Annotated in this window: 78 protein-coding genes, 1 tRNA gene, 17 pseudogenes and 1 riboswitch (1 of these 97 only partly in view); of the genes and pseudogenes, 38 read left to right on the plus strand and 58 right to left on the minus strand. The window is 65.1% G+C overall.

The genetic code is table 11. The annotated features are described in order from the left end of the window. The 7 genes from H0I39_RS19310 to H0I39_RS19335 all read left to right on the plus strand — a co-directional run. Nucleotides 1-791 carry the 3' portion of a LysR family transcriptional regulator gene (locus H0I39_RS19310; protein ID WP_180551888.1) on the plus strand. Its footprint begins 151 nt before the window's first position, so the window shows 791 of its 942 coding nt (coding positions 152-942); its start codon lies off the left edge, out of view; it ends in the stop codon at nucleotides 789-791. Nucleotides 792-957: 166 nt separating this feature from the next. Continuing rightward, the gene (locus tag H0I39_RS19315; protein ID WP_373368355.1) at nucleotides 958-1500 is read left to right on the plus strand and encodes a CoA transferase subunit A; all 543 of its coding nucleotides are present in this window, start codon (nucleotides 958-960) and stop codon (nucleotides 1498-1500) included. After that, the gene (locus H0I39_RS22815; protein ID WP_308645901.1) at nucleotides 1443-1649 is read left to right on the plus strand and encodes a CoA-transferase; all 207 of its coding nucleotides are present in this window, start codon (nucleotides 1443-1445) and stop codon (nucleotides 1647-1649) included. The genes H0I39_RS19315 and H0I39_RS22815 overlap by 58 nt, the downstream gene beginning before the upstream one ends. 9 nt (nucleotides 1650-1658) lie before the next feature. After that, nucleotides 1659-2297 (plus strand): CoA transferase subunit B, encoded by a 639-nt coding sequence (locus tag H0I39_RS19320; RefSeq protein WP_180551554.1) that lies wholly within the window; start codon nucleotides 1659-1661, stop codon nucleotides 2295-2297. 210 nt (nucleotides 2298-2507) lie between these two features. Then, complete coding sequence (locus tag H0I39_RS19325) at nucleotides 2508-2948, plus strand: PaaI family thioesterase (RefSeq protein ID WP_180551555.1); 441 nt, start codon at nucleotides 2508-2510, stop codon at nucleotides 2946-2948. 381 nt (nucleotides 2949-3329) lie between these two features. After that, complete coding sequence (locus tag H0I39_RS19330; protein WP_180551556.1) at nucleotides 3330-3605, plus strand: M20/M25/M40 family metallo-hydrolase; 276 nt, start codon at nucleotides 3330-3332, stop codon at nucleotides 3603-3605. Nucleotides 3606-3717: 112 nt separating this feature from the next. Continuing rightward, nucleotides 3718-4689, plus strand: a complete 972-nt coding sequence (locus H0I39_RS19335) for a Bug family tripartite tricarboxylate transporter substrate binding protein (RefSeq protein WP_180551557.1) — start codon at nucleotides 3718-3720, stop codon at nucleotides 4687-4689. Between the two features lie 115 nt (nucleotides 4690-4804). On the opposite strand, the gene H0I39_RS19340 is transcribed toward H0I39_RS19335, so the two are convergent. The 4 genes and pseudogenes from H0I39_RS19340 to H0I39_RS19355 all read right to left on the minus strand — a co-directional run bounded on the left by H0I39_RS19340 (nucleotide 4805) and on the right by H0I39_RS19355 (nucleotide 9091). Next, entirely contained in the window at nucleotides 4805-5542 is a 738-nt protein-coding gene (locus tag H0I39_RS19340; protein WP_307776847.1) for an alpha/beta fold hydrolase, read from the minus strand. A gap of 211 nt (nucleotides 5543-5753) precedes the next feature. Next, on the minus strand, nucleotides 5754-6608 hold the full coding sequence (gene proC, locus H0I39_RS24360) for a pyrroline-5-carboxylate reductase (RefSeq protein ID WP_373368321.1): 855 nt from the start codon (nucleotides 6606-6608) through the stop codon (nucleotides 5754-5756). Beyond that, nucleotides 6593-7789: an IscS subfamily cysteine desulfurase gene (locus H0I39_RS19350; protein WP_308645940.1), complete on the minus strand. Its 1197-nt coding sequence runs from the start codon at nucleotides 7787-7789 to the stop codon at nucleotides 6593-6595. The genes proC and H0I39_RS19350 overlap by 16 nt, the downstream gene beginning before the upstream one ends. Before the next feature lie 70 nt (nucleotides 7790-7859). Then, nucleotides 7860-9091 (minus strand): annotated as a pseudogene (locus H0I39_RS19355) (acetylornithine/succinyldiaminopimelate transaminase). Nucleotides 9092-9263: 172 nt separating this feature from the next. On the opposite strand from H0I39_RS19355, the gene H0I39_RS19360 reads away from it, so the two are divergent. Further along, nucleotides 9264-10787: an aminotransferase-like domain-containing protein gene (locus H0I39_RS19360; protein ID WP_257645899.1), complete on the plus strand. Its 1524-nt coding sequence runs from the start codon at nucleotides 9264-9266 to the stop codon at nucleotides 10785-10787. A gap of 146 nt (nucleotides 10788-10933) precedes the next feature. Here the strand turns inward: H0I39_RS19360 and H0I39_RS19365 are convergent. From H0I39_RS19365 to guaA, 3 genes and pseudogenes are all read right to left on the minus strand, one after another. After that, nucleotides 10934-12177, minus strand: a pseudogene (locus H0I39_RS19365) (tyrosine-type recombinase/integrase); the annotation flags it as partial. Nucleotides 12178-12457: 280 nt separating this feature from the next. Then, nucleotides 12458-13785: pseudogene (locus H0I39_RS19370) on the minus strand (tyrosine-type recombinase/integrase). Nucleotides 13786-14005: 220 nt separating this feature from the next. Further along, the gene (gene guaA, locus H0I39_RS19375; protein WP_180551560.1) at nucleotides 14006-15622 is read right to left on the minus strand and encodes a glutamine-hydrolyzing GMP synthase; all 1617 of its coding nucleotides are present in this window, start codon (nucleotides 15620-15622) and stop codon (nucleotides 14006-14008) included. 298 nt (nucleotides 15623-15920) lie between these two features. On the opposite strand from guaA, the gene H0I39_RS19380 reads away from it, so the two are divergent. After that, the gene (locus H0I39_RS19380; RefSeq protein ID WP_180551561.1) at nucleotides 15921-16181 is read left to right on the plus strand and encodes a hypothetical protein; all 261 of its coding nucleotides are present in this window, start codon (nucleotides 15921-15923) and stop codon (nucleotides 16179-16181) included. Nucleotides 16182-16516: 335 nt separating this feature from the next. Here the strand turns inward: H0I39_RS19380 and H0I39_RS19385 are convergent, their stop codons facing one another. The 5 genes and pseudogenes from H0I39_RS19385 to guaB all read right to left on the minus strand — a co-directional run bounded on the left by H0I39_RS19385 (nucleotide 16517) and on the right by guaB (nucleotide 19973). Continuing rightward, a complete protein-coding gene (locus H0I39_RS19385; protein WP_180551890.1) occupies nucleotides 16517-17158 on the minus strand; it encodes an IS1595 family transposase in 642 nt (213 codons plus the stop codon). A 220-nt stretch (nucleotides 17159-17378) separates the two neighbouring features. Further along, a complete protein-coding gene (locus H0I39_RS19390; protein ID WP_180551562.1) occupies nucleotides 17379-17831 on the minus strand; it encodes a DIP1984 family protein in 453 nt (150 codons plus the stop codon). Between the two features lie 9 nt (nucleotides 17832-17840). Then, a complete protein-coding gene (locus H0I39_RS19395) occupies nucleotides 17841-18158 on the minus strand; it encodes a CcdB family protein (protein WP_180551563.1) in 318 nt (105 codons plus the stop codon). Continuing rightward, nucleotides 18158-18406, minus strand: coding sequence for a type II toxin-antitoxin system CcdA family antitoxin (locus H0I39_RS19400; RefSeq protein ID WP_180551564.1), 249 nt, complete (start codon nucleotides 18404-18406; stop codon nucleotides 18158-18160). Before H0I39_RS19400 ends, H0I39_RS19395 begins: the two co-directional genes overlap by 1 nt. A gap of 98 nt (nucleotides 18407-18504) precedes the next feature. Further along, a pseudogene (gene guaB / locus H0I39_RS19405) lies at nucleotides 18505-19973 on the minus strand (IMP dehydrogenase). Between the two features lie 259 nt (nucleotides 19974-20232). Here guaB and H0I39_RS19410 point away from each other — a divergent pair. Continuing rightward, nucleotides 20233-20703 (plus strand): DUF4124 domain-containing protein, encoded by a 471-nt coding sequence (locus H0I39_RS19410; RefSeq protein WP_307776848.1) that lies wholly within the window; start codon nucleotides 20233-20235, stop codon nucleotides 20701-20703. Nucleotides 20704-20816: 113 nt separating this feature from the next. Here H0I39_RS19410 and H0I39_RS19415 read toward each other — a convergent pair whose 3' ends face one another. Next, complete coding sequence (locus H0I39_RS19415; protein ID WP_180551565.1) at nucleotides 20817-21158, minus strand: RnfH family protein; 342 nt, start codon at nucleotides 21156-21158, stop codon at nucleotides 20817-20819. Further along, nucleotides 21155-21604, minus strand: a complete 450-nt coding sequence (locus H0I39_RS19420) for a type II toxin-antitoxin system RatA family toxin (protein WP_180551566.1) — start codon at nucleotides 21602-21604, stop codon at nucleotides 21155-21157. Before H0I39_RS19420 ends, H0I39_RS19415 begins: the two co-directional genes overlap by 4 nt. A 94-nt stretch (nucleotides 21605-21698) precedes the next feature. Between H0I39_RS19420 and smpB the strand changes: the two genes are divergently transcribed. After that, nucleotides 21699-22181 (plus strand): SsrA-binding protein SmpB, encoded by a 483-nt coding sequence (gene smpB, locus H0I39_RS19425; protein ID WP_180551567.1) that lies wholly within the window; start codon nucleotides 21699-21701, stop codon nucleotides 22179-22181. Between the two features lie 100 nt (nucleotides 22182-22281). Further along, nucleotides 22282-22689 carry a COG4315 family predicted lipoprotein gene (locus tag H0I39_RS19430; protein WP_180551568.1) on the plus strand — a complete coding sequence of 136 codons (408 nt, stop codon included), beginning with the start codon at nucleotides 22282-22284 and terminating at the stop codon, nucleotides 22687-22689. A 553-nt stretch (nucleotides 22690-23242) separates the two neighbouring features. On the opposite strand, the gene H0I39_RS19435 is transcribed toward H0I39_RS19430, so the two are convergent. The 20 genes and pseudogenes from H0I39_RS19435 to H0I39_RS19530 all read right to left on the minus strand — a co-directional run bounded on the left by H0I39_RS19435 (nucleotide 23243) and on the right by H0I39_RS19530 (nucleotide 44848). Further along, nucleotides 23243-24382: an enoyl-CoA hydratase/isomerase family protein gene (locus H0I39_RS19435; RefSeq protein WP_373368357.1), complete on the minus strand. Its 1140-nt coding sequence runs from the start codon at nucleotides 24380-24382 to the stop codon at nucleotides 23243-23245. Nucleotides 24383-24537: 155 nt separating this feature from the next. After that, nucleotides 24538-25425: pseudogene (locus H0I39_RS19440) on the minus strand (DMT family transporter); the annotation flags it as partial. After that, nucleotides 25422-25697, minus strand: a complete 276-nt coding sequence (locus H0I39_RS19445; RefSeq protein ID WP_180551571.1) for a hypothetical protein — start codon at nucleotides 25695-25697, stop codon at nucleotides 25422-25424. The gene H0I39_RS19445 and the pseudogene H0I39_RS19440, both read right to left, overlap by 4 nt. 34 nt (nucleotides 25698-25731) lie before the next feature. Beyond that, nucleotides 25732-26274, minus strand: coding sequence for a hypothetical protein (locus H0I39_RS19450; protein ID WP_180551572.1), 543 nt, complete (start codon nucleotides 26272-26274; stop codon nucleotides 25732-25734). Continuing rightward, nucleotides 26229-26729 carry a hypothetical protein gene (locus H0I39_RS19455; RefSeq protein WP_180551573.1) on the minus strand — a complete coding sequence of 167 codons (501 nt, stop codon included), beginning with the start codon at nucleotides 26727-26729 and terminating at the stop codon, nucleotides 26229-26231. The genes H0I39_RS19450 and H0I39_RS19455 overlap by 46 nt, the downstream gene beginning before the upstream one ends. Beyond that, nucleotides 26716-28545, minus strand: coding sequence for a translational GTPase TypA (gene typA / locus H0I39_RS19460; protein ID WP_180551574.1), 1830 nt, complete (start codon nucleotides 28543-28545; stop codon nucleotides 26716-26718). Before typA ends, H0I39_RS19455 begins: the two co-directional genes overlap by 14 nt. A gap of 28 nt (nucleotides 28546-28573) precedes the next feature. Continuing rightward, complete coding sequence (locus H0I39_RS19465; protein ID WP_180551575.1) at nucleotides 28574-29554, minus strand: O-linked N-acetylglucosamine transferase, SPINDLY family protein; 981 nt, start codon at nucleotides 29552-29554, stop codon at nucleotides 28574-28576. Next, on the minus strand, nucleotides 29508-30818 hold the full coding sequence (locus tag H0I39_RS19470; protein WP_180551576.1) for a tetratricopeptide repeat protein: 1311 nt from the start codon (nucleotides 30816-30818) through the stop codon (nucleotides 29508-29510). The genes H0I39_RS19465 and H0I39_RS19470 overlap by 47 nt, the downstream gene beginning before the upstream one ends. A 61-nt stretch (nucleotides 30819-30879) precedes the next feature. Continuing rightward, nucleotides 30880-31830: a tRNA pseudouridine(55) synthase TruB gene (gene truB / locus H0I39_RS19475; RefSeq protein WP_180551891.1), complete on the minus strand. Its 951-nt coding sequence runs from the start codon at nucleotides 31828-31830 to the stop codon at nucleotides 30880-30882. Beyond that, on the minus strand, nucleotides 31830-32222 hold the full coding sequence (gene rbfA / locus H0I39_RS19480; RefSeq protein ID WP_180551892.1) for a 30S ribosome-binding factor RbfA: 393 nt from the start codon (nucleotides 32220-32222) through the stop codon (nucleotides 31830-31832). Before rbfA ends, truB begins: the two co-directional genes overlap by 1 nt. A 94-nt stretch (nucleotides 32223-32316) precedes the next feature. Further along, complete coding sequence (gene infB / locus H0I39_RS19485) at nucleotides 32317-35142, minus strand: translation initiation factor IF-2 (RefSeq protein ID WP_180551577.1); 2826 nt, start codon at nucleotides 35140-35142, stop codon at nucleotides 32317-32319. A 23-nt stretch (nucleotides 35143-35165) separates the two neighbouring features. Continuing rightward, nucleotides 35166-36649: pseudogene (gene nusA, locus H0I39_RS19490) on the minus strand (transcription termination factor NusA). Between the two features lie 62 nt (nucleotides 36650-36711). Further along, entirely contained in the window at nucleotides 36712-37293 is a 582-nt protein-coding gene (gene rimP, locus H0I39_RS19495; protein ID WP_180551578.1) for a ribosome maturation factor RimP, read from the minus strand. A gap of 244 nt (nucleotides 37294-37537) precedes the next feature. Then, nucleotides 37538-39142: pseudogene (locus H0I39_RS19500) on the minus strand (ABC transporter ATP-binding protein). Nucleotides 39143-39299: 157 nt separating this feature from the next. Continuing rightward, the gene (locus tag H0I39_RS19505) at nucleotides 39300-40397 is read right to left on the minus strand and encodes an ABC transporter permease (RefSeq protein WP_180551579.1); all 1098 of its coding nucleotides are present in this window, start codon (nucleotides 40395-40397) and stop codon (nucleotides 39300-39302) included. Then, a complete protein-coding gene (locus H0I39_RS19510) occupies nucleotides 40390-40818 on the minus strand; it encodes a type II toxin-antitoxin system VapC family toxin (RefSeq protein ID WP_180551580.1) in 429 nt (142 codons plus the stop codon). The genes H0I39_RS19505 and H0I39_RS19510 overlap by 8 nt, the downstream gene beginning before the upstream one ends. Beyond that, a complete protein-coding gene (locus H0I39_RS19515; RefSeq protein ID WP_180551581.1) occupies nucleotides 40815-41138 on the minus strand; it encodes a hypothetical protein in 324 nt (107 codons plus the stop codon). The genes H0I39_RS19510 and H0I39_RS19515 overlap by 4 nt, the downstream gene beginning before the upstream one ends. Before the next feature lie 69 nt (nucleotides 41139-41207). Then, nucleotides 41208-42503, minus strand: coding sequence for an acetyl-CoA hydrolase/transferase family protein (locus H0I39_RS19520; protein ID WP_180551582.1), 1296 nt, complete (start codon nucleotides 42501-42503; stop codon nucleotides 41208-41210). A 168-nt stretch (nucleotides 42504-42671) separates the two neighbouring features. Beyond that, a pseudogene (locus H0I39_RS19525) lies at nucleotides 42672-43817 on the minus strand (NAD(P)/FAD-dependent oxidoreductase). Beyond that, the gene (locus H0I39_RS19530; RefSeq protein WP_180551583.1) at nucleotides 43814-44848 is read right to left on the minus strand and encodes a histone deacetylase family protein; all 1035 of its coding nucleotides are present in this window, start codon (nucleotides 44846-44848) and stop codon (nucleotides 43814-43816) included. Before H0I39_RS19530 ends, H0I39_RS19525 begins: the two are co-directional and overlap by 4 nt. Before the next feature lie 170 nt (nucleotides 44849-45018). Between H0I39_RS19530 and H0I39_RS19535 the strand changes: the two genes are divergently transcribed. Further along, nucleotides 45019-45417, plus strand: coding sequence for a hypothetical protein (locus tag H0I39_RS19535; RefSeq protein ID WP_180551584.1), 399 nt, complete (start codon nucleotides 45019-45021; stop codon nucleotides 45415-45417). A 74-nt stretch (nucleotides 45418-45491) separates the two neighbouring features. Here H0I39_RS19535 and thiD read toward each other — a convergent pair whose 3' ends face one another. The 7 genes and pseudogenes from thiD to thiC all read right to left on the minus strand — a co-directional run bounded on the left by thiD (nucleotide 45492) and on the right by thiC (nucleotide 52759). Beyond that, on the minus strand, nucleotides 45492-46340 hold the full coding sequence (gene thiD, locus H0I39_RS19540; RefSeq protein WP_180551585.1) for a bifunctional hydroxymethylpyrimidine kinase/phosphomethylpyrimidine kinase: 849 nt from the start codon (nucleotides 46338-46340) through the stop codon (nucleotides 45492-45494). Nucleotides 46341-46442: 102 nt separating this feature from the next. Beyond that, nucleotides 46443-48299 carry a bifunctional hydroxymethylpyrimidine kinase/phosphomethylpyrimidine kinase gene (locus H0I39_RS19545; RefSeq protein WP_180551586.1) on the minus strand — a complete coding sequence of 619 codons (1857 nt, stop codon included), beginning with the start codon at nucleotides 48297-48299 and terminating at the stop codon, nucleotides 46443-46445. A 2-nt stretch (nucleotides 48300-48301) separates the two neighbouring features. Continuing rightward, nucleotides 48302-49111: a thiazole synthase gene (locus H0I39_RS19550; RefSeq protein WP_180551587.1), complete on the minus strand. Its 810-nt coding sequence runs from the start codon at nucleotides 49109-49111 to the stop codon at nucleotides 48302-48304. Between the two features lie 59 nt (nucleotides 49112-49170). Further along, nucleotides 49171-49422: a sulfur carrier protein ThiS gene (gene thiS, locus H0I39_RS19555; RefSeq protein WP_180551588.1), complete on the minus strand. Its 252-nt coding sequence runs from the start codon at nucleotides 49420-49422 to the stop codon at nucleotides 49171-49173. A 14-nt stretch (nucleotides 49423-49436) separates the two neighbouring features. Further along, nucleotides 49437-49880 (minus strand): annotated as a pseudogene (locus H0I39_RS19560) (FAD-dependent oxidoreductase); the annotation flags it as partial. 234 nt (nucleotides 49881-50114) lie between these two features. Next, nucleotides 50115-50780 carry an FAD-dependent oxidoreductase gene (locus tag H0I39_RS19565; RefSeq protein WP_180551590.1) on the minus strand — a complete coding sequence of 222 codons (666 nt, stop codon included), beginning with the start codon at nucleotides 50778-50780 and terminating at the stop codon, nucleotides 50115-50117. Between the two features lie 99 nt (nucleotides 50781-50879). Then, nucleotides 50880-52759, minus strand: a pseudogene (gene thiC, locus H0I39_RS19570) (phosphomethylpyrimidine synthase ThiC). A gap of 76 nt (nucleotides 52760-52835) precedes the next feature. Then, nucleotides 52836-52944, minus strand: a riboswitch (TPP riboswitch). 29 nt (nucleotides 52945-52973) lie between these two features. Here thiC and H0I39_RS19575 point away from each other — a divergent pair. Together H0I39_RS19575 and H0I39_RS19580 are read left to right on the plus strand one after the other, a co-directional pair. Next, nucleotides 52974-53360: a hypothetical protein gene (locus H0I39_RS19575; protein WP_180551592.1), complete on the plus strand. Its 387-nt coding sequence runs from the start codon at nucleotides 52974-52976 to the stop codon at nucleotides 53358-53360. A 66-nt stretch (nucleotides 53361-53426) separates the two neighbouring features. Next, nucleotides 53427-53502 (plus strand) — tRNA-Asn (locus tag H0I39_RS19580). A gap of 152 nt (nucleotides 53503-53654) precedes the next feature. Here the strand turns inward: H0I39_RS19580 and H0I39_RS19585 are convergent. Further along, nucleotides 53655-54041, minus strand: coding sequence for a hypothetical protein (locus tag H0I39_RS19585; protein ID WP_180551593.1), 387 nt, complete (start codon nucleotides 54039-54041; stop codon nucleotides 53655-53657). Between the two features lie 110 nt (nucleotides 54042-54151). Between H0I39_RS19585 and H0I39_RS19590 the strand changes: the two genes are divergently transcribed. The 7 genes from H0I39_RS19590 (at nucleotide 54152) to H0I39_RS19620 (ending at nucleotide 62604) form a co-directional block, all read left to right on the plus strand. After that, a complete protein-coding gene (locus tag H0I39_RS19590; protein WP_180551594.1) occupies nucleotides 54152-54853 on the plus strand; it encodes a class I SAM-dependent methyltransferase in 702 nt (233 codons plus the stop codon). Next, the gene (locus H0I39_RS19595) at nucleotides 54850-55524 is read left to right on the plus strand and encodes a hypothetical protein (protein ID WP_180551595.1); all 675 of its coding nucleotides are present in this window, start codon (nucleotides 54850-54852) and stop codon (nucleotides 55522-55524) included. Before H0I39_RS19590 ends, H0I39_RS19595 begins: the two co-directional genes overlap by 4 nt. A gap of 136 nt (nucleotides 55525-55660) precedes the next feature. After that, a complete protein-coding gene (locus tag H0I39_RS19600) occupies nucleotides 55661-56494 on the plus strand; it encodes a hypothetical protein (protein ID WP_180551596.1) in 834 nt (277 codons plus the stop codon). Nucleotides 56495-56505: 11 nt separating this feature from the next. Further along, complete coding sequence (locus tag H0I39_RS19605) at nucleotides 56506-58419, plus strand: hypothetical protein (protein ID WP_180551597.1); 1914 nt, start codon at nucleotides 56506-56508, stop codon at nucleotides 58417-58419. Between the two features lie 66 nt (nucleotides 58420-58485). Further along, a complete protein-coding gene (locus tag H0I39_RS19610) occupies nucleotides 58486-58962 on the plus strand; it encodes a hypothetical protein (RefSeq protein WP_180551598.1) in 477 nt (158 codons plus the stop codon). After that, a complete protein-coding gene (locus H0I39_RS19615) occupies nucleotides 58898-62074 on the plus strand; it encodes an LPD38 domain-containing protein (RefSeq protein ID WP_180551599.1) in 3177 nt (1058 codons plus the stop codon). Before H0I39_RS19610 ends, H0I39_RS19615 begins: the two co-directional genes overlap by 65 nt. Next, nucleotides 62071-62604 (plus strand): hypothetical protein, encoded by a 534-nt coding sequence (locus H0I39_RS19620; RefSeq protein ID WP_180551600.1) that lies wholly within the window; start codon nucleotides 62071-62073, stop codon nucleotides 62602-62604. Before H0I39_RS19615 ends, H0I39_RS19620 begins: the two co-directional genes overlap by 4 nt. A gap of 374 nt (nucleotides 62605-62978) precedes the next feature. Here H0I39_RS19620 and H0I39_RS19625 read toward each other — a convergent pair whose 3' ends face one another. Further along, the gene (locus H0I39_RS19625; RefSeq protein ID WP_180551601.1) at nucleotides 62979-63521 is read right to left on the minus strand and encodes a hypothetical protein; all 543 of its coding nucleotides are present in this window, start codon (nucleotides 63519-63521) and stop codon (nucleotides 62979-62981) included. Nucleotides 63522-63566: 45 nt separating this feature from the next. Further along, entirely contained in the window at nucleotides 63567-63809 is a 243-nt protein-coding gene (locus H0I39_RS19630) for a hypothetical protein (protein WP_180549141.1), read from the minus strand. Between the two features lie 108 nt (nucleotides 63810-63917). Here H0I39_RS19630 and H0I39_RS19635 point away from each other — a divergent pair, with 108 nt between their 5' ends. Together H0I39_RS19635 and H0I39_RS19640 are read left to right on the plus strand one after the other, a co-directional pair. Continuing rightward, nucleotides 63918-64217, plus strand: a complete 300-nt coding sequence (locus H0I39_RS19635) for a type II toxin-antitoxin system RelE/ParE family toxin (protein WP_180551602.1) — start codon at nucleotides 63918-63920, stop codon at nucleotides 64215-64217. Nucleotides 64218-64219: 2 nt separating this feature from the next. Next, nucleotides 64220-64519 (plus strand): addiction module antidote protein, encoded by a 300-nt coding sequence (locus tag H0I39_RS19640; protein ID WP_180549143.1) that lies wholly within the window; start codon nucleotides 64220-64222, stop codon nucleotides 64517-64519. Between the two features lie 87 nt (nucleotides 64520-64606). On the opposite strand, the gene H0I39_RS19645 is transcribed toward H0I39_RS19640, so the two are convergent. From H0I39_RS19645 to H0I39_RS19680, 8 genes are all read right to left on the minus strand, one after another. Continuing rightward, the gene (locus H0I39_RS19645) at nucleotides 64607-64873 is read right to left on the minus strand and encodes a hypothetical protein (protein ID WP_180551603.1); all 267 of its coding nucleotides are present in this window, start codon (nucleotides 64871-64873) and stop codon (nucleotides 64607-64609) included. 14 nt (nucleotides 64874-64887) lie between these two features. After that, nucleotides 64888-65235, minus strand: a complete 348-nt coding sequence (locus H0I39_RS19650) for a hypothetical protein (protein WP_180551604.1) — start codon at nucleotides 65233-65235, stop codon at nucleotides 64888-64890. Next, nucleotides 65232-65573, minus strand: a complete 342-nt coding sequence (locus tag H0I39_RS19655) for a hypothetical protein (RefSeq protein WP_180549146.1) — start codon at nucleotides 65571-65573, stop codon at nucleotides 65232-65234. Before H0I39_RS19655 ends, H0I39_RS19650 begins: the two co-directional genes overlap by 4 nt. A gap of 10 nt (nucleotides 65574-65583) precedes the next feature. Continuing rightward, nucleotides 65584-65979, minus strand: a complete 396-nt coding sequence (locus H0I39_RS19660) for a single-stranded DNA-binding protein (protein WP_180549147.1) — start codon at nucleotides 65977-65979, stop codon at nucleotides 65584-65586. Next, complete coding sequence (locus H0I39_RS19665) at nucleotides 65976-66398, minus strand: putative PDDEXK endonuclease (protein ID WP_180551605.1); 423 nt, start codon at nucleotides 66396-66398, stop codon at nucleotides 65976-65978. The genes H0I39_RS19660 and H0I39_RS19665 overlap by 4 nt, the downstream gene beginning before the upstream one ends. A 181-nt stretch (nucleotides 66399-66579) precedes the next feature. Beyond that, nucleotides 66580-66846: a hypothetical protein gene (locus H0I39_RS19670; RefSeq protein ID WP_180551606.1), complete on the minus strand. Its 267-nt coding sequence runs from the start codon at nucleotides 66844-66846 to the stop codon at nucleotides 66580-66582. Beyond that, nucleotides 66795-66989 carry a hypothetical protein gene (locus tag H0I39_RS19675; protein WP_180549150.1) on the minus strand — a complete coding sequence of 65 codons (195 nt, stop codon included), beginning with the start codon at nucleotides 66987-66989 and terminating at the stop codon, nucleotides 66795-66797. The genes H0I39_RS19670 and H0I39_RS19675 overlap by 52 nt, the downstream gene beginning before the upstream one ends. After that, nucleotides 66986-68749, minus strand: a complete 1764-nt coding sequence (locus H0I39_RS19680) for an AAA family ATPase (RefSeq protein ID WP_180551607.1) — start codon at nucleotides 68747-68749, stop codon at nucleotides 66986-66988. The genes H0I39_RS19675 and H0I39_RS19680 overlap by 4 nt, the downstream gene beginning before the upstream one ends. A gap of 208 nt (nucleotides 68750-68957) precedes the next feature. Between H0I39_RS19680 and H0I39_RS19685 the strand changes: the two genes are divergently transcribed. Further along, nucleotides 68958-69215: a hypothetical protein gene (locus H0I39_RS19685; RefSeq protein ID WP_180551608.1), complete on the plus strand. Its 258-nt coding sequence runs from the start codon at nucleotides 68958-68960 to the stop codon at nucleotides 69213-69215. Nucleotides 69216-69279: 64 nt separating this feature from the next. On the opposite strand, the gene H0I39_RS19690 is transcribed toward H0I39_RS19685, so the two are convergent. Then, nucleotides 69280-69582 (minus strand): MerR family transcriptional regulator, encoded by a 303-nt coding sequence (locus H0I39_RS19690; protein WP_180549154.1) that lies wholly within the window; start codon nucleotides 69580-69582, stop codon nucleotides 69280-69282. A gap of 298 nt (nucleotides 69583-69880) precedes the next feature. Here H0I39_RS19690 and H0I39_RS19695 point away from each other — a divergent pair. The 3 genes and pseudogenes from H0I39_RS19695 to H0I39_RS19705 form a co-directional block, all read left to right on the plus strand. Then, nucleotides 69881-71067, plus strand: a pseudogene (locus H0I39_RS19695) (IS3 family transposase); the annotation flags it as partial. Between the two features lie 154 nt (nucleotides 71068-71221). Continuing rightward, nucleotides 71222-71599, plus strand: coding sequence for a LysR family transcriptional regulator (locus H0I39_RS19700; protein ID WP_180549156.1), 378 nt, complete (start codon nucleotides 71222-71224; stop codon nucleotides 71597-71599). A 118-nt stretch (nucleotides 71600-71717) separates the two neighbouring features. Continuing rightward, complete coding sequence (locus H0I39_RS19705) at nucleotides 71718-72173, plus strand: LysR substrate-binding domain-containing protein (RefSeq protein WP_308645941.1); 456 nt, start codon at nucleotides 71718-71720, stop codon at nucleotides 72171-72173. A gap of 46 nt (nucleotides 72174-72219) precedes the next feature. Here the strand turns inward: H0I39_RS19705 and H0I39_RS19710 are convergent, their stop codons facing one another. After that, a complete protein-coding gene (locus H0I39_RS19710; protein WP_180551893.1) occupies nucleotides 72220-73236 on the minus strand; it encodes an IS30 family transposase in 1017 nt (338 codons plus the stop codon). Between the two features lie 124 nt (nucleotides 73237-73360). Here H0I39_RS19710 and H0I39_RS19715 point away from each other — a divergent pair. The 8 genes and pseudogenes from H0I39_RS19715 (at nucleotide 73361) to H0I39_RS19745 (ending at nucleotide 80074) form a co-directional block, all read left to right on the plus strand. After that, nucleotides 73361-74494, plus strand: a pseudogene (locus H0I39_RS19715) (IS3 family transposase). Nucleotides 74495-74835: 341 nt separating this feature from the next. Beyond that, nucleotides 74836-76283, plus strand: a pseudogene (locus H0I39_RS19720) (aldehyde dehydrogenase). A 20-nt stretch (nucleotides 76284-76303) separates the two neighbouring features. Beyond that, complete coding sequence (locus H0I39_RS19725) at nucleotides 76304-77299, plus strand: dihydrodipicolinate synthase family protein (protein ID WP_180551610.1); 996 nt, start codon at nucleotides 76304-76306, stop codon at nucleotides 77297-77299. 18 nt (nucleotides 77300-77317) lie between these two features. Next, nucleotides 77318-77951, plus strand: a pseudogene (locus H0I39_RS24370) (2-hydroxychromene-2-carboxylate isomerase). Continuing rightward, on the plus strand, nucleotides 77948-78499 hold the full coding sequence (locus H0I39_RS19735) for a tripartite tricarboxylate transporter substrate-binding protein (RefSeq protein ID WP_180551611.1): 552 nt from the start codon (nucleotides 77948-77950) through the stop codon (nucleotides 78497-78499). Before H0I39_RS24370 ends, H0I39_RS19735 begins: the two are co-directional and overlap by 4 nt. Beyond that, entirely contained in the window at nucleotides 78382-78711 is a 330-nt protein-coding gene (locus H0I39_RS24375; RefSeq protein ID WP_373368324.1) for a tripartite tricarboxylate transporter substrate-binding protein, read from the plus strand. Before H0I39_RS19735 ends, H0I39_RS24375 begins: the two co-directional genes overlap by 118 nt. Beyond that, nucleotides 78624-78941: a tripartite tricarboxylate transporter substrate-binding protein gene (locus tag H0I39_RS19740; RefSeq protein WP_180551612.1), complete on the plus strand. Its 318-nt coding sequence runs from the start codon at nucleotides 78624-78626 to the stop codon at nucleotides 78939-78941. Before H0I39_RS24375 ends, H0I39_RS19740 begins: the two co-directional genes overlap by 88 nt. A gap of 104 nt (nucleotides 78942-79045) precedes the next feature. Continuing rightward, nucleotides 79046-80074 carry a Bug family tripartite tricarboxylate transporter substrate binding protein gene (locus H0I39_RS19745; RefSeq protein ID WP_308645902.1) on the plus strand — a complete coding sequence of 343 codons (1029 nt, stop codon included), beginning with the start codon at nucleotides 79046-79048 and terminating at the stop codon, nucleotides 80072-80074. Between the two features lie 134 nt (nucleotides 80075-80208). Here the strand turns inward: H0I39_RS19745 and H0I39_RS19750 are convergent. Further along, nucleotides 80209-81179: pseudogene (locus H0I39_RS19750) on the minus strand (IS481 family transposase). Nucleotides 81180-81282: 103 nt separating this feature from the next. Between H0I39_RS19750 and H0I39_RS19755 the strand changes: the two are divergent. Then, nucleotides 81283-82100, plus strand: a pseudogene (locus tag H0I39_RS19755) (IS3 family transposase); the annotation flags it as partial. Between the two features lie 162 nt (nucleotides 82101-82262). Here H0I39_RS19755 and H0I39_RS19760 read toward each other — a convergent pair. From H0I39_RS19760 to H0I39_RS19770, 3 genes are read right to left on the minus strand one after another with little or no spacing between them, the layout of a single operon-like run. Beyond that, nucleotides 82263-82721: a hypothetical protein gene (locus H0I39_RS19760; RefSeq protein WP_180551613.1), complete on the minus strand. Its 459-nt coding sequence runs from the start codon at nucleotides 82719-82721 to the stop codon at nucleotides 82263-82265. Then, a complete protein-coding gene (locus H0I39_RS19765) occupies nucleotides 82718-82906 on the minus strand; it encodes a site-specific integrase (RefSeq protein WP_180551614.1) in 189 nt (62 codons plus the stop codon). The genes H0I39_RS19760 and H0I39_RS19765 overlap by 4 nt, the downstream gene beginning before the upstream one ends. Further along, the gene (locus H0I39_RS19770) at nucleotides 82903-83148 is read right to left on the minus strand and encodes a hypothetical protein (RefSeq protein WP_180551615.1); all 246 of its coding nucleotides are present in this window, start codon (nucleotides 83146-83148) and stop codon (nucleotides 82903-82905) included. The genes H0I39_RS19765 and H0I39_RS19770 overlap by 4 nt, the downstream gene beginning before the upstream one ends. Before the next feature lie 585 nt (nucleotides 83149-83733). Between H0I39_RS19770 and H0I39_RS19780 the strand changes: the two are divergent. Next, nucleotides 83734-84017, plus strand: a pseudogene (locus tag H0I39_RS19780) (IS21 family transposase); the annotation flags it as partial.

Below are 84017 nucleotides of genomic sequence, written 5' to 3' on the forward strand. Positions count from 1 at the left end.
GCATCGACCGTCTGGAAGAGAAGCTGGGCGCGGTGTTGTTCGACCGTCGCCGCAGCGGCTACACGCTCACCGACGCCGGTCGAAGGCTGATTCCAAATGCCGAGAAGATGGAGGCTGCCCTGCTCGAAGCGGTTGAGCAGAGCCTGGGCCAGGCGGAAGTCATCGAAGGCACGGTGCGGGTGGGAACGCCCGAGGCCTTCGGCATCCACGTCCTCGCGCCCAGCTTGGCGCGGTTGCGTGATCAGCACCCTGGGCTGCACATCGAGTTGATGGCACAACCCCAGTTCCCCAGCCTCGTGACCCGGGAGGTCGAGATTCTGGTGACCCTGGAGCCCCCGGAAGCGGGTCGCTACAAGGTCGCAAGGCTGGCGCAGGTGGACTACTTCCTGTATTGCTCACCCGGCTACCGGACCTCGCACCCACCCATCCGGGAACTTGGTGACGTGGTCCACCAAGAGTTCGTGGACTACATCCACGACGGATCGGTCAGCGATCGCTACCGGATCCTGCAAGAGTTGACGCCCAACGCGCGTCGCAGCTTTTCTACCACCAGCGTCCTGGCTCAACGCACAGCAGCGGCGGCGGGCCTGGGCCTTGTCCTGCTGACGCCGTATGTCGCGCGCCAGGGCAACGACCTTGTGTGCGTTTTTCCCGACCAGCCGCTGATGACGCGTGGCCTGTGGATTGCCGCGCCAGAAGATCTGCTGAAGATCAGGCGCTACCGCTTTGTCTGGGACCACATTCGCCAACTGATCGAGCAGCATCCGGATCTGTTCCGCCGCCCGAGCTGATCGCAGAATGCGCAATCAAATTGTCATCGTTGTGCATAGGTGCACCCTTATTTTGCACCCATAGCTGTTGCCGAATCGGCCGCTGCCTCGCTAGCATCAGCCTATTGAATGGCATTTCCTCGCCATTTGATTTGTCTTGAAAGGCTGATTCGGAAATGAGAAAGATATATGGAGACTCGGCGGCCGCTTTAGGCGATGTGGTCAAAAGCGGCCAAACCATTGCCGTCGGGGGTTTTGGCTTGTGCGGAATTCCTCCGCTTTGATCGAAGCACTGCGCGACAGCGGCGTCAATGGGCTGACCTGCATCAGCAATAACGCCGGGGTCGATGATTTTGGACTGGGATTGCTGCTGCAAACCCGCCAGATCAAGCGCATGGTTTCTTCCTACGTGGGAGAAAACAAGGAATTCGAGCGGCAATACCTGAACGGGGAGTTGGAGCTTGAATTCAATCCGCAGGGCACGCTGGCCGAGCGGCTGCGCGCCGGCGGCGCGGGCATACCCGCCTTTTTCACGCGTACCGGCGTTGGCACGGTGGTAGCCGAGAACAAGGAAACGCGCGAATTCGACGGGCAAACCTATGTCATGGAGCGTGCCTTGAGAGCGGATGTTTCCTGGTCAAGGCCAAGAAGGCGGACTCATCGGGCAATCTGGTGTTCTCCCGCACCGCGCGCAATTTCAATCCTGAAGTGGCCATGGCCGGGACTGTGACGATCGCCGAAGTGGAAGAGATCGTGGACTTGGGCCAACTGGACCCCGATGAGGTGCATCTTCCCGGCATCTTTGTGGATCGCATCGTCGTCGTTCCGAATCCCGAGAAGCGCATCGAGCGCAAGAGCTTCCGCACCCGCAACCTTTGAGAGATCGACATGGCTTGGACACACGAACAAATGGCGGCCCGCGCCGCCAAGGAACTCCACGACGGGGACTATGTGAACCTAGGGATCGGGCTGCCGACCAAGGTGGTGGACCACGTGCCCGAGGGAATGGAAGTCTGGCTGCAATCGGAAAACGGCCTGATCGGCATCGGTCCGCCGCCTTTCGAAGACGAGATCGATCCCGATCTGATCGATGCCGCCAAGCAGACCATCACCATGGCCCCTGGGGCTTCGATCTGCTCCTCCGCGATGTCTTTCGCCATGATCCGTGGCGGCCACATGGATCTGACCATCCTCGGCGGCATGCAAGTCAGCGAACGCGGGGATCTGGCCAATTGGATGATTCCCGGCAAGATGGTCAAGGGCATGGGCGGGGCGATGGATCTGGTGGGCGGCGCGCGCCGAGTGATCGTGTTGATGGAGCACGTCGCGCGCGACGGCGCGTTGAAGGTGCTGAAGGCGTGCTCGTTACCTCTGACCGGCCAACGCGTGGTGAACCAGATCATCACAGACTTGGCAGTGTTCGACGTAACGGACGGCGGACTCGTGGTCAAGGAGCTTGCGCCCGGCGTCTCCCGCGATGATCTGCAAGCCAAGACCGAACCGCAACTGACGTTCGACTGCGCCTGATGGACGGCGGGGCTTCGCCAGAGCTCGACGCACGATCGCCTCAGTGTCGACTGAGCGACTGTCGGCTTGGATTCAGAGGCAGTCGTCCGCCAGGAGGCCCCACCCTCAGGCACTGAGATAGGTTGTTAGTTCCATCAAGCTGACCGCTCTCTCTAGGTCCTCTGCGCCAGATTGGGCGGCTTCTTGTGCAAGCAAAGACGAGGACGCTTCATGACCCACTCTGCCAACCCCAACTTCAGGCAAGATGTTGCTGCCAGCTTCGACAAGCAGAGGGCCATGCGCTTGATTCGGGCGACGTTGCCTGCTATCGAACAGGGCGCCACCGAGATCCATGTCCCACACTGGGATGGCATCGAGCAGCAGCACGGATTTGTGCATGGCGGAGTGGTTGGGATGATTGCTGACGCGGCGGCTGGTTTCGCGGCGATGACGATGACTCCTGCAGGCGCTTCGGTCTTGACGGTTGAGTACAAGCTGAACTTCCTCGCCCCAGCGGACGGCGAGAAGCTCATTGCTCGCGGGCAGGTGGTTCGTCGGGGCAGAACGCTGATCGTTACGAAGGCCGAGGTATTCGTCGTCAAGAATGAAGCGGAAGCGTTGTGCGCGCTCATGCAGCAGACCATCATCGTCGTCCAAAAGACGGAGCGCTAGGAACGTTCGACCAACCCGTCCGACAAAGTGCGCCGGACATGGAGGCGATGGAAGAACACTCAGCCACGCCTTGCGCTTCGGCTAGCCGCATTGAGAATTCACGACAACGGCCTTCCCCTTGGGCCGCACTGATGTGGATGCAGCCACGGCGCGCGTGAGGCACCGAGCGGCCACATTCGTTCACGCCAACAATTGCCGCAGCAGAAGCGCCGCACCGATGCCTACCGCCACCGTGGGTAGCGTCGGCAGTCACGCGGCTGCAAGGACCGTAGCGACCAAGGCGAGCAATTCGGAAAGCTCGCCGGCGACGAAGTGCGGCACGACGACGGCAACAGCACGCACCCGGGGTCGCCTCCATCGCCACCTTTGCTCGAGCCCCCAGTGTCCGGTTCCGAGACCGAATTCGCTCGCGATATTGCGTACCAGATCGTAGGCAAGGACCGGGTCGTCGATCAGGGGCCTCTCATGCTCGGCAGCGAGGACTTCGCCTACATGCTGCAGGAAGTGCCTGGCTGCTACTTCTTCGTTGGGAACGGAGCGGGAGACGCGATGGGAGCCTGCGCCGTCCACAACCCGAAATATGACTTCAACGACACCCTCATCGGTGTGGGAGCCAGCTACTGGGTTGCCTTGACGAACCAGTTTCTCGTGCCCTGAGCTTCGCGGCAATCGACCGAATCTGTGTAGCGCCCCGCACGTACACATGGAGCGCGCACTGTGTTGCATAGACCTTCATCCCATTTGCGCTTGTTGACACCCGGAGACAACCATGAATCCTCTCTCATTGCTCACCGCCCTCGCAGTATTCGCCGCCGCCGGATTGGGTAGCGCCAACGCGAGCGAGCCCTACCCCTCTCGGCCGATCACCATCGTGGTTCCATATCCCGCCGGCGGCAGTGACATCCAGGTTCGCAAGATCCAAACGGCACTGTCCGAGTCACTTGGCCAGCCCGTCATCGTTGAAAACAAGCCGGGCGCATCGGGTGCAATCGCTGCCGTGAGCGTCGCGCGCGCGAAGCCGGACGGGTACACCCTCCTGCACGCAAACAACGGCCTGCTCATCACTCCCATCGTGAACAAGCGCGCTGGCTACAACCTGCTCAAGGACTTCAAGCCAGTCAGCACCTTGACGACATCTCCCATGGTTCTTTTGGTGAAGTCGGACTTCCCCGCAAAGAACCTCGCTGACTTCCTGCACTATGCCCGCGAACAACCCAACGGACTGCGCTACGCCTCGTCAGGCACTGCTTCACTCACTCATATTGAAACCGCGCGTCTTGGCGACGCCGCGCGAATCAAGCTGCAGCACATTCCTTACAAAGGTCAATCCAACGGTGCGCTCGCGTTGCGCACCGGCGAAGTCGACATCCTGCTGACGCCCCCTTCCGCCGACATGCTGAGCCTGGTGGAACAAGGAACATTGAGGGCTTTAGGTATCGCGAGCGCCAGCCCCGGCCACCCCATCGCTCCCAGCATTCCTACCATTCAGTCAGCCGTTCCCGGCTACGTCTCCGAGGCTTGGTTCGGTCTGCTGGCTCCCGCTGGCACGCCAGATGAAGTGATCGCCAAGCTGAATGCCGCACTGCGAAAGGTAATGACGGATCCACAGGTTCGCAGCGGGATGCTTATCAGCGGGGCGGTCGCCCAAACCTCCACACCTGGCGAATTCCAGGCACTCATGAGCAGAGACGCGGCCCAGCTAAGCGAGGCCGTCGCCAAATACCGGATCGATACAGAGTAGAGGAAACTCGGCCCGCCTCCGCCTGATCGGGGGCTCTCTGCGGCAAACCTGCAGCCAGCCTGAGCCCTCCGGCGTTATCAGTTCACGTCGCGCAAGAAATTCGCAATCGCCACGTTTACCGTGTCCCGCTGATCACGATGAGGGAGTGACCACAGTCAGCGATTTCCAGCAGCAGAGCGGCAGGCACAGCGCTCTGAACATCGCGAATCTGGGCCAGCGTGCCGTATCGATCCTGCTCACCTTGAATGCACAACAAGGGCGCTGTGATGGCGCCGAGTTCCTTGCGAATATCGAAGGCTCGGAAGGCAGGAGAAAGCCACACGTCGTTCCATTGCCAGAAGGCACTGTCCACGTCGTCATGATGACGTGCCAGGCGCTCGCGCAGCGAGCCGTGTTCGTATTCGTGTCGCGCTTCCTCGATGCCGCTGACCGAAATGTCTTCCACCATCACATGCGGTGCCAGTGCCACGCAGGCTGACACAGGGTGGTGTGCGGCATGGATGAGTGCAATGGTCCCGCCATCGGAGTGGCCCACCAGCACCGGTTGCCTGATACCTATGCGCTCAAGCAGAGCAGGCAACACCTGCAACGCTTCTCGATGCATGTAGTCGGGCCCAAGGCGCCCTGCGCCACGCACGTCCGGCACGGGGCTGGAGCCACCGTAGCCGCGCCGCGAATACACCACGCCTTCCCGCCCAGTCGCCGCGCAAAGGCTGGCCGGCCAATCGCCCCACTGAGCGATGGAACCCAACCCCTCATGCAAAAAGACAAGCGGTGCCCGATGATCAGAGGCAGGAGAATCGCCAATGCGCTCAACCTCTAAATGGTTTCCATTGATTTCGACAAGTTCCATAACCAGCATACTAGTTGGAAATCAATATTCATGGCAGCGACTGTCAAGTCCTCTTTACGCCCCATCGATGCCGAATTCGATACACGCGGAAGCCGGCACAATGACTCAATGCTGTGCCTCAGGTATATCGGCCCTACAGGGCATATGGACTGCAGCCAGGTATGCGGCGTGCCGCATAGTGATTACCCTCTGTCGACGCTGGACCCAGCAGCTATAGCTCTAACGGGAGTTCTGCAGATCGGCGTGCCGCACCACGTACTGCTCGTCCAACCAACGATTTGAAGCCTTGCGCCTCAAGCAGGTTGACTGCGGCTTCGGTAGTTCCGTGCGGCGACGTCACTTGTCGCCGAAGCTCCTGGAGGGCGCGTCCTTGATCAGATGCCAATTGCGCGGCACCGAGAATCGTCTGCCGAGTCAAGGTCTCCGCGACTTGAGACGGTAACCCCAATTCCTTTCCTGCCTCAACCATGGCCTCCATGAGCAAGTATGCATAGGCTGGCCCGCTCCCCGAGAGAGCAGTTACCGCATCGAACTGACATTCATCGCCCACCCAGATAGCCCGCCCCACCGAGGACATCAGGCTGTACGCGCACTCCTTCTGAGAAGGACTAACGGCGGCACTTGCGTACAACGCCGTCATCCCAAAGCCAACTGAAGCTGGGGTATTGGGCATACACCGGACTATCGCCCTTGCAGACGTTCGTGAAGAGTTGAGCCACGCCAGCAAGTTCAAAACAGGAATCCCTGCCATGATTGAGAGGATCAATGCATCGTCGGACAGATGCGGTGCAATTTCCCGGCATGTAACCTGCGCCACTTGCGGCTTGACAGATAGGATCACCACGTCTGCGCCGGCAGCGCACTCCCCAGCGCTGGAGTGAACATCAACCCCGTAGCACGATTTCAGCAGCTCTCGCTGTTCAGGCCGCCGAGCGCTTGCTGATATGCGACCTCCATCAATACCCATGGCAACCATTCCGGCTATCAGGCTGGAAGCCATGTTTCCGGCACCAACGAAGGCAATTCTCATAGCGCTCTCCACTCTCGGCCTCAATGCGCAGCCCATTGAATGGTGCTGAGGTCAATCCCGTCCTTGTACATGTCCCACAGCGGCGAAAGCTCGCGCAGCTTGGCGACGTGCTGCTTGATGACGGCCACCGCCGTATCAATCTCGTGCTCCTGAGTGAAGCGGCCAATGGTGATCCGCAGGCTCGAGTGCGCCACCTCGTCGCTCAGGCCCAAAGCGCGCAACACATAGCTGGGCTCCAGGCTGGCTGAAGTGCACGCCGATCCGGACGAGACCGCAACGGCCTTGATGCCCATGAGCAACGATTCGCCCTCGACGTAATTGAACGATGCGTTGACCGAGTGCGGAACGGAATGCTCCAGGTTGCCGTTGATCGTGACCTGCTCGATCTCCTGCAAGCCACTCAGCAGCTTGCGCTGCAACATCCGAACGCGCTCGCGCTCCGTCCCCATCTCAAGGCCAGCGAGCCGGAATGCCTCGCCCATGCCGACGATCTGGTGCGTGGGCAAAGTGCCGGATCGCATGCCGCGCTCGTGGCCGCCGCCATGCATCTGCGCCTCGATGCGGATGCGCGGCTTGCGCCGGATGTAGAGCGCACCGATGCCCTTGGGGCCATAGGTCTTGTGCGACGCCAGGCTCATCAAATCCACGGGCAACGTCTTGAGGTCGATATCCACCTTACCCGTGGCCTGGGCGGCATCGACGTGGAAGACGATGCCGCGCTCCCGGCAGATGGCGCCGATGGCCGGAATGTCCTGGATCACGCCGATCTCATTGTTCACGAGCATCACCGATGCCAGGATGGTGTCGGGGCGCAGTGCCGCCTTGAAGGTCTCGAGGTCAATCAAGCCGTCCGACTTCACGTCGAGATAAGTCACATCAAAGCCCTGCCGCTCCAGTTCGCGCATGGTGTCGAGAACGGCTTTGTGCTCGGTCTTGACCGTAATGAGGTGCTTGCCCTTGCCCTGGTAGAAGTGGGCTGCGCCTTTGAGGGCGAGGTTGTCTGATTCGGTGGCGCCCGAAGTCCAGACTATTTCGCGCGGATCTGCGCCCACCAGCGCGGCGACGTGCGCACGGGCGCGCTCTACGGCCTTCTCGGCCTCCCAACCCCAGGCGTGGGTGTTGGATGCGGGATTGCCGTAGTGGTCCCGGAGCCACGGAATCATGGCATCGACGACGCGCGGGTCTACCGGAGTCGTGGCGCTGTAGTCCATATAGATTGGGAGATGGGGGTCTGCATATCGGGTTCCTGGGTTGTCGGTATGGAAAGTGGGGAGTTCGGGGACAGGCTTAGCAAATCACCGCTTCGTGACTGAGCTCCTGGGCCAAGACCTCAAGGCGTGCGAGCCCTTCATCGATCTCGGGATAGCTAATGTTGAGGCTAGGTGCCAGCCGCATCACGTCCTGGCCTGCCTGCAGCACCATGACGCCGTGCGCCAGCGCTGCTTTGGCAACCTCTCTGGCCTTGCCACGCCAAGGCTCGGCAAGCACGCAGCCGATCAGCAGACCGATGCCGCGGACTTCCTCGAAAACGCCGTAGCGCTTACCGATCTGTCGCAGTCTGCTGACCAGGTAGTCATGGCGCTCCCGAACGCCGTAGAGCAATTCCGGCTGGCTGATCGCATGCAGCGCGGCCTCGCCCACCGCGCAGGCCAAGGGGTTGCCGCCAAATGTGGTTCCATGCGTGCCCTGCCCCAGGTGCTCGGCGAATTTGTCCATCGTCAGCATGGCCGACAGCGGAATGCCGCAGCCGATGGCCTTTGCGATAGTCATTACATCCGGCACCACGCCGAAGTGCTCATAGGCAAACAGGGTTCCCAGCCGCCCTACCCCCGTCTGCACTTCATCGAAGATGAGCAGCGCATTGTGGCGGTCGCACAGGGCACGGGCGCACGCGAGGTATTCCCGCGTGGCCGGAAGCACACCGCTTTCCCCTGGACGGGCTCCAGCACCACGGCGCAGGTGTTCTGCGACACGGCATGCTCCAACGCGCCCAGGTCGTTGAACGGCACGTGCCGGATCCCTTCGATGGCCGGGCCGAAACCATTCGAGTACTTGGGCTGCCCGCCCACGCTGACGGTGAACAGCGACCGGCCGTGAAAGCTGTTGTGCGCCGCGACGATTTCGTATTTCCGCGGCGACTGGTGCAAGCCATAGCGGCGCGCGAGCTTGAAGGCCGCTTCGTTCGCCTCCGCGCCAGAGTTCGCAAAGAACACCCGCTCCGCAAACGTCAACCGGATAAGCGCTCTGGCAAGGCGCAGCGTGGAATCCGATTTGTAGGTGTTGGAGATATGCCAGAGCCGATGGGCCTGGGCTGTCAGCGCCTCAATCAGCGCGGGATGGCAATGGCCCAGGGCATTGACGGCAATTCCACCCGACAGGTCGATGTACTCCTTGCCTGCGGCGTCCCAGACCGTCGCGCCCTGCGCTCGAACCGCCAGAACATCCAGCGGGGAATAAACGGGCACCATGACTTCGGTGTAGGCATCGGCAGTCTGCGGGGCCCGAAAAGGCGTCCCCATGCCAGGTGCCGGGTGGATGTGTGATTGACTCATAGCGCATCTGCGGCGGGTGTGGATCATTCAGTGGGAGAACAATAAATCCATACACTTTTATTTTGTATGCGTTAAAATAAAAGTGTATGTGTATTATAGTCACTAGCGTATGAAACATCGACAAGCCCATGAACGCGGCATGGCCGTGAGCCAGGGAGCGGACATGCAACGGCGCCCCGCTTGGCTCAAGCCGCTCGTTGCAGGCAGCGGGCCAAGATACCTACAGATTGCCGATCTGATCGCGCATGCCGTGCGCAACGGGGAACTGAAGGCTGGCGATCAGGTGCCGCCGCAAAGATGGCTGGCTACCGAGCTCGGTGTTGACCTGACCACCGTGACGCGCGCCTATGCCGAAGCGCGAGTTCGAGGGCTGCTGGCTTCGTTCGGTGGACGGGGCTCCTTCATCGCGGAACCCTACGATCCTTCACAGCGGGGCATGGTCGACCTGGCCATGAACATCCCGCCGCAGCCCGCCAATAGAGCCTTGGCTGACCACATCAAGGCGGGCATGTCCGAGGTAGTGACCCGGCACGATGCGGAATCTGTCAGCGGCTACCACCATCCAGTGCTTGAGCCGACAGCCTTGCAGGCGGCACGGACCTGGCTGGGCCCGATGCTGGACGCCATGGGCCAAAGCCAAGTGCTGATGTGCGCCGGAACGCAAGGAGCCATCTTCAACCTGCTACAGGCGCACACCCGGCGCGGCGACGCCGTGCTGTGCGACCCATTGACCTATCCAGGCTTCCTACGGGCAGCAAGGGCGCTGGGCCTCAAAATCATCGGTGTGCCAGGCGACGCCTCCGGCATGCTTCCCGACGCGCTGGAGCGCAGTTGCCGGGACACGGGCGCGGGGCTGCTCTATCTGAATCCCACGATCCAGAATCCCACGGCCTCAACCATGCCCACTGCACGGCGCCAGGACATCGCAGCAGTGCTGCGCAAGTCGAAGGTGACCTTGATCGAGGATGACCCGTATCGTCATTTGCTCAACGACGCACCTCTGCCTATCTCGGCGTGCACATCAGGGGAGCGCTCGTACTACCTGGCTTCGCTGTCCAAATGCCTGTCACCGAGCCTGCGCGCAGCCTACGTAGTAGCGCCGTCCGGTCAGGCCACCACCACTCTGCTGGAGAGCTTCGCCGCGACCAGCATGGGCTGCTCAGCACTGCTCGCCGGTCTGGTCCAGACCTGGATCGTGAACGGCACCGCCAAGTCGCTGCTGGGAGAAATCCAGCTCGAAGCCCGGTCGCGGCAGGCTCTGGCGCGCTCGATTCTGCCAGGGAGCATCCAGGCGCACCCGAGTGGCATTCATCTGTGGCTGCCCTTGCCGCCGCAATGGCGGCCAACTGCCTTCAGCCAAGCCCTGGAAGACATGGGTGTCCGCATCGCCGCAACGAATGCCTTCGGCGTAGAGGACGAGTTGCCCTCAGGCGTTCGCATCTCCGTCGGTGGAGCAAGAAGCCACGCCGAACTCCAGTGCTGCGCTGCAGAAGATCCAGACTCTGCTCGGGAAAAGTCAGATCGCCAGCAGCCGCATGGTTGTCTAGCGACAAGGCCGATCCCTATGTGCACCTGCAATCAGGCGTCATGGTGCCGAAACGCGCAGCCAGACTCCATTGGCGCCGCTGCAGGCAGAATGGATTTCAGCTCGACGCCGCCGTGAGACCCGTGGGGCGAGCATGCCCTCTCACGAGGACGACCGCTAAGAAGTGGGGGTACCACGGCCACATCACGGAGGCTTACGTGTCCAGATGAGCTGATCAAGCCACTTATTCTGCTGACTCCAGGCCCAGCACCGACATATACAGGGCTTGGGCCGTCATGAATCCAGGACTCCACCATGTCTGCCCAGTCCTGCAGCATTCCTCGCCGTTGTTGCGCGTATTCAGCTTTGTTGTAGACCGCGCGGACGCCTTTTTGCTCATGCGCGAGACACTTCTCTATCCAGTCGGTGTTGTAACCTGCCTCATGTAGCAATGTGCTGGCCGTACGCCTGAGGTCGTGTACGGTAAAGGGATCAATCCCCTCACCCCGCTTCTGGACCACATCTCTGCCGACCATCAGCACGCGATTCAACGCGCTGTTACTGATAGGGAAATCGCGTTCATGGCGTCCGGGAAGCAGATAGGAGCTCCCTGCGCAGCAAGCCTTGAGTGTCATCAGAATGCCCATCGCCTGCTGACTGAGATAGATGTTGTGTGGACGGCCTGCTTTCATACGCGCCTTCGGAATCGTCCATATGCCCGATTCGAAGTCAATCTCGTCCCATTTGGCCTGGATGAACTCACTTTTGCGCACCATCGTCAGCAGCAAGAACTTGACGGCTAGGCGCAATGTCGGGGCAGAAGCGACCTCATCCAGAGCATTGAAGAACGTGTGGATCTCGGCTGGTGACAGCGCCCTGTCCCTCGCCCTGAAGGTCGCAATCGCGCTCGGACGGATTGCTTCTGCCGGGTTGGCAATTTTCAAACCTCTCGCCTGAATGAAACGATAGACCTGCAGCACGATCTCGCGGGCCAGCACCGCAGACGCCGCCGCACCTCTCTCCTTGATCTTCTCGCATCTTGCCATCAGCCGGACGGGAGTAATTTCTTCCAACATCAAACGGCCAAACTCCGTCGCGAGATTCCGGTCGTAGACTGACTTACGCATTGCTCGAGTGGAGTCCGCCAGCCCTGCTTCGGCAAAGTACTTCTCTGCCCACTTACCGAACGTCAATGCCTCGCTGGCTTCGATCCGCTTCTCCACCTTCGATCGGGACGGACTCTCTCCTGCTCCAGGGATCGTCGCGCCCGTGTCAAAAGCAATCTCGCCTCCGCAAGCGACAACGGCATGCCGAAATGGAGTTGCTCCAATTCGCGCTGATGCTTGGCGCCCAGATCCGCGTCGTACTGGCCAATGACTAGCGTCTCGCGGCGCCCGTGAAGTCTGTAGTCGTAGCGAAAGCTTATGTTTCCCGAGCGCAAAACAGCGGCATATAGTCCCTGCTGATCAGCGATCTTGTAGACCTTGTTGGACGCTTTCAGCATCTTCAACTGCTTGTCAGTCAACATCTCAGTCCTTCATCAGATGGAGAGGTAGCTCCATTTGACGAGGCCAACCGATGCCGTTCAAGCGTTGGGGAATGAGCGCCACCGACAACGGCGCTGTATCCGGCTGACTTTCCTATGGCACCAGATTTCGCTTTATGTCCTTGCTCCGCGTCGAGGTGTTCAACTGAGCAATCGCGGCGCAACGGGATCTGAACAATCGGGACGATGCGTGAGAAGGAGGCTCGCACCAACCTCCTCCCGCACGTTCCATGCTGCTTGCCGGCGCTCCGCAGCGTCCTGATCACACGGCCTGGGCTGGCCCCAGCAGTTGAAACTCCTCCAAGCGCGTCTCCGGCGGCAAGCCCAGATTGATGGGCCGAACAGGACTGGGCCCATTCGCGATCCAGGTATCCACCATATCTGCCCACGACTGAAGCATCGCCCGTCGCTGCTCGGCATACTCCGCCTTGTTGTAAACCGCGCGCACGCCCCGTTGCTCGTGAGCAAGGCACTTTTCGATCCAGTCGCTGTTGTATCCCGCCTCATGCAGCAGGGTACTGGCGGTCCGCCTAAGGTCGTGCACCGTAAACGGCTCGAACTCTTCACCACGAGCGACGATCACCTCGGTGCCAGCGACAACGAGCCGGTTCAAGGTTCCATTGCTCATCGGGAAATCCGACTCGTAGCGTCCAGGATGGAGGTAGGGGCTAGCACCGTAGCAGGTCTTGAAGGCCACCAGGATGTCGATGGCCTGCTGGCTGAGATAGACGTTGTGGGGTCGACTCGCCTTCATCCGCTCCTTGGGAATCGTCCATACGCCCGTTTCGAAATTGACTTCTTCCCACTTGGCCTGGGTGAACTCGCTCTTTCGCACCATCGTCAGCAACATGAACTTGACTGCGAGGCGCAAGGTCGCAGCCGAAGAGACCTCCTCGAGCGCATTGAAGTACTTGTGGATCTCTTCAGGCGATAGGGCCCGATCCCTGACTTTGAAGGCAGCAATGGCGCTCGGACGAATTGCTTCCGCGGGGTTCTCGATCCTCAACCCTCTCGCCTGAATGAAACGGAAGATTTGCAGCACTATGTCTCGCGACTGGACGGCTGGCGCTGGTGCACCGCGTTCTTTGATTTTTCGCATCTCGCCATCAATCGTGATGGCGTGATCTCTTCCAACTTGAGGCGGCCGAACTCGTTAGCTAGGTTGCGGTCGTAGACGGACTTGCGCATCGCACGGGTTGACTCTGCCAACTTGGCTTCAGCGAAGTACTTTTCGGCCCACCCGCCAAACGTCATCCCCTCATTGGCTTCCGCCCGCCTCTCCACTTTCGCACGAGACGGGCTCTCGCCCTGCTCAATGGTTCGCCGTGCATTCGCCAGAAGCAAACGCGCCTCGGCAAGCGACAAGAGCATGCCGTACTCGAGCGTCGCCATCTCACGCGGTTTCCTGGCCGCAAGCGCCGGATCGTACTGCCCGATCACCAGGGTTTCACGGCGTCCATTGAGCCGATAGTCGTATCGAAAGCTGATGTTCCCCGTTCGCAGAACCGTTACGTATAACCCTTGCTGGTCGGCGACCTTGTAGACCTTGTCAGATGCCTTCAGCGCCCGTAACTGCTTGTCAGTAATCATCTTTTCCTCCAACGTGATACCGTCAGTTGATACCGTCAGACCAGATGACGGTATCAAGTTGGGTATTTGGAGGATCAGGTGACCGGTACCGTCACCCGTACCGACAAAGCGTCGGGCACCGGTGAAACGGCATGACACCGAGTGAGAAGCTAACCCCTTGTCAGAACTATGCTTCCCGGAAAAACCGGAACGCTATGGGAAGTCCTGAAACTGGAGAAATTTACTCCCACTCAATCGTCGCCGGCGGCTTGCTGGACACGTCGTAGGTCACGCGGTTGATGCCGCGCACTTCGTTGATGATGCGGCTGGACACGCGCTTGAGCAGGCCGTAGGGCAGTTCGGCCCAGTCGGCGGTCATGAAGTCGCTGGTCTGCACGGCGCGCAGGGCGACGACGTAGTCGTAGGTGCGGCCGTCGCCCATCACGCCCACGCTCTTCACGGGCAGGAAGACGGTGAAGGCCTGGCTGGTCAGGTCGTACCAGCTCTTCTGCGAGTTGGGCTCGATGGTGGAGCGCAGTTCCTCGATGAAGATGGCATCGGCGCGGCGCAGCAGGTCGGCATACTCCTTCTTCACCTCGCCCAGGATGCGCACGCCCAGGCCGGGGCCGGGGAACGGGTGGCGGTACACCATGTCCTGCGGCAGGCCTAGGCCCACGCCCAGTTCACGCACCTCGTCCTTGAACAGGTCGCGCAGCGGCTCCAGCAGCTTCATGCCCAGCTGCTCGGGCAGGCCGCCGACGTTGTGGTGGCTCTTGATGACCACGGCCTTCTTGCTCTTGGCGCCGCCGGATTCGATGACATCCGGATAGATGGTGCCTTGCGCGAGGAACGTCGCGCCCTTGTGGCCCGCGCCGCTGGCCTTGAGCTTCTCGGCCTCGGCCTTGAACACGTCGACGAACAGGCGGCCGATGATCTTGCGCTTCTGCTCGGGGTCGGCCACGCCGGCCAGCTCTTTCAAAAACAACTCGCTCGCGTCCACCCGCACCACCTTGGCGTGCAGCTTGCCTTCGAACATGTCCATCACCATGTCGCCCTCGTGCAGGCGCAGCAGGCCGTGGTCGACGAACACGCAGGTCAGCTGGTCGCCGATGGCGCGGTGGATGAGCGCGGCGGCCACGCTGGAATCGACGCCGCCCGACAGGCCCAGGATCACCTCCTCGTCGCCCACCTGGGCGCGGATGGCCTGCACGGCTTCCTCGATGTGGTCGCGCATCACCCAGTCGGCGCTGGCGCCGCAGATGTCGAGCACGAAGCGATCCAGCACCGCCCTGCCCTGCACGGTGTGCGTGACCTCGGGGTGGAACTGCACGCCGTAGAAGCGGCGCTCTTCATCGGCCATGCCGGCGATGGGGCATGAGTCGGTGCTGGCCATCAGCTTGAAGCCCGGCGGTAGCTCGGTCACCTTGTCGCCGTGGCTCATCCACACCTTCAGCATGCCGTGGCCTTCGGGCGTGGTGAAGTCGGCGATGTCCTTCAGCAGCGCAGTGTGGCCGCGCGCGCGCACTTCGGCGTAGCCGAACTCGCGGTTGTGCCCGCCCTCCACCTGGCCGCCGAGTTGCTGCGCCATGGTCTGCATGCCGTAGCAGATGCCCAGCACAGGCACGCCCAGCTCGAACACGGCGGGCGGTGCCTTGTCATCCACCTCGTACACGCTGGCGTGGCTGCCGGAGAGGATCACGCCCTTCAGCTGCCCGTCGGCCGCGTACTGGCGCACCCAGTCGTCTGTCACGTCGCAGGGGTGCACCTCGCAATACACATGCGCCTCGCGCACGCGGCGGGCGATGAGCTGGGTGACCTGGGAGCCGAAGTCGAGGATGAGGATCTTGTGGTGGGACATGAGAGCAGCCGAGGGGCGCGCGGAGCGGATAGGGCGGTGTGCCGGAAAACCCTCTATTTTGGCCGATGCGGCCGCGCGCGGCACAAGCGCGCCGCCTCCGCAAGGCCAGCGCACGCCGCGGCCACGGCTATGTTGCGAGGCAGACCAGTGCTTCGGGCACGCCGGGCGCTTCTCCTACTGCCGCAAGCGCCATGCACCGGTGCGGTGGGCGCGGCTGCGACCACAAGATGGCGGTGTGTGGTCGCGCCTGACGGCGCGCTCCTCGCACTTCTCTTCCAACACATATCAGGAGTTCCCCATGTCCAAACGCAACACGCTCGCCTTCACCGCCGCCCTGCTGATGGCCGGTGGTGCCTTTGCACAGGCCCCCGTCAACACCACCACCACGCCGCCCCAGCCCACCGCCACCGAGCAGGGCCAGCCCCGCCCCGGCCAGTTCAACCCCGCAGGCCCCGCAGGTGCGGCCAGCCAGCCCGCGCCGGCTGCAACCACCACGACCACTGCACCGGCCCCCGCACCCGCGCCGGCCCCGCGTGCCCCGCGCGCCGACCGCGGCTGATCAGGCACACAGCCTCAACGTCAAAGCCCCGCCATGGCGGGGCTTTTTCATGGGCGCAGCACTGTGGCGCGCGGGCGGTGCAAAGAAGGTGGAGCGTACCGTCAGCACATGGTGGTGAGGTGTGCGGGGTGCGGTGTGCCGGGTCAGGGGTGGCGGGCTGATGGGTCATCGTGTGGCGCTGCCCTTCGCGCCAATACGCTAGGCCCCAGTATGTTTTCAACCCCCTGGCGCCCACGCCGGGGTCTTGTGCTCGCCCGGTACGCTCCAGAAACATCAGGTTTGCAGGTTCACTAAGGGGGGACCTCTCAAATTAGGGTCTTAGGAAGCAAACGCTATCAAAGCGGATTGTTTCTGAGCAAGGATAGCAATGCTTGGTAGAGGTTCTGATTTCGATGATTGAAGCGAAACTCGGTCTCCTTCAAGTGCAGATAGAACGTCTTGCGCGGCACGCCATTGAACTGCGCCAGTCGCCGCTTGGCCAAGCTCCAGAAGCTCTCGATGCCATTGACATGCACCGAGCCACGTGCGAACTCATTGGCCCCGTGGCTGACCCGAAAGTGCTTGTCAAAGCCCACGTCCACCAGCCCGTCGTAGCCTCTCCAGCCATCAGTGTGAATGATGCTGGCAATGTCGGCCTTGCCCCGGATGATGGCCTGCAAGGTGCGTTTGGAGGCATCGGGCACGATCTCGGTGTAGACACAGTCGCCTCGCTTGAACAAACCAAAGACCACCGTCTTGCGGCCCGCGCCGCGGCCGCGCAAGCCGCGTACGCGCCGGGGACCGAAGTAGGACTCATCGGCTTCGAGCTCTCCGACAAAGGGCGAGCGCGCTTCACAGTGCTCGGCCATGCGAGCACGCATGCGCAGATAGATGCTGTTGACCGAACGCAGCGACAGCCCGCACAGTTGGGCGCAGTCGGTGGCCGTCAAATCCATGGCGAAGTAGCGCACGAGCTGGCGAAACTTCGCTTCACTGATCTTGGAACGCCTGAAGTACCTGTTTTCTGAATCACGATAGGAAGTTAGCTCACTTGGTAGAGAGGTTTGCTTCCTAAGACCCTTATTTAATGATTGAAAACAGGCTTCAGCGCCCAGTCATCGGGCGCCAGCAGCTCTTTATTTCATACTGCAACATGGCGCCAAATGGCTATCGCCTGTTCTGGCCGCTTGCAGGTGTGTGCGGGCGCCGTGGCGCGCTTCACAGCTCGGTGCGCCAGTTGGTCTCCTGCACCTGCACGTTCAACTCGCGGATCTTGCGGCTCAGGTCTTCCATCTGCTTCTGCGTGGCCGCCACGTCGATCTGCGGCACCCACTTGATCTCGCGCATGCTGTAGCGGTCGGCCTCCTTGTGCGTGGCCTCCACCGCGCTTTTCAGGATGCCGTGCTGCTGCATCAGCACGTCGCGCGCCGCCAGCACCTCGGTCAGCGGGCGGCCGTCGGGCAGTTTGGCGGCGGCGTTGGCGGCGTCGATCTTCAGCACCAGCGCCTGCTGCTCGGCAATCACGGCAAAGCATTCGGCGATCAGCTTGGCCACGTCCTCGCGCGGCGCATCACCCTCCTGCGCCAGCGCGTTCTGCGCAATGCGCTCGCGCAGCGAGAGGATTTTCTTCTTCTGATCGGCGCGGATCAGCAGGGCTTCGGCGAGTTTCATGATGAGGAGTCAATAACCTTGAAACAGGAAATCCAGCGCAGCCAGGATGCGGTCTTGCTCATCCGCCATCGAGGCCACCGGCTGCTTCAACACGCGCTGTGGCACAGCGGCGAGCTTGGGCGTTTCCATCAGGCAAGCCGTGCCGTTGACATCGAGCGTCGGCATCAAGCGCTCGGGAATCTTGACCTCAGCAAACTGATCCGCACTGCGCAGGGGCACCACCACACGGCTGTCCAAGCCGCTCAGCAGATCGGTCTGAACATCCAGTAGAAAGGGCGTGGTACGAGCGTGCGGCCCTGGATTCGGGTACACGTCGAAGCGCGCCATCAGAACGTCCTGAACTCGGCCAACGGCAAGCCTTCGACTTCCAGCGTGGCGTTGTAGGCAGCCACGAAGTCGGCGTGTTCGTGCTGCCAGCGGCGCGCTTGCTCCTGCCGCACCACTTCGCGCAAATGGCGGTCACACACTTGCGACACGTTGATGCGCAAAGCCTTGGCCGCGTCGAGCACGTCGGCACTCAGGCTCAGGTTGGCAGAGCGCTTGGGCGAGGAGGAAACAACAGGTAGTGTAGACATGGCGGGTGCGCAGAGAAAATGCGCATAGATTCATGCGCATAGTCTAGATGCAAACCGGGCAGTAGGCAACGGCGCATCCAAACGCCGCCGCCCGTGCGTCAATCCGCCCGATAATTCGGCGCCTCTTTCGTGATCTGCACATCGTGCACGTGCGATTCACGAATGCCGGCGGCGGTGATCTCGACGAACTCGGCCTTGTCGCGCATGTCCTCGATGGTGGCGCAGCCGCAGTAGCCCATCGACGCGCGCAGGCCGCCGGACTGCTGGAAGATGATGGCGACCACGCTGCCCTTGTAGGGCACGCGGCCTTCGATGCCCTCGGGCACCAGCTTGTCGGCGTTGGGGTTGCCAGTGCTGCTTTCCTGGAAGTAGCGGTCGGCACTGCCCTGCTGCATGGCGCCGATGCTGCCCATGCCGCGGTAGCTCTTGTAGCTGCGGCCCTGGAACAGCACCACTTCGCCCGGCGCCTCTTCGGTGCCGGCGAACATGCCACCCATCATCACGCTGCTGGCACCAGCGGCGATGGCCTTGGCGATGTCGCCCGAAAAGCGCACGCCGCCGTCGGCGATCAGCGGCACGCCGGTGCCGTGCAGCGCGGTGGCCACGTTGTCGATGGCGGTGATCTGCGGCACGCCCACGCCGGCCACGATGCGGGTGGTGCAGATGCTGCCGGGGCCGATGCCGACCTTCACGCCGTCGGCCCCGCCTCCACCAGCGCGCGCGCGGCGGCGCCGGTGGCGATGTTGCCGCCTATCACCTGCACCTGCGGATAGTTCTGCTTGACCCAGCGCACGCGCTCGATCACGCCCTGGCTGTGGCCGTGGGCGGTGTCGACGATGAGCGCATCGACGCCGGCCTTGACCAGCGCCTCGACGCGCTCCTCGGTGCCGGCGCCCACGCCCACCGCGGCGCCCACGCGCAGGCGGCCGTGGTCGTCGCGCGCGGCGTTGGGGAAGGTGGTCTGCTTGGTGATGTCCTTCACCGTGATCAGGCCCTTCAGGCGGTCCTGGTCGTCGATGATCAGCAGGCGCTCGAGCTTGTGCTTGTTCAGCAGCGCCTTGGCCTCGGCGTGGCTGGTGCCCTCGGGCACGGTGACCAGGCGCTCGCGCGGGGTCATGATCTCGCGCACCGGCACGTCGTAGCGCGTCTCGAAGCGCAGGTCGCGCCCGGTGACGATGCCGACCACGCGGCCATGGTCGATCACCGGAAAGCCACTAATGTCCAGTTCGTCGCTGAGTTGCATCACCTGCAGCACGGTGTGCTCGGGCGTGATGACCACCGGGTCGCGCAGCACGCCGCTTTCGTAGCGCTTCACTTTCGCCACCTGCACGGCCTGCTCGTCGGCCGTCAGGTTCTTGTGCACGATGCCGATGCCGCCCTCCTGCGCCATGGCGATGGCCAGGCGCGCCTCGGTGACGGTGTCCATCGCGGCCGAGACCAGGGGCAGGTTCAGGCGGATGTTGCGGGAGAACTGGGTGGAGAGGTTGACGTCCTTGGGCAGGACCTGGGAGTACGCTGGCACCAACAACACGTCGTCGAAGGTCAGCGCTTTGCCGAGAAGGCGCATGGCTTGAGGCTCCAAAAGGCGGATTGTAAACAGGCTGTTTTGGGCCGCCCTTGCCGCGCGGCGGCTGGGCCGCCGGGCGCCGTGGGCGTGCATATCGCACGAATGAAGCGGCGCCGGTTGTCGGCTGCAGGCCACCGCGGGGCGTTTCAGGGTCTGACTGACACCGCACACCGCTACACTGCCTGCCCATGAAACCTGCCCGCGCCCTGCTTTTCGCGCTGACCCTGGCCGCCACCATGGCCGCGCACGCCCAGTACCAGTGGATCGACAAGGACGGCCGCCGCGTGTTCAGCGACCGCCCGCCACCCGCCGACGTGCCGCAGAAGAACGTGCTGAAGCAGCCGCGCATGTCGAACGCGCCGCTGATCACCACGGCACCGGCAGCGCCTGCCGCGGCCGCCAGCACCCCGCCGCGGGCGAGGCACCCAACGCCGCCACCCGCCCGGCGGCAGCCGCCAGCGCTGCGCCCGCCGGCGTCGACAAGGCGCTGGAAGAGAAGAAGAAGCAGGCCGAGGCCGCCGAAGCCGCCAAGAAGAAGGCCGAGCAGGAAAAGGTGGCCGCTGCCCGCGCCGAGAACTGCAAGCGCGCCATGAACGCCAAGGCCACGCTGGATTCGGGCATGCGCATGGCGCGCCTGAACGACAAGGGCGAGCGCGAAGTGCTGGACGACGCCCAGCGCGCGGCCGAGCTGAAGCGCGTCAACCAGATCATTGCGCAGGATTGCAAATAAGCATCCCATCGGGCTTCAGCGCCCGTCCATAAAGCGCCGACAGCTATCTAAACCATAGCATTGGCACAAAAAACGCGCCACCCGGCGCGTTTTTCATGGGGCCGCACGCCCGCTCAGTAGCCCGGCTTGGCACCCGGCCGCCGCCTGGCAAACAGGCCCGCCGCACGCGCACCCTGCTGGCCGAAGCGCTCGCGCCGCGCCAGCTTCGGGTCCACCCGCAGCGGGCGCCACACCTCCACCCGGTCGCGATCGCGCAGGGGCTGATCGGGCGGCGCCTTGCGGCCCCACACGCCCACGTGGCCGGGCTCGATGTTCATGTCGGGAAACCGCGCCAGCAACCCGCTGGCGGCCAGCGCCTGCTGCACCGTGCTGCCGGCAGGCAGCGTGACGGCCACCTCGTGCACTTCGCGCGGCGCCGGCGCGTAGGCAACGATGACGTTGAGCAGCGCAGTCACGCCGCGGCGCTGCCGTACACCTGCTCGGCGCGCTGCACGAAGGCGTCGACGAAGCTGCTGGCGATCTTGTCGAACACCGGGCCGACCAGCGTGGCCAGCAGCTTGTTGGAGAAGCCGTAGTCCATCTTCAGGTCGATGCGGCAGGCGCGCTGGTCTTCGCCCACGGGGGTGAAGGTCCACACGCCCTCCAGTTTGGAGAACGGGCCCTTGACCAGGTGCAGGCGCACCTCGCGCCCCGGGATGTGCTCGTTGCGGGTGACGAAGGTCTGCTTTACGGCCTTGAAGGCGATGCCGACCTCGGCCGTCATGCCGTTGTCGGTGCGCTCCAGCACCTTGCCGTGGCTGCACCAGGGCAGAAATTCGGGGTAGCGCTCGACATCGATCACCAGGTCGAACATCTCCTGCGCGGTGTACCAGATGAGGACGGACTTGTGGACGGATTTCATACAATGCGCGTTTGCCCGCGATTCTAGGCGCCCTTCCCCAGGCGCCTGCCGCGCGAAGCTTGCAAAAGCGCCCGTGGCGCTTCATATGCCCCAGATGGCCACCAAGAAAAAGCCCGCATCGTCCAGCCCGGTCATCGCCGAGAACAAGAAAGCCGCGTTCAACTACTTCTTCGAGGAGCGTTACGAGGCCGGCATGGTGCTGGAAGGCTGGGAGGTGAAGGCCCTGCGCGCCGGCAAGGCGCAGCTGACCGATGGCTACGTGGTGATCCGCAACGGCGAGCTGTTCGTCATCGGCTGCCAGATCAACCCGCTGGGCACGGCCAGCACCCACATCCGCCCCGACGCCGTGCGCACCAAGAAGCTGCTGCTGCACGCCGAGGAGATCAAGCGCCTGATCGGCAAGGTGGAGCAGAAGGGCTACACGCTGGTGCCGCTGAAGCTGTACTGGAAGAACGGCCGCGTGAAGTGCGAGATCGCCCTGGCCAAGGGCAAGGCCACGCACGACAAGCGCGACACCATCAAGGAGCGCGAGGGCAAGCGCGAGGTGGAACGCGCCATGAAGCAGCGCCACCGCTGACACGCCAGCGCGCGCGATGCGGCCTGTTGTCCGACAGGCCGATGCGGCGCGCGGGGACTACACTCTTGCGGTTGTCCACTTCGCCAAGAGGAGCCTTCGCATGAACATCAAGACCCTGACCGCCGCCCTGGCCACCGCCGCCCTGCTGGCCGCCTGCGGCACCACCAAGACCACGGCCCCGGCCGCCGGCGCCAAGCCCAGCACGCTGACGCAGGCCGCCGACGGCACGCTGATCGGCCCCGATGGCCGCACGCTGTACGTGTTCGCCAAGGACGTGGCCGGCAGCGGCAAATCCACCTGCGTCGACGCCTGCGCCGCCAACTGGCCGCCGCTGGGCGTGGCCGCCACCGCCGTGCCGCTGGGCGACTACACCATCATCACCCGCGCCGACGGCAGCAAGCAGTGGGCCTTCAAGGGCATGCCGCTGTACTACTACGCCAAGGACACCAAGTCCGGCGACCGCCTGGGCGATGGTGTGGGCGGCAACTGGAAGATCGCCAAGCCCTGACTGAGTGCTGACGAGCGCCCTGCCCTGCGCTCAACGAAAAAGCCGTGGCGTGCCACGGCTTTTTGATGACTCGAAAGAAAGCAGCTTGAAAAACCCTTGAACGCAGAAATCGCCAAGGCAGCGCGGAAGACGCGAAAAACATCGTCTGCCGGTCATCAAGGAAGCTTGATTGTCAAGAAGTCTCCGATGGCGCGCGGACCTTGTCCGCTGTGTGGGAGCGGGCTTGCCCGCGATCAAGCGTTCGTCGCGGCGAGGCGCCTCATCGCGGGCAAGCCCGCTCCCACAACACTGCCAGGGACTTCTTGATGATCAAGCAAGAAAGATGGCCACCATCGCTTGTGAACGCTGAAGTGGCGCAGGGTTTTCAGCATCCTGTTCTGCGCCTATTGCGAAGTCTTGGCGTTCTTTTGCGTTCAAGAATTCAGCATCAAGCAGGATAAAATCTATACTATTAGGGAGTATATGATTTTAGCGCCCGTCAATAGGGCGCTGACGGATAGCATAGCGGGAGTATACGGCGGCGCCCCTGCGCCACATCGCACCCAAAGCGCGATCACAACCCCGCCAGCGGATGCCCCTTGGGCGCCCAGGGGCTGACGAAAAAGCGCGCCACCATCTCGGGCGTGATGTCTTCGATGCGCGCCGGGTTCCAGCGCGGCGCGTGGTCCTTGTCCACGGCCAGCGCGCGGATGCCTTCCACCGTCTCGCTGTCGGCGCCGGCGCGCTGGTGAAAGCAGTGGTACACCAGATCGCGCTCCATGCGCAGCTCGTCGGCCAGCGCCATGTGGCGCGCGCGGCGGATCTGTTCCAGCGTCACGTGCAGCATCAGCGGCGAACGTGTGCGCAGTTCTTCGGCCGTTTGGCGTGCCCATTCGGCGCTGGAGGCCTCCAGCGCGGCGATGATGGCCGGCATGCTGGGCAGGCTGAAATAGTGGTCGATCTGGGCGCGATCGCTGATCTGATCTGCGCCGCCCGCTGCGAAATGTGCAGCAACCCAGCGCTGCACCGCCGCGCCGCTGTCCCAGGCCGTGTCGGCCAGGTGCTGCCAGAGGGCGGGCAGCTCGGCCGAGGCCACGCAGCCGTCGGCCAGCCGGGCTGGCACGGCCTCGTCTCCCTTCAGCACATGGCCCGTCAGCGCCAGCCATTCGCCCACGTGTCCCGGCGTGCGGCTGAGGAACCAGCCGCCGCCCACGTCGGGGAACAGGCCGATGCGCGTCTCAGGCATGGCCATCTTGGTGCGCTCGGTCACCACGCGCAGGCTGCCGCCTTGGCTCAGGCCCATGCCGCCGCCCATGACGATGCCGTCCATGAAGGCGATGTAGGGCTTGCCGTAGGTGTGGATCAGGTGGTTGAGCGCGTATTCCTCGGTGAAGAAGTCGCCCAGCGCCTCGTCAGCCGCGAGCGCCGCCTGGTGAAAGAAGCGGATGTCGCCCCCGGCACAGAAGGCGCCAAAGGGCGCGAAGCCCTCGCCCGCCTTGCCCATGCCGCGGATCGCCACGGCGTGGATGCCCGCGTCGTGCTGCCAGCCGCGCAGCGCGTCGGTCAGCAGTCGGATCATCTGCAGCGACAGGGCGTTCAGCGCCTTGGGGCGGTTCAGCGTGATCAGGCCCAGGCCGCCGGGCGTGCGCTGGGTGATGACCAGCGGCGCGCTGGCAGGATCGGTGTTCGAAGGGTGGTTCTTCGTCATTCGCAGATCATATCAAAATGATAGCTTCCAGCGCCCACCTGTCGGGCGCTGGAGGCCAATTTGGCTTGTGAAAAGTCGCGCAGGCGACGCCGGCGCGCCCTAGGCCGGCCCGAGCGGTGCGACATCGCTCTCGTCCGCCGCTGGCGGCCCCGCCGCACCGCGCGCCAGCCCAGCAGCTCATTCGCCAGCAGCGCGCCAATGACCAGTGTGCCGCCCGCCAGCACCTCGGGCCGGGGCGCTTCGCCCACGATCAGCCACACCAGCGCGATGCCGAACACGATCTCCAGCAAGCCCAGCAGCGCCACCTCGGCGGCCGGCAGCACGCGCGCGCACAGCACCGCCAGCACGCACGGAATCGCCAGCTGCGTGAAGCCCAGAAACGCCAGCCAGCCCAGGTCGCCCGCCGTGGCCTGGAACGGCCAGGCCAGCGGCAGCGTGACGGCGCTGGAGATCAGCGCGCCCAGCAGCACCGCCGGCACCAGGTCAATCGGCTCGCCCTGCGCCTGGCTGCGCTGCACCACCGTCCAGTTCACCGCCGCGGCCATGGGCACGCCCAGCGCGACGATGGAGCCCAGCCACTGCGTCGCGCTTTTCGCATCGCCCGCCCCAAGACCGAGCTGCCCGACGAACATCCACGCCATGCCGAGGCCGCCCACCACGATGGCCGCCCAGGTGCGCGCCGGCAAGCGGTGGCCGGTCACCACGCGGGCGATCAGCGCCGTCAGCAGCGGGCCCAGCGCCATGGTGACGAGCACGCGCGCCACGCCGGTCATCGTCAGCGCCACCATAAAGGCGGTGAACATCACCGCCCAGCACACGCCCGACAGCCAGAATGTGCCGCGCCGCCACGGCAGCCGCGCGAACACGCCCGGCCCTTGCCACAGCGGCAGGATGACGAGCAGCGACAGCGCGTTGAAGGCGCTGCGCCAGAACGTCACCTCGAACCCCTGCGCCACCTGCAGCTGCCGCGTCACCACGCCGGCGGTGGACCACAGCAGCGTGGCCAGCACCATCATCCACGCGGCGCGGGCGTGAGACCAGGGCTTCATGGCGTCGCCTTACCCGCGCGCGTAGCCGCGTAGAACTCGTCGACGCGGTCGGCAAGTGGCTCTGCGTCGTACTGCCACCACCAGCCACCAACGCCGCGGCGCACTGACAATTCGATCGGCCCCGCGTGCTGCAGACTCGCCCAGAATTCGGGTATGGCAGTCGGATGAATGTCCGGCAAAGCACCCGCACCATCGAGCGCACGCAGTCGCGGCGGCTTTTCCGCCAGCGCCTCAAAGGACACGGTCTGCGCCGGCACCCGCCAGAAACCCATGCCAACCCCAGCTGCGGCCCAGCCAGCGCGGCGGCTACACCCAACAGCACGCTGACGACCCCTTGGCCAGCGGAAATTCGCCAGGGCTGGCGCGCGCCTCGGTTTCGCGCGGCAGCTCCGGCCACAGCCAGAGCGCGGCTAGCAGTGCCGTGACGACACCGAGGACCACGTAATCCCGTTCGCTGGGCGCCACGAAAAAGTGCTGATATCGCGTGAAATACGCCAGCCATGCTGCCAGCGCCACCAGTGAAAAGAACCCGGCGATGGCAAGCCGCAGGCGTGGATAACTCAGAAGGTCCAGCCCGCCGACCTGACGCCCGCCCGTGACCTCGGGTAGCACGACGCCGCGTGCTGCCAAAGCCTGCGACAGAGGCAATGCCCGCAGGTTGTCGTTCAGCACCTGCCGGTTCTGCGGCAGCTGCCAGCGCACCAGGCCGAGCGTACGGTGCGGCTTGCGGGCGGGCGGCAGCGGCTCGTCCGTGAGGATCCAGCTCGCGGCGAGAAGCGCGCGCAGGCCGCTCGATCCCCAGCTCAGACGATAGGTACGCAGCGGATCAGCCCCGAAGGGCGCCCCCACCCAATGGAGCTGCACGCGACCTGCACGCACTCCATCAAGATCGAGCTGCCAGTCGAGCCAACGCGACAGAATCGGCAGGCTGGATTGGTAACGAAGCCGTTTGCGGTCGAGCACCAGCCGGCCGCCCCAGCCCCGGAAAGCACCACCCACACGATGACGGGCATCAGCAGCAACTGTCCCGCCATGCCCAGCCAGCGGAGCGGCTCCTTGCGCCAGATGTCCAACAGCGCTGGCCACGCCGCCGGCCAGCCATCGGGGTGGCGCTGCGCCACCGCCAACAGCACCACCACCGGGATCGCCAGCACCAGAACCAGCGTGGCCCATGGGATGGCCTTCACCAGCGGGCGCAACGCCGGCCGCGTATCCGTGATTACGTTGCGGCGGCGGAATACCAGCGTGTCCGCGGACGTGGTCTGCGACTCGCCAAACGCAGGCGCCCGCTCAAGCACCTTCACGGCTCGCCCGCTTGCGCTCGTGCTCCTTCAGGAAGCGCTTGCGCAAGCGGATGCTCTTGGGGGTGATCTCGACCAGCTCGTCGTCCTCGATGAACTCGACCGCGTATTCCAGCGTCAGCAGAATCGGCGGCGTGATCTTGATGGCGTCTTCCTTGCCGCTCACGCGGAAGTTGGTGAGCTGCTTGGTGCGCGTGGCGTTCACCACGAGGTCGTTGTCGCGGCTGTGGATGCCGATGATCATGCCCTCGTACACCGGGTCGCCCGCCTTGACGAACATGCGGCCGCGGTCGTCCAGCTTGCCCAGCGCGTAGGTGAAGATTTCGCCATCGTCCATGCTGATCAGCACGCCGTTCTTGCGCCCGCCGATCTCGCCCTTGTGCGGCTCGTAGCCGTCGAAGATGTTGCTGATCAGGCCCGTGCCGCGCGTCAGGTTGAGGAACTCGTTGGTGAAACCGATCAGCCCGCGCGCCGGGATGCGGTATTCCAGCCGCACGCGGCCACGGCCATCGGGCTCCATGTTGATCAATTCGCCCTTGCGCTCGCCCAGCGCCTGCATCACGCCGCCCTGGTGGTTCTCCTCGATGTCGGCGGTGACCATCTCGATCGGCTCGCATTTCTCACCGCCGATGTCGCGAAACACCACGCGCGGCTTGCTCACGGCCAGTTCGTAGCCCTCGCGGCGCATTTCCTCCAGCAGGATGGTCAGGTGCAGTTCGCCCCGTCCGGCCACTTCGAACACGCCGTCCTCGCCCGTTTCCTTGACGCGCAGGGCCACGTTGCTCTGCAGCTCTTTCTGCAGGCGGTCCCAGATCTGGCGGCTGGTGACGAACTTGCCCTCGCGGCCCGCCAGCGGGCTGGTGTTGACGCAGAAGTTCATCGTCAGCGTCGGCTCGTCGATCTTCAGCATCGGCAGCGGCTGCGGGTTGGCGATGTCGGTCACCGTCACGCCGATGTTCAGGTCCTCGATGCCGTTGATGAGCACGATGTCGCCCGGGAAGGCTTCCTTGACCTGCACGCGGTCGAGCCCCTCGAATGCCAGCACCTGGTTGACGCGGCCCTTGTACTGCTTGCCGTCCGGGCCTTCCATCACCAGCACGTCCTGCGCCGGCTTCAGCGTGCCGGCGTTGATGCGGCCCACGCCGATGCGGCCGACGAAGGTGGAGTAATCCAGCGCCGAAACCTGCAGCTGCAGCGGCGCAGCGGCATCGCCCTCATGCGGCGGCACGTGCTTGAGGATGGTGTTGAACAGCGGCGCCATGTCCTCGCCCCACTGCTCGCCCGGCGCGCCCTCTTCCAGGCTCGACCAGCCGTTGATGCCCGAGGCGTAGACCACCGGAAAGTCGAGCTGCTCGTCGTTGGCGCCAAGCTTGTCGAACAGGTCGAACGCGGCGTTGATCACGTAGTCGGGCCGCGCGCCGGGCTTGTCGACCTTGTTGACGACGACGATGGGCTTGAGGCCCAGCGCCAGCGCCTTCTTGGTGACGAAGCGCGTCTGCGGCATCGGGCCTTCCTGCGCGTCGATCAGCAGCACCACGCCGTCGACCATGGACAGCGCGCGCTCCACCTCGCCGCCGAAGTCGGCGTGGCCAGGCGTGTCGACGATGTTGATGTGCGTGCCCTGCCAGGACACGGCGCAGTTCTTGGCCAGGATGGTGATGCCGCGCTCGCGCTCGATGGCGTTGTTGTCCATCACGGTGTCGACCACTTTCTCGTGGTCGGCGAAGGTGCCGGACTGGCGCAGCAGCTGGTCGACCATGGTGGTCTTGCCGTGGTCGACGTGGGCGATGATGGCGATGTTGCGAATGGGACGGGTCATGGTGCTTGGTTCCGGAAAAATCAAAAATTCATTGGGGCAGGGGCGCGACCACCAGGTGATCCGGCGGCTGGCCCCGGACGTGGCGCTCCCACGCCAGATCGAAGGCGCGCTCCAGGTGGCGCGCAAAGCGCTCGGCGTCGAACAGGGGCAAGGTCTGCCGCGTATCCATCAGTTGGCGCCGGATGGCCTGCAGCCGCTCGGGCGCGGCCGACAGCGACAGCGCCAGCGCGCGATAGGCCTGCGGGCTGTCGGCCACCAACTGCGGTAGCTCGCAGGCGTGCAACAGGCTGGCGGCAACCCGCGATGCAAAGGTGCTGCCAGCATGGGTGATCAGCGGCAAGCCGGCCCACAGCGCGTCGCTGGCGGTGGTGTGGGCGTTGCAGGGCCAGGTGTCCAGAAACAGATCGGCTTGCGCATGCCGCGCCAGGTGCTGGGGCAATGGCGCGCGCTCGGCAAAGACCAGCCGCGCCGGGTCGACACCCTGCGCCGCTGCGGCGGCGCGCAGGTTGCGCTGGGCGTCGCCCTGCTCGGCCAGCAACCACAGCACGCTGCCCGGCCGCTCGCGCAGCAAATCCATCCAGAGCGCGAACACCTCGCGCGTGATCTTGTAGTTGTTGTTGAAGCAGCAGAACACGAAAGCGCCGTCCGGCAGGCCCAGCGCGGCGCGCGCCGGCACCTGCGGATCCATCATTCGCGTGCGGTCGTTGGCCTGATAGCTGACCGGCAGTTCGATGATTTTTTCGCTGTAGCCGTCGCGCGCCTCGGGTGGTACGACGATGCGGTCGGCCACCTGGTAATCGATGGCGCCCGGCATGCCCAGCGTGCCGGGGTAGCCGATGTAGTGCATCTGGATCGGCGCCATCCGCTCGGCAAACAGGCGCGGGCGACTTTGGTGGGTGTAGCCCTTCAGGTCCACGGCGATGTGCAGGTCGAGCGCCCGCGCGCGCTCGATCACCTGCGGATCACCCTGCCGGCCAACGGCTTCGAAATGCTCGAATGCGGCCTGCACGCGCGCGCATGGGGTCAGGCGCATCCGTGCGGTAACGCCCCAGGCACAGCCCGAACACCTCGAAGCGCGAACGGTCGTGCCGCTCGAACAGGCCGGCCATCAGCACGCTGGTGGCGTGCTGGTGAAAGTCGCTCGAAAAATAGCCCACCCGCAGCCGCGCCGGGCGCGGCTTGCCCACGTGCACGCGCCAGCGGCCGGGCTCGGTAGGTGCCACGTGGGCAAAGCGCCGGGCGCAGTCCTGTTCGGTCACGGCGCGCAGCTCGGCGGCGCCCACCGGCAGGCTGAGCAGCCGCCAGGGCTGCAGGCCTTCGATGCGCCCCTGCTGCCACTGCGTGCGCAAGGCTTGCAAATGTCGATCCAGCGCGTCCCAGTCGCACTGCACGCTGTCGAGCGTCAGCAGGTTGTTCAAGGCGACGGTGTCGCCGGGGTCGCGCTGCAGCGCCTGTTCCAGCCACTGGCGGGCCTCGGGGTTTTGCCGGTCCGACACCAGCACCACGCCCAGCGTCCGCGCGGCCGCCTGGCCGCCGCCCAGCTCGACCGCGCGCCGCGCCCATTGCGCCGCCTCGTCCGGGCGCTCCAGCCGCGCCAGCACCTGCGCGGCGTTGCTCCAGGCGTCCACCAGGTTGGCATCGATTTGCACCGCACGTTGATAGCTCCGCAGCGCCTGAGCGTCGTCGGACAAACGGTGCCAGACCATGCCCAGCCCGTTCCAGCCAGCAGCCAGGCCCGGATAGCGGGCCACCACGGACTGCATGATCGCCAGCGCCTCGCCAAACCGGCCCAGCGCGCACAAGGCCTGGGCCTGATTGCACAGTGGATCGGGGCGCTCGGGCGCCAGCTCACCAGCACGGCGAAACGCATCGAATGCGGCGCCGGCGTCGCCCTGGCGCATCAGCAGGTTGCCACGATTGAAGTGGGCGGCAGCCTGCTGCGGATCGAGCGCCAGTGCACGCGCCAGGCTGTCCAGCCCGGCATCGACCTGGCCCAGATCGGCCTGGATGTTGGCCAGGTTGATCCACCCAGCCGCCTGCTGTGGATGGCGATCGACCCACTGTTGCTGACGCTGCAGCGCTTGTGGCAACTCTCCCAGGCGCTGGTGAGCCAGCGCCGCCAGCTGCAGCACGTCATCGGCGGGTTGCGACGCATCCAGTGAGGGCGCCAGCAGCGCCAGCACCTCGGCGCACGCCCCGGCCTGCCAGGCCCGCAGGACCTGCGCCCATTGCTCGGCCGGCGCCATGGCCGAAGAAGAAGGCGCGGTGCTCACCGGACTACCCTCCGTCCTGCGGGCTGCGGGTGCGAGCGCCTTCGGCGCGGCCGGTCGGCGCTCATGCAACCCCCAGCATCTGCTGCAACTCGACGGGCGAGAGCAGGCGCTGGGCGATCAGCTCGCCCGCGCGAACATGCGCGGTGCCCAGCAGCGCGCGCGGCCGCGCGCCGAACACGGCCACCTGCGCCGCATCGGGCCAGTCGCCACGCCGGCGCATGCCGGCCAGAAAGCGCCCGGCCTCCTCGCCTTCCAGGGTGATGGGTAAATGATCGGGCAGCAGGGCCTCGGGCGGCAGCAAGGCCGCCAGCCGCGCCGCGTCATCCAGCGCCTCCAGGGCTTGCAAGGTGATGCACTGGGCGGTGAGGAAGGGGCCGGTCGCGGTGCGGCGCAAGCGGCTCAGGTGCCCACCGCAGCCCAGCGCCTGGCCGATGTCTTCGCCCAACGTCCGGATGTAGGTGCCCTTGCTGCAGGAAACTTCAATATCGATAGCTACCAGCGCTTGCCCAGATTGCGCTGGAGCCATATTCAGCTTATAAATTTGGACGGTGCGCGCCGCGCGCTCCACCTCGATGCCCTGGCGCGCGTATTCATACAGCGCCTTGCCGTCCTTCTTCAGCGCGCTGTGCATGGGCGGCACCTGGGTGATGCGGCCCAGAAAGCGCTGGCGCACCGCTTCGAGCTGTTCGGCGGTGATGGCGGGGACCGCGCGTTGCGCCAGCACCTCGCCTTCGGCATCGCCGGTGGTGGTGGTCACGCCCAGCTGGATCGTGGCCTCGTACGTCTTGTCGGCGTCCAGGTGCAGGCCGCTGAACTTGGTGGCCGCGCCAAAGCACAAGGGCAGCACGCCGGTGGCGAGCGGATCGAGCGTACCGGTGTGGCCGGCCTTTTCGGCACGCAGCAGCCACTTGGCCTTCTGCAGCGCCTGGTTGCTGGACAGGCCCAGCGGTTTGTCGAGCAGCAACACCCCATGCACCGGGCGCCGCTGCACCCGCGCACGAGGAGCAGCCATCACGATGCGTCGTCTTCCTTCGAGCGCGAGGCCACCGCCTTGGCGATCAGCGCGTTCATGTCGGCCGCGCGCTCGGTGGTGCGGTCGAAGATGAAGTGCAGCGTGGGCACAGTGTGGATGTGCAGGCGCTTGAACAGGCCGTTGCGCAGGTGGCCGGCGGCGTGGTTGAGCGCCTCCTCGGTCTCGGCCGGGTCACCCGTGAGCAGGCTGAAATACACCTTGGCGTGCGCGTAATCGGGCGTCACCTCGACGGCGTTCAGCGTGACCATGCCGACGCGCGGGTCCTTCAGCTCGCGCGCGATCAATTCCGACAGATCGCGCTGGATCTGGTCGGCGACGCGGTAGCCGCGGTTGGGGTGGAATGCTTCTTGGGCATGAAGAGAATGACAAATGCCGGACGCAGAAATTGCGCAGAAGGCGCAAGAGATTCAAAACAAAATTTTGCGTTCTCTGCGGAACCTCTGCGTCCTCTGCGTTCGGCTGTTCTTACAGCGTCCGCGCAATCTCCTTGATCTCGAAGATCTCCAACTGATCACCTTCCCTGATGTCGTTGTAGTTCTTGAGCTTGATACCACACTCGAAGCCTTCCTTGACTTCGCGGACGTCGTCCTTCATGCGCTTGACCGATTCGATCTCGCCCGTGTAGATGACCACGTTGTCGCGCAGCAGGCGGAAGTGCGCATCGCGCCGCACCACGCCACTGGTGACGTAGGAGCCGGCCACGGTACCGATCTTCGAGGCCACGAACACGGTGCGGATCTCGGCCGTGCCGATGACTTCTTCCTTCTGCTCGGGCGCCAGCATGCCCGACATGGCGGTCTTCAGCTCGTCCACAGCGTCGTAGATGATGCTGTAGTAGCGGATGTCGATGTCGTTGCCCTCGGCCAGCTTGCGCGCACCGACGTCGGCACGCACGTTGAAGCCGATGACCACCGCGTTGGAGGCGATCGCCAAGTTGATGTCGGACTCGCTGATGCCGCCGACGCCGGTGTACACCAGCTGCACCTTGACTTCGTCGGTCGACAGCTTGAGCAGCGACTGCGACAGCGCTTCCTGCGAACCCTGCACGTCGGCCTTGATGATGATGGGCAGGGTCTTGACCTCGCCCGCCGTCATGTCGGCGAACATGTTCTCCAGCTTGGCGGCCTGCTGCTTGGCCAGCTTGGTGTTGCGGAACTTGCCGGCACGGTAGGTGGCGATCTCGCGCGCGCGGCGCTCGTCGGCCATCACCATGAAGTCGTCGCCGGCCTGCGGCACATCAGCCAGACCCTGGATCTCGACCGGGATCGAAGGACCGGCGGACTTGGCCTGACGGCCGTTCTCGTCCAGCATGGCGCGCACGCGACCGCTGGTCTGGCCGGCCAGCACCACGTCGCCCACTTTCAGCGTGCCGGACTGCACCAGCACGGTGGCGACCGGGCCGCGGCCCTTGTCCAGACTGGCTTCGATCACGATACCCTTGGCGGCTGCCTCGACCGGCGCCTTCAGCTCCAGCACTTCGGCCTGCAGCAGCACGTGCTCCAGCAGTTCGTCGATGCCCTGGCCGGTCTTGCTGGACACCGAAACAAACGGCGAATCGCCGCCGAATTCCTCGGGCACCACTTCTTCGCCCACCAGCTCGCCCTTGACCTTGTCGGGGTTGGCCTCGGGCTTGTCGGACTTGGTGATCGCCACCACGATCGGCACCTGCGCCGCCTTGGCGTGCTTGATGGCCTCGCGCGTCTGCGGCATCACGCCGTCGTCCGCAGCCACCACCAGGATGACGATGTCGGTGGCCTGCGCGCCACGGGCACGCATGGCGGTGAAGGCCTCGTGGCCCGGCGTGTCGAGGAACGAGACGACGCCGCGCGGCGTTTCGACGTGGTAGGCGCCGATGTGCTGCGTGATGCCGCCGGCCTCGCCCACCGCCACCTTGGCGCGGCGGATGTAATCCAGCAGCGAGGTTTTGCCGTGGTCGACGTGGCCCATGACGGTGACCACCGGCGGGCGCGGCAGCGCCTCGGCGGCGGCGGCCTGCACCTCGTCCTCGGTGAAGGCCTCGGGGTCGTCCAGCGCTGCCACCACGGCCGTGTGGCCCATTTCCTCGACCACGATCATGGCCGTGTCCTGGTCCAGCGGCTGGTTGATGGTGACCATCTGGCCCATCTTCATCAGCGCCTTGATGACCTCGGAGGCCTTGACCGCCATCTTGTGCGCCAGTTCGGCCACGGTGATGGTTTCGGGCACGTGCACCTCGATCACGCGCTGCTCGACCGGTGCGGCCGGTGCACTGCGTTCGTCGCGATCACGATCGCCACGGCGGCCGCGCGGGCCGCTGCGCCAGTTGCCGCGGCCCACGCCACCACTGGTGTCGCCACGGGTCGGGATGCCCTTCTTCTTGGCCGGATCGCCGGCCCAGCTGGACGACAGCTTGGCCGACTTGACCTCCTTGTTGGCGGTGGTCGTGGTCTTGGCGGCGGTGCCGGCCGGCTTGGTGAGCGTGCCCTTGGCACCGGCCTTGGCTTCGTCGGCCTTGCGGTCTTCCGGTTTCTTGGCGACCAGCACCTTGCGCGGCGCGCTCATCATGGCGCGGATGGCCTCGGCTTCGGCCAGGGCCTTGCGGCGGCTTTCCTCCTGCTCGCGGGCACGGACGGCCTCGTCCTCGGCCTCGGCGCTGGGGGCAGCGGCCACAGGGGCGGGTGCGGGGGCCGGCGCTGGTTCGGCGGCAGGGGCCGGCGCCGCGGCGGGCTCGGCCAGCGGCGCAGGCGCGGATGCGGCAGGAGCGGCCGCAGGCGCAGGTTCGGCCGCGGGTGCCGGCGCAGCGGCGGGCGCGTCGGCGGCAGCCGTGCGCTCGGCCGCCTGGCGCTCCTGCTCTTCGCGTTGGCGACGTTTTTCGGCGGCCTCCTCTTCCTGGCGGCGCATCAGCTCCTGCTGTCGGCGCGCCTCGTCGTCGCGGCGGGCCTGCTCGGCGGCGTCGATCACCGGCGCGGCAGGAGCCGGTGCCGGGGCCTCGACCGGCTCGGGCGCGGCCACCGGCTCGTCGTCGCGCTTGACGAAGGTGCGCTTCTTGCGCACCTCGACCTGGATGGTGCGGGCCTTGCCCGTGGCGTCAGCCTGCTTGATCTCGCTGGTGGTTTTCTTGGTCAGCGTGATCTTGCGGCGCGGCGCGGCGTCACCGCCCTGCAGGTAGTTCAGCAGCTTCTGCTTGTCGGCGTCGGTCAGCGCGTCGGACGCCGATTGCTTGGGCACGCCGGCGGCCTGCAACTGCTCCATCAGGGTGTCAGCAGGGCGTTTGAGTTCGTTCGCGAATTCGGCAACGGTGATGTTCGTCATATTCGGTGCTTGTCTCCATACCCTTACTCTTGATCGGCGAACCAGTGCTCGCGCGCCTTCATGATCAGGGCGCGGGCGTCCTCCTCGGACTGCCCGGTGATGTCGGTCAATTCGTCAATGGCCAGGTCGGCCAGGTCGTCGCGCGTCTGCACGCCGGCCTCGGCCAGCTTGGCGATCAGCTCGTGCGTCAGCCCTTCCAGGTCGCGCAGGTCCTGCGACACCGACTGCACGCTTTCCTCGCGCGCAATCTCCAGCGTCAGCAGCGCATCCTGGCGCGGGCGCGCAACTCGTTCACGGTGTCTTCGTCGAAGGCGTCGATGTCCAGCATCTCCTGGATCGGCACGTAGGCGACCTCTTCCAGGTTGGTGAAGCCTTCCTCGATCAGGATATCGGCGATTTCCTGGTCCACGTCCAGCTTTTCCATGAACAGCTGGCGCGTGGCGCCGGTTTCCTCGGCCTCCTTCTGGGCCGATTCATTGGCGTCCATGATGTTGATCTTCCAGCCCGTCAGCTCGGACGCCAGGCGCACGTTCTGGCCACCGCGGCCAATGGCGATGGCCAGGTTCTCCTCGTCCACCACCACGTCCATGGCGTGCTTCTCTTCATCCACCACGATGGACGACACGTTGGCCGGCGCCAGCGCGCCGATCACGAACTGCGCCGGGTCCTCGGACCACAGCACGATGTCGACGCGCTCACCGGCCAGTTCGTTGGTGACGGCGTTCACGCGCGTGCCGCGCACGCCGACGCAGGTGCCGATGGGGTCGACGCGCTTGTCATGGCTCAGCACGGCGATCTTGGCGCGGCTGCCGGGGTCGCGCGCGCAGCTCTTGATCTCCAGCAGGCCCTGCTCGATCTCGGGCACTTCCTGGCGGAACAACTCGATCATGAACTCGGGCGCCGAGCGCGACAGCAGGATCGGCGCGCCGCGCAGGGTCAGGTCGACCTCCATGATCATGGCGCGCACGCGGTCGCCGTTGCGCAGGTTTTCCTTCGGAATCATCTCGCTGCGGCGCAGGCGGCCCTCGACCCGGCCGGACTCGACCAGGATGTCGCCCTTGTCCATTCGCTTGACGGTGCCGGTGAAGATCTTCTCGCCACGGCTCATGAAGTCGTTCAGCAGCATTTCGCGCTCGGCGTCGCGGATCTTCTGCAGGATCACCTGCTTGGCAGCCATGGCGCCGATGCGGCCGATGGGCACGGAGTCGACCGGCTCCTCGATGTACTCGTCGACCTCGATGTCCGGGATCTGCTCCTTGGCCTCGAACAGCAGGATTTCCTGGTCGGGCAGCTGCAGGCCCGCCTCGTCGGGCACCACGTGCCAGCGGCGGAAGGTCTCGTACTCGCCGCTGTCGCGATCGATCGCCACGCGCAGGTCGACCTCGCCCTCGTACAGCTTCTTGGCAGCCTGCGCCAGCGCCGCCTCGACGGCGCCGAACACCACGTCGCGCTCGACGTTCTTCTCGCGGGAAATCGCTTCGACCAGCATCAACAGTTCGCGATTCATGATTTCTACCTGTTCCAAATGCTCTTAAAACGAAAGCGCCTGCCGCGCCTTCCATCTGTTAGTCAATCTTCTTTCGCCCCAGATGGGGCCGACTTGCGGCCTTTGAAGTCCACCACCGGCGCCAGTCGCGTCGACTGCAGCTCATCCAGCGAGAACGTCAGGGCCTGCTCGGGTGCGGGCGGGCGCTTGGCGCTCACGCGCTGGCCCGGCTTGGCGGGGGCGGGCTCGTCGCGCCAGACGATCTGCCACTGCTCGCCCTCGGCCTTGTGCAAAGTGCCGCGGAATTTCTTGCGGTTGGCATGCACCTGGCCCGCCGCCGCCTGGCCGATGGGGGCCTTCAGCGCCACATCCACCAGCTCGCCCTCGAAGCGCTCGAAATCCAGCGCATGCCGCAGCGGACGATCAATGCCGGGCGACGAGACTTCGAGGCGCGCGTAATCGACGCCCTCCACCTCCAGCACGTATTGCAGCTGACGCGTGACGCGCTCGCAGTCCTCGACCGTGATCAGGCGATCGGCCAGATCGCCGGGTGACCAGGGAAAATCGATGGTGACGCGCAGCAATCCACCGGCGGAACGTTCAAGTTCCACCAACTCGAAGCCGAGGCCTCGCACGGTGTCTTCTGTCGTCTGCTGCAGCGTCACGTTATCCTGATGGCTCGCGGCCCACCTGAAAATCGATGGGCAAAAAAATGGGCGGGTTGGAAGCCGCCCATTTGGTCGTCGTCTAATCCATGGAATTATAGTACGAAAAGCGCCGTGCTGACAAGGACCTACGTGCGCCAAGGCGCCTGAGGCGCCTGGCGGCCGGGCAGAATCGATTTCCAAGCCGTTTTGGGCTCCAGCGCCCGTGTGCATTGCGCCATCAGCCACATAAACGATAGTTGAATCAAGCCGCGGCCAGCAGCTTCTGCGTGTACGGGTGCTGCGCAGCCGTCAGCACCTGACCGGCAGGACCGGCTTCGACCACGGCGCCGTCCTTCAGCACGATGACCTCGTGCGCCATGGCGCGCACCACATCCACGTCGTGCGTGATGAGCAGGTAGCTCAAGCCCCGCTCCCGCTGGAACTTCTGCAGCAGCGCCAGCACCTGCTTCTGGATCGTCACGTCGAGCGCGCTGGTGGGTTCGTCCAGCACCAGCAGCTGCGGCTCGACGATGAGCGCCCGCGCCAAGGCGATGCGCTGGCGCTGCCCGCCGGAGAACTCATGCGGATAGCGCGCCAGCAGGTGGGGAACTGCGCCTCGGTCAGCCCCACCTCGGCCAGCGCCGAGCGCACGCGGGCAGCGCGCTCGGGCGCCGCCACCTCGGGCGCGTGCACCAGCAGGCCCTCCCCACGATCTCCTCCACGGTCAGGCGCGGCGACAGCGACGAGAACGGGTCCTGGAACACCACCTGCGCCACGCGGCGCAGCGGCTTGTCGGCCGCGGCCTTCAGCTGCCAGCGCTGGCCCGACACCAGCACGTCGCCCGTGACCTGCGTGCGCGCCAGCAGGCCCAGCGCGGCCTGCGCCAGCGTGGACTTGCCCGAACCCGATTCGCCGATCACGCCCAGCGTGCGGCCGGGTGCGATGGCGAAATCGGCGCCGTGCAGCGCCACGAACTCGCCCTTTTGAACCAGCCGCGGATGCCGGGCAACGGCGTGGGGTAGACCACGCGCAGCCCCTGCGCCGCCAGCGCGGGCGTGGCGCCGGGCGCGTGCGGGCTTTCATCCACATCGCGCTCGGGCTTGCTGGCCATGAGCTTCTGCGTGTAGGGGTGCCGCGGTGCGTGGAAGATGTCGGCCGTGGCGCCCAGCTCCACCAACTGGCCGTGCTGCATCACCGCCACGCGGTCGGCAAAGCGGCGCACCAGGTTCAGGTCGTGCGTGATCAGCAGCACGGCCATGCCGTTGTCGCGTTGCAAGTCACCCAGCAGATCGAGAATCTGGCCGCGCAGGCTGACGTCGAGCGCGGTGGTCGGTTCGTCGGCCAGCAGCAGCTTGGGTTGGCAGGCCAGCGCCATGGCGATCATGGCGCGCTGGCGCTGACCGCCGCTCAACTGGTGCGGGTAGGCGCCGGCGCGGCGTTCGGGCTCGGGGATGCCCGTCTTTGCTAACAGTTCGATAGCTGCCTGCGCAGATTGGGCGGACGTCACCGCCCTTTTCAACCGAATGACCTCGGCAATCTGCTCGCCCACCGTCATCAGCGGGTTCAGGGCCGTCATCGGCTCCTGAAAAATCATGGCGATGTCGTCGCCACGCAGGCCGCGCAGCTCGCGCTCCGGCAGCGCCAGCAGGTCGCGTGTCTGCCGCCCGTCGTTGAACAGCGCCTGCCCGCTGATGCGCGCGCCGTGAAGCAGGCGCAGCAGCGCCAGCGCCGTCACCGTCTTGCCCGAGCCGGATTCGCCCACCAGCGCCAGCTTTTCGCCCGGCGCGATGGACAGCGAAACGCCCTCCACCACCGTCTTGGGGCCGAAGGCGACGTGCAGTTCTTGGACTTGAAGCAGATTCGACATCGGGTTCTAGCGCGGCTTGAACAGCCGGACGCAGAGGACGCAGAGATTTCGCAGAAGACGCAAAAACTCCAAAGTGATCTTCGCCTTGCTTCTGCGCCCTCTGCGTGACTTCTGCGCCCTCTGCGTATGGCTGTTGGGTTACTCGGTAGGACGGCGCTCATGCATCGGCCTTTCGCGGGTCCAGCGCATCGCGCAGCGCATCGCCCATGAAGGTCAGCAGCAGCAGCGTCAAGACCAGCACGCCGAAGGTGGACAGCGAAATCCACCATGCATCGATGTTGTTCTTGCCCTGGCTGAGCAGTTCGCCCAGGCTGGGCGTGCCCGGCGGCACGCCCAGGCCCAGGAAGTCGAGCGAGGTCAGCGCCAGCACGGCCGCGCTCATGCGGAACGGCAGGAAGGTGACCACCGGCGTCATGCTGTTGGGCAGGATGTGGCGAAAAATGATCTGCCGGTTGGGCACGCCCAGCGCGCGCGCGGCCTTGACGTAATCAAGCTGGCGGTTGCGCAGGAACTCGGCGCGCACGTAGTCCGACAGCCCCATCCACCCGAACAGGCTGAGCAGCACCAGCAGCAGCCCGATGCTCGGCGCCAGGATGGCGCTGAAGATGATGAGCAGGTACAGCTCGGGCATCGAGCCCCACACCTCGATGAAGCGCTGGAAGGCCAGGTCCGTCTTGCCGCCGAAGAAGCCCTGCACCGCCCCCGCCGCCACGCCCAGGAGCACGCCCACCGTGGTCAGCGCCAGCGCGAACAGCACGCTGACGCGAAAGCCGTAGATCAGCTGCGCCAGCAGGTCCCGCCCGCGGTCGTCGGTGCCCAGCCAGTTGTCGCGGCTGGGCGCGCTGGGGTTGGGCTGCCTGGCGAAGTAGTTGATGGTCTTGCTGCCATAGGGGTTGGGCGGATAAACAGCCCAGTTGCCGTCCTTTGAGAACCGATCGCGGATGAAGGGGTCGAGATAGTCGGTTTCCGTCTCGAAATCGCCGCCGAAGGTTTTCTCGGCATATGTCTTGACGAGCGGAAAGTAGAACTGTCCCTCGTAGCGCACGACCAGCGGCTTGTCGTTGGAAAGGACCTCGGCCAGCAGGCTCAGCGCCACCAAGGTGCAGAAGATGACCAGACTCCAGAAGCCCAGCCGGTTGCGCTTGAAGCGCTGCCACGCACGGCGGCTCGGCGATGTGGACGACGGCAGCGGTGGCAGGGGCTGGGGCGCACCCGCGGGCGGACTGGGCGGCTCGGTTACCGCAAGTTCAGCCATGGGCGCTCTCCAACAGCAGGTTCTGGAACGGCTGCTGGCTCTTGAACCGGTAGGCGCCGAAGTCGCGCGCATCGGTCGTCAGAATGCGGCCATGGCCCAGTTCTTCTGCCAGCAGCACCAGCGAGGCATCGGCCAGATCCATCGGCAGGCTGGCATAGCGCGCCATCAACTGCACCATACGCTCTGTGTGCGCCAGTGGCCAACTCCACACGGCGATGGCGCCGTCGGCCACCTCGCGCAACAGCGCCTGCGCGGCGTCGGTGCCAATCCAGCGGGTGAGCAGATGCGTGGCTTCGGTCAGCACCGGCCAGGTGGTGATCCAGCCTTCGGCCTGCGTATCCAGCGCGCTCACGGCGCGGCTGTGCCAAGCGTCGCGCCGGTCGATCAGCGCATAGAAGAAACCGGCATCGGCAATGATCACGCGCCGCCCGCCGGTTGGCTGCGCTTGAAGGCTGCCTCGGGTTCGTGCACGGCGTGGGGCGCATCAATTGGCACGCCATGCTTGGCCGACCAGCCCTCGGCCAGCCGCGCTTTGTAGGTGCCGGCCACGTCGCTGCGGCCGCTGTCGCCCTGGCCGATGAAGGCCGACAGATGCCTGAGCCCGCCGCGCCGGGCGCGCACCATGTCGTAGTAGTGCTGCACGCTGGTGCGCAGCACTTCGCTCACGCCCATGCCCGTCACTTCGGCCAGATATGTGACCTGCTGCTCGGCCTCGGCGTCGAATCGGGCGTTGACTCGCATGGCATCGTCTCCTTGTCATGCATTGTATGACAAGGCGTTGGCCAGCGTCAACGCGCATCGGCGCGGAAATCAGAGCAGCTTCATCTTCCGCGCCGCCTCGGTCAGTTCGTCGCGGAACCTGGGATGCGCGATGCCGATCAGCGCGCGTGCGCGCTCCTTCGCCGTCTTGCCGCGCAGTTGTGCCACGCCGTGTTCGGTGACCACGTAGTTGACATCGTTCTTGCTGGTCGAAACGTGGGTGCCCGGGCTCAGCACCGGGGCAATGCGTGAGATGGTGTCGTCCTTGGCGGTGGACGGCAGCACGATGAACGACTTGCCGCCCCTGCTGCGGTTGGCCGCTCGCACGAAATCGCTCTGCCCGCCTGTGCCCGAATACGGCTTGAAGCCCTGGCTTTCCGAGCCACACTGCCCGAACAGATCGACCTGCATGCTGCCGTTGATCGAGATCAGGTTGTCGTTCTGCCCCGCCAGGTATGGGTCGTTGGTGAAATCCACCGGGTGCATCTCCAACCCCGGGTTGCGGTGCATGAAGTCATACAGCTTGCGCGAACCCAGTCCGAACGTGGCGATGATCCTGCCCGGCAGGTGGTTCTTGCGGCGGTTGGTCACCGCGCCCGATTCCACCAGCGTCATGATGCCGTCGCCGATCATCTCGGTGTGCACGCCCAGATCCCGCTTGTCGGTGAGCTGCATCACCACCGCGTCCGGAATGCCGCCGTAGCCGATCTGCAGCGTGGCGCCGTCGTCGATCATGTCGGCCACGTATTTGCCAATGGTCTGCTGCACCGGGCCGATGGTGGGCAGGCCCACTTCGGTGATCGGCGTTTCGTCCTCCACCAGCGCCGCCACCTGCGACACGTGGATGTGGCACTGCCCGAAGGCGAACGGCACGTGCGGGTTCACCTCCAGCACCACGGCGCGCGCCTTGCTGATGGCGGCCATGGTGTAGTCGGGCCCCAGGCTGAGTGCAAAGTAGCCATGCTCGTCCATCGGCGAGGCCAGCGTGAACACCACGTCGGCCGGCATCAGCCCGCGCTCGATGAGCTGCGGCATCTCCGAGAAGTACGAGGCCCGGTAATCCACCCAGCCCTCCTGCCCGCCCGCGCGCGAGGCACTGCCGAAGAAATACGCCGTGTGCCGCACATGCTGCACCGTGGCCGGGTCGAAGTAGCCGAACCTGCGCACCGGCAGAATCTGCGACACCTCCACGCCCTTGAAGCGCGTGCGCTGCTCCGACAGCGCCGTCAGCAGCGCGGGCGGCTCGCCCACACCGGTGGGCACCACGATGGTGTCGCCGTCCTGCACATGCCGCAGGGCATCGGCCGCGCTGCAGCGCCTGGCCTGGTATTGCGTCTTGAAAGTCATGGGTCGTCCTTGGGGCGGCGGCAAGGACCGGTCCTCGCGCCGGCCAAAGTGTAGACAGGCAAGCGCTGGCGAAACGCCTTGCCCATGCGTTCGGCAGTGTGGCCACTTGTCCAGAATCAAGAAGCGGACGCATTGCTTCGGCCTGCGTTCCTGAGCCGCGCCCAGCCGCTATGGATCAAGGCATCGGGCCACCTCGGCGCCCAGCGCCAGACAACTTGTCAGCCCAGGCGACTCGATGCCGAACAGGTTGACCAGCCCCGGCACGCCGTGCTCGCGCGGGCCCTGGATCATGAAGTCGGCGGCCGCTTCGCCCGGGCCGGTGAGCTTGGGGCGGATGCCGGCGTAGCCCGGCTGCAGCGCGCCGTCGGCCAGGCCGGGCCAGTAGCGGCGCACTTCGTCGTAGAAGCTGTCGGCGCGCGCCGCGTCGACGCGATAGTCGTCGCCCGCGTCCTGCCACTGAACGTCTGGCCCGAACTTGGCCTGGCCGCCCAGGTCGAGCGTGAGATGCACGCCCAGACTGGGCGAATCGCGCTCGACCACGGGGTAGATCAGGTGCGCGAACGGCGCACGGCCGCCGAGGGTGAAGTAGTTGCCCTTGGCCCAGTGCGTCGGCATTGGCGGGCGATGCTCGGGCGCCAGGCCCTGCGTTCGATGCGCCAGCGCGATGGCGCCCAGGCCGGCGGCGTTGACGACCTGACGGGCTTGCAGCACCAGTTCGTCACCGCTCTGGCCGGGGTCGGAAACTCCTATATTGATAGCTGCTAGCGCCGGCCCTGACTGCGCTGCAAGCCAATTCACCTTGAATTCACCGCCAGCACGCCACCGGCGTTCTCCACGTCGCCCAGCAGCGACAGCATCAGGCCATGGCTGTCGACGATGCCGGTGGAAGGCGACAGCAGCGCGGCCTGGCAGCTGAGCTGCGGCTCCAGCGCATGCGCCTCGGCACGCGGGAGCCAGCGCAGGTCGGTCACGCCGTTGGCGACGGCGCGCGCCTCGATGGCGCGCAGTTCGCGCACCTGCGCATCGTTGCACGCCACGATGAGCTTGCCGCAGCGGCGGTGCCCGATGCCACGCTCGGTGCAGTAGTCGTACAGCATCCGCCGGCCCTGCACGCACAGCCCCGCTTTCAGGGATCCGGCCGGGTAATAGATGCCGGCGTGGATGACCTCGCTGTTGCGCGCGCTCGTCATGGTGCCGAAGGTGTGTTCAGCCTCCAGCACCATCACCTCGCGCCCAGCCAGGGCCAGCGCGCGCCACCGCCAGGCCCACCACGCCGGCGCCGATGACCACGGTATCGACCTGCTCGGCGCTCATGTCTCGAACCCTTCCAGCACGCAAACGGCGTTCTCACCCAGGGCGGCCGCCGCGTAGCCGCCTTCCAGCACGAAGATGACCGGCAGGCCGAGCCGCCGCAGCCGCTGGCCAAGGCACGTGAAATCCGCTGCCTGCAGCTGGAAGGTGCTGATCGGGTCGCCCGCGAAGGTGTCCAGCCCCAGCGACACCACCAGCGCATCGGCCCGGTGCCGCGCCACACGCGCGCAGGCCGCTTCGAGCGCGGCGAACCACGTCGCCGCGCTGCTGCCGGCGGGCAGCGGCAGATTCAGGTTGCAGCCGGCGCCCTCGCCCGCCCCGGTTTCATCGGCGTGGCCCAGGTAGAACGGGTATTCGGTGCGCGGGTCGCCGTGGATGCTGACGAACAGCACATCGGCACGGTCGTAGAAGATGGCCTGGGTGCCATTGCCGTGGTGGTAGTCCACGTCCAGCACGGCCACGCGCGCCGCGCCGCCGTCGCGCAGCGCCTGCGCGGCCACGGCGGCGTTGTTCAGAAAGCAGTAGCCGCCCATGAAGTCCGGCCCTGCGTGGTGGCCGGGCGGGCGCGTGGCGCAGAACGCGGCGCGCTCGCCACCCTGCAGCGCCTGCGCGGCGCTGGCTGCCGCATCGGCGGCCATCTTGGCTGCGGCCCAGGTGCCGGCCGACAAGGGACTGCCGTTGTCCATCGAATACAGGCCCAGGCGCGCGGTGAAGTTGGCCGGCTCCACATCGCTGCGCAGCGTGCGCACGGGCCACACGGAAGGAAACGGCTGCACGTCGGCATTGGCCGCACCCAGCGCCAGCCACTGGTCCCACGCGGTGCGCAGAAAGCAGAGGTAACGCGGCGTGTGGATGCGTTCGAGCTGCGGCGTACTGTCCACCTCGGGCATGCGCAGCGCATGGCCGCGCGCGCGCAAGGCCTGCTCGACAAAATCGGCCCGGGCCGGCCCTTCGAAGCAGGGCACGCGCTCGCCACGAAAGAACTCGAAGCGCGGCGCGTGCTGGCTTTGCCCGGGATTCAGGTAGGTCAGCATGGCGCGATTGTGGGGGATGCGGTGCGCGGTGCAAGGTGCGTCGGCCTGGTCTCACAGCAATGCCGTGCGCTGGCCGACGGGCTCAGCGTTCAGAGCAACTTAAGTTCATGTTCCTAGACTTTCAGTCATCGCACCACACCGTGCGACAACCATCCCCAAGGAGTACCCCCATGCACAAGTTCACCCCCGCACTCATCCTGGCACTGGCCGCCGGCACGTTCGCCGGCAGCAGCCTGGCGCTGACCAGCGCGGAATACAGCGCCGCGCGCGACCGCATCAACGCCGACTACAAAGCGGCCAAGGCCCAGTGCGACAAGCTGAAAGGCAACGCCGAGGACATCTGCGAGGAAGAAGCCAAGGGCAAGCGCAACATCGCGCGCGCCGAGCTGGAGCAACAGCGCGAGCCGAGCGACAAGAACGCCCGCGCGGTGGAACTGGCCAAGGCCAAGGCCACCTACGAAGTCGCCGAAGAACGCTGCGACGACCTGCGGGGCGAGGCCGAAGACCGCTGCGAACGCGAAGCGCGCGCTGCCTACGACGCCGCGGTGGAGCGCATTCGCGGCAAGTGATGCTCACCCGGGCGTTGGCGCCGTGGCGCCGGCGCCCCACCCGCCCCGGAGCCCGCCGCCACCGGCGGGTTTTTTCATGCCTTGGGCTGGCGCAGCACCGTGGCGCGGGGCGAGAAGCCGTGGTTCAGCGGCCCCACGCCCTGCCCCGTGGTCACCAGCGCACCTTCCTTGATCGCGTCGAGCACGTAGCTGCGCGCCGCCTCGGCCGCCAGGCGCAGCGGCAAGTCCTGCGCCAGAAACACCGCCAGCGCCGACGACAGCGTGCAGCCCGCGCCATGCAGGTTGCGCGTGTCGACGCGCTCATGCTGCATGGCGTGCGGCTCGGCGCCGCGCTCGATCAGCAGATCGAGCACCTGCTCGCCCGGCAGGTGCCCGCCCTTCAGCAGCACGGCGCGCGCGCCCATCTGCAGCAGCGCCTGCGCGGCGATGGGCATGTCGGCCGCGCTGTCCACCGGGCGGCCCAGCAGCAACGCGGCTTCGTCCAGGTTGGGGGTGATCAGTGCGGCGCGCGGAAACAGCTCGGCCACCAGCGCCTGCACGGCCGGCGCCTCGATCAGGCGCGCGCCGGTGGCCGAGGTCATCACCGGGTCGAGCACCACGTGCGGCAGCGCATGGCGGTCGATGGCCTGCGCCACCGTGTGCACCAGCTCGGGCGAATGCAGCATGCCGATCTTCACCGCGTGCACGCCGATGTCGCTGGCCACGGCGTCGATCTGCGCCGCCAGAAAGTCGGATGGCGCGGCATGGATGCCGGCCACGCCCAGCGTGTTCTGCGCCGTCAGCACGGTGATGGCGCTCATGCCGTAGGCGCCCAGCGCGGCGAAGGTTTTCAGATCGGCCTGGATGCCGGCGCCGCCGCCCGAATCGGAGCCGGCGATGGTCAGTACGCGAAGGTATTCCTGGCTGTGGTCGAGCTTCTTCATGGTCAAAATGGCCTCCAGCGCCCGTCACACAAGCGCGAGCAGCTATGTTAAAAGAGCAACCGGCAGCGCTGCCCTGACCTGCCGCATCGTGACACAACGCGCTCACGCCGTCACGTGCAGCGACGGGTGCGGCCACGCCGGCACCGGCAGGCGCGGTGCGGCGCGGCCGGCCTGCAGTGCCACCTGCCACGCGGGCAGGGTCTGCGCCGGGTCGTCGCCCAGCCCGCGCACCACGCACACGCCGCTGGCGCCGCTTTGGGCCGCCTGCGCGGCCTGGGCATGGTCCAGGATGCCGCCGATGGCGACCACCGGCACGCCGGCCATGTGCACCCACCAGGCCAGGTTGTCCAGCCCCTGCGGCACCCAGGGCATGGCCTTGGTCAGCGTGGGCCACACCGGGCCGCACGCCACATACCAGGGGCTGAGGCTGCGGGCGCGTGCCAGCTCCCACAGGCTGTGGCTGCTGATGCCCAGCGGCAGCAGCGTGGCAGCCAGTTCGGCGCGGCCGGCGTCGCCCAGGGCGAGCAGGTCTTCCTGCCCTAGATGGATCGCCAGGCCTTGCCGGTTGCCCGCGGCCACCTTGGCGGCCAGCCGCCAGTGATCATTGACCACCAGCGTGGCGCCCGCCCCGCGGCACGCGGCGAGCGATTGCGCGATGGATTCACGCAGCGCGGCGTGCCAGGCGGCGTCGGGGGCGTCGGGCGTCTTGATGCGCAATTGCACCGTCTGCACACCCGCTTGCACCACCTGCTGCACGCGCTCGGCGCTGTCGACGATGGCGTACAGGCCGATGTCGGCGTTTTCAGATGAAATCGGTCTGCAGCGCGCGTCCATCAATCGCAAGCAGCTATCAAAATCAAAGCTCTCAGACCAGGACATGAAGGGTATCAGCGCCGGCTCGGTGGCAAAGCCCGCGCGCGCCGCCACCGGGCCCGCGCCCTGCCCGGCCGCATAGCCGTGGCGCAGCGCGTGCGTGGTGGCCATCTTGGCCAGCACCAGCGCGTCGGCGAGCACGAAGCCGCGCGCCAGCGCGCACGCCGCGCTGGTGGCAAAGGTGCAGCCGGTGCCGTGCGTCTGCGGTGTGTCGATGCGTGGCAGCGCCAGCCAGCCGTTGGCGTGTGGGGTGTCGATCCAGTCGAGCGACCAGCCGGGTGCATCGGCGCTGTCGCCGCCGGTGAGGGCGACGGCCTGGGCGCCGGTGGCGCGCAGGGCGGCTGAAAGCGTGGGGATGGCGGTGCGGGAGGGTGGCGATGACGGCTCGCCCCTCACCCCAACCCTCTCCCCAGAGGGGCGAGGGAGAAAATCACCCGTGCTGCCGGCGGCGTCATGCCGGCCCGAACCGCCTGCTGGTGTGTGCGCCAAGCGCTGGCTGCTCCCAGGCGCCTGCGCCGTCTTGCTCCCTCGCCCCTCTGGGGAGAGGGCTGGGGTGAGGGGCCGCGCCGCATCCTGCCGCAAGGCCACGATCAACCGCCTTGCCTCGCGCCCATTTGGCGTGACCACAGTCGCGCGCGGCAGCAACAGTTCGACATAGGCGCGCAGCACCGCCTCATCGGCGAACGCCGCGCCGGTACTGGCGCCCAGCACCGGGTCCACCACCAGCGCCACGCGGGGATCGCGCGCGCGCAGGCGGTCGATCCAGCGCGCCACCACCGCCACGTTCTCGGCGCTGCCCAGCAGCCCGGTCTTGACGGCAGCGGGCGGCATGTCGTCGGCCAGCGCGGCCAGCTGCGCGTCGAGCAGTTCGGGCGACACGGGCTCGACGCGCGCCACGCCCACCGAGTTTTGCGCCGTGACCGCCGCGACCACCGGGCACAGGTGCACACCGAAGGCCTCGGCCGCGCGCTGGTCGGCACTCAGGCCCGCGCCGCCGCCCGAATCGTTGCCGGCGATGCTCCAGATAATCGGTTTAGCTACGGATTCAGGAGCTGCTGGCGCAAGCAGATCGAGCGCTGAGGGCATATTCAATTGATGAGAAACGGATTGCCAGTGACCGGCGTCGTCGCCACCGCGAAGTCCTGCTTGGCCATCACGCCGGCCCGGTAGGCCGTGCGCCCCGCCTCGATGGCCTGGCGGAACGCTCCTGCCATGCGCACCGGGTCGCTGGCCTGGCTGACGGCGCTGTTGAGCAGCACCGCGTCGTAACCCATCTCCATCGCCTGCGCGGCGTGGCTGGGCGCGCCGATGCCGGCGTCGATGATCAGCGGCACATCGGGCAGGCGCTCGCGCAGCAGCCGCAGCGCGAAGGGGTTGACCAGGCCCTGCCCCGAGCCGATGGGCGCGCCCCAGGGCATCAGCAGCGGGCAGCCGGCATCGAGCAGGCGCTTGCACGTCACCAGGTCGTCGGTGCAGTACGGGAACACGGTGAAGCCGTCCCTGGCGAGCTGGCGCGCGGCCTCGACCAGTTCCACCGGGTCGGGCTGCAGCGTGTATTCGTCGCCCACCACCTCCAGCTTCACCCAGGGCGTGTCGTACAGCTCGCGCGCCATGTGGGCCAGCTGCACCGCCTCGCGCGCCGTCGTGCAGCCGGCGGTGTTGGGCAGCAGCCGCGCGCCGTGCGTGGCCATCGCCGCACGGATGATCTCGACAAAGCTGTTGTCGCCCGCGGCGGCCAGCTGGCGCTTCAGCCCTACGGTGACGATCTGCGCGCCCGAGGCGGCGATCGCATCGGCCAGCACCTGCGGCGAAGGGTAGCCGGCGGTGCCAAGGAGGAAGCGGCTGGCGAGGGTCACGTCACCCACCATCCACGAATCGGCCGCAGCACCCTTGTTCATCACATCACTCATGGTTCCACTTTCTCACCACAACCTGCGCGTCGGTCTGCTGCGCCCACTCATCCACCCACGATCGGTTGAAACAGCAGCACGGTGTCACCTTCCGCCAGAACCCGGTCACGCGCCGTGCGCGCCACAAAGGCGCCATTGACCGCCGTGCTGACCGCCTGCGGTGCATGGCCCAGCGCGGCCACCAGCTCCGCCAGTGTGGTGCCGGCCGGCACATGCTTCGGCTGGTCATCCAGCTGAATCGTGACGCCCTTGGCCGATGCCTCGACCGGAGCACTCGTGCTTTTATCAAACGATTTCATGCCGCAACCCCCGTCTATACTGCGCTGGAAGCTTCGATTTCAGGAGCAACCTCTTCCGCTGCACACCAACCCGTCTGCCGCAGCGCCTGCTCCACCAGCGCTGGCGCCAGCAGCCAGCCGTGGCGGAACAAGCCGTTGATGGTGAGCTTGCGGCCCTGCCAGTCGACCAAAGGATTGTTGTCGGGCAGCGCGGGGCGCAGGTTGACGTCCATCTTCAGGATGCGCGCCTCGGCCAGCGCCGGCACCACGCTGTGCGCGGCGGCCAGCAGTTCGACCGCGCTGCGCAGGCTGACGGGCGAGCGGTCTTCGCTCTCGATCTCGCTGGCACCGACCAGCACGTCGCGCGCCGTGCGCGGCACGACGTAGACGCGGTGGCGCGGATGCAGCAGCCGCACCGGGCGCGTGAGGCCATGGCCGGGGCAGTCGAGCCAGATCACTTCGCCGCGGACGCCGCGGACGGCTGAGGCGTCGCATGGCGAGGCGATCGACTCCCTCCCCGCTGGGGAGGGTTGGGGTGGGGGCTGACCGGGCTTCCACCTCAACAGTGACCGGCCCCTCACCCCGACCCTCTCCCCAGAGGGGCGAGGGAGAAACAGCCGACTCACGGATGTCCTCTTTGGCTCCCTCTTCCGCCTGCGGGAGAGGGCTGGGGTGAGGGTGCGCCGCCTTGGCCCCCACGCCGCGCACATCGATCACCACATCGAAGGCCAGTACGCGCCCATCGGCCAGGCGCAGCGTGCCGCCGCCCTCGCCCCCATCAACGGCGAGCACGCGGGTGCCCCAATGCCAATCGACATCCTTCGCGCCATCGTGCAGCGCCGCCATCGCGGCCACGGTGTCGATCTGCCCTCGCCCGGCAGCAGCCAAGCGTGCGCGGGGCCTTGCACCGATGGCTCCAGCGCGCGCAGCGCTGCCAGGTCGAGCGGCTGCACGCCCTCGCGCGGGCTGGCCGCTTGCCACTCGGGCGTGGCGGTGGCCGCCTTCAGCCGGTCCAGCACGCGCTGCGCGGCACCCAGGTCGGCGCGGTGCGCCAGCATCAGGCTGCCTTCGGCCCTGACCAGTTCCGGGCGCCCCAGTTGCGCGGCGATCTGCCGCCACAAGGCAATCGAGCGCCAGCCCAGCGCAGCCACGGCGGGCTCGGCGTTGTCCAGTTCGGACAGCGGGCTGAGCATGCCCGCCGCCGTGAACGCCGCCGCCGTGGGCACGTAGGGATCGGGCGCCTGGCTGCGCGCGACGGGCTGCGCGCTGCTCGACGGGTCGAACACGCTGACGCGATGCCCCGCCCGGGACAACTGCCAAGCCAGCAGCCGACCCAGCAGGCCGGCACCGGCGATGCCCATGTGCAAGGCTTTGCTCATGAATAGCTACTTCTCTTATAGCTGCTTGCGCTAGATAGATAAGGCTGGAGGCCTGTTTCTTCCATCGAGCTTATCTTGGCTGAAGTGCGCTTCGCCAGATCAAGCCTTGTTGATCGGGATGTAAACTCCCCACCCTTCGCCGCAAACTCCTTCGACTTCTCGTCCATCCCGCGCTGCAGCGCCTCCTGCTCGCTCACACCCAGGTTCGCGGCGTAGTCGCGCACGTCCTGCGTGATCTTCATCGAGCAGAACTTCGGCCCGCACATGCTGCAGAAGTGCGCGGTCTTGCTGCTGTCCTTGGGCAGCGTCTCGTCGTGGAAGTCGCGCGCCGTGTCCGGGTCCAGGCCCAGGTTGAACTGGTCTTCCCAGCGGAATTCGAAGCGCGCCTTGCTGATCGCGTCGTCGCGCGCGCGGGCGCTGGGGTGGCCCTTGGCGACGTCGGCGGCGTGGGCGGCGATCTTGTAGGCGATGATGCCCTGCTTGACGTCGTCGCGATCCGGCAGGCCCAGGTGCTCCTTGGGCGTGACGTAGCACAGCATCGACGTGCCCATCCAGCCGATCATGGCGGCGCCGATGGCGCTGGCGATGTGGTCGTAGCCGGGCGCGATGTCGATGGTGAGCGGGCCCAGGGTGTAGAACGGCGCCTCGTGGCAGTGCTTGAGCTGCTCCGTCATGTTCTCCTGGATCATGTGCATGGGCACGTGGCCGGGGCCTTCAATCATGGTCTGCACGTCGTGCTTCCAGGCGATCTGCGTCAGCTCGCCCAGCGTGCGCAGTTCGGCGAACTGGGCCTCGTCATTCGCGTCCGATGCGCAGCCGGGCCGCAGGCCGTCGCCGAGACTGAAGCTCACGTCATACGCCTTCATGATCTCGCAGATCTCCTCGAAGTGCGTGTAGAGGAAGCTCTCCTGGTGGTGCGCGATGCACCACTTGGCCATGATCGAGCCGCCGCGGCTGACGATGCCCGTCACACGGTCGGCCGTCAGGTGGATGAACGGCAGGCGCACGCCGGCGTGGATGGTGAAGTAGTCCACGCCCTGCTCGGCCTGCTCGATCAGCGTATCGCGGAAGATCGCCCAGTTCAGGTCTTCGGCAATGCCGCCCACCTTCTCCAGCGCCTGGTAGATCGGCACGGTGCCGATCGGCACGGGCGAGTTGCGGATGATCCAGTCGCGTGTGGTGTGGATGTACTTGCCGGTTGAAAGGTCCATCACCGTGTCGCCGCCCCAGCGGATCGACCACACCAGCTTCTCAACCTCTTCCTCGATACTGCTGGTGACGGCCGAGTTGCCAATGTTGGCATTGATCTTCACGCGGAAGTTGCGGCCGATGATCATCGGCTCGATCTCCGGGTGGTTGATGTTGGCCGGAATGATGGCGCGGCCACGCGCCACTTCATCGCGCACGAATTCGGGCGTGATGACCTCGGGCATCACGGCGCCCATGGGGTTGCCGCGGCGGCGCGCCTCGCGCTTCGGGTCGCCCAGGTGCTCGCGTGCCCACTCCAGCCGGCCGTTTTCGCGCAGGGCGATGTATTCCATCTCGGGCGTGACGATGCCTTGGCGCGCGTAGTGCATCTGCGTGACGTTGGCGCCAGCCTTGGCGCGACGCGGCTGGCGCTGCAGGCCGGCGGCTTCGCGCCGCAGTTGCTCGATGCGTTCGCTGTCGCGCGCATCGTGCTTGCCGCCGTCGTCCAGGATGTGCGCCAGCCGGCCTTCGTAGCTTTCCGTATCGCCGCGCTCGTCGATCCATGCCTGCCGCAGTGCCGGCAAGCCGCGCCGCACGTCGATGGCGGCCTGCGGATCGGTGTAGGGCCCCGAGGTGTCGTACACGCTGGCCTGAGCACCATTGGTCAGGCGGATGTCGCGCACCGGCACGCGGATGTCCGGCCGCGTGCCTTCGAGATACGTCTTGGTCGAGGCGGGAAACGGCTCGCGCGTGAGCGTGAGCAACTGGGCGAATTTATCGGGGGCGTTCATCGGCAGTCTCCTGTGGCGTCTGTATGCAAAGACTCCGGGCTGCCTGTTGCGCATTCGGCCTCATGCCGAGGTGATGCGCTGAAGGTGCTGCTCTTCCTTACGCCGGTGCTAACCGGATCAAGTTGACGGGTTCGGCTGCGGTCAGCCATCTCAGCTCGCGTGTGCGGGCACCCCGGAGTGTGTTGCCCATAATAGCGCGAAAAGGAGATTCGACATGACCGCTTTTCGCCCTGCCCTTGCTGCGGCCTTGACTGCATTGCTGCTTGCTGCCTGTGCAACCGATGGCCGCACGCCCTACTCCTACAGTGGCACGCTAGGCGATGCGCAACGCGACGCCACGCAAGCCTTGCGTGGCCATCCGCAGGCGCGCACCATCTATCGCGAAGGCCCCGTCACGGGGCGCGAAGGCGATCTCTCGCCCGAAGAATCGGCGCGCCAGGAAGCCATCACCTACTGTTCCAGCGTTGCCATGTCCGCACGCACACTCGATGTGCGCAAGGAACGCCTGCCAGCGCGCGGCGGCCTGCAGGGCCGCGCCAATCTGGCCACCGAATACGAACGCGTGGCCCTCACCTTCGTCTGCGAACGCGGCCAGCCTTGAACGCACGCCAAGAAATTTTTCAGCGCGCTCGAATGCCGTGAAATTCGGGCTATAATGCAAGGCTATTCCCCGATAGCTCAGTCGGTAGAGCGACGGACTGTTAATCCGCAGGTCCCTGGTTCGAGCCCAGGTCGGGGAGCCACATAAGGCAAGGAAAGCCCGCTATGCAAACGCTAGCGGGCTTTTTCTTTGGGCCTCGCCGTTGCCGTATGGTTGCCGTTTGCAGTCGGGTAGGGCGGCCTGGATGCGGCCCTGCGGCGTTACAAATTGGCCGAACCGCCGGCGATGCTGGGTTCAGTCCACGTACTTGATGACCTGGTAGCGAACCTTCTTGTTGTTCAGGGCGTACATCATCCCGCCGATCGGCATCACGCCGCCAAAGCTGCTTTCGCTGGCCATCTGGATCGCGGCATGCCCGCCCTGCTTCTTCACCTCGCTGGCGACGGCGCTGCGCAGGATGTCGTTGTCGCCCCACCCCTCCCCGACTTCGGCCTCGGCCACCCCGATGATGGTGTACTTGCGGGGCGGCGCGCCATTCGCCCAGAAATCCACCCCGTCGGCTACTACCTTTGAGCCGCCCTGTCCCTCGTGCAGGTTGTTCTTGCCTTCATAGGCTTGATAGTTCACCGTGGCGCATCCGGCGAGGACGGCGGCGAGCAATAGCACGACAAGCTTCTTCATGACACTTCCTCCGGGTAGTTGTGTGCGCGCAATCGTAACCGCGAGTGACGCCAGCCCGGGGTTTCGCGCAAATCGCCCGGTTTCCGTATCCAGCATGGCCCACTACGGGCATGCTTTCGATCGCCGACCACGCCTGCATCCTTGACGCCGCCACGCCGCACATAGTCATCGAGCGCGGCGTGCGCCTGCTTCACATCTGGAAGCTGGCCGAAACCGATGCCGAGCATTGCGCGATCCTGCTCGACCACCTGAACCCGCCGCCGGGCGCGCGCATCCTGGACGCCGGCTGTGGCGTGGGCGAAGTGGCGCGCCTGATGCGCGAGCAGCGGCCCGACCTGCATTTCACGCTGCTGAACATCAGCCAGGCCCAGCTTGACCTGGCGCCGGCTGGCATGCCCCAGCTGCTGGCCAGCTTCGACGACATCCCGACGCCGGATGAGTCGTTCGATGCCGTGATGTTCAACCACGCCATCTGCCACGCCGCCGACTGGCTCACCACATTCCGGGAAGCCGCGCGCGTGCTTCGTCCGGGCGGCCGGGTGCTGATCTACGACATGGAGCGCCAGCACGGCGACAACCACCTGCTGGCCCACCACACCCACTCGACGGCCTGGCCATGGCAGCAGACGCGCGACACCGCAGCCCTGGCCGGGCTCGACCTCGTGGGCGTATGGTTCCCCGAGCCGGTCGACACCCCGCTTCTTCGCTTGATGGGCGACGAGGCTTTCTACACCACCGTTTTCAACGGCGTGCGGCCCATGGTGATGGTGCTGGCGCGCGACGACTCTACGAACCAAGGAGCGCAACCATGAGCCGACGGGCAAACCTCAGCTTTCTCACTGGCCTGATCGACGGCGGCCTCAAGGGCTACCACCTGGGCCGGCAGATTCAGCAGAATCAGGCCGCCGACGCGGCGCTATCCGCCAAGCCCGAGCAATCGCAGGGCTACACCGCCGAGGACGGCAAGCGCATCGAGGCGCTGGCCAACGCCAAGGACGCCGAGGGCCAGCCGCTGTACACCATCGGCACCGACGACGCCGGCAATTACACCGCGACGCCGAACCTGGCCGGCGGTGGCATGCAGGGCGCCGGCATCCTGCCCAGCCAGGTCGTGCAGCGCCAGACCGTCACCGACTTCATGGGCACCCGCCATGCCGGCGAGCTGTCCGAGCGTGAGGTGTCCGGCCTGCGCGCGCGCAAGCTGATCGAGGCAGGCGCCATGAGCGACCCGCTGCGCGCTGCCGCGGCCGGCGTGCAACTGGACCAGGCCGAGCGCCTTCGGGCCAAGGAGGATCGAGAGGAAGCCGACCGCCAGCGCCTGGCTGCCGCCGTGCGTGCAGACCGCGGCGGGATGCCCAGCAGCGCCACCGCAGGCGCCCCGGCCGCGAGCACCTTCACGCCGGGCGGCCCTTGCCAGGCGCCGCAGTCGGCGGCGCTGCCCAGCCAGGCCCTGCCAGCCAAGGGGTGCAAGACAGCGCCCTGACCAACTATCTGCAAACCAGCACGCCGCGGGTGGTCGACGAGTTGCTGCGGCAGGAAAGATTGACCAGGCCAAGGCCTATCAGACCTTCATCGACACGGAACAGGGCCGCAAGTACGCCCAAGCCTGGACCGACGGCGTGCGCCGCTTCTCGTTCGGCGACACCAATGGCGCGCTCAAGTCCTTCGAAGGTTTGTACAACAGCCAGCTGGCGCGTGATGGTCAGAGCGTGCGCCTGACGCCGGGCAAGGAAGCCGGCGCCATGGTGGTGACGATGTTCGGCCCGAAGGGCGAGGAGCTGGGCGCCCAAACGCTCAAGACCGACGACTTGCTGTCCCAGGCCGCGATCTACATGGCGCCGCATGAGGCGGTGAAGCACTTCGCCGAGCGCAACGCCAAGCGCGAGGACAGCGCCGCACTGCTGGAACGCCAGACCACGCTCGAAACCCAGCGCCAGGATGGCCGCGCCGCTGCTGATGATCGCCGCGATGCCCGCACAGACCGGCAGATCGCCGCCGCCGATGCCCGCGCGCAGCGCACCATCGACGCCGCCGACCAGCGCCTGACCCGCACGCTCGACGCGAAGGGCAACCCGAACGCCAAGCCCCTGACTGTCACCCAGCAGCGCACAAACCTGGAAATCGACGCCGCGCGCGAGTACATCAGCGGCATGGACCCAGACGAAATCCGCCGGCGCACCGCCAAGACCACGAACACCGGCCGCGAGAACCCGGACTATGACCCCGCCCTGGCGCGCCAGGCTGGACTGGCTGCGCGCCGCAAGATCGGCGAGGACGATCAGTTCGACGGCGCCCAGCGCCCGCCGCCCAAGTCGCCGGCCGAGCTGCGCAAGGAAGTCACCGCCCGCTTCAACACCGACCGGACGATGAACAAATACCGGCTGGGCAAGGACACCGACAAGGGCACGGAAGTGCTCGACGCGCGCGGCAAGCTCGTGGGCTACTACCGCTGATCGGGGGCGCCATGGGATTCACCCCGCTTGCCGAGATCGAGGACGCCGACACCGCCACGGCGGCGGCGGTCGCAGCAGACCCCGAGCGCCGCGGCTTCGTGCCGCTGGCCGAGGCACAGGCAGCCGCGCCGTCCGCCACCGAGCCCGCACAGGGCTTCGTGCCGCTGGCGCAGGCCGAGCCCCAGCCCGCCGAGCCGGACAAACCATCGCCCGCCACCGCTGGCGTGCTGCGCACCGTCCTGCTGAATAACCCGCTGACGGCCATCGGGGAGGCGGGGCTGAACCTGCTGTCGATGGGCGCAGCCCAGCCGATCGCCGGGTGGGCGGGCCTGGCCACCGAGGCAGCGCACCAGGTCGGACTGACCGACAAGCGCGGCGCCGACGTGGTGCAGTCGGTCGGCGAGGCGCTGACCTACCAGCCGCGTGGCGAGATGGGCCAGCAGGCCGCCGGCATCGTCGCCTATCCGTTCGAGAAGCTGGCGCAGGGCGCCGGTTGGGTCGGCAACAAGACCCTGGACGCCACCGGCAGCCCACTGGCCGCCACGGCGGTCGATACCACGATTCAGGCGCTGCCGATGGCGCTGCCCGGGCTGGTGGGCAAGCGGGGTGGGCGCCCAGCTGCACGGCCGGCACCCGAGGCCCCCACCAGCTACCAAACCTTTCGCCGCACACTGGAATCCGGCGGCCGGGCGACGGCCAAGAACCCGAGCAGCACGGCGCTGGGGCCGGACCAGTTCATCGAGGGCACATGGCTGCGCACCGTGGAGCAGGCGTCACCGGATTGGGCCAAGGGGCTGAACCGGGCTGAACTGCTGGAACTGCGCACCGACCCCGCCAAGTCGGCGCAGATGGCGCGCGTACTGGACGCGAACAACGCCGCCGCGCTGCGCTCGCAGGGCGTCGAAGTCAACAACCACACCCTGTACGCGGCGCACCACTTCGGGCCTCATGCTGCCATCCGCATGGCGCAGGCGGCGCCCGACACGCCCATGGCGTCGATCCTCAGCAAGCAGCAGATGGCGGCCAACCGCTACCTGAAGGGCAGGACCGTCGCCGACACCCTGGCCCATTGGGATCGCCGAGCCGGTGTTCCGGTGCAGGCGGTGCAGGCCGGCCAGCGCAGCGGTTTCGTGCCGATCGATGAGGCTCAGCCGCTGGCCACCCAGCCGCGCACGCCGCGCGTGGCCGATGCGGTCATGGATGGCCCCGACGCGCTGCCGCCTGCCGCGCTGGCGCCCGACGCCGTGCTGCCGGATGCGCCGCCCGCAGTGGACCCACTGCCCGCCAAGCTGACACCCGAGCAGCGCGGCGTGGACGTGATCGCACGCAACCTGGCCGACAGCATCGACGCTGCCACGCCCGAGCCCATGCAGCGGGTCGATAGCTACCGCGGCGAGGCCGCCCGCGTGCGCGCCGCTGCCGACGAGATGGACGCCCGGGGCGTGCCCGACGTGGCCACCGCCTACCGCGCCGCCGCTGATGCGCTGGAGCAGCGCGCCACGCTGGTGGCCGACGGCGTGCACGACGGCATCACCGCCACCTCGCACGTCCAGCTGCTGGACAGCAACCCGCGCTACGCGGAACTGATGCGCCAGGACGGCATGACGCCGAAGCTGGCGCGCCAGCTGCTGGCCGAGGAAACCGCTGGCCCGCGCTCGCCGGCCGGCACGATGCTGCCCGACGACCCGACCATCAGCGAACGTGCACGCCGTACCGACTCGGGCTCCTGGGTCGCGCAGGACCGGCTGGGCAACGACCTGCCCGGCTCACCCCAGTTCGACAACCCCGGCGCCGCCGCCCGCTGGGGCAAGCTGAAAGGGCTGGGGCTCGATGAACAGGCCGACGCGCTGGTGCGCCAGCCGGCGCGCGCCGCCCCGGCGGCCAGGCCCGGGCCATGCGCCTGGCCGAGATCGACAACCAGCTGACCCGTCTTGAGCAGGCGCTCGACCCCGAAGGCGTGGGGCTGGCGCGCACCACGCAAGGAGCAGACCATGCCATCCCGCCGCGAGTTGAACATCTGGCGCGACATCAAGAAGCGCTGCTACATCCCGACCAGCAAGTACTATCGCCACTACGGGGCCAAGGGCGTGACGATGTGCCCGCAATGGCGGGCGAGCTTCGCCCAGTTCCTGCGCGACATGGGGCCGGCGCCCAGCCCAGACCATTGGCTGGTGCGCAAGGACACGGCGGGCGACTACTGCCCGACGAACTGCGAATGGGCGCCGCCCAGCCGGCAGATGGCGCGGCGCAACTGCGCCAGGCTGGTGCAGGTGGATGGGCAGACGATGCTGCTGTCCGAGGCCGCGCGCTTGCCGGGGATGCCGTCGCGGGCGACCATCAAGCGCCGGCTGGCCAAGGGCTGCCGCTGCGCAATCCACCCGCCACGCCCTGAACGATGGCGAGGTGCTGCCGCGCGATGGCACCGTCAACATGGGACCGGGCGCGAATTACGTCGGCCTGATCGATGACAGTCCGACGCGTGCCGGCGTGCCCGGCAGCGGCCTGGTCGACGCCGGCAGCGGTGGCGGAAAGCGAGCGAAGCCGATCCGGCGCGAGGACATTCTGATCCCCTTCGCCAAGGCGCTGGACACCAATATCTACACCGGCCGCGTCAAGGGCAAGAAAACCCTCGGCACCTTCAAGACCGACACCGAAACCGTGCGCGTGAAGCGTCACGCTGACCTTGAGGTGGCCGCGCACGAGATCGCGCACCTGATCGATGGGCGCGTGCCCAAGGTGCGCCAGGCGTGGCTGAAAGGCCCCGAGGCCAAGGCCATCAACAAGGAGCTGCGCGCGATCAGCTACGACAACGGCAAGGTTTTCGAGGGCTTCGCCGAGTACGTGCGCCTGTACCTGACCCAGCCCGACGCCGCCATGGCCAAGGCGCCCACCTTCTCGCGCTGGTTCGACGACTTCGTGCAGACGCACAAGTACGGCCCGGCCATCAAGAAGGCGCAGCGCGAAATGGGCGACTGGTTCGCACAGGACGCGCTCGACCGCGCCCGCAGCAAGATCGGCATGCACCGCCCGCTGTCGGACGCCATGGACACTCGCCGGGACGCCTTCCGGCAAGCCGTCTTTGACGACCTGCACGGCGTCTACCGCATGGAGCGCGAGCTGTCGGGCGGCAAGATCGCCCCGGTTGGCCCCTACGAATCGGCCCGGCTGGCGCGGGCGTCGGCCAGCATCGCCGACGGTTCGTTGCGCTTCGGCGCGCCGGTGAAGAACGCCGACGGCTCGTTCTCCTGGAAAGGCCAGGGGTTGGAGGACATCCTGAAGCCCATCGCCGGCAGCCTGGACGACGGCCTGCTGTACTTCGTCGGCAAGTCGGCGGATGAGCTGATGAAGCAGGGCCGGGAGCACCTGTTCACGCGCGGCGAGATCGACGCCATGCTGCGCCTGAAGCGCCCGGAGTACGACAAGGCGTTCGCCGAGTACCAGAAGTGGAACAGCGGCATCCTGGACTTCGCCGAGGCGCAGGGCGTCATCAACCCCGAGGCGCGCGCGCAGTGGCAGCGCACCCAATACATGCCGTTCCACCGCATCGGCCAGCCTGGCCAGGGCCGCGCCAAGCCGGGCGACTGGTCGGGCGTGAAGGCGCTCACCGGCGGCACCGAGAACCTGCGCGACATCCTCAGCAACATGACCGCCAACGCCGCCATGCTGATCGACAAGGCGGTGAAGAACGAGGCGCGGGTGAAGATCGCCAACCTGGCCGAGAAGGAAGGCGCTGGCGGTGGCCGCTTCATGACCCGCATCCCGCCCGAGTCGCGGCCGGTGCACGTCACCAAGGACGCCATGATCGACGGCATGGCCAAGGCCATGGGGCTGGACAAGGCCGACCCGCAGGCCAAGGCGCTGATCGACGGCCTGCGCCAGACGCTGGATGATGCGCCCGGCCTGATCGACGTGCTGCAAACCAACATCCCGCCGGCCGGCAGCAACGTGGTGGCCGTGCTCAGGAACGGCAAGCCGACCTGGTACGAGGTCGGCGATCCGATCCTGCTGCGCGCGCTGGAAAGCATCGACCGCAAGGCCATGCCCACGGTGATGAAGTGGCTGAGCCTGCCCAAGCGCGTGGGTCAGACCACGATCACGCTGACGCCCGACTTCATGATGGCCAACATCGCGCGCGACACGATACAGGCCGGCGTGATGAGCCGCGCCGGCTTCCGGCCCGTGGTGGACAGCATCCGCGGCATGAAGATACGCCTGACCAATGACCCGGTTTACAAGGACTTCATCGCCAACGGTGGCGGCCTGTCCTCGATCTACCTGGATGAGGGGCGCTTTCGGGCCAAGCTGGAGAAGTTCTACGCCGGCAAGGGCATCGACCATCGCACGGTGCTGAACACCCCTGACAAGGTGCTCGGCTTCGTTGAAACGCTGGCAGACGCCTTCGAGTCCAGCACCCGCCTGGGCGAGTACAGCCGCGCGATCAAGGCCGGCGAGCACCCGCGCCACGCCGCCTACCTGGGGCGCGAGGTCAGCGCGGACTTTGCCATGCGCGGCGACAGCCAGGCGCTGGGCTTCCTGACCGACACGGTGATGTTCCTGCGCCCGGCGCTCACGTCGTTCGACCGCCTTGGCCGCGGCCTGGCACACGATCCGAACCGCGCCGCCATCGCCACCAAGGCCGGTGTTCTGTCGCTGATGAGTTCGGCGCTGTACCTGCTCAACCGGGACAACCCCAAGTACCAGGACCTGCCCGACTGGGACAAGGACGGGCATTGGCATTTCTTTGTCGGTGACCAGCATTTCCGCTACCCCAAGATTTGGGAGATCGGCGCCATGTCCTCCCTCGCCGAGCGCACGACGGCGGCGATCGTGGACGCCGACCCGCAAGGCACTGGCGGCCACTTCGCCCGCATCCTGGGCGCGACCTTCAACCTGAACTACACCCCGCAGATCATCGCGCCGCTGGTGGAGCAGGCCACCAACCGCAGCGGCTTCACCAAGGCGCCCATCGAGACGCCGGGCATGGAGAACATGCAGCCGTTCATGCGCGCCAAGCCGCACACCAGCGAAACCCTTCGCGCGCTCGGCATGGCCACGGCCGAACTGCCCGAGTGGGCGCAGGTGAACCCGGCGCGCACCGAGGCCCTGTTGCGCGGCTACTTCAACACCTGGGCGATGTACGGGCTGCAACTGAGCGACGAGGCGTTCTTTGGCGACAAGCTGCCGACCAAGCGCCTGGACGAATTGCCGGTGCTGCGCCGCTTCTACGCCGACGAGCCGGCCCGGCGCACCCGGTACGAAACCGAGTTCTACGACATGCTGAACGAGGCGCAGCGCCTGCGCGGCACCCTGCGCGAACTCGATCGGCTGGGAGAAAAGCCGCTGGCCGACGCCAAGGAAAGGCACCCCATGGCCGAGGAAGCCTCGCCGCTGGAGGCCGCCGGCAAGGAGCTGGCCGGCATCAACAAGGAAATGCGCGACGTGCGCCGCTCCGACGCACTGTCGCCCGACGAGAAGCGCCAGAAGCTCGATGACCTGATCCGCCAGCGCAATGCGCACCTGAAGGCCACGGTGGAGGCCGCCCGCAAAGCCCAGAAGGCAAGAAAGGAAGAAACCCCATGAGCAAGTTCGTCACCTACGCGCACCAGGCCATGGCCGCGTGCGGCTTCGCCGTGCTGTCGCCGGAAGTCGCGGCCACCGTGCGGCCGGACCTGTTTCACAGCGGCATGGAGGCCAGCGGCTCGCTCGGCGAGGCCAACCAGCACCGGCACTTCCACGGCATGCGCGGCGTCACCCGCCTGCAAGCCGAGCTGGCCGGCCTGGCGCATCCCACCGTCACCGTCATCACGCGCAGCATGGATGACCTGGAGCGCCGCATCCAGCAGGTGACGGGCTTCAAGGTGCTTAGCATCGGGCCTGAGCCGGTGGCAGTGCCCAAGGCCGCGCCCCATCCGACGACGATTGCTGCCGAAAATCTGGCCGTAGCGCGCATGGCCAAGCTGCGCGCGCTGGCGGCGCAGGAACTGCCGTCCTACGGCTGCACGCTGCGCACGGAGATCACCCGGGCGCGGCAGGAGCTGGCGCGGCTGGGTGAGGCGGACGGCGTGGGGTTTGTGCCGGCGTGGAGGGGTCGGGTGGAATCGTCCTCCTGAGAAAACCTGAGATTCCGGACGGCGGCAGGCGAATCGTCCTGTTAAGGAAAGTCATGGTTTGCCGCCGCCGGGGTGATTCGTCCGGTTGAAAAAGTTGAGATTCACGGTCCGGGCGGACGAATCGTTTCGGGGCGTTGAACCACAAGGGCGGGTCGGGGAAGGCGGTGCACTTTGTGCGCCGTGGCGGCGAGAGATACCCGGGATTCCGGGTATCTGAATACTAAGGTTCTACTACGGTCAGCGCGATCGGGGCGGACGAATCAGCGGCCCCGGAACGTCAAGGTTCTGACAAGGGTACGGGCGCTAGGGCGGACGATTCTGCACCCATGAAAAAGCCCGCCGGGTGGCGGGCCTGGGGCTCGTGCTGATGATGGTCAGGCTGCTGCGGCCTGTTCCCGCACACTGACCAGCACATGCTCATGTGCGCGCCGCCACACCTGTTCTGGCTCCATGTCGGGATGCTCAGCGGAAATGGCGTCGGCGCTGGCCCCCAGCCGATCGAGCATCGGCTGGTTGCTGGCGTATGCGATGCTGCCGCCTTCCGGTGTTGCCGCCCATGCCTTCAACTGATCGAGGCTCGATTTCCACGATCTAGCTGTGTTCTTCGCGGCAGCCTGCGCCGCGCGGATGTTGGCCCGCTCCAGATACTCGTTCGCATCGACGGCCAGGGCATCGATCGCGTCCAAGAGCCCTGCGCGCATGTTGGCGCCCATGGTCATTACGCCGGGCGATTCCACCAGCAGCACCTGCGCAATCGCGCTGATGCCACGCAGGCGTGAGGCCATGGAGGCGGCTTCGTGACTGTGCAAGTCCAGGTCGTTGTCGAGCCCACAGTCATGGTTCAGCTTCCATTCGCTGTGTAGGTCGAGGACGCCGACTTTGGCTTTGGTTGCTGCGGTTACAGTCTCGGTAGCCATTGATTCACCTCATTCGTGATTGATGGTCAGGGGCCAGTTGGTGCGTCACCACCTACTGGCCCCGCCTTTTGCCCCGCTCGATCCGCCGCGGGGCTTGGCGGTTTCCTCATCCGGCAGCCTGGCCCGGTCGATGCGCTCGCGCACCCATGGCCCGCCGCCCAACTTGTCCAACTTCGTGCGCTGCTTCTCGCTCATGCGCACCGACACAATCACCGTCGGCGACGACGCATCCAGTGGCGCGCGACCGCCGCGCCTGGTTTTCTTGTCTGTGTCGCTCGGTTCCGTCATGCTTATATCGTATGACGATTGATGATCTAGTGTCAAGCTATATCGTCATACGATAGATTCAGAAGGACGCTATTGCGTATCTGTATTCGATCGAATACAATACAGCCTATGAATTCCATCCGTCTGTTGCCCGAGTTCAGCCGTTGGCTCAGCGGATTGAGGGATCACACGGTGCGCATACGCTTGGCGCGCCGGCTGGAGAAGGCGCAGGCTGGCAACCTCGGCGACGTGGCCCCGGTGGGTGATGGCGTGATGGAAATGCGCGAGCACTTCGGCGCTGGCTGGCGCATGTACTACGTCCAGCGCGGCGCCGTGGTGATCGTGATGCTGGGCGGTGGCGACAAGTCCACCCAGCGCAAGGACATTGAAACGGCCAAGGAGCGGGCCGGAACGCTCGAAGGAGAGTGATGATGGTCAAGGTAGCCGACCTACCCGAATTCGACATGGCGCAGCATCTGGACAGTGATGAGGCCATTGCTGATTACCTGACGCTGGTGATCGAGGAAAACGACTCGGCCGCACTGGCGCAGGCGCTCGGAACGATCGCCCGGGCGCGTGGCATGAGCGAGATCGCCAGGGCGTCTGGCCTAGGTCGTGAGGCGCTGTACAAGGCACTGCGGGCCGACAGTCAGCCGCGCTTCGACACCATTTCGCGCGTGTGCCAGGCGCTCGGGGTCAAGCTGGTGGCTCAGCCTGTCGCAGCGCACTGAGGCGGCGCTTTCAGTGGAAACACCCGGGCGGCTGGTTCGCCTGGCCATCCGAGGTTTGTCCAAAGTGTGACCAAAGCGCCAGCGCAGCTATTCGGCAGCCTCCCGCATCCTCGCCCGCATCGTCCGCACCACGCGCGAGAAGCTTTCCCGGTTCATCCGCCGCACCGTGCCATTGCGCATCCGGTACACCAGCTCGCGGCTCTCCATGTCGAAAGGCTCGAAGCCCTCGACACCCAGGGGCAGCGCGTTGCGCACGAGGAAGAACCAGGCGCGCTTCGGTGGATCGTCGGGCCGGTTGGCCAGGTACTGACTCAGCCAGACGGCGACAGGCGAGTAATTGGTGCGGGTGGTCATGGTGGTGTGCTCCTTCAATGCTGGGCTGGTTCCAGCTCCTCAAGTTCCCATTGGCCGATCGTGCTGTCCAGTTGGTAGATGAGCGCGTGGGTTTCGCAGTAGGCGTCGTCAAGATGGCTGTCCAGCCGGTCAATGGCACGCCGCACGAACTGGGTGATCTGCACCGCGCGCGGGTGTGGTGAGCCGTCAGGCGTGGGCGGCAAGGTGCGCAACTCGTCCAGGCGCTCCAGGATCGCCTCAGAACCGACTTTGGCGATGCGAAGCTGGGCAGCCCCATCCGTCAGCTTCAAAACCGCCTGACGCGCCAGTACGACGGCCTGGTGAGCGCGCTCGCATCCCAGGGGATCGGTGCAGCTACTCATGGGCGCTTCCTCGCGGCTTTCTGGCCTTCCGGGGTGAGCCGGTACCTCATGTTGCGGGTGTTCCGCGGATCGCTGCGGCTGGCCTCGATGTGGCCGCGCGCGAGCAGCAGCGTCAGCGCCCAGTGGAAACTCGACCGGGTGGGCACGCCCACGGCCAACTGGCGGTAGGCCCACCACTCAGCCGGCGCCGTCGCCATCTTGCGCAGGACGTGATGCGTGGCCGATCCGACCTGCACGCTGCCGGGCGGCTTTGGGTTGAAGGCGGCCCTTCTCGCTTCCTGCGCCGTCGTCGCGCCGCCCGTCTGGGCAAGCTGGCGCAGCATCCAATCCATGCTCATGGGGTGCCTTTCAGAAAGGCATGACGTCGTCGGGCAGGTACCCGGCCGCTGCGGGTGCGCGCTGCGGTGGCGTGTCCTTGTCCTTGGCGACTGCCTGGCGCTTTCTGGTGACGTGGTACGGCGTGAGCACCGCATGCGCCTGCAGGTTCAGGCTGGGGCGCGCGTTGCCGGTGTTGTCCGTCCAGGTGCCTACGGTGAGCGCGCCTGAAACCGCAGTGCTGTCGCCATCGCCAAGCGCCATGAGCGCATCGCAGGCGGTGCGGCTGAACGCGATCACGTTGATGAACTGGCCTTCGCCCTGGCCATCGGCCGCGCGAATCTTGGCGGTGACGTAGGGCTGACCGGTCTTGCCGGTGCGCTGCTGGACCTGGCCGAACAGCTTGCCGGCGACGAGTGCATCGATCATGGGGTGGTTTCCTGGTTGGTGGTGGTCAGGGTTTCGCGGAACACGGCGGCCCAGGCTTTGGGCGAGCCTTCGGCCGTCCATTCGTAGCCGCGCCACATGGCAGCGGTCTGCATGGTCAGGTTGACGGACAGCGGCCACACGGCGCGCCAGGCGTCACGGTCCTGGCGGAACAGCAGCAGCGGGATGCCGCCGTGCCGTTCGGCCTGGGCGGCGGCCTGTGCCCACCAGCCGGCGATCAGGGCGCGGGAGGCGCGGGCATGGCGCTTCACCTCCACGCACCAGCCGGGCAGGCCTTCCAGGTCGGAATCCCCATCGTGCTGGCGCACGCGGCGGCGCACGTCGCAGCCGGTCAGTTCGGCCAGCAGGGCGGCAATCTCGCGCTCGCCCACCTTGCCTTTGGTGCGGCTCATGGCGCCCATGGATCGATCTCCTGTGCGGGGTAGGCGCGCTCGAAGTGCTCCAGCAGGGCAGCGTGGTGCTCGGGCGGGACTTCGGCGAGCTGGCGGCGCATCTCCTGGCGAGCGGCTGGCGAGTCGCCCCAGTGATCGCAAGCACGCATGGCGGCGGCTTGAAGTCGGCGCAAAACCGACCGGGGCGCACTCATTGCCCACCCCCTCTGCGCCTTCCTCTGCGCGCGCTTCCCCGTACCCCCTGCGAAGTCAGCGCAGTCAGCGCAGACACTTCGCCGGGTGCGTTGACTTCGAAGTCAGCGCAAGTCAGCGCAGTCAGCGCAATGGGCTGCGGCTCGGCAAACTCGCGGCCTTGCGGTGTAAGCTCCCATACCTCTTTCTGGTGCCGGTTTTCGGCGCTGCGCATCACGCGCACCAGTTGCCCGGCCCGCTCGGCACGGCGCAGCAAGTCGAACACGTCGGCGGGCTTGATACCCTCGGATAGCCCGGCTCGTTGCAAAGCAGCTTCGCGGCATGGGTGCGGCTTGTCGTTGCCGTGGTGACGTGCTCGCCACGCTCGGTGAATTCGGCAATCAGCCTCAGCAGGGCTTTGGTGTTCACGCGGTCGCTGATACCCTGCACCACTGGCGAAAGCGTCTGCACGGCCTGCGGTAAGCCCCCTCGGGCCATTCCAGCGCCAGCGGCGCGCGCATCTTGCCGTGGTTGCTCTTCTGGTGCTCCAGCGTCAACGAGCCATCCTCGGCGCGGCTCATGAAAATCCGGCTGCGGGATGAGTTGTGCCACGCCGTGGAACCGCTGTAACCCTCGCCGCCTTCGGCCTTGCGTGCCCGGCTGGTGTTCTTGTCGACGTGCGCCAGCAGCAGCACGGCGGCATCGGCTTCGCGGGCAATCGCGGCCAGCGAGCGCATGAAAGCCCTCACCTGACGGCGCTGGATTTCGTCGCCGCCGTAGGCGTCCGATGCGTTGTCGATGGTGACCAGCCCGGCGCCGGTTCTGCGCACCAGCTCGCGCAGCTCGGCATAGACCGGCGTCACGTCTCCAGGCCCGCGGCCTTCACTGGCGAACAACTCCGGGTTTTCGGTGCCGTCAACGATGTGCAGTGCGCCCAGCTCGGCAGGGGAGATGCCCCAGCACTGGCAGATGTGCGCCAGCCGGTGGCGCACGATGCCGGCCCCATCCTCAAGGCTGGCAAACACCACGGGCACGGCGTCGGTGCCAGCCCCGAAAAGCTCCCGTCCTGTCGACACGGCAGCAGCCAGCATCAGGGCAACCGTCGATTTGCCGGTGCCCCCGTGCGCACCTAGCAGCGTAACCACGTTCCGCGGGCAGTAGCCATCCCACACGAAACGCGGCGGCGGGCTGGGGTTGCTGTGCACGTCGAGCACGCTGACGGGCGTCAGCAGCGGCGCGGGCGGCTCAGGAACTGCGGCAGCTTCCAGCAGCGCGGCCAGCGCTTCCAAGCCGTCACGCTGCGCCAGGTCGCCCACGTCCGAATTGGCGGGCCAGCCCTCGGGCAGCGCGGCCACGGCGGCGCCCAGCTCGCGCGCAATGGTTTCGGCGTCCGGTTCCTTGCCCACGTCGGGCACCAGCACCAGCCGGGCGGATGCATCACGCTGGCGCAACTGCGCGGCCACGCGGGACACGTTGCCCCAGCCGAAACACACCACGGCGCGATGCCCGGTCGCCTGCCAGCAAGCCCATGCAGCCCCGATACCCTCGCACACGTACAGCGGCCCGTCGCCAGTGCCGACGATGTGCGATGCGCCGGTCATCGGCGCCCCGGCCAGGTTCATCTTGGGGCCATCGGGCGGAATCAGCTGCAGGCTTTGCAGCTCGCCGGCCGGGCCATGGGCGGGGACCACCAGCGCGCCGGCCATGCTGTGCCCACCGATGCGCAGCGGGTCACCCTGGGGCAACACGCGCAGCAGATCGAGCGGCACGCCCTGGGCGGCCTTGCGCACGATGTACGCATGCTGTGCTGTAGCTGGCTCGCAGCGCGCCCACACATCGGCAGGGGTGCTACCTGGGCGCGGGGCTTTCGTGGGCGCCTGGGGCTTGCTGCGGGGCTTGGCTGGGGCTTGGCGCGTGGGCTTGGCGTCATCGCGCCAGCCGTGTTCAGTGGCCATGCGGTACAGCGTGCCGGCGCCTACGCCCTTGCCGGGCTTGAAGCTGCGCCAGGTGTCGCGCGCGGCGCGGCTGTCGTAGCTGGCGGCCTGGGCGCTCCAACTGTCGAAGGCGTCGAAGTCCAGTCCAGCCGCCTGGGCGGCCATGCCGGCGCGCACCCATTCATCGCGCGGCAGGTCGGGCGGGATGTGTCCCAGCGCCTCCCGGGCGCGATTGAGTTCGTGGGCTGCGCTCACCTCGCCGCCTCCGCAATGGAGCGCGCTTTCGTTTCAATGGCGCGCCTCGCGCCCCGCATCGCCTTCTGGCTTTTGGCGCACTTCGGGCAAACCAGATAGACAAGGCTCGGATGGGCGGGGTTGTGCGGCTTGTAGCTGCACACCAGCCAGCCGGGGCGGGAGCGCGCATCTGGAAACAGCCCCAGCAGCGGGCCGGACGGTCATCGGCATGCAGCGCGGCGCGGACGCGATTGATCTCGGTGATGTCGTTCATCGGGCCCCCGATCTGCCGCAGGAACGCGCGCGCCTGCTCAATACTGTCGAACTCGCGGGCAAAGACCCAGCGGCTGACCAGGATGGTGATGAGGCCGTCGTCATCGGCGCACCAGGTCATCGCGTGGCCGGTCAGGGCGAATTCGGCTTGAAGGGTGGCCAGGGCCTTGCGCGTAGCCGTGTCCACCATGGCAGACTGGCGGGGCTCGATTGAGCATTGCTGCTTGTTCTCACCACGCCCGGCCTGCCCGCCGGGCGTTTTCATTGGGGCGTCCATGTCAGGACGCCTTGGCAAGCTGATCGAGCTTGCGCAGCACGTCGCGCGCCGCGTCCACGGTGTAGATGGAGCGCTTGCCGAGGCGCTTGGGCTTCGGAATCACGCCATCCTTGATGAAGCCGTAGAAGGCCGTACGCCCGAACGGCGTGAAGCCTGTGCGGCCTCGCTTGTCGCCGCGCGGCCGAAGGCTGAACATTTGATCTACGGCGACAAAGCCCTCTGTCGGCATCACAGCGGCGATCGGCTGGATCGGCTGCTGCGTGGGCTGTGGCCCTGCCTCGGGTGCGGTGGTCTTGGTTTCCATTGGGCGCTGTCCTAGTTCGGATGCGTTCAATGGTCACTCACAGCAATTTGGCAAAGCGGTTAAATTGCCAATTCATGGCGCGATGCTTGCGATCGAGACAGCGCTAAGTCGTTGATTTCCAATGACCTATACGAGTCAATACGATGCTGTTCGGACGGTGACAATGTGGAACTCGGAGACCTGGCTTATGTCCGCGCGTAGCGCCGCGTGAGTCCAGCCAAACGCGCTGCCTCCTGAGGTTGCCCCTGAAAACTGGAGTTCTTAACCCTTGTTGAAAATACCGACAAGGAGTTCAGAGATGAGTGACAAGCAGGTGCGTGCGCAGTACACGCGAGAGTTCAAGCAGGAGGCTGTTCGGCAGGTCCGCTCGGGTCAGGCGATTGCGGTGGTGGCCAAGGTACTGGGCATTCCCAAAGCGAGCCTGGGCAACTGGGTGCGGCTGTCAGCCAAGGGAGAATTGGACGGTGCGGGCGGTGGTGACAAGAGAATCCAAGTCTCGCCCGAGCAGATGGAGATAGCCCGGTTGCGTGCAGAGAATGCTCGCCTTCGCATGGAGCGCGACATCGCAAAAAGCCGCGGCGTACTTCGCGCAGGACACGCTGCGAGGTACGCCTGGATTCACCAAATGAGAAAGCTGTACCCGGTGAATGTGTCCTGCGGGGTGCTGGAGGTCAGCGCCAGCGGGTACTTCAACTGGCTGCGCCGGCGTGATTCTGGCCACGGTGGACCTGCCCGGCGTCACAGCGACGAAGCCCTGCTGGCGTACATGCGCGCCATCCACGCCGAGGTGAAGGGGAATACGGTTGGCCACGCATGCACAAGGAACTGCTGGCCCGGGGCATCCGGGTGGGCAAGGACCGGGTGCGCAAGCTCATGCAGCAGCACGGCATCAGGGCCAAGACCAAACGCAAGTTCGTGGTGACTACCGACAGCCGCCACAGCCTGCCGGTGGCGCCCGACTTGGTACAGCGGCGCTTCAACCCCGAGGCGCCCAACCAGCTGTGCAGTGGCGACATCACCTACATCCAAACCGACGAGGGCTGGCTGTACCTGGCTGCGGTCATCGACCTGTTCAACCGTCAGGTGGTGGGTTGGAGCCTGCAGCCGCACATGCAGGCCAGCCTGGTCAAGGACGCGCTGGCCATGGCGTGGTGGCGCCGCAGGCCACCTCCTGGACTGATATTCCACAGCGACCGGGGCAGCCAGTATTGCAGCCATGAGTTCCAGGATGCCTTGAAGGACTGGGGCATGCGTTCATCGATGAGCAGAAAGGGCAACTGCTGGGACAACGCACCGACCGAGAGCTTCTGGGGCCGGCTGAAAACAGCCAGCGTACATGGGTGCAAATTCGCTACCCGTGAGCAGGCCAGGCAGGCGGTGATGGACTGGATGGCCTTCTACAATCACCGCAGGCTGCATTCGTCGCTGGGCTACCTCAGCCCGATGCAGTACGAGCAGCGCTGGTACGAGGCACAGCGTAAAAGGCCGCGTGAACCGTGGGTTAAGAGCTACACGAAACAGGGGCAAGGTCACAGTAAGACTAACCCATCAAGAATTAAAACAGGCGGGTCATACTGCGCCTGGATTGACTGCAGTCCGGCAAGGTTCAGAGCCTGCGCCAAACGGGAGAATGCATGCCATGAAAAATTCGGTTAACACACTGCGCAGCGTCAATATGAACCTGCTGCCGATATTGGCTGAGTTGCTACGGACAGCTAATGTAACCAGAGCTGCGGGCAGGCTGCACCTCACTCAATCCACGGTCAGTGGATCACTTCGTCAGCTGCGCGAGATATTCGGCGACGAGCTACTGATGCAGCATGGCCGGGAAATGGTTCTTACTGAAAGAGCCAAGCGACTGGTACCAGAGGTAGAGCGCATCATGGAGTTGACTGGCCGTCTGTTCCAAACGGAGCAATTCGATCCTTACACGGCTGCATCGCGCTTTCGCATTGCAACAGCAGACTATGTTTCGGCACTCGTGACGTCGAGGCTAGGGCTGTCCTGCAGACGCTAGCCCCGAACATTACCCTTACCCTCACGCCTACGCCGGGCACATCCGCCAAAGAACTGCAACTCGGATCACTTGACCTGATTATCTGCCCCAATCTTCCATCCATTGGCAAGCCTGCGGCATAAGCCGCAGCGATCAGGATTTTCAGTATGAAATTTTCATGCAAGACGACTTGGTGGCAATCCAGTGGCGCGCGCATTCAGGCAGTGCAAAGGCAATGAGTCAGCTCGAGTACCTCGAACGTCCACACGCCGTCTATTGTCGTACAGACGGACACGAGACCATTGAGCAGGAAACTCTGAACCGCCTAGGCTTGCGACAACGTACTCAGTTCCAGGTTCCCTATTTCACGTTGCTCCCTCAGTTGGTTGTCAATACAGACATCATCAGCTTGGTGCCCCGATCGCTCGCGCTCCACTACGTGAAAATCTTCGATATTGACATCTTCAAACCGCCCTTCGAGTTGCCGACCATGGATCTGGTCATGATCTGGGCAAGAAGCCGAGAAGCCTTTCCAGACCTGAATTGGTTACGAAACCTGGTGCGCCAGGCTTCATCTGAGGCTGAGTGCGCCTGAATACAGGGCGGTCTCAAATCTGAAGTGCAACACCGCTGGTTGATATTCAATGAATGGTAGCGGAGTTCCTCTCGGCGATAGCCGCCATGAATCGCTGTAAGGCCTGATAGGGAGAATCCCATCCGAGCGTCTGCCGAGGACGGTTGTTCATCAGATCGGCCATGGAATCCAGCGCCTCCTGGTCATGCACGCTCAGGTCTGTGCCCTTGGGCATGAACTGGCGCAGCAGCCCATTGGTATTCTCGCAACTGCCCTTTTGCCAAGGGCTGTGCGGATCACAAAAGTACACGCGCATACCAAGGGCTTCGGCGAGCTCCTTATGCCGGGCCATCTCCTTGCCCTGGTCATAGGTGAGCGTCTGGCGCATCGGGTCTGCAATCTGGCGCAGCTTGTTGGTGAACGCAGCCAGTGCACTCTCAGCCGATGCGTCAGGCATCTTGCACAGCAGCACCAGGCGCGTTGAGCGCTCGACCAGCACACCCACCGCCGACTTGTTGCCAGCGCCCTTGATCAAATCCTCCCAATGCCCCGGCATCACGCGATCATTGACCTCGGGTGGGCGAACATGGATAGAGACCATGTCTGGAATCTGACCGCGCCGATGAGAGCCTGCTGAACGCGGGCGGCGTGTACTCTTGCCCTGGCGCAGCAGTGCGATGAGCTGGCGGCGCAACTCGCCGCGTGGGTATGCATAGATGGCGGTGTAGATGCTCTCGTGCGAGGCATGCTTGCTTGGCTCTTGGGGATACATGCGCTGGAGTGTGTGTGTAATCTGCTGGGGCGACCACAGCCAGCACAGCATGGTGGTGACAAGCATCCACAACGCCCCGGAGCTGTGCAGTTTGGGGCATGGCCTGACCTGAATGCGACGCTGCTGGCACAGGCGCTGCGCAGGCGCGCTGGCGTAACTGCCATTGCAGGCGTTGCGCCGCAACTCACGGCTGATGGTGCTTGGGCTGCGGCCTTGAAGGCGGGCTATGGCCCTGATGCTCCAGCCCTGCTGGCGCAGCGATGCCAACGTCACCCTATCTTCTGGCTGCAAGTGTTCGTATCTCTTTCTCATCTGCATACATTACCCTCGGTGAGGGTGTTGCACTTCAGATTTGAGACCGCCCAGCCTGACCTGCCCCCTCCCTGCCGTACCAGTCTGAGGTTAGCGAGGTCCGTCAACCAGGAGAATGACGGACATGAAGAAGAGCAGGTTTACGGAGGAGCAGATCATCGGGTTCATCCGCCAGGCAGAGGCGGGGATGCCGGTGAAGGAGTTGTGCCGCAAGGGCGGCTTCAGCGACGCCACGTTCTACAAGTGGCGCGCCAAGTACGGTGGCATGGATGTGCCCGACGCCAAGCGGCTGCGTGAGCTCGAATCCGAGAATGCCAAGCTGAAGAAGCTGCTGGCGGAGGCCCACCTGGACATCCACGCGCTCAAGGGCGTCTTCGGGGTAAAGCGCTAGCCCCACAGGCGAAGCGCACGGCAATCGCCGCCATGGTGGAGCAGTTCCACCTGTCTGAGCGCCGTGCCTGCCGCCTCGTGGGGCTCTCCCGTGACAGCTACCGCCATCCGCCCCAGGAAACCGAGATGAACCAGGCTCTGAGCGCCAAGATCATCGAGATCGCCCATGTGCGCCGGCGCTTCGGCTATCGGCGCATCCACGACCTGCTGCGTCCGGAATTCGCCGGCGTCAACCACAAGCGGGTGCTGCGGCTGTACCAGCAGGCGAACCTGTCGGTGCGCAAGCGCCGCAAGGCCAAGCGTCCGGCCTCGGAGCGCATGCCGTTGCAGCTGGCCCGCGCCGTCAACGAGGTCTGGAGCATGGACTTCGTGAGCGACAGCCTGGCCAGCGGCCGCCGCATCAAGTTCCTTACCGTGGCAGATGACTTCAGCCATGAGTGCGTGCAGATCGGCGCCGACTTTGGGATCTCGGGCGAGTACGTTACACGGCTGCTGGACGAGACCGCGCGGTTCCGCGGCTACCCGCGTGCCGTGCGCACGGACAACGGCCCGGAGTTCACCAGCAGGGCCTTCATGGCCTGGGCTCAAGGTCACGGCATCCGGCACATCCTGATTGAGCCCGGGCGGCCGATGCAGAACGGCTACATCGAGAGCTTCAACGGCAAGTTCCGCGACGAATGCCTGAACGAGCACTGGTTCCAAACGCTGCCTCAAGCCCGAGCTGTCGTTGCAGCCTGGCGCCAGGATTTCAACGAGGTGCGCCCCACAGCAGCCTTGGTCGCATTCCCCCGCACGCTTTGCGGAGCAGCATCGCCAGCAAGCTGTCGATGCTGCCGAAGACCAGTTACCCAGCAGCCAAATCGATTAACCTTTCAACCCCGGACTTCCTACGTTCGATTGGTACGGAGGAAGGGGGCAGGTCAAGCCAAATGGTTGCCAAAGCGGCGACAAGGGCCCCGGGGCCGCATAAAAGCAGGCCCATCTGCAGGGAAAAATGGCGTCCTCTACGCCATCTGAAAACTGCGGCCTTGTAGCACTCGCGAATTCGAGTTGTTCAGGACATCCCTAACTGATGACGCTCGGGGTTCCAAACTACTATCGGGATGACCGATACGTGGCATCCGAATTCTCCGTTTTACTGGCATCGGTAGTACTCCTAGAGTTGGCAGTCTTCTTTCGCACTATGACCAAACTCAGGAGAAACCAAGAATGGAGACCCAGCTCATCATCGACAACCAGGCCTTGCCTGCGTCCGGCAACGCCACCTACGTCAGACTCCATCCAACCACAGGCAGCGCAGTCACCCGCGCAGCAGCGGCCAGCGTAGGCGATGCAGTAGCGGCTGTGGAATCGGCACACCGTGCATTCCAGTCCTGGTCGCAGAGCGGCCCTACGGAGCGCCGAAGAATCCTGTTGAAAGCGGCCGACATTCTGGAATCGAAAACACCGCAATTCATCGAAACCATGGCAAAGGAGATTGGCGCCTCGGAGCTTTGGTCCGGGTTCAATGTGATGCTGGCAGCCAACCTGTTTCGCGAGGCTGCAGCGCTGGCCACACAAATCCAAGGCGAGACTATCCCGACCGACAAGCCTGGCGCGCTCTCGATGACCGTACGTCAACCGGTAGGCGTGATCCTGAGCATCGCGCCATGGAATGGCCCCGTGGTTCTGGCTGCGCGCGCCATCGCGTACCCGATCATTTGCGGAAATTCCGTGGTTTTCCGCGCTTCAGAGACCAGCCCTAGAACCCACCTGTTGATCGCAGAGGCACTGGTGGAAGCTGGGCTGCCGCCAGGTGTACTGAATGTCCTCACGAACGACCCAAGCGACGCAGCCGAGGTGGTTGATGCGTTGATCTCTCATAAGGCAGTGCGTCGCATCAACTTCACAGGATCCACCCGCATTGGTCGCATCATCGCAGAGAAAGCTGGCCGCCATCTGAAACGGTGCCTCCTTGAACTAGGCGGAAAGTCACCCCTTGTCGTTTTGGACGACGCGGACATCGACGAAGCAGTCAAGGCGGCCGTGTTCGGCGCGTTCCTCTACCAAGGACAGATCTGCATGTCTACCGAGCGCATCGTAGTTGACGAGAGAATTGCGGATGAGTTTGTAAAAATTCGCCGCACGGGCTCGTGAACTTCGGGTTGGTGACCCTGCCACTGGGGAGGCCTGCATCATTGGCCCGATGATCGTAAGGGAATCCGGCGCACGACTCAACCGCATGATTGACGATGCCTTGGCCCAAGGGCGCCAAGATCGCTGCTGGCGGCCGAGCCGATGGAGCCGTGATGCCCGCCACGATCATCGACTTCGTCACGCCCGGCATGCAGATTTACGACGAAGAGACCTTTGGCCCCATCACGACTGTCGTCCGAGCGCGAAATACCGAGGATGCGGTGCGCATCGCGAACGACACAGCCTACGGACTATCTTCTGGGGTATTCGGTCGGGACGTCACTCGTGCGTTGGCAGTAGCGATGCGCATTGAATCTGGCAGCTGCCACATCAACGGGCCACCGTTCAAAACGAGCTCAAGCTCCCTATGGCGGCACTAAAGACAGTGGCTATGGCCGATTCGACGGACGCGCCGTCATTGATGAGTTCACCGAACTGAAGTGGCTCACGATTGAGCCATCGAACAGCAATACCCCTTCTGAATCGAAACGCACTGAAATTCATGACAAATTTGAAGAAAACACGGTTGACTGCCGACGACATCAGCGGCGCATGGACCATCATGCCAACACCTGCAACTCCAGACGCTTCCGACTGGCGCGTTCAACACACGGTCGATCTGGACGAAACGGCCCGCATCGTCGAGGCACTAATCAGTGCGGGCGTGGACGGCATCATCAGCAATGGCACGTTTGGTGAATGTGCCACCCTGACATGGGACGAAAAACGCGACTTTATCGCTACTGTAGTCGAGACTGCACGTGGCCGCGTGCCGTTCTTCTGCGGCACAACAGCCTTACATACCCGCGAGGTCATCCGCCAGACTCGGGAAGCCATGGACATTGGCGCAAGCGGAACCATGTTGGGCGTTCCGATGTGGTGCAAGATGGAAGTTCCAACTGCAGTACAGTTCTATCGCGACGTCTCAGAGGCAGTACCCGAGGCAGCCATCGCCATTTATGCGAACCCGGAGGCTTTCAAGTTCGATTTTCCGCGGCCGTTCTGGGCGCAGGTGTCGAACATTCCTCAAGTAGTTGCCGCCAAGTACCTTGGAATTGGCATGCTCGATCTCGACCTGAAACTGGCGCCGAGCATCCGCTTCCTTCCGCACGAGGACGATTACTACGCAGCTGCGCGGATCGATCCTGAGCGCATGACCGCCTTCTGGTCTAGTGGCTCCATGTGTGGCCCCGCTACGGCGATGCGCCTGCGTGACGTCGTGGCCGAAGCAAAACGAACCGGGAATTGGACCGACGCCAAAGGGATCTCTGATGCCATGCGGCAAGCAGATTTGTCGCTCTTTCCTCGCGGAGATTTTTCGGAGTTCTCCAAGTACAACATTGGCTTGGAGAAGGCCCGCATGGACGCTGCAGGCTGGCTCAAGGCCGGCCCATGCCGTCCGCCGTATCACATAGTCCCAGAAGAATACTTGGCTGGCGCTCGGAAATCCGGTGAAGCCTGGGCCGCGCTGCATGCGCGCTACGCAAAGCAGGCCTGAAACGGCGCGGTGAGCGCCATGAACAAGAAAGCTCACGAGCAGATAACCGCACATGGAAATGTGCAGGTTCGTTTCTATTTTGACTTTCTCAGTCCTTATGCTTATTTGGCGCAACATCGCCTGAAGAATCTATCTGCCAGTCATGGCTGGCAGATAGATTTTCGAACATAGACCTGAGTCATGCCAAGAGGGCCATTGGCAATGTAGGGCCTGCCAACCGCGACATGCCAGTGAAACTAACTTATCTTGCCAAGGATTTGTCGCGTTGGGCTGACCTTTACGGCATTCCATTGACGTTCCCGCCAAACTACAACAGTAGCAGCCTGAATGTTGGCTTGTACTACGAACCATGTAAGGGTTGCGAGGCCGAATATGTAGGTACAGCCTACGGTCTCGTCTGGGGTCTCGGACTAGCACCGGATGACCCAAAACCCTCGCGTCAGTAGCCCACCACATGAACTGGGATTCTGATGATTTCATCGAGTTCACCCAAAGCGAACCAGGACTGCAGGCGTACCGTAAGTCCACCGAGGACGCTATCGCGCAACACGTTTTTGGAGTACCCACCATGGCCGTGGGAAATGAGATGTGGTGGGGCAACGATCGCCTGTTCCTACTTGAAGAACACTTAATGAAGGAGACATCAAAATGACACATTTGACAATGACCCGCCGTCATGCATTGACCAGCATTGGGATGCTCGCCGCAGGCACCATACCGACTCTCGCCCACGCCGAACCACCGGTCGGCATGGCCACCATCGTAGTCGGTCTCGCTGCAGGTGGCGCCACTGATGCGGCCGCCCGCAGGTTAGCTGAGGGCATCCGCGGCAACTATGCGAAGACTGTTGTCGTAGAAAACCGCACTGGTGCAGGCGCACGCTTAGCCATCCAACATGTAAAGGCAGCCGCCCCCAACGGCAGCACGCTGCTGCTGACGCCAGCTTCCATGATGGCGATCTACCCCCACACCTATAAGGATCTTGCCTACGACCCAGTAAAGGACTTGGTTTCTGTTGCCCTCGTGTCGACTTCTGAACTCGGCTATGGCGTCGGCTCTGCAGTGCCAGAGTCTGTAAAACCATGGCGGATTACCAGGCATGGATCAAGACTTCGGAGGCTGCTGCAACATTCGGGCACGGCGCCACCGGATCTGGACCACACTTCCTCGGAGAACTGCTGGGCCGACTGTCGGGCGTGAAAATGACGCAGACAGGCTATCGCGGCTCGCAACCAGCGCTACTGGATCTGCTAGGCGGACACATTCCCGCAGTGGCAGCGCCCCTTGGCGAATTCCTGCCCCACATGAAGAGCGGAAAATCCGAATGCTGGCCGTCACCGGCAAGGCGCGGTCACGCTTTCTGCCGGATGCACCGACGTTCAAGGAACTGGGCATTGCACTCAGCGACATGACTGAGTGGTTTGGCGTCTTTGCACCAGCAGGCACCCCGGACAAGCTGGTGCAACAAGCGAATGCTGCAATCAAGGCCGCTCTGACTAACACCGAGCTCGTAAATGCCTATGGGCAAATGGGCATGGAGGCAATCTGGAGCTCCTCGGCAGACTTGGCTGCGCGCCTGAACTCAGACCTCCAGCGCTGGCGCGGCGTGGTGAAGCAAATTGGATTCACCGCCCAATCATGAGAGGAGACTTCAGCAGAATGCTCAACCGACGTTCGATAATTCATTCAATCGGCGCTATCGTCGCACTTGGTTCCACATCCCGCGCAATGGCGCAAGGGACAAGTGTGCTGAAGGTGATCAACGGGTTCCCGGCGGGTGGCGTTGTCGACACGGTCAGCCGACGTGTTGGTGAAGGCATGGTCAATGCGGGTTACGCAAATTCAGTGGTCGTTGACAACCGGTCAGGCGCTGGAGGGCGCATCGCCTGCACGGCTATCAAGACCGCCGCGCCCGACGGCCACACTCTGCTGCTGACACCCGACACGGTGTTGTCGCTTTACCCGTTCATATACAACAAGCTCGACTACGATCCTTTCAGAGACTTCCTCCCAATCTCCGTTGGGGCATTGACCACAGATGCTCTGGCAGTTGGACCCATGGTGCCGGATCAGGTCAAGACACTGAGAGACTACATGGCCTGGGCGAAGGCCAACCCACAGCAGGCAAGTTTCGGCTCTCCGGGCACGGGCTCCCCCTTGCATTTGCTCGGATCATTGCTGAGCAGAGAAGCAGGAGTCCCACTTACCCATGTGGCTTACCGTGGGGCGGCGCCTGGTGTAGCCGATTTGGTCGGAGGGCAGATCAGCGCCATGATCGCCCCAACGGGAAATTTCTTGAGCTTTCAGCGATCGGGTAAGTTGCGGCTTCTAGCCACATCAGGCGTGCGACGCACACCGTTCACACCAGAAACCCCCACCTTCGCCGAACAGAAATTTGGTGACGGCTATCCTGCCGAGGAGCAGTGGTTCGGCTTCTTCGCCCCGGCGTCTACACCTGATGACCTGATAGCGAAGGCAAACAAGAGCATCATCCAGTCCCTAGGAAGCAGGAATGTAGCCGAATCACTTGCCAGCTTCGGCCTTGTCGCAAAGGGTTCCAGCGCTGCCGAGATGAGCGAAAGCCTTCGAAAACAGCACGACGTCTGGGGTCGGTTGGTCAAAAACTCGGATTTACGGCGGAATCGTGACAAGACCTATTCGCAAATTATTTGCGCAGCTCGAGATGCGAAAGAGCGGTATTCCGTTCATCAACACGCGGGACGGCTTCCTGGCATACATCAAGTGCCAGCAGCATTGGGCCAAGGTAATTGCTGAAGCCAAGCTTGAAAAGCTGGACTAACCCTTGCTTTTAACGGCACTCGAGCCCGGAATGAGGAGCGTACAACTCGCCTTCCGGGCTTTTTTATGGGTCTTGCTGCGCAAGCTACTGATTCCCGAGTGGAGTCGTCCTAACTGTCGCATCCCGGACGATCATATGGTCGCTTGTTAAACAGATGCGGGTGCGACTGATACCACTGTTTCATGGCCTGCATGGGCGTACTGCTCTTGAGCGCTGATTGCGGCAATTGGTGGTTGTACAGCGCCACATAGCGCAACAAGGTTTGCTCCATGTCCTCGCGGCTGTTGAACCTGTGGGTCTTCAGGACGTCTGCAATACGCCCATTGAACCGCTCCACCATACCGTTGGTTCTCGGTGTTCTGGGCTTGGTCAGCCGGTGCTCTATGCCCAGCTCCTGGCACAGTTGATCGAACTCATGGTTGCCGCTGGGTTCGCGTTCCCGGCTGGCAAACAGGCGGTCTGTGAACTCCTTGCCGTTGTCGGTCAGCAGCTTGGTGATCCTGAGTGGACAGGCCTTGTGCAATGCCTTCAGGAAGGCTTGCGCACTGGCGGCCGTCTTGTTGGTCTTGAGCTGCACAAACACCCAGCGCGTAGCCCGATCAATGGCCACGAACAGATAGCGCCTGCTGCTCTCGTCCTGCATCTGGGGCAGGTACTTCACATCCATGTGCACATAGCCAGGCTCGTAGCTCTTGAAGGCCTTGTGTGCTACCGCAGCTCCTGGGGTTTGAGGGCGTTGAGGTTGCCCGCGCCATGGCGGCGCAGACAGCGGTCCAAGCCAGAGCGTGAGACATGGGGGCAAATGAACTCGCGCGTGACCGCCAGCAGGTCATCCAGGGGCAGCAGCAGGGTACGCCTGAGGTGGAGCACCACGGTCTCTTGCGCAGGCGTGAGCACGGTCTGCAGGTGATGGGCCGTATGCGAGCGGTCTGCAAAAACATCGCGCTTCTTCCATTTGTAAACCGTCTGCTCAGTGATCCCGAAGCGCAGGGCCAGGACGTTGGCTGGCTCGTTGCTGGCTGCGATCTCGGCACGCACCGCGGGCGTGGTGCGGGCGTTCTTGTGCAGGGCAATCAACATGGCTTTACTCCCTGGGTAGATTGCAAGGACTCTATCAACTCTTGCAGGACCGCTCTGGCCATGAAGAGAGGATAAGAACTCCACTTTTCAGGGGCAACCTCAGCTGGAGGTCAGCGCGAGCGGGTACTTCAACTGGCTGCGCCGGCGTGAGTCTGGCCACGGTGGACCTGCCCGGCGTCACAGCGACGAAGCCCTGCTGGCGTACATGCGCGCCATCCACGCCGAGGTGAAGGGGAATACGGCTGGCCACGCATGCACAAGGAACTGCTGGCCCGGGGCATCCGAGTGGGCAAAGACCGGGTGCGCAAGCTCATGCAGCAGCACGGCATCAGGGCCAAGACCAAACGCAAGTTCGTGGTGACCACCGATAGCCGCCACAGCCTGCCGGTGGCGCCCGACTTGGTACAGCGGCGCTTCAACCCCGAGGCGCCCAACCAGCTCTGGAGTGGCGACATCACCTACATCCAAACCGACGAGGGCTGGCTGTACCTGGCTGCGGTCATCGACCTGTTCAACCGTCAGGTGGTGGGCTGGAGCCTGCAGCCGCACATGCAGGCCAGCCTGGTCAAGGACGCGCTGGCCATGGCGTGGTGGCGCCGCAGGCCGCCTCCTGGGCTGATATTCCACAGCGACCGGGGCAGCCAGTATTGCAGCCATGAGTTCCAGGATGCCTTGAAGGGCTGGGGCATGCGTTCATCGATGAGCAGAAAGGGTAACTGTTGGGACAACGCACCGACCGAGAGCTTCTGGGGCCGGCTGAAAACAGCCAGCGTACATGGGTGCAAATTCGCTACCCGTGAGCAGGCCAGGCAGGCGGTGATGGACTGGATGGCCTTCTACAATCACCGCAGGCTGCATTCGTCGCTGGGCTACCTCAGCCCGATGCAGTACGAGCAGCGCTGGTACGAGGCACAGCGTAAAAGGCCGCGTGAACCGTGGGTTAAGAGCTACACGAAACAGGGGCAAGGTCATCCCTCACGTCCTTCTCGCAGCAGTCGTAGAGGATCATCGTTTTGACGAGCAAGTCCTGGTTGCGCTTGCCAGCGATCCAGCCACGGCGCTTCAGCTCCCTGCCAATGTCCCTCAGCTTCTCTGGTCCGGGCGTTCGGCCGGCCGCGCTTGGCGTTTTGCGTTGAGCTGGCGGTGCACAGCGGGGCTCAGGTACTTGGTCGCATCGAACTGCACGATCCGATCCACCGCTGCGACGAGATCGTGCACGGCCAGAAGGAGGCCCAGCGGAGCCGTGATTTCCTCGTCGCCGTGCGTGAGAAAAAGTATCCCCAGTGGGCGCGCCCCGAGGTCACCCAGCGCACCAGCCCCGTAGAGACTCTTCTTGGAGAGTTGCCGATAAGCGCTCGTCAGGCGCGGCACCGTGGTAACGATTCTGTGCTGCGCGATCAACTTCTCTACCCGCTGCAAGCATCTGTAATGGTGCAGGCGCATGGCGTAGGGGATTCGATCAACCGCGCGCGCGAGAAACGCTTGTTCCTCTGCCCACCGCGCAATCATCTCGCTCGGCTTGATGCCCGCTGCCGCAATCATGCGTGAACCCCTCGCCGAATCGGCGTGACCTTCTCGTTCTTCCCCTGTGCCACGGCCTTCAGGCGCTTCTCCCAGGACTTGAGCGCCCTCACCTTCTCGGACCAATAGCTGTGCCGGTCGTAGTTCCGGTCCTGCACGCCGCCCAGGCCATGGCTGAGCAACTGGCCGCGCACGTCCTTGCTCACGCCCAGGGCGGCCAACTGGGTTTCGCAGGTCCTGCGGATGTCTCGAAGGAGAACGACGAGCGCGCCTCTTCGGCTTTGACCATGGCCTTCGACATTTCCGTGACCGCCGCCGAAAGCGTGTCGACACTGACCGGGATCGCCTTGCCGTGCCCGTCATCCATGTTGGTGAACAGCGGGCCGCTCGGGTGCAGCGCCAGCGCCTCGGCAACGATTTCCTGCGTATTCCACGCGATGGCGGACACGATTCCATGCTGATGGCGGACAGTGTTCCAGCGTGATGGCGGACAGTGTTCCACGCTGAAGGCGGACAGCATTCCAAACTGATGGCGGACACCTGCGGGGTGTTCTGAGTGACCCGAACGCGGCATACGCTGCCCGGTTTTGACCGGAACCAGCGATGCCCACACCCAGGGTCACCATGAGCAAACTACGACACACACTGCAACTGCTGCACCGCGGGGCCTTGAGCACCCGTCAAATCGGTGCCGCCCTCGGCATCTCCAAATCCACTGTCAGCGAGATAGCCAGCTACGCGCGCGTGGCCGGCGTGGACTGGGCACTGGCCCAGAGCTGAACGACGACGAACTCCAGGCCCGGCTCTACAAGCCACCCGTGGCGCGCGAGTCCCGGCACCTTGAACCCGACCACGCCCACATCCACCGCGAACTGCGCCGACCTGGCGTGACGCTGCAGTTGCTTTGGGAGGAATACCAGCAACAGCACAGCGGGCAGGCGTACAAATACAGCGCCTTCTGCGAGAAGTACAAGGCCTGGGCCCGGCGCCTGCAGCGCTCCATGCGCCAGACCCACACGGTGACAAGCTCTTTGTGGACTACGCCGGCCAGACCGTTCCCGTGGTGGATGCCGACACTGGCGAGATACGCCAGGCCCAGGTCTTCGTGGCCGTGCTGGGCGCATCGAACTACACCTACGCCTGCGCCACCGCCAGCCAGAAGGCCACCGACTGGGTGGCCAGCATCATTAGCGCGCTGGAGTTCATCGGCGGCGTGCCCCGCCTGCTGGTGCCTGACCAGCCGCGCGCCCTCATGGCCCGACCCGACCGTTACGAGCCCACCGCGCACCGCCTGCTCGAAGAGCTCTGTGCGCACTA

This window comes from Ottowia beijingensis (assembly GCF_013423955.1).
GTDB lineage: Bacteria > Pseudomonadota > Gammaproteobacteria > Burkholderiales > Burkholderiaceae_C > Ottowia > Ottowia beijingensis.

Coding starts and splice junctions, on each gene's coding strand:
- H0I39_RS19320 (WP_180551554.1), top strand. CDS start 1,659: ATGGCTTGGACACACGAACAAATGGCGGCCCGCGCCGCCAAGGAACTC.
- H0I39_RS19325 (WP_180551555.1), top strand. CDS start 2,508: ATGACCCACTCTGCCAACCCCAACTTCAGGCAAGATGTTGCTGCCAGC.
- H0I39_RS19335 (WP_180551557.1), top strand. CDS start 3,718: ATGAATCCTCTCTCATTGCTCACCGCCCTCGCAGTATTCGCCGCCGCC.
- H0I39_RS19340 (WP_307776847.1), bottom strand. CDS start 5,542: ATGGAACTTGTCGAAATCAATGGAAACCATTTAGAGGTTGAGCGCATT.
- proC (WP_373368321.1), bottom strand. CDS start 6,608: ATGGGCTGCGCATTGAGGCCGAGAGTGGAGAGCGCTATGAGAATTGCC.
- H0I39_RS19360 (WP_257645899.1), top strand. CDS start 9,264: ATGGCCGTGAGCCAGGGAGCGGACATGCAACGGCGCCCCGCTTGGCTC.
- guaA (WP_180551560.1), bottom strand. CDS start 15,622: ATGTCCCACCACAAGATCCTCATCCTCGACTTCGGCTCCCAGGTCACC.
- H0I39_RS19380 (WP_180551561.1), top strand. CDS start 15,921: ATGTCCAAACGCAACACGCTCGCCTTCACCGCCGCCCTGCTGATGGCC.
- H0I39_RS19390 (WP_180551562.1), bottom strand. CDS start 17,831: ATGAAACTCGCCGAAGCCCTGCTGATCCGCGCCGATCAGAAGAAGAAA.
- H0I39_RS19395 (WP_180551563.1), bottom strand. CDS start 18,158: ATGGCGCGCTTCGACGTGTACCCGAATCCAGGGCCGCACGCTCGTACC.
- H0I39_RS19400 (WP_180551564.1), bottom strand. CDS start 18,406: ATGTCTACACTACCTGTTGTTTCCTCCTCGCCCAAGCGCTCTGCCAAC.
- H0I39_RS19420 (WP_180551566.1), bottom strand. CDS start 21,604: ATGAAATCCGTCCACAAGTCCGTCCTCATCTGGTACACCGCGCAGGAG.
- smpB (WP_180551567.1), top strand. CDS start 21,699: ATGGCCACCAAGAAAAAGCCCGCATCGTCCAGCCCGGTCATCGCCGAG.
- H0I39_RS19430 (WP_180551568.1), top strand. CDS start 22,282: ATGAACATCAAGACCCTGACCGCCGCCCTGGCCACCGCCGCCCTGCTG.
- H0I39_RS19445 (WP_180551571.1), bottom strand. CDS start 25,697: ATGGGTTTCTGGCGGGTGCCGGCGCAGACCGTGTCCTTTGAGGCGCTG.
- typA (WP_180551574.1), bottom strand. CDS start 28,545: ATGACCCGTCCCATTCGCAACATCGCCATCATCGCCCACGTCGACCAC.
- truB (WP_180551891.1), bottom strand. CDS start 31,830: ATGGCTGCTCCTCGTGCGCGGGTGCAGCGGCGCCCGGTGCATGGGGTG.
- infB (WP_180551577.1), bottom strand. CDS start 35,142: ATGACGAACATCACCGTTGCCGAATTCGCGAACGAACTCAAACGCCCT.
- H0I39_RS19505 (WP_180551579.1), bottom strand. CDS start 40,397: ATGGCTGAACTTGCGGTAACCGAGCCGCCCAGTCCGCCCGCGGGTGCG.
- H0I39_RS19515 (WP_180551581.1), bottom strand. CDS start 41,138: ATGCGAGTCAACGCCCGATTCGACGCCGAGGCCGAGCAGCAGGTCACA.
- H0I39_RS19520 (WP_180551582.1), bottom strand. CDS start 42,503: ATGACTTTCAAGACGCAATACCAGGCCAGGCGCTGCAGCGCGGCCGAT.
- H0I39_RS19530 (WP_180551583.1), bottom strand. CDS start 44,848: ATGCTGACCTACCTGAATCCCGGGCAAAGCCAGCACGCGCCGCGCTTC.
- H0I39_RS19535 (WP_180551584.1), top strand. CDS start 45,019: ATGCACAAGTTCACCCCCGCACTCATCCTGGCACTGGCCGCCGGCACG.
- thiD (WP_180551585.1), bottom strand. CDS start 46,340: ATGAAGAAGCTCGACCACAGCCAGGAATACCTTCGCGTACTGACCATC.
- H0I39_RS19545 (WP_180551586.1), bottom strand. CDS start 48,299: ATGCCCTCAGCGCTCGATCTGCTTGCGCCAGCAGCTCCTGAATCCGTA.
- H0I39_RS19550 (WP_180551587.1), bottom strand. CDS start 49,111: ATGAACAAGGGTGCTGCGGCCGATTCGTGGATGGTGGGTGACGTGACC.
- thiS (WP_180551588.1), bottom strand. CDS start 49,422: ATGAAATCGTTTGATAAAAGCACGAGTGCTCCGGTCGAGGCATCGGCC.
- H0I39_RS19565 (WP_180551590.1), bottom strand. CDS start 50,780: ATGAGCAAAGCCTTGCACATGGGCATCGCCGGTGCCGGCCTGCTGGGT.
- H0I39_RS19575 (WP_180551592.1), top strand. CDS start 52,974: ATGACCGCTTTTCGCCCTGCCCTTGCTGCGGCCTTGACTGCATTGCTG.
- H0I39_RS19585 (WP_180551593.1), bottom strand. CDS start 54,041: ATGAAGAAGCTTGTCGTGCTATTGCTCGCCGCCGTCCTCGCCGGATGC.
- H0I39_RS19590 (WP_180551594.1), top strand. CDS start 54,152: ATGCTTTCGATCGCCGACCACGCCTGCATCCTTGACGCCGCCACGCCG.
- H0I39_RS19595 (WP_180551595.1), top strand. CDS start 54,850: ATGAGCCGACGGGCAAACCTCAGCTTTCTCACTGGCCTGATCGACGGC.
- H0I39_RS19605 (WP_180551597.1), top strand. CDS start 56,506: ATGGGATTCACCCCGCTTGCCGAGATCGAGGACGCCGACACCGCCACG.
- H0I39_RS19610 (WP_180551598.1), top strand. CDS start 58,486: ATGCCATCCCGCCGCGAGTTGAACATCTGGCGCGACATCAAGAAGCGC.
- H0I39_RS19620 (WP_180551600.1), top strand. CDS start 62,071: ATGAGCAAGTTCGTCACCTACGCGCACCAGGCCATGGCCGCGTGCGGC.
- H0I39_RS19625 (WP_180551601.1), bottom strand. CDS start 63,521: ATGGCTACCGAGACTGTAACCGCAGCAACCAAAGCCAAAGTCGGCGTC.
- H0I39_RS19630 (WP_180549141.1), bottom strand. CDS start 63,809: ATGACGGAACCGAGCGACACAGACAAGAAAACCAGGCGCGGCGGTCGC.
- H0I39_RS19635 (WP_180551602.1), top strand. CDS start 63,918: ATGAATTCCATCCGTCTGTTGCCCGAGTTCAGCCGTTGGCTCAGCGGA.
- H0I39_RS19640 (WP_180549143.1), top strand. CDS start 64,220: ATGGTCAAGGTAGCCGACCTACCCGAATTCGACATGGCGCAGCATCTG.
- H0I39_RS19645 (WP_180551603.1), bottom strand. CDS start 64,873: ATGACCACCCGCACCAATTACTCGCCTGTCGCCGTCTGGCTGAGTCAG.
- H0I39_RS19650 (WP_180551604.1), bottom strand. CDS start 65,235: ATGAGTAGCTGCACCGATCCCCTGGGATGCGAGCGCGCTCACCAGGCC.
- H0I39_RS19655 (WP_180549146.1), bottom strand. CDS start 65,573: ATGAGCATGGATTGGATGCTGCGCCAGCTTGCCCAGACGGGCGGCGCG.
- H0I39_RS19660 (WP_180549147.1), bottom strand. CDS start 65,979: ATGATCGATGCACTCGTCGCCGGCAAGCTGTTCGGCCAGGTCCAGCAG.
- H0I39_RS19665 (WP_180551605.1), bottom strand. CDS start 66,398: ATGGGCGCCATGAGCCGCACCAAAGGCAAGGTGGGCGAGCGCGAGATT.
- H0I39_RS19685 (WP_180551608.1), top strand. CDS start 68,958: ATGCAGCGCGGCGCGGACGCGATTGATCTCGGTGATGTCGTTCATCGG.
- H0I39_RS19690 (WP_180549154.1), bottom strand. CDS start 69,582: ATGGAAACCAAGACCACCGCACCCGAGGCAGGGCCACAGCCCACGCAG.
- H0I39_RS19700 (WP_180549156.1), top strand. CDS start 71,222: ATGAAAAATTCGGTTAACACACTGCGCAGCGTCAATATGAACCTGCTG.
- H0I39_RS19710 (WP_180551893.1), bottom strand. CDS start 73,236: ATGAGAAAGAGATACGAACACTTGCAGCCAGAAGATAGGGTGACGTTG.
- H0I39_RS19725 (WP_180551610.1), top strand. CDS start 76,304: ATGACAAATTTGAAGAAAACACGGTTGACTGCCGACGACATCAGCGGC.
- H0I39_RS19735 (WP_180551611.1), top strand. CDS start 77,948: ATGACACATTTGACAATGACCCGCCGTCATGCATTGACCAGCATTGGG.
- H0I39_RS24375 (WP_373368324.1), top strand. CDS start 78,382: ATGGCGGATTACCAGGCATGGATCAAGACTTCGGAGGCTGCTGCAACA.
- H0I39_RS19740 (WP_180551612.1), top strand. CDS start 78,624: ATGCTGGCCGTCACCGGCAAGGCGCGGTCACGCTTTCTGCCGGATGCA.
- H0I39_RS19760 (WP_180551613.1), bottom strand. CDS start 82,721: ATGATTGCGGCAGCGGGCATCAAGCCGAGCGAGATGATTGCGCGGTGG.